This is a genomic window from Stenotrophomonas sp. 21LCFQ19 (assembly GCF_056861425.1).
In genome coordinates this window covers 163,140-262,127 of record NZ_JBSPUF010000005.1, presented here as the reverse complement: position 1 = coordinate 262,127, position 98,988 = coordinate 163,140, and the positions used below count along the sequence as shown (strand labels likewise).

Sequence of the window (98,988 nt, the reverse complement as noted above, 5' to 3'; positions counted from 1 at the left end):
CTCTTAAAACGCCCCAACCGGGGTTCATCGGGGGTTTTTGCCGGGCAAAACCCGACTCTGACCCCGGTTTCGCCTTACATGTCGTATTTGTTGAGCGTGTAGTTGGCGGCCTTGTACTGGCGCCAGCGTTCCCGCAGCGGCTCGCGTGCGGCCGGATCGGCCGGAACCACTTCCAGCACACGGTCGCAGGCACCCAGATAGGGCTCGTCGCGCAGGTTGATCACCAGCGGACGCTCTGGTGCTTCGGTACCCGGCGTGGCGATCAGTACGATGGCCTCTTCCTCGTCCACGTCCTCACCGATGATCTGGTGCGGGATGTAGGCGTCAGGGTCGAAAGACCACAGCAGCTCGTCCAGTTCCTCGGCCTGGGCCTGGTCGCGGGCCAGAACCAACGTGTACAGGCCGCCATCGTTGGCCTTGCGCGCGAGTTCGCACACCAGCTTCAGTGGCTCGGTGAGAAAGCGCGGCTTGGCAATCAGGTAGAAGTCGGCACGCATCAGGTCACGGGGAGTTTGGGGAAGGGGTTGGAAAACCGGGGTCAGAGTCGGGTTTTGCCGGGGTCAAAACCCGACTCTGACCCCGGTTTTCCAACCCCGGCTTTGTCCAGGACTTACTCAGGCAACGCGGTCCAGCAACCACTGGGTCAGCAGGCCGACCGGGCGGCCGGTGGCCATGCCGCGCTTGCCTTCATCGCTGGCTACGCCGGCGATATCCAGGTGCGCCCAGCGCTGGCCTTCGGTGAAGCGCGACAGGAAGCAGCCGGCGGTGATGGCACCAGCCCAGCGGCCGCCGATGTTGTAGACGTCGGCGAAGCTGGAATCCAGCATGCCCTGGTACTCGTCCCACAACGGCAGGCGCCAGGCGCGGTCGAACACGTTCTCGCCGGCGGCGGTCAGTTCGTTGGCCAGGTCGTCGTGCTTGCTCATCAGGCCGGCGGTCTGGTGGCCCAGGGCCACCATGCAAGCGCCGGTCAGCGTGGCAACGTCGATCAGCGCAGCCGGCTCGAAGCGCTGCGCATAGGTCAGCGCGTCGCACAGGATCAAACGGCCTTCGGCGTCGGTATTGCCCACTTCGATGGTCTTGCCCGACATCGAGGTGATCACGTCGGACGGACGGTAGGCGTTGCCGTCGATGGCGTTCTCCACTGCCGGGACGACCACCACCAGGTTCAACGGCAGCTTGGCCTTGACCGTGGCGACGAAGGTACCGATGACGTTGGCGCCACCGCACATGTCGTACTTCATTTCCTCGATGCCACCCTGGGTCTTCAGGTTGACGCCGCCGGTGTCGAAGGTGATGCCCTTGCCGACCAGCACGTAGGGCTTGGCGTCGCCGCCGTTGCTCCACTTCAGCACCACCAGCTTCGGGCGGTTGGCCGAGCCACGGGCGACGGCCAACAGCGAGCCCATGCCCAGCGCTTCCATCTGCGCCTCGTCCAGGATCTCGGCTTCGGCGCCGTCGTGCTCGGCGGCGAACTTGACCGAGGATTCAGCCAGATAGGCCGGGGTGCAGTAGTTCGGCGGCAGGTTGCCCAGCTCGCGGGCGTATTCCACGCCGGCGGCAATGGCCTGGCCCTGCAGCAGCGCGGTTTCGTCGCTGCTGGCGATGGCCAGCGACTCCAGGCCCGGGGCTTCCGGCTTCTTCTTGCCCAGGGTGGCGGTGTAGCGGTAGCTGGCGTGGTTGGCAGTGATCACCGCCTGACGGACGTTCCAGGCGGCATCGCGACCACCAACTTCCAGTTCGTTCAGGGTGAACAGCGCGCTGCGGGTATTGCCGCTCTTAAGGGCGCGGGCGGCGTCGCCGGCAGCCTTCAGGTACTGCACCACGCCGAACTTGGCCGGGTCGCCCAGGCCAACCACCAGTACGCGGGCGGCGCTGACGCCAGCCAGATCGTGCAGCAGGGTGGTGTTGCCGGTCTTGCCGCCAACATCGCCGCGCTCGACCAGGGCGGCCAGACGGCCGCCAGACGCTGCGTCCAGGGCCTGTGCGGCCGGGGTCAGCGACTTGTCAGAGAAGGCGCCAACAATGACGCAATCCACCTCGGCGGAGACCGGGGCGGCGTGGTTCAGGGTGAATTCCAGAGACATTGATCAGATTCCGTTGCCAAATCCGTACAATCGCAGGCTGTATACGCATGGCCATCGAGGCCGGGCGTTCTGCGGACTAAACCGAGAGTTTAAACCACCGACCCTATGGCGAAGCTTGACCGCTACCTTCTGAGTGACTTCCTCCAGAGTTTTCTGGCCACTTTGACCGTACTTCTGGTAGTCAGCATGGGCGGTGTGCTGGTCGATATCCTCGGCCGCATCGCCGATGGCCGCATCCCGGCCGGCCTGATGCTGTCCCAGCTGGGCCTGCAATTCATCGTCTACCTGCCCATCATCCTGCCCCTGGCGCTGATGCTGGGGCTGGCCCTGTCGATCGCGCGGCTGTACCGCGATTCAGAAATGGCGGTGTTGACCGGTGTTGGCGTCGGTCCCAAGCGCCTGCTCAAGCCGATCCTGCTGTTGACGGTGCCGGTGGTGGCGCTGGTTGCGGGCTGCTCGCTGTGGTTGGGCCCCTGGGCCGACCGCAACGCGGAGCGGATGCTGCAGGAAGCCAGTCGCAGCATGGTTGTGGCCGGGCTGGAGCCGGGCCAGTTCACCCCGTTGGCTGGTGGCGGCATTGTCTACCTGTCGTCTTTGACGGGCGACGGCACCAAGATGGGCAAGGTGTTCATGCAGCGTCAGAAGGAAGGGCGTATCGACGTGGTATCGGCAAACAGTGGCGCGATGTTCTTCGAAGGCGAACGCCAGCGCTACCTGCGGCTGGAGGACGGCTACCGGGTCGAAGGCCCGGAGAGCGGAACCCTGGACTACCGGCTGATGCGCTATGCGCGCAATGAAGTTGCCTTGCCGGACCGCGAGGAAGTGCGCGACCAGAATGACCCGGAAATGCTGACCACCGGCCAGTTGCTCGGCGATGACCGGGCGGAGGCCAAGGCCCAGTTGCACTGGCGCATCACCCCGCCGCTGCTGGCGCTGGCATTTGCCCTGCTGACCCTGCCGCTGGCGCGCAGCGCGCCGCGCCAGCAGCGTTATGGCCGCATCATGGTCGCGTTCCTCGCTTACACCGTGGGCGTGAGCCTGAGCATTCTTGGCCGCCAGTGGCTGGCCGCGGGCAAGCTGCCGGTCGATGCCGGCATGTGGTGGTTGACCCTGCCATTGCTGTTGCTGGCCCTGTGGCTGTACTTCCGTGATGGGCGCTTGAGTCGCCGCCGTGCGGGAGCAAAGGCATGAGGTTGCTGCCGCGGATTCATGACGTCTATGTAGGCCGTACCGTGCTGCTCACGGTGCTGGTGGTGTGGATGGTGCTGCTGGGCCTGGATGCGATCATGGCCTTGTCCGGCGAGGCCGGGAAGATCGGCCAGGGCCATTACAGCTTCGGCCATGCTCTGGCGTGGGTGGCATATACCCTGCCGCGTCGTGCCTACACACTGTTTCCGATGGCTGCGGTGATTGGTGCGCTGATGGGCCTGGGCCAGCTGGCGGCGACCTCCGAGTTGACCGCGCTGCGGGCGATTGGCCTGTCGCGGCGGCGGATTGCGGTATCGGTGGCGATTGCGCTGTCGCTGTTGACCGCGTTGATGGTGGTCAATGGCGAAACCCTGGCGCCCTGGGCACAGGGCCGCGCGGATGCCTTGAAGGCCAGCGCCCGTTTCAATACCGATATGGCCACGGCCCGCTATTCGGGCCTGTGGGCGCGTGAAGGCGATACATTCCTCAATGCGCTGACTGGCGAAGAGCAGCTCAGCGCCGACGGTCAGTCGACCTTGCTGCTGCATGACGTGCGCCTGTACCAGCTGGGCGAAGACGGGCGCCTGTTGAGCCTGACCTATGCCAAGACCGCACGTCACGACAGCCAGGGCTGGGTGTTGGAAAGCGTGCGTCGCGATACCTTTGGCGAACGCTCGGTCGCGCGCCAGGAGCTGCCCAGCGAAAAGTGGGCCTCGCAGTTGGATGCCTCTGCGCTGGCTTCCGGCCTGGCCAAGCCGCGCAACCTCGGTGTTGGCGAACTCAAGACCAGCATCGATTACCGCAAGCGCAATGGCCTGGATGCGCGTGAGTACGAAGACACCTACTGGGGCCGCTGGTTCTACCCCTTGAATGTGCTGGCACTGTGCTTGGCCGCGGTGCCGTTTGCGTTTGGTTCGCTGCGTAGCGGCGGCATGGGCAAGCGCCTGTTCCTGGGCATGCTGTTCGCGCTGGGTTTCCTGCTGTTGCAGATGTTCTTCGGGCGCATGGCCGGCGCGCTGAAGTTTGATTACCGCATCGCCTATGCCTTGCCGCCGTTGATGATGCTGGGCATCTCCGCCTGGCTGTCACGACGACGGGTTGGGTAGTGCGGGGTAGAGCCGAGCCATGCTCGGCTGAGGCTTTCCCGGTAACGCGTTTTGCCGAGCATGGCTCGGCACTACATCTCGGCAATGATGGTAAAGCCCCTGCCGAGCATGGCTCGGCACTACAATTTCGTCAGCCTTGTGCCGCTCAGGCGGTCGTGCAGGGTCAGGCGCTCGCGGTCGAACAGCGCCCAGATGAAGCCGAAACCAGCAAATAGCAGCGACAGCGTGGCAAGTGCGTAGCGCTTCCACAGCTGCACCCGGCTGGGGGCTTGCCCGTCAGCGGTCTGCAGGCGCAGCCGCCACGGGCGCATGCCCAGGGTCTGCCCGCCGCGCTTCCAGCTCTCGGTGGCATAGAGGCCTGCAACCAACCAGCAGCTCAGCCATAGCAGCCATTGCAATGCGCTGAAGGGATGGATGTTGTCGCGGCTGGCATGGCCAGCCAGGGTGTAGCCGACGGTGAACAAAGCCGACACCAGCATCCATAGCGCCAACACCGGCCACAGATCGTAGAACAGCGCGGCCAGGCGGCGCAGCAGCAATGCGGAAGGGCGGGGCGTTTCGGCAAGGGCGGGTGTGCTCATGGGCCGAGCATACGTTCTGTAATGGCATGCGTGCATGGGCAGCCGTTCGTGCTGGGCTTATCCTTATGCCGATGTCCGCGTCCATGACTCCTGCCGAACGCCGCCAACTGGTGCAGCAACTGCCGCCGTTGCGTGATGCCGATGACCGTTTGATCCAGCGCTTTCTGGATGCGATCTGGGCTGAAAATGGCTTGGCCCGTGCTTCGCTGGAGAGTTATCGACGCGATCTTGAAGGCTTGTCGCGCTGGCGCGATGGTGCCAACGACGGCCTGGCTGGGATTGATCGTGCGGGCCTGTTTGATTACCTGGCCTGGCGCACCCGCCACGGCTGGACCGCGCGCAGCAATGCGCGTCTGCTGTCGGTGCTGCGCGCCTTCTTCGCGCAGGCACTGAAGCGCGGGGAGCGCAGTGAAGACCCTGCGGCACTGCTGGAGTCGCCCAAGCTGCCACGCTCGCTGCCCAAGGCCTTGGCAGAAAGTCAGGTTGAGGCGCTGTTGGCAGCGCCAGATACGGAAAGCCCGGTCGGCCTGCGTGATCGCGCGATGCTGGAGCTGATGTACGCCGCTGGCCTGCGCGTCAGTGAGCTGGTCAACCTGCCGGCCAATGCGGTCAATCTGCGCCAGGGTGTGCTGCGGGTGACCGGCAAGGGCAGCAAGGAGCGGTTGGTGCCCTTGGGCGAGGAATCGCAGTACTGGCTGGAGCGCTATCTGGCCACGGCAAGGCCACAGCTCACGGGAGGCAAGCCGGTTGCGGCGACGTTGGCGGGGCAGGTGCCATTGTTTGTCGACATCGACCGTACCCCATTGAGCCGGCAGCAGTTCTGGGCCCTGGTGAAAGCCAGCGCGGCGGTGGCTGGTATTGATCCTGGAAAGATCAGCCCGCACGGCTTGCGTCACAGTTTTGCCACCCATCTGCTCAACCACGGCGCCGACCTGCGCGCGCTGCAGATGCTGCTTGGCCACAGCTCGCTGTCCACCACCCAGATCTACACCCTGGTTGCCCGTGAACACCTGCAGAAGCTGCATCGCAAGCACCACCCGCGGGGGTGAAGTTGTAGGGTTTGTTTGAAAGCGGACAGCGAAGAGCCAACCCCTCCCCAACCCTCCCCTACGCCTTCGACGCAAGGGAGGGGGCAGAGGCATGGCCCTGCGCTTTTGGCGCAAGGGAGGGGCAGAGGCTTACCCCTGCGTCAGGGGGCAAAGGCGTAGTGCCGAGCCATGCTCGGCAGGGGCTCTCCCAGCGAAGCCCGTAGGAGCGGCGTTAGCCGCGAAGCAGAGGGGGTGTCAGGTTGCGGTTGATGCCTGTGCTCAGGGATGGGGGGCTTCGCGGCTTACGCCGCTCCTACAAGCCGGGGCCGCTCCCACGCCGATTCGGGCGGTGTGCGAGAATCCGGCTGTTCTCTTTCGATGGGTCGTCATGTTCCGATTTGCCATTGCCGCGCTATTCGGCGCGCTCAGCCTTACTGCCTGCGCGCAACAGCCCGCAGCTCCCAAAGCCGCTGCCAGTGCCGCTGCCTCCCCGGCTGATGCCGCAGTCGAGAAGCAGGTACGCGACGCGCTCAAGCAGCTGGATCCGAACCTCAAGCCGGAATACATCGGCGCAGCACCGTTTGCGGGTTTCCGAGAGGTGCTGGTGTCCGGGCAGGTGCTGTACGTGACCGATGACGGCCGTTATCTGCTGCAGGGCACGCCCTACGACATCGAGAAGAAGGGCCAGGCTACCAGCCCCGGCCTGCTGGCTTACCGTCGCAACCTGCTGCAGACGCTGCCGCATGCGGATCGCATCGTGTTTGCACCGCCAAATGCCAAACACACCATCAGCGTGTTCACGGATATCGAGTGCGGCTACTGTCGCAAGCTGCACCAGGATATCGCCGAGCTGAACCGCAACGGCATCGCCGTCGAGTACCTCGCGTTCCCGCGCATGGGCCTGGCCAGCAAGGACGCAACCGACATGATCTCGGTCTGGTGTGCCAGCGACCGCAAGGCCGCGCTGACCGCTGCCAAGTCCGGCCAGCCGGTGCAGTCCAGGAACTGCACCAACCCGGTGGCCATGCAGTACAACCTCGGCCAGCAATTGGGGATCAACGGTACTCCGGCGATCTTCGCTGCCGATGGCACCCAGCTCGGTGGCTACCTGCCGCCGGCACAGCTGAAGGCCACGCTGGATCGCCTGGAAGGTGGCGGCAGCCGCTGATAGCCATGCGCGACAAGGCTTGAACAGACAACGCCCCTCCCGGTAACGCGAGGGGCGTTGTGTTTTTGGCAGTTGCTTACTTCAGGCCGTTGCTGACGCTGTTGACCAAGGTGCCTTGGGCATCGTCACCGCTGAACTCCCAGAAAAACGCGCCGCCCAAACCCTGGGCTTTGACGTAGGCCATCTTGCGGCCGAGCATTTCCGGCGTGTCGACGCTCCAGAAGGTGTTGCCGTCATACAGCCACGTCGCCTGCGCAATCGGGTCGGTATGCACCGGCCAACCGAGGTTCTTCAGCACCTTCCAGTCCTCGATGCCGGCCTCGAACCTGCCGCTTGCCGGCCGCCCGCTCTGGTACAGGCCGTTGTTGGTTCGAGCCACGCCCGTCCAGCCGCGGCCATAGAACCCGACGCCGAGATTCAGCTTGGCCGCCGGGACGCCGCGTTGCAGGTAGGCCTCGATGGCGTCGTTGCTGTTGTACAGGGCGGCGTCGCCGGTTGAAGGATCTGCCGGGGAGTGGAACAGGGCGGTGTGGTGATTGGTGGTGCCGGCCCAGGCGCCATGGAAGTCGTAGGTCATCACATTGATGAAATCCAGATGGCGGTGATAGGCGGCCGGGTCGGTGGGGCGGATATTGTCGATGCCTGCACCCACGGCCACGGTCAGCAGCAGGCCGGGGCGCACTGCATCCAGCTGGCGGCGGAATTCGGCCAGCAGGGCGGTGAAGTTGTCGCGGTCGGCGGGTGTGCCGCAGCCCAGGCCGCAGGCGGCCGGGTACTCCCAATCGATGTCGATGCCATCGAACACGCCTGCAGCTACCCCTTTGCCACCGGCATGGTCGGTGAACGGCAGATTGCCCTTGATGTAGGCGTCAATGCAGGAGGCGACAAAGGCCTGGCGGTTCTCCGGGCGTGCGGCACTGGAGAAACCACGTGACCAGGTCCAGCCGCCGAGCGAGATCAGCGTCTTGAGCTGTGGGTACTTGGCCTTGAGCTGCTTGAGCTGGTTCCAGTTGCCGCGCAGCGGCTGGTTCCATTGGTCGGCGACACCGCTGACGCTTTCGCTGGCGCCAAAGCTGCGGGTGTAATCGGCATAGGCGTCGCCGCCCGCGCCGCTGGCCGGATCGGCGGCCTGGGTGATGCCAACCTCGCAGCGGTTGTTGCGGACGTTGCCGAAGGCATAGTTGATATGGGTCAGGTGCGCCGCCGAACCGCTGCTGTCGATGTTCTTGACGCGGTAGTTGCGGCCGTAGATGCCCCATTGGGTGAAGTAGCCGATCACCCGCTTGCCGCCGGCGCCTGGAGTGCCGGGCCCGCCTGGTTTTCCTGGTTCGTTGCCGCCGCCGTCCTCGGCCAAGGTACTGGCGCTGACAATGGCGCTGAGCGCGGAGGCGTTGCCGGCCTTGTCGCGGGCACGCACGGCGTAGCGATAGGTGGTGGCCGGGGTCAGCGCGGTGTCGTCATGCTGGCTGCTGGCAGTCGAAGCGATCTGCGTGCCGTCCCGGTACAGGTCATAGGCGGCGATGCCGCTACCACCGGGGTTGTCGCTGGCAGCATTCCAGCGCAGGGCAATGCTGGTCGGGGTGCGTGCCTCTGGGCGGAGCCCGTGCGGGATCGAGGGTGCGGTGCTGTCCTTGTCCGGAGCGGTGACCGTCACGTTGACCGTGGCCGAGGTGGTACTGGCACCGCGGTCATCGGTGGCGATGGCGCTGAGCAGATGGTTGCCGGCTGCGGCGTTGTGCCATGCAAGGCGGTAGGGCGCGCTGCCGACGCTGCCCATGGATTGGCCGTTGCGGAAGAACTCGACCCTGCGGATGCTGCCGTCGCTGTCTGTCGCAACTGCGCTGAAGGTGATGCTGCTGCCGGCGTTGAAGGTGCTGCCTGCACTGGGTGCGGTCAGGCGGACCTGCGGCGGCTGGTTGGCTGCTGGTGCGCCGTCATCACAGCGGCCCAGATTGTCGTAGTAGCGGCGGCCTGCGGGATGGTCCGGTGGTGCGTTCCAGATGGTCTGGCGTGCCTGGTACAGCGTGCCGCCCTTCTGCAACTGGTCGCCGGGCTGGTAGATCGTGGTTCCCAGCCAGGGCTTCACCCCTGCACAGTTGGCGGCCTGGGCTGCCGGTACGACGCTGCCGGCCGCAAACACCAGGGCCAGGGCCGGGCCCAGCCGCGGCCTGCGGGCGAGCTGGCAGGTATATCGGGGCCGGAAAGGGCCTGTCGGATGGTCCGTCATGGTGGGTCTCCTTCTTTGGTGGGGCGGTGGTTGTGCGATGTTCCGGGGCACGCCTCCGGCGGGGCGGGCGCGGCTGCGCCCGGCCTTGGGACGAGGAAAATGCTTGCGGGGCCCGGATCTGGGCCGTTGCACCAGCACGCAGGTGCCGGTCGAATGAGGATAACGTTGTCAAAAAAGGCGGCACGGTTTGGCCTGCGCAGCGGACTGTCGGTGTGAACCGCGTCATCCCTGAGGACTTCCGGTAGTCGGGCGGCCGAGGCTTGGGGCGGCCGAGTCCGGTACAATCGCGGGCCGATTCCCACCATGGTCTCCCGGACATGATCGTCCTCGAGGGCGCAGCTGCCCTTTCGCCGTTCCGCCGCGAACGTCTTGAATCCCGCCTGCAGTCCATTGCCGCCGATCTGCGCATCACCGGTGCCTGGCACGTCTATTTCACCCAGGCTGCCGATGCCGGCGCGGTCGACCAGACCACGCTGGGCCGCATCCTGCAGGGTCAGCCACAGGCTGCAGAGCGCGCCGATGGCGCAATCTCGCGCTATGTGGTGCCGCGCCTGGGCACGCTGTCGCCGTGGTCGAGCAAGGCCACCGAGCTGGTACGCGGCGCCGGTCTACCAATCCAGCGCGTTGAACGCGGTACCCGCATCGACCTGAGCGGCTGGCCGTCCGATCCGGCGCAACAGGCCGCACTGGCCAAGCTGCTGCACGATCCGATGACCCAGTCGCTGCTGGAAGACATCGACCAGGCCCAGGCGCTGTTCGCCAACCTCGGCCGCGGCACTCTGGAGCGCATCGCCCTGGACGATCTGGAAGGCGCCAACAAGCGCCTCGGTCTGGCTCTGGCCGATGACGAGATCGATTACCTACGCCAGCGTTACAGCGAACTCGGCCGTGATCCGTCCGACGTCGAACTGATGATGTTCGCGCAGGCCAATTCCGAGCATTGCCGGCACAAGATCTTCAATGCCAGCTGGACCATCGATGGCAACGAGCAGGACCGCTCGCTGTTCAAGATGATCAAGAACACCCACCAGCAGACCCCGCAGCACACGCTCAGCGCGTACAGCGACAATGCTGCGGTGATCGAAGGCGAACCGGCTGCGCGCTATCGCCCGGACCCCGCCACCGGCAAGTACCGCAGCGAAGCGGTGGTGCCCAGCGCCTTCCAGATCAAGGTGGAAACGCATAATCACCCGACCGCGATCGCGCCGTTTCCGGGCGCCGCGACCGGTGCTGGTGGCGAAATCCGCGACGAAGGCGCCACCGGCCGCGGCGGCAAGCCCAAGGCCGGCCTGACCGGTTTCTCGGTCTCGCACCTGCGCATCCCGACCCTGCCGCAGCCGTGGGAAGCGCCGCGCGCGCTGAACCCGCGCATGGCTCCGGCCTTGGACATCATGCTCGACGGCCCGCTCGGCGGCGCTGCGTTCAACAACGAATTCGGCCGCCCGAACCTGCTCGGTTACTTCCGCAGCTTCGAGCTGCCGGAAGATGGCATTACCCGTGCCTACGACAAGCCGATCATGTTGGCCGGTGGTCTGGGCGCGATTGACCGCGTGCAGGTCGACAAGCTGCAGCTGCAGGCGGGCGACGCGGTGATCGTGCTCGGCGGCCCGGCCATGTTGATCGGCCTGGGCGGCGGTGCGGCCTCGTCGGTGGCTTCGGGCGAGAGCGCCGAAGACCTCGACTTCGCCAGCGTGCAGCGCGACAACCCGGAAATGGAGCGCCGCTGCCAGGAAGTGATCGACCGTTGCGTGGCCATGGGCACGAACAACCCGATCAAGTTCTTCCACGACGTCGGCGCCGGTGGCCTGTCCAACGCCATTCCCGAACTGCTGCACGACTCCAACGTCGGTGGCGTGATCGACCTGGGCAAGGTGCCCACCGACGATCCCTCGCTGTCGCCGCTGGAACTGTGGTGCAACGAGTCGCAGGAACGTTATGTACTCGGCGTGGCGCAGGAGCGCCTGGCCGAATTCGCCGCCATCTGCGCGCGCGAACGCTGCCCGTTCGCGGCCGTCGGCGTGGCAACTGCGGAGGAACACCTGGTCGTTGCCTACGGCGCGACCCCGGGCAACACCCCGGCCGACGCCCCGATCGACTTGCCGATGGACGTGCTGTTCGGCAAGGCACCGAAGATGCACCGTGACACCGTGCATCCGCCGGCGCCGCGCTGGCCGTCACTGAAGACCGCCGGCATCGACCTGCATGACGCCGGCCTGCGTGTGCTCGCACACCCGACCGTCGCCTCGAAGAGCTTCCTGGTCACCATCGGCGACCGCAGCGTCGGTGGCCTGACCGCGCGCGAGCAGATGATCGGCCCGTGGCAGCTGCCGATGGCCGATGTTGCAATCACCCTGGCTGGGTTTGACACCTACGCCGGCGAAGCGATGTCGCTGGGCGAGCGTACGCCGCTGGCACTGTTGAACGCCGCTGCATCGGCACGCATGGCGGTGGGTGAAGCCATCACCAACCTGTGCGCCGCACCGGTGACCGCGCTGGATACGGTCAAGCTGTCGGCCAACTGGATGGCCGCCTGCGGCCACAACGGTGAAGACGCGCTGCTGTACGACGCCGTCAAGGCCGTCGGCATGGAACTGTGCCCGCAGCTGGATATCAGCATCCCGGTGGGCAAGGACTCGCTGTCGATGCAGGCGCAGTGGCAGGCCGATGGCCAGGCCGAGAAGTCGGTGTCGCCGGTATCGCTGGTGATCACTGCGTTCGCCCCGGTCAGCGATGCCCGCCAGCAGCTCACCCCGCTGCTCGACCGCGAAACCGAAAGCGAGTTGTGGCTGATTGGCCTGGGCGCTGGCAAGCAGCGTCTGGGCGGTTCGATCCTGGCGCAGACCCAGGCCGATCACCGCGCGCTGCCGGCATTCGCCGGTGATGTGCCGGATCTGGACGACCCGCAGCGCCTGCGCGCGTTCTTTGAATTGATCCGTGATGCACGTGAGTCAGGCCTGTTGCTGGCCTACCACGACCGCAGCGACGGCGGCGCGTTCGCCGCACTGTGCGAAATGGCATTCGCCTCGCGCATGGGCCTGGACATCGTGCTCGATGCCTGGGGCGATGATCCGTTCCGCAGCCTGTTCAACGAAGAGCTGGGCGCCGTGGTGCAGATCGCCAAGGAAGACCGCGCCGCGTTCGCTGATCTGGTCGAGCGCCACGCACTGACCGAATGCGCACAGCGCATCGCCCGCCCGACCACCGCACCGGTGGTGCGCGTGCAGCTGGCCGGCGACAGCGTGGTGGAATGGCGCTGGGAAGAATTGTTCGATGCCTGGTGGTCGGTGACCCACGCCATGCAGAAACTGCGTGACAACCCGGATGCAGCCGATCAGGAGCGTGCGATTGCACGTAACTTCAACGCGCCGGGCCTGAAGCCGAAGCTGGCATTTGATCCGGCCGACGACGTCGCCGCACCGTTCATCGCCAGTGGCGCACGGCCGAAGGTGGCGATCCTGCGCGAGCAGGGCGTCAATGGTCAGATCGAAATGGCCAACATCTTCGAGCGCGTTGGTTTCGACGCCTACGATGTGCACATGAGCGACCTGATCGAAGGCCGCGTGCAGCTGGGCGACTTCCGTGGCATCGCTGCCTGCGGTGGTTTCAGCTACGGCGACGTGCTGGGTGCAGGCCGCGGCTGGGCAACCTCCATCCTCGAACGTCCGGCGCTGCGTGAGGCCTTTGCGGCCTTCTTCGCCCGCCCGGATACCTTCGCGCTGGGCGTGTGCAACGGATGCCAGATGATGAGCCAGCTCAAGGACATCATCCCCGGTGCCGAACACTGGCCGAAGTTCCTGCGCAATGCCGGCGAGCAGTTCGAGGCACGCACCGCGTTGTTGGAAGTCGTCGAGTCGCCGTCGATCCTGCTGCGCGGCATGGCCGGTTCGCGCCTGCCGGTTGCAGTCGCACATGGCGAAGGCCGTGCCGAGTTCGACAGCGCGGTGGACCAGGCGGCAGCCAGCATCGCGCTGCGCTACGTCGATGGCGATGGCCGTGTGGCCACCCAGTACCCGCTGAATCCGAACGGTTCGCCCGACGGCATCACCGGCCTGACCACCAGCGATGGCCGCGTCACCATCCTGATGCCGCACCCGGAACGCACCCCGCGCACGGTCAACCTGAGCTGGGCGCCGAGCAGCTGGGGCGAAGATTCGCCGTGGCTGCGGATGTTCCGCAACGCAAGAGTATGGTGCGGCTGAACAGGCGAAGCCGCCGAAAGTTCATTGCCGTACATTGAAGTTTGAAGAAGCCCGCAGGCCAACGCCTGCGGGCTTTTTTTCTGTACCTGGATACAGATCGCAGCCAGATGCATGCGCTGTTCCCTTATTGAATGGAACAGCATTGAACAGCATTGAAAAAATATATTTTCATTGGCGTTCTTATCGGCTTTTCCTGCTGTACCCATGTTTTTAAGGGTCAGAAGCAGATTTGACTCAGATGAAACCATCATCCAAAACTCCAGACACCTTGCAGATGACTGACGTTTTCGAACGGGGAAACAGTCGTCCGCGGCAGGTGTAAGCCTGCAGCGCCTGGCAGGACCTGGGAAGCGGGAATTCAACAGAGAAAAAGTAACTGAGCGCTTTGCGTGCAGCGGTATGGCAACGCCTGCGCGTAAACAAACACAATTTCGGGAGCGGTCTTCGATGAATCGGATTTATCGCAAGGTATGGAGCAAGGCGTTGGGCCAGGTCGTGGTGGCATCTGAGCTGGCCGCCTCGTCTGCTGGCGCGATGCGAGTGGACAGGCGCAAGGGCGGGGGACGTTCGTTGTGCGGGCTGGCTGCGGCGATCGGAGTGGGGCTGACGGTACTTGCGCTGCCAGCCGTGAACGCGCAGGCGCCGGACAACCCGGCTGTCTGTACGGCTTCGAGCACCACTGCGGATGTTTGCAGGGTCGTCGCGAGCAACGAGAACACGAGCGAAGCAGCAAGCAATGTGGCCGTCGCCAGATCGACCGCGATGGTCTTTGATGGCGAGTCTGCAGCTATCGGTGAGGAATCGCTGGATGCTGCGGCAGCGGACAGCGTCGTGGCTACGGTCAATTACTTCGTTGCAAATGGCATCGGTGACGGAAGCGATGATGCATTGGCCAGTGGCGACGGTGCTACCGCTGCTGGCATTGGCTCGCAGGCCATCGGAATCCACAGCACCGCGGTCGGTAGCAACAATGTTGCTGCAGGTGAGCAGGCAAGTGCTATCGGGTACCGAAATGCCGCCAACGGCAGCAACAGTTCTGCATTCGGAAACCTCAACCAGGTTGATGGCGAGAATGCCAGTGCGTTTGGGTTTTCCAACACCGTCGACGGAATCAACGCCATTGCTGTAGGCAGCAATAGCATTGCCTCGGGTGACAGCAGTCTGGCGATCGGGTACAAGGCTGTCGCGGCGGAATACGACACAGTGGCGGTAGGCGCAGAGGCTTCGGCAAGCAGCAATAGCGCAAGTGCGATCGGGTGGAGCTCTGAAGCAAGTGCTGACTATGCGACTGCCCTGGGTACCTTGGCAAAAGCGAAAGGCGAACAGTCACTCGCTGGCGGCGTGATGGCCGAGGCCAGCGGCACCTTGTCAACGGCAATTGGTGCATTCTCACTGGCGTCGGGTGCGCGCGCCCAGGCCTTTGGTTACCTGGCCAAAGCGACGGGAGACGGCAGCCTTGTGGTGGGGGATGGAGCGGAAGCTGAAGGTACCTCTGCGATAGCCATCGGTCAGACCGCGACAGCGACGGGTGTTGAGGCTGTTGCGGTGGGTGGATTGGCGGCGGGGCAGATCTATGCGCTTGCGGAGGGGGATGGAGCCGCCGCGTTCGGCAACGGTGCGTGGGCCACCGGGGACTACAGCACTGCGCTTGGGTTCAGCAGTTGGGCGGACGCAGCCGGAGGGGTTGCGATCGGCGACCATGCAGCCGCATTGGCAATCAACAGCGTGGCACTGGGAGCGAACTCGCTGGCCGATCGCGAGAACAGTGTCTCTGTTGGCGGAGTGGGTACCGAGCGACAGATCACCAATGTTGCCGCCGGCACCGAAGCCACCGATGCGGTGAACAAGGCGCAGTTGGAGGATGCATTGGCCGCTGCCGGCAGCGGGAAATACATCCAGGTCAATGGAAGCGATGAAAGCGACGCTGGCGCTTACGCTGAAGGTGATGCCGCGATTGCGGTGGGTGAGGCATCAAACGCTCTCGGGAAGGCTTCGCTTGCACTGGGTAATGGCGCGTTGGCGCTGGCCGATGGTGGCACGGCGGTAGGTGCGGATGCCATGGCTTCTGGTGTTGACAGCTTGGCGATGATGAAGGGATCGGCCTCCTCTGGACAAATGAGCATGGCGCTCGGTGTTGGTGCGGAGGCTAGTGGGCAAAGTTCTGTTGCACTGGGCAGAGATGCTGATACCTCAGCCATGAATGCGCTGTCATTGGGCTCGAATGCACAAACCAGCGGACAGGGCGGTGTCGCCATAGGTAATGCCGCCCGATCAGGAGGTGTTGGTGCCGTGGCCATTGGTGGTCAGCTTTTGCTCGAGGATATCCCCATCAGCACAATCGCCGGGGGTGCTTACTCCCTTGCATTGGGTGCCGGCGCGGAGTCCATCGGTGACATCTCCACGGCGATAGGTGTTCGAGCTCGGAGTATTGGCAGATACGGAATTGCGCTGGGTTACAGCTCGATGGCGGGTGAAAACAATGCAGTTGCCATTGGCGAAAATGCACAGGCGCAGGGGCATAGCAGCGTTGCACTTGGATCGCGGTCGGTGGCTGAGCGGGACTATTCCATATCCGTTGGAAGTGCCGGCGCAGAGCGCCAGATAGTCAATGTGGCTGCAGGTACATCAGCCACTGATGCGGTAAACAAGGAGCAACTGGATGCGGTGCAGCAGTCTTCAGCAAATGCGGCCAAGTACTTCAAGGCAATGGGCGATGCTGGTAGCGATGCCGGTGCATATGCGGAAGGTGACGGGTCGCTGGCCGCGGGTGAGGCCTCCAATGCCATAGGCAACGGCGCGATGGCCTTTGGGGCAAGGGCAAATGCGCTTTTTGATGGCACCTTGGCACTTGGCCAGGACGCGATTGCCTTGGCATTGGGCAGCGTTGCGCTGGGCCAAGGGGCAGTTGCTGATCGAGACAATACGGTGTCGATCGGCCGCGCGGGCGCAGAACGCCAGCTTATCAATGTTGCCGCGGGCTCCGAAGCCACCGATGCGGTGAACAAGGCGCAGTTGGATGCCGTGGTTGCAGCGGTGGACGCGGGAAGTGCGCAGCGCTATTTCGTAGCGAATGGCCTGGGTGACGGCAGTGATGACGCCCTCGCCACAGGCGCGGGGGCGATGGCTGCCGGCGTTGGTGCCAAGGCCAATGGCCTGGCCAGTACGGCGCTGGGTCGCCAGAGCGTTGCCGACGGCGACGATGGCGTTGCGCTGGGTAGCAACGCGGTTGTCTCTGGCAACGGCTCGGTAGCGCTGGGTGCGGGCTCCCGTGCAGTCGAGGACAACGTGGTCTCGGTCGGTGGTGGTGATGGCGTCAACGGGCCGGCGACGCGCCGCATCGTCAATGTCGGGGAAGGACGCCTGGATGCAGGCAGCACAGACGCGGTCAATGGAGCCCAACTGCATGCAACCAATCAGCGTGTCGAAGTCGTGGAGTCGCGTGTCGATGACATCGACGCACGTATGGAGGGTGTTGAAGGCTTTGCGGCCAATGCCGTCAGCTACGAGGACGACAATCATGCGGCGATTGCGCTGAAGGGCGAGGCAGGAACGACGATCGGCAACCTGGCAGCAGGAAGCATCACAGCCGGCAGCATGCAGGCGATCAACGGCGGGCAGTTCTACGAGTCGCTCGTCTCCATTGCCGGGATGCTGGGCGGTGGTGCTGCTCTGGGCTTGCAGGGCACTTTTGTCGTGCCGACGTACATCGTCCAGGGTACGGGTTTCAACAACGTCGGTGATGCGCTGCGGGCGCTGGATGAGCAGATCTCGGGGCTGTCGACGCGGTTGGATGAGGGCGGCACCGGAAGCGGCAAGGGCGTTGCCCTGGGGACCGATGCGATCGCTACCGAAGTGAGTGGGACTGGCATCGGCCATGGTGCAAATGCGAGCGGTCATGGCGACACCGCAGTTGGCAACAATGCTGCCGTTCTATCGGAAAATGGTACCGCCATCGGTGCAAATGCGTCGATCAGCGGCGCTGCGCAGAATGCGGTTGCCGTAGGTGAAGGAGCGAGGGTTGCAGCTGACAGTGGCACAGCGGTCGGGCAGGGGGCCAGTGTTACTGCAACCAACGGCACTGCGGTGGGCCAAGGTGCGAGCGCGAGTGCCAGTGATGCGGTGGCGCTGGGCCAGGGGTCGGTCGCAGATCGCGCAAGTACCGTATCGATGGGGCGAGCAGGTCATGAGCGCCAGGTAACGAATGTTGCCGAAGGCACTGCAGATACGGACGCGGTCAACAAGTCGCAGCTCGACAAAGGCATTGCATCGGCAAATGCATACACCGATCAAGCATTCGGCAGTCTGAACGACAGCTTCGACGCGTTGCGTGGAGGTGTGGAAAGGCGCCTGCGAAATGTTGATCGCCGCATCGATCGGCAGGGCGCAATGAGCGCTGCGATGTTGAACATGGCCACCAGCGCGGCTGGTGTGAAGAGTGACAACAAAGTGGGCGTGGGTGTTGGATTCCAAGGGGGCGAGTCCGCGCTGTCGGTTGGCTATCAGCGAGCGATCAGTGATCGCGCCACGGTGAGCATTGGTGGTGCATTCAGTAGCGATGACAGCTCGGTGGGCATAGGCGCGGGCTTCGGCTGGTAGTGGCGTTGGCTGTTGGATCTGTTGTCGTGCGGAGCTTTTAGCGCGGGCGAGTGTTGTCAGTGTGCTCGTCTTCTGCACGCAACATCGACGGAATTCCTAACTGCTGCATTCATCTTTTGAGAGATTCGATATGAGAGTTCAAGCTCCAGCAATTTCGCTTGTGGCGGTCTTCGCGCTGTCGGCCATGTACGCCACTCCAGGCTTGGCCATGCAGTCGGTGGCAGGACCAGTGCCGCAGAGTTCTGTTCCTGGTGCCAAATCGGTAATCACGCCGCGGTTGCTGATCAAGTACCGCCAGGGAAGCGCGGAGCTGCGCGACGCAGGCGTGGTGAACCGTAGCCTGGCAGCAGCGGCATCCCGGTCTGGCATCGATAAGGCTGTCGCTGCAAGTGGAGGTGCGCCTGGGCGCGCTGCCATTACTGCGACGCTGCTGCGGCGCTCAGCGCTGCCGCAATGGAGTGTGATCAAACCCTCCGCGCTGATGACTGCACAGCAGCTGGCAGCCTTCACCAAGGAGGTGAGGGCGAACCCGGCAGTGGAGGCCATGGAGGTGGAGCGGATCTTCACAGCCGATCGCGTGGCAGGCCTGGCCGCGGAGATGGTCCCGAATGATCCGCAGTACCTTCGATATCAATGGAATTTCAGTGATCCGAAAGTCGGCGTCCATGCGCCGCAGGCATGGGCCTACTCGCAAGGCGAAGGGGTGGTGGTGGCGGTGGTGGATAGCGGAATCGTCATCAATCATCCCGATCTCCAGGGCAATGTGCTGCCAGGCTACGACATGATCAGCAGTCGCTACGTGTCTCGCCGCGCCACCGATGAACGTGTGCCAGGAGGCTGGGACATGGGGGATCGGGAGGAGAAAGACTATTGCCTCGACGGCGTGAGCGAGGGCCGGGCGATCGTCAAGCCCAGCTCATGGCACGGCACGCATGTCGCCGGCACCATTGCCCAGGAAACCAACAATGGCCTAGGCGGCGCTGGCTTGGCCTACAAGGCAAAGGTACTGCCTGTTCGGGTTCTTGGATCCTGTGGTGGCAATACCATGGATATCTGGGAAGGCGTCTTGTGGGCAGTGGGCAAGGAAGTGCCTGGATTGCCAAGCAATCCCAATCCGGCGGACATCATCAACATGAGCCTTGGGGCGTCAGGAACCTGCGGAGGTTTCGTCCAGGAAGTGATTGATGTGGTCGCGGGCATGGGAGTCACCATCGTCGTATCGGCGGGCAATGACGACATCCCGGCGAACCAGCAAATGCCTGCATCCTGCAGCAACGTGATCACGGTTGCTGCCACCGACGAGTCTGGGGGCAAAGCGACCTACTCCAACCATGGCGCACGGGTCGATGTATCGGCACCCGGCGGCGGCGGCCGTCTCCAGCAACCGGCGGATGGTCGCCCGACCGGCATCTGGCAGATGGTCAATGGCGGATTGGGCGCGGTTGAACCTGGCAACTGGAAAATGATTGGCTACAACGGGACATCGATGGCAAGCCCGCATGTGGCCGCGGCCGCCGCGATGATCCAGAGTGCGGTCGAAGCGCCGTTGACCGTTGCGCAGATGCGAGAGCTTCTGCATCACACCGCGAGCCCGTTGTCGGTGCCGGTCGTGGGGGGCAGGTTGATGGGAGGTGGCATCGTCAACATATAGGCGGCGCTGATCAGGGCGATGAACCCCGCATGCCATCCAAACTGTGGATTGGTGGCCACTCCGCTGGCAAACAAGGTGGTGGCAGTCACGTCTGGCCGGGTAGGCGAGGAGCAACTGTATCGATTCGATGCAGAGGCTGGAAAGGTCATCACTTTCATGACGTATGGGGGAACAGGGAATGTCTCGCTGTATGCGAGCTTCAATCGGGAGCCAAAAGTCGACGCAGCGGATGCCCGCTCGATAGCACCTGGAAGTGTTGAGGCAGTGCGATTCGTTGCTCCAAAAGCGGGGGCCTACTTCATCAAATTGCACGGCGTCTCTGCATTTTCGGGGGTGAGTCTGGTTGCCCGCCAATAGCCAGGGTTGTCGCGTTCGCAGCGCGGCCTGTGTTGCCAGAAGCGATGGCCCGGGTTGCTCCGTTATTGGAAGCAGCCAGGAGAATCGATACGACAATCGTCGCTGGCGCTGCGGTATGGAGTTCCTTCCGGATACCTCAATCGAGATACTGACGTGAAAAAGAACAAACTTGTTTTAACGTCCATTGCTGGCGCAGTGCTGAGCACGATGTGTGCCTCTGCAGGCATGGCTGCTCCGCTGTTCAATGAGAAAGCGAAAGCAGGAACGGTAGCAGGGGCTGCATCAGGTACAGGTGCTGCGCGTTTCATCGTGAAGTACCGTGCTGGCGTGGCCGAGTTGAGCAACAGCGTGTTGGCGAACCAAGGTATCAGTCAGGCTGTATCGCGTGCTGGCCTGCATCGTGCAGTGCCTGCAACGTCGAGATCGGCAGCGCAGCCGGCGGTAACTGCCGTACTGTCGCGGCGAATGGCAATCCCTCGCTGGGGTGTCATCAAGGCCTCGCGTAACTTGAACGCCGAGCAGGCGGCGGCGTTCCTGCGTGAACTGAAGGCTAACCCGGCAGTTGAGCGCGCGGAGATGGACAGCTGGATGGTACCGATGGTGAGTGGTCGTGCTGCGGCGCTGGTTCCGAATGATCCCGACTACGCCAAATACCAATGGAATCTACTGAGCACGGGCAGTGGTGTGCATGCACCTGAGGCCTGGGCGAGGTCACAAGGCGAGGGTGTCGTTGTTGCCGTGATCGATACGGGTATTGCGCAGGGAAATCCCGATCTGCAGGCCAACGTGCTGCCCGGTTACGACATGATCAGCGACAGGTTGGTATCCCGGCGCGATAGCGACGGTCGTGCCGCTGGCGGGTGGGACCAGGGAGACTGGGTTGAGCAGGACTACTGTGTGCCTTTGGGTATGCGCCCGCATCCAGCCCAGGACAGTGGATGGCACGGTACGCACGTCGCCGGAACGATTGCGCAGCAGACCAACAACGGTCAAGGATTGGCAGGGCTTGCTTACAAAGCCAAGGTCGTACCTGTACGTGTGCTCGGCTCATGCGGGGGATTGGTCAGCGATATTGTGGATGGCATCGTATGGGCGGTTGGTGGCCAAGTGCCAGGGTTGCCGCTCAACGAAAATCCTGCGGAAGTCATCAACATGAGCCTTGGAAGTGCGGTGCCGGCTGCATGCCCTGCGTTCTATCAGGAAGCCGTCGATTATGCAGTCAGCAAGGGAGCGATAATTGTTGCAGCTGCCGGCAACGACAGCGCAGATGCCGACGCGTACACGATGGGCTCGTGCCAGAACGTGATACTCGTTGCGGCTACTCGGGACACGGGCGAGCCTGCCGGCTTCTCCAATCGGGGTTCACGCGTAACGTTGTCTGCACCTGGCGGCAATGATTACGGCAGGGGGAGCCAATCAACGAACAAGAATGGGTACATCTGGCAGATGATCAACGGCGGTAAAAGCCGTCCGGAGGGAAACAACTGGTTGGCCGAAGGTATTGCGGGCACGTCGATGGCTGCTCCACATGTCGCGGCGGCGGCTGCAATGGTGCAGAGCGTGGCAAGCAATCCGCTGACATTGGCCCAGATGAGCAATCTGCTCAAACGCACGGCGACGCCGATTACCTTCAGCGGCATAGGGAAGCCGGGTGACCCGGGCCCGCCAGGTGGTCCTGGTATTCCAGGTCCGCCCGGCACAGGCGGGGGCTCTGGTATGGGGGCAGGTATCCTCAACATCGACGCCGCGCTGGTGGAGTTGGCAAATCCGACATGCGACCTGGCACTGGCGAGCTGCGAAAAGCCCTGCAACCCGGATACAGATAAATGCGGTCCGGTCCTGCTACCGATTGCCCTGGTCAACAAGGTGGAGTTGCATGCGCAAAGCGGCCGAGATGTTGCGCAGGTGTTGTACAGCTTCGAGGCGCAGGCGGGCAAGGTGCTCAGTTTCATGACGTACGGTGGCTCGGGGGATCCCTCGATGTACGTTAGCTATGGCAAAGAGCCAACGATTGCGTCGGCTGATGCAAAATCTATCCGTAGTGGCAGCACTATTGAGACCGTGCGATTCACGGCGCCGAAGGCTGGCACGTACTACATCAAGTTGCTGGCCCCAGCGAACTTCTCCTTCAATGGCGTGACACTGGTCGCAAGGCAATGATCGGCATGGACCATTTGATCAGCACAAGCTGACTGTGAATCGGCAGCGGTGCGCGCAGATGTGGTTGCTGCACTGCGGTCATCATGGTCATTCAGCAGCACGGTGGTATCGCGGCCTTCGTTGATGCGCATGAAGCTCCCAGAAGCCCACAGGCCAAGGCCTGTGGGCTTTCTTGTTGTCCCCGGGGCAATTGCTGGGCTGCGATCCTGTCTCACCAGGCCTTCCTTTTAGCTGGCTGTTTCATAAGAAATTTTTCATAAATCTCATTTAATTGTGAGATGTGAGAATGCCGTCACGATCCGCCTCTGATTCGCCAGAAGTTTGACGAATGATGAATCGTCGATTAAGACTCCATCCATCCCGTAGTCGCCCGACAGGTATGGAACCAGGGGGGTAGACCACGACAGGCGTGAGCCTCACGTGCCCAGCAGCAGCGGGACCGGGACCACAACACCACAGGGGGATCGTTGGGCACGCCAGTCCAGCGATGGGGTTTTCTGCAAGCGAAAAAAACCGTCCACTTGAGGAGCAGCAGCGATGAACCGGATCTACCGCAAGGTATGGAACAAGGCATTGGGGCAGTTGGTGGTGGCGTCGGAGTTGGCATCGTCCAGCTCGGCCGGTGTGGTCATGGATGAGCGGCATAGCGCCGGGATACGCCTGCAAGCCTTGTCGGTTGCCGTTGCGTTGGGTCTGGGAGCGGGTGCCTGGGTAACAACAGCGCAGGCACAGTCGGTGGAAGTGGGCGGCAACGCGCAGTGCATGGTGCTTGGCAGTGCAACCCTGGTGGATTGCGCCATCGCCAGCAGCGCCGATGCCTCTGGTACGAATGCAGTCGCCATCGGCGCTGGAACGGTGGCCTCGGCCGCAGGCAGCGTGGCACTGGGTGCAGGCTCCGTTGCCGATCGCGCCAACACGGTATCGGTCGGTTCGGCCGGCAACGAACGACAGATCAGCAATGTCGCTGCCGGTACTGCCGGAACCGATGCGGTGAACCTCGATCAACTCAATGCGGCCGCAGACGGCGCACTGTTGGCGGGTCGCTATTTCAAGGCCAATGGCGCAGCTGATGGCAGCGATGATGCGGTGGCCAGCGGCGAAGGTGCGATGGCTGCGGGTGTCGGCTCGCTGGCAAGCGGTGTGGAAAGCACTGCGGTAGGCAGCTACAACGTGGCTGCAGGCGACTATTCCAGCGCGGTGGGTTATGTAAATACCGCCAACGGTGAGAACAGTTCGGCAGTAGGCAATTTCAATCAGGTTGATGGCGCCAACAGCAGCGCCTTCGGTGCCGGAAATCTTGTCGATGGTGACAATGCGATTGCCCTGGGCAGCAACAGCATCGCCAGTGGTGATGGCAGCGTGGTGATCGGCGATGGCGCCTATGCGGCTGCCGATGATTCCACTGCGGTCGGCTCCGGCAGTCTTGCCAGCGAGCTGGGCAGCACTGCCGTTGGCAGCGGCGCAGAAGCGACCGGTGCCTATGCAAGCGCGCAAGGCAGCCAGGCGCTTGCTTCCGGGCAGCAGGCAACGGCAAGTGGCTTCCGCGCCGATGCCAGCGGTCGCGGCACCACTGCAGTGGGCGCCTATAGCTCCGCCTCCGGCGACCTCGCATCGGCAGTGGGCTATGGCGCTGATGCCAGTGGCGACTACGGCGTTGCGATGGGCCTGGGTGCTTCTGCCTCGGCTACCAGCACCACGGCGGTGGGTGAATCGGCGATTGCGTCGGGTGAGGAATCGACTGCGGTGGGCGGCACCACCTTCGGTGGTTTCATCAGCACCGAAGCATCGGGCACCGGTGCGTCGGCGTTCGGCAATGGTGCGTGGGCGATCGGTGAGTACGCCACCGCGATTGGCTTCAACAGCTGGGCCGATGCCGACAACTCCACCGCGCTCGGCCAGAGCGCCACTGCGGCGGCAGCCAACAGCGTCGCCATCGGTGCAAATTCCTGGGCCGATCGCGAGAACAGCGTGTCGGTGGGTGATGTCGGCAGCGAACGCCAGATCACCAATGTTGCTGCTGGTACTGAAGACACCGATGCGGTGAATAAATCTCAGCTGGATGAGGTCGCAGCGGTCGCTGAAAACACCAGCAAATACTTCACCGCAACGGGCAGCATCGACAGTGATGCCGGTGCCTACGCAGAAGGTGATGCGGCGACGGCGGCCGGTGAAGCCAGCAACGCGATCGGCAATGGCGCCTCGGCCTATGGCAACGGCGCCAATGCCGTAGCCAACGGTGCGACCGCAGTCGGCATGAATGCCTTGGCCACAGGCCAGAACAGTGCCGCGTTTGGCCAGAACGCCGAGGCCACCGGTCCGGCGGCGGTCGCCGTAGGCGGCAATGCAGTGGATGCCGATGGCAATCCATTGATCACCTTTGGCGGACAGCCGGTAACGACGGGTGCGACCAGCGCCGGCCTTGGCGGCACCGCCCTTGGTGCCAGTGCCAGCGCGGAAGGCTTCGCTGCCACCGCTGCCGGTCTTGGTGCCTTCGCGCAGGGCGCGCAGTCCTCCGCATTCGGTGCGGTGGCCAATGCAACCGGTGACTACAGCACGTCGGTGGGTAGCCAAAGTGCGGCATCGGGAACCAGCAGCGTCGCGGTCGGTGGCCCGATCGACCTCATCCCGGGGCTGGGCTTCTTCGTTGATACCCAGGCCAGCGGTGAAGCTTCCACGGCGCTAGGTGCAGGCGCGATTGCTTCCGGTGATTACGCGCTGGCGTCAGGTGCATTGAGTGAAGCGGCAGGGGCTGAGAGCACCGCTGTCGGCTACTTCGCGTATGCGGCTGGCGACAACGCCAGTGCGCTGGGCGCGGAGAGCTGGGCCAGTGGCGTCAACAGCACGGCGGTTGGCTTCTACAGCACCAGCTTTGGCGCAGACAGCACCGCGCTGGGTGCGAATGCCACCGCCAACGCTGCCAACAGCGTTGCCCTGGGCGCGGACTCGTTGGCAGATCGTGCCAACAGTGTGTCGGTTGGAGCGGAGGGAGCCGAGCGCCAGATCACCAACGTCGCTGCAGGTACCGCAGGCACGGATGCGGTCAACCTCGATCAGCTCACTGCCGTCGCTGATGGCGCCGAACTGACCGCGCGTTACTTCAAGGCCAACGGCGCTGCCGATGGCAGTGACGATGCGATCGCCAGCGGCGATGGTGCAACCGCAGCCGGTGTCGGCTCTCTGGCAAGCGGTGCGCAGAGCACCGCGGTTGGCAGCTACAACATCGCAGCCGGTGACTATTCCAGCGCGGTCGGCTACGTGAACACTGCCAACGGCACGAACAGCTCGGCATTTGGCAATTTCAACCAGGTGGATGGCGAGAACAGCAGCGCATTCGGCACGGCCAACCTGGTCGATGGCGCCAATGCGATTGCCTTGGGCAGCAACAGCGTTGCCAGCGGTGACGGCAGCGTGGTGATCGGCGACGGCGCTCTGGCCGATGCCGACGATGCGCTTGCGATTGGCTCAGGAAGCGTTGCCAGTGGCGAAGGCGCAAGCGCGGTGGGCGCGGGTGCGGAGGCCTCGGGCGCATTCGCCACGGCGCAAGGTTCGCAGGCGCTCGCGTCCGGCCAGCAGGCGTTGGCCAGTGGCTTCCGCGCCGAGGCCAGTGGCCGCGGCACCACGGCGGTTGGCAGCTATGCCCTTGCCTCCGGTGACCTCGCCTCGGCTGTGGGTTACGGCGCGCAGGCCAGCGGCGACTACGGCGTTGCAATGGGTTTGGCCGCAGAAGCATCCGGCGCCAGCACCACCGCAGTGGGTGAATCGGCGATTGCCTCGGGTGAGGAGTCGACAGCCGTCGGCGGGACCACCTACGGCGGCTTGATCAGCACCGAGGCCTCGGGCACCGGCGCCGCGGCATTCGGCAATGGCGCCTGGGCCTTGGGTGAGTATGCGACGGCCATTGGCTTCAACAGCTGGGCCGATGCCGACAACTCCACAGCCCTGGGCCAGAGCGCGGTGGCAGAAGCAGTCAACAGCGTCGCCATCGGTGCCAATTCCTGGGCGGATCGCGAGAACAGCGTGTCGGTGGGTGATGTCGGCAGCGAGCGGCAGATCACCAATGTCGCCGCTGGCACTGAAGGTACCGATGCGGTCAACAAGAACCAGTTGGATGAAGTGGCCGCCGTGGCTGGCAATACAAGCAAGTACTTCACCGCCACCGGCAGCGACGATAGCGACGCCGGCGCCTATGCAGAAGGCGAAAACGCCACCGCAGCTGGTGAAGCCACCAACGCGATTGGCAATGGCGCATCGGCCTTCGGCAGCGGTGCTACTGCAGTGGCTGATGGTGCGACTGCGGTCGGCATGAACGCCCTGGCCAGCGGCCAGAACGCCGCGGCGTTCGGCCAGAACGCGCAGGCGATGGGACCGGGTGCGGTGGCGGTGGGCGGCAATGCGGTGGATGCCAATGGTGATCCGCTGATCAACGTCGGCGGTGCACCGGTGCAGACCGGTGCCACCAGTGCCGGTGTCGGCGGTACCGCGCTGGGTGCCAGTGCCAATGCGGAAGGTTTCGCGGCGACGGCAACGGGCGTTGGTGCTTATGCCCAGGGTGATCAGTCCACCGCCAGCGGTGCGGTGGCCAATGCACTTGGCAACTACAGCACCGCGACCGGCTCGCAGAGCTACGCCGAAGGCGTGGGCACGACGGCGGTTGGTTACAACGCAGCTGCCTATGAGGATGGCAACGTCGCTGTCGGCCGCAATGCGTCGGCGCTGGGCGAAGGTAGTCTGGCAATTGGTGATGGTGCCGAGACCGGCTTCGGCTTGTTCGGCATCGGCGCGACCAATGCAGTGGCCATCGGCAGTGGCAGCTGGGCCTTCGGCGATGATGCAACCGCTGTAGGTGCCAATGCCTGGGCCTTCGGCCAACAGAGCACTGCGCTCGGTACCGGTGCCGAGGCTGGCGCTACCAACTCTGTGGCCTTGGGTGCAGGCTCGATCGCCGGTCGTGACAACACGGTGTCGGTGGGCGATGTGGGTGCCGAACGGCAGATCACCAATGTCGCTGCAGGCACCGAAGGCACCGATGCGGTCAACGTTGATCAGCTCAATGCCGCAGCCGAAGGTGCACTGTTGGCCGGACGCTATTTCAAGGCCAATGGCGCTGCCGATGGCAGTGATGACGCGGTTGCCAGCGGTGACGGTGCAACCGCGGCTGGTGTTGGCTCGGAGGCCTCCGGTGCACAGAGCACGGCCGTTGGCAGCTACAACGTTGCTGCTGGTGATTACTCCAGTGCCGTCGGTTACGTGAACACCGCCAACGGCAGCAACAGTTCGGCGTTCGGCAATTTCAACCAGGTGGACGGCGCAAACAGCAGCGCATTCGGCTTCGCCAACCTGGTCGACGGCGACAACGCCATCGCACTGGGCAGCAACAGCGTGGCCAGTGGCGAAAGCGCCATCGTGATCGGCAACGGTGCCAGTGCCTTGGCCAGCGGCGCGGCCGCGATCGGCATGAATGCCGTGGCCAGTGGCCAGAACGCAGCGGCTTTCGGCCAGAACGCGCAGGCAACCGGCCCGGGCGCAGTCGCCGTCGGTGGCAATGCCGTGGATGAAAATGGCGATCCGCTGATCACCTCCAATGGCGAGCCGGTGCAGACCGGTGCAACCAGTGCCGGCGTCGGTGGGACCGCGCTCGGTGCCAGTTCAAATGCCGAAGGCTTCGCTGCCACTGCAACCGGTGTTGGCGCATGGGCGCAGGGTGATCAGTCCACTGCAAGTGGTGCGGTCGCCAATGCGGTTGGCGATTTCAGCACCGCCACCGGTTCGCAATCGTATGCGGAAGGTGCAGGCGCCACCGCAGTCGGCTACAACGCGGCTGCCTATGAGGATGGCAATGTTGCCGTCGGCCGCAATGCGTCGGCATTGGGTGAGGGCAGTCTGGCGATCGGTGATGGTGCCGAGACGGGTTTTGGATTGTTCGGCATCGGCGCGACCAATGCCGTTGCGATCGGCAGCGGTAGCTGGGCCTTCGGTGACGATGCAACCGCGGTTGGCGCCAATGCCTGGGCCTTCGGCCAGCAGAGCACGGCGATTGGTACCGGTGCCGAGGCGGGTGCCACCAACGCGGTGGCGCTGGGTGCAGGCTCGATTGCCGGTCGCGACAACACAGTGTCAGTCGGTGACGCGGGCGCCGAACGGCAGATCACCAACGTGGCCGCCGGTACCGAGGGCACCGATGCGGTCAACAAGGACCAGCTCGATGAAGTGGCCGCTGTAGCGGCGGAAGGGCAGACCACGGCCAAGTACTTCAAGGCCACCGGGAGTGCCGACAGTGATGCCGGTGCGTACGCCGAGGGTGACAACGCCACGGCTTCCGGCGAAGCGACCAATGCCATCGGCAATGGCGCATCGGCCTTCGGCAGCGGTGCCAATGCAGTGGCTGATGGTGCGACGGCGGTCGGCATGAACGCCCTGGCCAGCGGCCAGAACGCCGCAGCATTCGGCCAGAACGCGCAGGCGATGGGACCGGGTGCGGTGGCGGTGGGTGGCAATGCGGTCGATGCCAATGGTGATCCGCTGATCAACGTCGGCGGTGCGCCGGTGCAGACCGGTGCCACCAGTGCCGGTGTCGGCGGTACCGCGCTGGGCGCCAGTGCCAATGCGGAAGGTTTCGCGGCGACGGCAACGGGCGTTGGTGCTTATGCCCAGGGTGATCAGTCCACCGCCAGCGGTGCGGTGGCCAATGCACTTGGCAACTACAGTACCGCGACCGGCTCGCAGAGCTACGCCGAAGGCGTGGGCACGACGGCGGTTGGTTACAACGCAGCCGCCTATGAGGATGGCAACGTCGCTGTCGGCCGCAATGCGTCGGCGCTGGGCGAAGGCAGCCTGGCACTTGGTGATGGTGCCGAAACCGGCTTCGGCTTGTTCGGCATCGGCGCGACCAATGCAGTGGCCATCGGCAGTGGCAGCTGGGCGTTCGGCGATGATGCAACCGCTGTTGGTGCCAATGCCTGGGCCTTCGGTCAACAGAGCACTGCGCTCGGTACCGGTGCCGAGGCTGGCGCTACCAACTCGGTGGCCTTGGGTGCAGGCTCGATCGCCGGTCGTGACAACACGGTGTCGGTGGGCGATGTGGGTGCCGAACGGCAGATCACCAATGTCGCTGCCGGCACCGAGGCAACCGATGCGGTCAACAAGTCGCAGCTGGATGCGGTGGCCGGCGTCGCAGGGGAGACCAACAAGTACTTCCGGGCGAGCGGCGACGGTGTGGCGACTGCCAGTGGTACCAATGCGGTGGCTTCGGGCTCGGCGGCGCTTGCCAGCGCCGAGCGCAGCACGGCGCTGGGTGCTTCGAGTACTGCCAGTGCAAATGGAGCAACGGCGTTGGGTGCGGATGCCGCAGCGAAGGCCAGCAACAGCACGGCGCTGGGCCGGCAGACCTCGATAACTGCAGTCAACGGTGTCGCCATCGGTTACGGCGCGTTCGCCAGCAACGGCGTCAACAGTGTCGCAATCGGTGCGGGTGCTGGCGTCTCAGGCGCCAATTCGGTGGCCCTGGGCGCAGGTTCGCGTGCAGTTGAAGCCAACGTGGTTTCGGTAGGTGGCGGTAACGGCACCAATGGCCCAGTGACGCGTCGCATCGTCAATGTCGGTGCAGGGCGTATTGCCGAAGGCAGCACTGATGCGGTGACCGGTGGTCAGCTGCATGTCACCAACCAGCGGGTTGGTGCGGTGGAGACGCGCGTTACCGACATCGATGGTCGTATCGGCAGCATCGAGGGCGTGACCGCCAATGCGGTGACCTATGACGATGCCAGCCGCGACAAACTCACCCTGGCGGGCGTGCAGGGAACCACGCTGGACAACGTCGCTGCCGGCGCCATCGCCGCTGGCAGCATGCAGGCCATCAATGGCGGGCAGCTGTTCCAGTCACTGGGCAATATGGCCAGCTTCCTCGGTGGCGGTGCCGGCGTGGGCATGCAGGGCATGTTCGTCGCACCGACCTATGTCATCCAGGGGGCCAGTTACAACAACGTGGGTGCAGCGTTGTCGGCGCTCGATGGCCAGGTTACGGCCATCAACAACCGTATTGCCAGCAACGGGAATGGAAACGGGAACGGGAACGGGCATGGCAATGGCAACGGAAATGGCAACGGAAATGGCAACGGAAATGGCAACGGAAATGGCAACGGCAACGGCAACGGCCCGCGAGCAGAGACTGCTGCGTCGGCTGCGAGCACTGGCGTAGCGCTGGGCGAGCAAGCCAAGGCCAACAGCGTTGCGGGTAGCGCCATCGGCAACAACAGCTATGCACATGGCCCGAACGACACCGCGATTGGTAGCAATTCCCGCGTCAATGCCGACGGCAGCACCGCGGTGGGTGCCAATACCAGCATCGCAGCGGTGGCCACCAATGCGGTGGCGGTGGGCGAAAGTGCCACCGTCAGCGTTGCCTCGGGTACGGCGATTGGCCAAGGTTCCAGCGTCACTGCAACCGGTGCCGTTGCCTTGGGCCAAGGGTCGATTGCTGATCGTGCCAACACGGTGTCGGTCGGTAGCAGCGGCCATGAGCGGCAGGTCACCAACGTTGCCGCAGGCACGCAGGCGACCGATGCGGTCAACAAGGCGCAGCTGGATAGCGGCATCACCGCGGCCAATACCTATACCGACACCAAGTTCAGCAGCATGGCCGACAGCTTCGACATCTTCCGTGGCGATATCGACAAGCGCTTGCGCCACGTCTACCGTCGTCTGGATCGTCAAGGCGCGATGAGCGCGGCCATGTTGAACATGGCTACCAGTGCTGCGGGCGTGCGCACGCAGAACCGGGTCGGTGTCGGTGTCGGCTACCAGGGCGGCGAATCGGCACTGTCCGTGGGCTACCAGCGTGCCATCAGTGATCGCGCCACCGTCACCTTTGGTGGTGCCTTCACCAGTGACGACAGCTCGGTGGGTGTTGGTGCCGGCTTCGGCTGGTAAGCGGTTTGGTCTTGCCCCCGCCTGCTGCGGCGGGGGCTTCCAGGTTCATCGCCAGGAGCCGTGCTGCCCCCGCAGTGCGGCTGTTGCGGGCCAGGACGGCAAAGCGATGCAGCGTTGAGTTCCATCCCTGTTCTATCAAGACGAGAGATCCGACATGAAGAAGAAGACCCAGCTTGGTTTGGCGATTGCCGGTGCCGTACTGATGGCTTCGATCGGCGTGCCTGCCGCATCTGCTGCCGGAATTGGACCTGCGAAGACAATAGGCTTGAGTTCGTCCACGGTGGACAGCAGCGGTGGCTATCGGTTCGTGGTGAAGTACCGCGCCGGCAGCAGCGAATTGCGTGATGCAGCGACGCTCAACCGTGGCCTTGGCGCAGCGGCGTCGCGCGCCGGCCTGGATCGTGCCGTGGCCAAGACGTCTCGCGCAGCCGCCCAGCCTGCGGTCCAGGCCGCGCTGCTGCGGCGCATGGGCGCGCCGGGCTGGAGTGTGGTCAAGACCTCGCGTGCCCTCAATGCGCAGGAAGCGGCGAACTTCGTCCGTGAGCTCAAGGCAAATCCGGCCGTTGAACGCGCTGACATCGATCGCATGTACCAGCGCATGGTGGATGTCGCCCCGGCAATGGTTCCGACCGACCCCAACTATGCCCAGTACCAGTGGAACTTCTTCAACCCCAGCACCGGTGTGCGAGCACCGCAGGCCTGGGATCTGTCGCAGGGCGAGGGCGTGGTGGTGGCGGTGATCGATACCGGCATCACCCAGGGCAACCCGGACCTGCAGAACAATGTCATTCCCGGCTACGACATGATCAGTGACAAGCGCGTATCGCGCCGCGACAGTGACGGGCGTGTTGCCGGTGGTTGGGATATCGGTGACTGGGTGGAAGCCAACTACTGCACCGGCTGGGCAACCGGTGGCTCGCACGCGGCCGATGTCAGTTCCTGGCATGGCAGTCACGTCTCCGGCACCATCGCCCAGGAGACCAACAACGGCAGGGGCCTGGCCGGCCTGGCCTACAAAGCCAAGGTGATGCCGATACGCGTGCTGGGTTCCTGCGGCGGTTTCGGCAGTGATATCGCTGACGGTATTGTCTGGGCCGCAGGCGGCGAGGTGCCGGGGCTGCCGCTCAACACCAATCCCGCCGAAGTAATCAACATGAGCCTGGGCAGCGTATCGCCCGCGACCTGCCCGAGCGAGTACCAGGAAGCCATCGATCTGGCCAACAGCAAGGGCGCAATCGTGGTGGTCGCGGCAGGCAACGACAATGCCAACGCTGCCAGCTACACCATGTCCTCCTGCAACAACGTGATCAGTGTCGGTGCCACCGGCATCACTGGTGCGCGTGCCTACTACTCCAACTACGGTGCACGCGTGGATCTGTCGGCGCCGGGCGGTGGCGGTTCGGTCGACGGCAACCCGAACGGCTACATCTGGCAGGTGATGAACGGCGGCGAGAAGGGACCGGAGCCGAGCAACTGGATCCTCGGCGGCATGGGCGGTACCTCGATGGCATCGCCGCATGTGGCCGCTGCGGTGGCAATGGTGCAGAGCGTGGTCGACACGCCGCTGACCCTGAACCAGATGCGTGACCTGCTGAAGACGACCGCTACGCCGTTCCCGGTGGCGATCCCGGCCAGCACCCCGATCGGGGCCGGCATCCTCAACATCAACGCCGCACTGGTAAAGGCGACCACGCCGCCGTGTGATCCCAACGTGGAGCAATGTGGTCCGGACGCGACACCCTTGGTCAACAAGGTTGCCGTGACTGGCATTGCCGGCAGCAGCGGCAGTGAAACGGTCTACAGCTTCCAGGCCGAGGCCGGCAAGGTGCTGACCTTCATGACCTACGGTGGCAGCGGCGACGTATCGGTGTATGTCCGCTACGAGGCGGTGGCGAGCAGCAGCGAATTCGACGCCAAATCGACCCGCGGCGGTAACAGCGAAACGGTGCGCATCAACAAGCCGCAGGCTGGCACCTACTACGTCACCCTGGTTGGGGCGAGCTCGTATAGCGGTGTGAGTCTGGTTGCCCGTCAGTAATTCTGACTACTACACGACCTTGGAGCCCCGGCGTTGCCGGGGCTCTTTTTAACTGTAATGCCGGTTCATGTGCACGACCTTGGGGTGCGAACTGCTAAAGTTCGGCCAACTCAGGAGGATTGCGTGAACGCGGTAGCCCACGACGCCCAACTTGCGCCATCACCTGCCGACCGCATCGTCACCGAACTGCTGGCGCAGGGTCGGCTGAAGGACGCTGACCTGCAGCGCGCACGCCAGCTGCAGCGTGAATCCGGTGGCGACCTGCTGGTGTTGCTTGCACGGCTGGGGCTGGTGTCCGAGCGCGACCATGCTGAAGCCTGTGCCAAGGTACTGGAGCTGCGGCTGCTTGCCGCCCGCGACCTGCCCGAACAGCCGCCTGAGCTGGTGGAAGGCGTGGAGCCGGTGCCGCTGCGCTTCCTCAAGCAGTTCCTGGTGCTGCCGCTGGGTGAGCAACGAGGCCGCATCCTGTTGTGGATGGCTGATCCCCAGGATGGCTACGCGATCGATGCGATCCGCCTGGCTACCGGTTGCGAGGTTGCTCCGGTGGTTGGGGTGCGCAGCGAAGTGGATGAGCTGATCGAGCGCTGGTATGGGCAGGGCCGTACCGCGATGGGGACGATCCTGGAAACCACCGATGGTGAGCTCGCGCCGCTGGACGATATCGAGCACCTGCGCGACCTCGCCTCCGAGGCGCCGGTGATCCGCCTGGTCAACCTGCTGATCCAGCGTGCGGTGGAACTGCGCGCGTCGGACATCCACGTCGAGCCGTTCGAGAATCGGCTGAAGGTGCGTTACCGCGTCGATGGCGTGCTGGTCGATGGCGAAAGCCCGCCGGTCAACCTCACCGCGGCGGTGATCAGCCGCATCAAGATCATGGCCAAGCTCAATATCGCCGAGCGTCGCTTGCCGCAGGATGGTCGCATCATGTTGCGGGTACAGGGCAAGGAACTGGACCTGCGCGTGAGCACCATGCCTACCGCACACGGCGAGAGTGTGGTGATGCGCCTGCTCGACCGCGAGGCGGTGGTGTTTGATTTCCAGCGGCTGGGTTTCAGCGAGGATTTCCTGCCGCAGTTCCGCAAGGTGCTGGAGCAGCCACACGGCATCCTGCTGGTCACCGGCCCTACCGGCTCGGGCAAGACCACCACGCTGTACACCGCGCTCAACCAGCTCAACACCGACAAGGTCAAGATCATCACCGTCGAAGACCCGGTGGAATACCAGCTGGAGGGAATCAACCAGATCCAGGCCAAGCCGCAGATCGGGCTGGATTTCGCCAATGCCCTGCGCAGCATCGTGCGCCAGGACCCGGACATCATCATGATCGGCGAAATGCGCGATCTGGAAACCGCGCGCATCGCGATCCAGTCGGCGCTGACCGGCCACCTGGTGCTGTCCACCCTGCATACCAACAACGCCGCCGGTGGCATCACCCGCTTGCTGGACATGGGGGTGGAGGACTACCTGCTCACTTCCACCATCAACGGCATCCTCGCCCAACGTCTGGTACGCAGGTTGGAGCCGACCCACGCGCTGCGTTACCGCGCGTCGGAAGAAGAGATCGAGCGCTTCGGCCTGCGCCGCTTCCAGCCGCAGGGCGACATCCATCTCTACCGCGCGCAGCCATCGGCGCTGGCGCCGACTGGCTACCTGGGGCGCACCACCATCGTCGAGTTCCTGGTGATGGATGATGCGCTGCGCAATGCGGTGATGCGCAAGGCCGGCATGGGCGAGATCGAACAGATCGCACGCAAGGCAGGCATGCGCACCATGTACGAAGACGGCATCGGCAAGGCACTGCGTGGCGAAACCACGCTGGAGGAAGTGCTGCGGGTGACGGAGGACGCATGAGCCATCGCATTCATCCGGGGCGGCGCTGCTGATGCCGCGTTACCGTTACAAAGCGTTGGATACCCGTGGCGATCTGCTCGAAGGGCAGATGGATGCAGCCAGCGAAGGCGAGGTGATCGCACGCCTGCAGGAGCAGGGCCACCTGCCGGTGGAAGCCAAGCCGGCGACCGGCTCGGCGTTCGAAGGCGGCAGCTGGAGGCGCTGGCGGCACCGCCCGTTCGCCGGAGCCACCCTGGTCCAGTTCACCCAGCAGCTGGCGACGCTGTTGGGCGCCGGGCAGCCCTTGGACCGCGCCTTGTCGATCCTGACGGAAACACCCGAAGACCAGCGCTCGCAACGGGTGATCGCGGACATTCGCGACAGCGTACGCGGCGGTGCACCACTGTCGCAGGCGCTGGAGCGGCAGCATGGCCTGTTCTCGCGGCTGTACGTGAACATGGTGCGCGCCGGCGAGGCGGGCGGCAGCTTGCATGAAACCCTGCAGCGCCTGGCCGATTACCTGGAGCGCAGCCAGGAGTTGAAGGGCAGGGTGATCAACGCCCTGATCTACCCGGCGATCCTGCTGGTGGTGGTGGGTCTGGCGCTGCTGTTCCTGCTCGGCTACGTGGTGCCGCAGTTTTCGCTGATGTACCAAAGCCTCGATGTGACCTTGCCGTGGTTTACCCGCGCGGTGCTGGAGGTCGGTCTGCTGGTGCGCCAGGGCTGGTTCGTCTTCATCGTGGTGCCGGCGCTGCTGTTGCTGTGGGTGGAGCGCAAGCGGCGCGATCCGGTATTCCGTCTGGGCTTTGATACCTGGCTGTTGAAGCGGCCGATGATTGGTGGATTGGTTGCCAAGCTGGAGAGCGCACGGCTTGCGCGCACGCTTGGCACCTTGCTGCGCAATGGCGTGCCATTGCTTGCAGGGCTGGGTATTGCCCGCAACGTGCTCGGCAACCGTGCCTTGGTCGCTGATGTGAGCGAGGCCGCCGATGCAGTAAAGAACGGTGCCGGGCTGGCTTCGTCACTGGGGCGCAATGGCCGTTTTCCGCGCCTGGCCCTGCAGATGATCCAGGTTGGCGAGGAGTCCGGCACGCTGGAAAGCATGCTGCTCAAGACCGCCGATACCTTTGAGCAGGAAAGTGCCCGCGCCATCGACCGCATGCTGGCGGCGTTGGTGCCGGTAATCACCTTGTTGTTGGCGTCGGTGGTGGGCGTGGTCATCATCGCGGTGCTGGTACCGCTGTATGACCTCACCAATGCCATCGGTTGATCCCTGTTTTCGTAGAAGGATGAAGAAATGAGGCGAACCCTGAAACAACCCATGTCACGCGCACGCCAGGCCGGCATGAGCTTGTTGGAAATCATCATCGTCATCGTGCTGATTGGCGCGGTGCTGACCCTGGTCGGCAGCCGTGTGCTGGGCGGTGCGGACCGTGGCAAGGCCAACCTTGGCAAGACCCAGATCCAGACGCTGGCCAGCAAGGTGGAAAACTACAAGCTCGATACCGGCCGCTTGCCAACCAAACTGGAGGATCTGTCCACGCAGCCTGCAGGTGTGGCGGGTTGGCTGGGCCCGTATTCCAAACCGGCGGAGTTCAATGATCCGTGGGGCAATCCGGTGCAGTACCGGGTGCCGGGTGAAGGTCGTCCGTTCGATCTGATCAGCCTGGGCGCCGACGGCCAGCCCGGCGGCGAAAGCTACAACGCCGACATCCGCTACGAATAAGCCTTGATGGTCGTGACGCGCTTTCCACTACCGTTTGCTGCCGTGCGTGCCGTACCTGCACGGCGCGGTGCAATGCGCGGCATGTCGCTGCTGGAGATGGTGCTGGTGCTGGCACTGGTGGCTGCGTTGGCCTTGATGGCGGCAATGGCGATGAGTGGTGGCCTGGATGGCATGCGTCTGCGCTCGGCCGGCAAGGCCTTGGCAGCCGAACTGCGCTACACCCGGACCCGCGCCATCAGTACCGGTGTCGTCCAGCAATTGCAGATCAACCCGGGCAGCCGTAGCTGGCAGGGGACGGATGGTCATCATGGTGAATTGCCGCAGGCACTGACGGTCAGCTTCACTGGCGCAGGTCAATTGCAGACGCGCAGGGACGAAGGTGTCATACGTTTCTTTGAGGATGGCGCGTCCAGCGGCGGCCGTATCGAATTGCGTTCAGGCGACGCGGTATGGCGTATTGATGTGGCGTGGATCACCGGCGAGGTGAAGGCCGGGCCGTTGCGCGAGGGCGCCGGATGAGGCGCCAACGCGGTTATTCGTTGATTGAAGTGATCGTCGCCTTCGCCCTGTTGGCGTTGGCGATGAGCTTGCTGCTGGGCAGCCTGTCCGGCGCGGCGCGGCAGGTCAGCATGGCCGATGGTTATGGGCGCGCTGCCTTGCACGCGCAATCGTTGCTTGCGGTGGCCGGGGTTGAGGCGCCGTTGAGCGCTGGCCGCCAGCAGGGCGAATGGGAACAGGGCCGCTATCACTGGAGCCTGCAGGTTTCTCCCTACGTCGAGCCACGCCAGCAGCAGGCTCGGTTGTGGTTGTTGGAGCTGCAGGTGCGTTGGGGTGACAGCGCACAGGAGCAACTGCGTTGGCGCACCCTGCGCCTGCGCGGCAATCCGGCGCCGGAGGCGACGCCATGAAGCACCCGCTGCGCGCACGCGGCTTCACCTTGATCGAGGTGCTGTTGGCCACCGTGCTGCTGGCAGCCGGCATGGCACTGGCATTGGCCGCGGTGCGTTCAACCCTGGCCATCAGCAGTCGTGGCGAGGCGGTAGCCAGTGGCAATGAACGCATGCGTGCGGTCGAGGGATTCCTGCGCAGGCGCCTGGTCTCGGCGATGCCGCTGCCAATGCAGCGCGATGCGCTGAACGGCAGTGCCAAGGTGTTCACCGGTACGCCGCAGCAGCTGCGCTTTGTCGCCGATGTGCCAAATTATCTAGGACGCGGTGGGCCCTATCTGCACACGCTCGAGGTCAGCGGCAACGGTGACAAGCAGGAGCTGCGGATCGGTCTGACCCTGCTGCAGAACGGCGAGCTGCTGGAGGAAAACCCGCCGCGTGGCAGTGAGTTGCTGGCCGACGATCTGAAACAGGTGAAGCTGCGCTATCGCGGCATCGATTCGAATACCGGCGCGATGGGCCGTTGGCAGGACAGCTGGGACTCGCCTGGGCGCATGCCGGCGCTGGTCTCCATCGACATCACCCCGGCACGTGGTCCAGCGTGGCCGCCGCTGGTCGTCGCGTTGCCGCAGTACGGCGTTGCCGGGAGCTGGCGATGAGGGTGCGCGGGGCAGCCTTGGTGCTGGTGCTGTGGGTGGTGGCGCTGTTGACCACGGTCATAGCGGCATTTGCGCTGACGGCTCGGGTCGAGCACCTGCAGGGCCGGGTGACCGGGGACCTCGCCGGAGGCGAGCAGGTTGCCCATGCCGGCATCGATTACGCGCTGTCGCGGATGCGCGCCACGCCCACCCAGCCCAGCTGGCACGCCGACGGGCGCCCCTATCGCTGGCAGTTTGATGGCCATGTGGTGGAGTTGCGTGTCGTTGATGAAAGCGGCAAGGTCGATCTGAACAAGGCCGATCTGAACCTGCTGCAGGGCCTGCTCCGTGCGCTGGGGATGGCACCTGACAAGGCCACGCGCCTGGCCGGCGCCATTGTCGATTGGCGTGACGTCGATTCGCTGCTGCAGGCCTCCGGCGGCGCGGAAACCGCGGATTATCAGGCTGCTGGCCTGCCTTATGGTGCCAGGAATGCGCCGTTTGACAGTATCAGCGAGCTGCAGCGCGTGCTCGGCATGGAGCCCGCACTTTTTGCACAGCTGGCACCGTTGGTGACCGTGTACGGTAGTGACAGGCCCAGCGCACGTTTCGCAGCGGCACCGGTGCTGACCGCGATGGGCTTGGATGCGGCGTTGACCATCGCCCAGCGTGAGCGTGCAGACGGCGGTGCAGGGATGGGCGAAACTTCACCCATGGGAGGCGACAGCGGCACTTATAGTGTCGAAAGCAAGGTGCAGCTGGTGGCCGAGCGACAAGCGGTGACCCGCGCCGTGGTCCGTCTTAATCCCGGTGGTATGGCCGGTGCGCCGTATACGGTGCTGCAGTGGGAACAGGGAGCGATGTCTAGATGACGGGGTTGCGTGAACGACTGGGGCAGGCAAGCGCTCGCATCTTGCCCGGTGCCGGTGGCTTCTGGGCGTGGTGGACACGGGCATTGCTGTCGTGGCTGCCGGCACGTTGGCGGGCCTTGCTCGGCGTATCCGATGCGCGCTTGCTGCTGGAGCTGGTGGACGGACAGCTGACAGTATCGCTGTTGCAGAGCGGCCAGCGGCAGTTGCTGCAGGCGTTGCCCGCTGGCGCGTCACCTACTGCGGTGGAAGCAGCCTTGCCGCCACGGGTTGCGGGCCTGCCGCGCTTCGGGTTGTTGTCGGCCAGCGCGGCACTGCGCAAGCCGCTGCGCATGCCGGCCGCGGCCGAAGCGCGCCTGCGTGAAGTGCTGGGCTTCGAGATTGACCGGCAGACCCCCTTCAGTGCTGCACAGGTGTATTACGACGTGCGCCTGTTGCAGCGTCGCGATGACGGTCAATTGGACACCGAGCTGGTGGTCGCGCCGCGGCCACTGGTGGACGCGTTGCTGGGCCCGGGCGAGGCATGGCGGCAGCAACTGGATGGCGTGGATGCGGTCGATGCGCAAGGCGAGCCCTTGGGGGTGAACCTGCTGCCGCTGGCGCTTCGTCGGCAGCGCAACGATCCGATGCGTCGGCTCAACCGGCTGTTGCTGATCGCGGGTACGGTGATGGTGGTGCTTGCTGCGTGGCAGTTGCTGGACAACCGGCGCGCCGCCGCCACGCGGCTTGCGGTGCAGGTGGATGCTGCCGCAGTGCGCGCGCGCGCGGTGGCAGCGCAGCGGCAGCAGCTGCAGGATCTGGTGGATGGCCAGCAGTTCTTCACCGCGCAGCGCACCCAGCAGCCATCGGCCACCGCGATCATCAACGAGCTCAGCCAACGGCTGGGTGATGACACCTCGCTGGAGAAACTCTCGATCGAAGGCGGGCGCATGCAGCTGATCGGCATGAGCAGCAGTGCGTCATCGCTGGTCGCCAAGCTGGAAGGCTCCACGTTGTGGAAGACGCCGTCACTGACCGGTGTGTTGCAGGCCGGCCAAGGCACCGCGCGCGAACGTTTCACCTTGACCGCGGAACTGCGCGGCCCCAACCAGGAGGCTGCCGATGGCAACGCACCGCGCGCGCCGTGACCGCTGGTTGGCACTTGGCCTGCTGCTGGCCGTAATGGGCCTGATCTACCTGCTGCTGGTGCAGCCCTTGTGGGTCCGCCCGATGCTGGCGGTCGAAGCGGAGATCCATGATTTGCAGGAACGCCAGCAGCGCATCGGCATGCAGCTGCGGCAGGCCCCGCAGGTCGCGCAACGGCTGCAGCAGGCACAGCAGACACTGGTCGATCAACCAGGCTTCATGGCGGAAAGCTCAGCGGAGCTGGCGACCTCCAAACTGGTGCAACGGCTTGAGGAAGCGGCACGTCTGGCCAGCCCGGACCAGCGTAGCTGTGCAATCAGCGATCGCTCACCATTGCCAGCCGATAGCAGCGGTCGCTTCCCGCGGGTGGCAGTGCAGGCGCGGCTGCGGTGTGGCATGAGCGAATGGATGAACGTGTTGCAGACGCTGGAAACCGGCACGCCGCAGTTGCGCGTGGACCGGTTGGACATCCTGTCCGCAGGCATGGGCGAAGGTGGTGGCGGCCTGGATGTCAGTTTCGAGCTCAGCGGCTACCTGCGCCCGGGCGTGGTCACGCCAGCGACGGAGGTTGCCAATGGGCAATGACACAGTGGGTCTACGCACCTGGTTGCTGGCTGCATTTGCTGGTTGGGCGCTGCTGGTGTGGGCAGCCTGCCTGTTCGGCCTCGGTAGCAGGATCGGCAACAGCAACGCAGCGCTGGAAGTGCCGGCCTTGCCGGCGGTTCCGCAGGCGACGGAGCTGGTGGTTGCCGACAATGCCGAAGCCTTGAACCGGCCGCTGTTTGCCAGCGATCGGCGGCCGCATCCGTTCTTCATCGGTGAAGCCGGCGAGCCGACCGCCGCCAGTGTGCGTTTGACCGGTGTGTTGATGACGCCGGGCCTGGACATGGCCACCCTGACCACAGAGCAGGGCAAGTCGCTGCGTCTTCGCCTGGGCGGCGAGGTGCAGGACGGTTGGCAGCTGCTGTCGCTGCAGCCGCGCGGCGCAGTGGTCAGCGGGCCCGCGGGTACGCTGAATCTGGAGCTGCAGGTATTCAGTGGCGGGCCAACACCGCAGGCGGAAGGCGGCGTGGCGCCTGTGCCCGGCAGTACCCCGCCGGTTGCCCAACCCATTGTCGCGCCCGTAGCGCCGCCGTCAGCCGAAGCGATTACGCCGTCGGCGGACCAGATCAGGGCAATCCGCGAACGCATCCAGGCCCGCCGCAGGCAGGCACAACAGAATCAGAACGGCAGCCCTGGCAGCCAGAACCCGTAGAGTGAGCGCATGACTTCACGCATAGTTGCAGCCAGTTTGCTGATAGGTGCCTTGAGCGGCTGCGTCACCACGCCCGCGCCCGACATCCGCCGTAGTGCCGTGCCGGATGTACGCACGCCGGGCCCCGGCGAGGCGGCACATACCAATCCATTGAGTATCGAAGAAGCGCCCAAGCCCGATGACAACCAGGGCCGGGCGGTGATCCGGCGTGGCAATGGCACGGTGATCAACCGCGCGGCCGCCTCGGCACCGGCCCCCGCCTTGACCGCCGCTGGCAACGGCACGGCGGTGTTCAACTTCGAGGGCGAGTCGGTACAGGCGGTCACCAAGGCCATCCTCGGTGACATGCTTGGCCAGAACTACGTCATTGCCCCGACCGTGCAGGGCACGGTAACCCTGGCCACGCCCAAGCCGGTGTCGCCGGCACAGGCGCTGAACCTGCTGGAGATGGTGCTGGGCTGGAACAACGCCCGCCTGATCTACAGCGGTGGCCGCTACAACGTGGTGCCGGCCGACCAGTCGCTGGCGGGTACGGTCGCGCCGAGCACCGCACCGGCCTCGGCCGCGCGTGGCTATGAAGTTCGGGTGGTGCCGCTGCAGTACATCTCGGCCAGCGAGATGAAGAAGGTGCTGGAACCTTATGCGCGGCCCAACGCGATTGTCGGCGTCGACGGCTCCCGCAACGTGATCACCTTGGGCGGCACCCGCACCGAACTGGAAAACTATCTGCGCACGGTCGAGATCTTCGACGTCGATTGGCTGTCGGGCATGTCGGTGGGCGTGTTCCCGATCCAGTCCGGACGCGCCTCACAGGTGGCCAGTGACCTTGAGAAGGTGTTTGGCGAGGCCAGCAAGACACCCAGCGCCGGCATGTTCCGTTTCATGCCGCTGGACAACGCCAATGCGGTGCTGGTCATCACCCCGCAGGCGCGCTACCTGGACCAGATCCAGCAGTGGCTGGACCGCATCGACAGTGCCGGTGGCAGCGCCCGCCTGTTCTCCTATGAACTGAAATACATCAAGGCCAAGGATCTGGCGGACCGCTTGGCCGAAGTGTTTGGTGCTGGCAGTGGCTCGCGTGGGGGGCAGAGTGGTGCCGCTTCGCTGGCACCGGGCGCCAGTGCAGTCAGCCTGCAAGGCGGCACCGTCGATCCATCGGCCAGCGCCGACGACAACCTCGGTGACGGCGGCGGTTCGTTCGGCAAAAGCGATGGCGCAGGCGGTGCTAGCGGCAGCAGCGGCATGGGCGAGGGCATGGCCTTGCCGCAGCGCAGCTCGGGCAATGGCAGCGTGACCCTGGAAGTGGAAGGCGACCGCGTCGGTGTTTCCGCCGTCGAGGAAACCAATACCTTGTTGGTGCGCAGCACACCGCAAGCCTGGCGTTCGATCCGCGAAGTAGTGGAAAAGCTCGACGTGATGCCGATGCAGGTACATATCGAGGCGCAGGTGGCCGAGGTCGCCTTGAGCGGTGACCTGAGCTACGGCGTCAACTGGTACTTCGAGCAGGCGGTGAACACGCCGGTTGCCGACGGCGGCGCCGGCCTGCCGTCAGCCCTCGGGCGCGGTATCTGGGGTGATATCGCCGGCTCGTTGATTCCCGGTGATGGCAAGGGCGGCGGCGGGCTGAGCTGGACCTTCCTCGGCAAGAACGCCGCCGCGGTGATCACCGCGCTGGATCAGGTAACCGATGTACGCCTGTTGCAGACACCGTCGCTGTTCGTGCGCAACAACGCGGTGGCCACGTTGAACGTGGGCAGCAAGATCCCGGTGTATTCGGTGTCGGTGTCCGGCATCAGCGACAACCAGTACGCTCAGGTGCAGTACCTGGAAACCGGCACGATCCTCAAGGTGCGTCCGCGTGTCACCCGTGACGGCATGGTGTTCCTGGACATCGTGCAGGAAGTCAGCTCGCCTGAAGGTGAGCCTGATGACAACGGCAACGTACGCATCAACACCCGCCGCATGAAGACCGAAGCGGCGGTAAATGCTGGTGATACGGTGATGCTGGCCGGCCTGATCGAGGACAGCGCCACCAAGGGCTCATCCGGCTTGCCCGGTTTGAGTCGACTACCGGTGATCGGTGGCCTGTTCGGTCGCAAGACCCAAAGCAGCCGACGCAGCGAAGTGATCGTACTGCTGACCCCGACCATCGTTCGCAATCCGCAGGAAGCACGCAATCTCACCGACGAGTACGGCAGCAAGTTCCGCGCGCTGGATCCGATCAACGCACCCAAGGGGCGCTGAGCATGGCGCTGCCGGTCATCCTGCTGCCGGTGGGTGTGGACGACGCGGCGCTTGATGCCTGCTTGGCGGCATTGGAGAAGCACACACCGGCCGGAACGCCGGTGTGGTTGGCCGACGATGGCCAGAGCGGCCCGCGCGGGCAGGTGGTGATCGAGCACTGGCTTGCCAGCACCCGCCTGCAGGCCGAGTACACGCGCCGTCCACGTCCGATCGGCGAAGCCGCGCATCTGGACGAGATGCTGAAGGCCTGTGGCGACGCCGATGTCGCCGTGCTGGCGCCCGATGCCTTGCCGATGGCTGGTTGGCTGCAGCAGCTCAGCGACTGCCTGGCGCGTGACGCCTCCATTGCCACCGCCACGCCGTGGAGCAATGCCGGCGAAGCCGTATCGTGGCCACGTGCCGGCGAACTCAATCCGCTGCCTGCCGATCCGGCGCGGCTGCTGCAGGCATTGGCGGCAATGCCCTTGCTGCAGCCCGAGCTGCCCTCGGCAGTCACCCACGCGGTGCTGATCCGCGGTAGCGCGCGTCGCCGTGCTGGTGGACTGGATATCCACAGCTACGGCTCGTGGTACGCCGCGCTGGTGGACCTGAGCCTGCGCATGAGCGGGCTGGGTTGGCGCAACGTGCTGTGTGACAACGCCTTCGTTGGCCGCCACAGCGAAGGTCGGCCGGCCGAAGGCGACATGGAAGTGCTGGCCAATCGCTGGCCGGTGTGGACCGCGCGGCTGGCCGCATTCCTGATGAACGACCCGCTCCATGCCCACCGCCAGCAACTGCAGCAGTTGTGCGAGCAGGCGATAATGCCGCAAGCCCAGCCCGATCTGTTCGACGCCTGTGGTTCCCTTCCAGGCGCGGAGCCGGTGTGAGCGATTCGATTGCGGTGGTAGTGGTCAGTTACCAGAGTGCAAGCACCTTGGATGAGTGCCTGCAGCGTCTGCGCGCCGCCGCCGATGTTGCCGAGATACGGGTGGTCGACAACGAATCGTGTGATGGCTCGCTGGCGATCGCACAGCGCCATGCGCTGGCCGACAGCCGTGTGCGCTTCATCGCCAATCCTGACAATCCCGGCTTTGCCACCGCCTGCAACCAGGGCGCAAGCGAATGCCATTCGCCGTGGCTGGCCTTCGTCAATCCGGATCTGATGGTCGAGCCGCAGACCCTGGCGCGTTTGCGCGATCTTGGCCGGCCATTGGGCGATTGCCTGCTCGGCGTGGAGCAGGTGGACGAGGACGGCGCCGCTGATCCAGCGGTACGCCGCCGCGACCCGGACTTCGCCGCGATGCTGCGTAACCCCGGCGCGGGCTCGCGGCTGGCGGTGCAGGTGGACCATTCGGCAGCGTTGCAGCAGGTGCAGGCCTTGTCGGGTGCGCTGTTGCTGATGCCGCGTGGCTTGTTCGACCGCCTGCAGGGCTGGGACGCAGGCTACCGGCTGCATGCCGAAGACCTGGATCTATGCCGGCGCGCACGCCAGGCCGGCGCGGTGGTGGCCATCGCCAATGATCTGAAGGTGCTGCATGTGCGCGGCGTATCCAGCCGTTCGCGGCCGTTCTTCGTGGAGTGGCACAAGCATCGCGGCCTGTGGCGTTACTTCCGAAAATTCGAAGCCAGCCAGCGCAGCCTGCCGGTGAGGGCAGGGGTGTGGTGTGCGATCTGGGCGCATGCGGCGTTGCAGGTGCCGCGGTTGTTGTTGAGATAGGTTTGGATATTGGGGTGTTGGGGCATTCAAAGCACCCCTCCCCAGCCCTCCCCTTGGCTGCGCCAAAGGGAGGGAGCAATGCACGCTTCTGCCCCCTCCCTTGCGCACCGCGCAGGGGAGGGTTGGGGAGGGGTGCTCTTCGAGAAGACGCCATCAGCCCTAAGCCCCTTGCCCGCCACAGACCATGAACAAGCAGCCGTGCCAGCCTGAACCCGAGCCTCCAGCCAGCGCATAATGCCGGGCATGATCATCCAATCCCTGCTCGACACCGACCTCTACAAATTCACGATGATGCAGGCGGTACTGCACCAGTACCCGGGCGCCATCGTCCAGTACCGGTTCAAATGCCGTACGCCGGGGATTGACCTGGCCGCGTACATGGACGAGATCAGTACCGAGATCGATCATCTGTGCAGCCTGCGCTTCACCGCCGATGAGTTGGAATACATGCGTCGGCTGCGCTTCGTGAAGCCGGACTTCGCCGATTTCCTCGGCCTGTTCCACCTGGATCGCAAGTACATCAGCCTGCGTGCATCGGAAACCGTGCCGGGTGAGATCGAGCTGGATATCACCGGGCCGTGGTTGCACACCATCATGTTCGAAGTACCGTTGCTGGCGATCATCAACGAAGTCTGGTTCCGCAACACCACCACCGCTGATTTCGCCGAAGGCGAGCGCCGCCTGCAGGCCAAGACTGCGTTGCTGCGCGATACCGTCGGCTTCGAGAACTGCCGCATCGCCGATTACGGCAGCCGCCGTCGCTACTCGCGGCAATGGCATGGCACCATGCTGCCGATGCTGCGTGACGCGCTGGGCCCGCAGTTCGTCGGCACCAGCAACGTGTACTTCGCGCGCATGTACGGCATGACCCCACACGGCACCATGGCGCATGAGTACCTGCAGGCATTCCAGGCGCTGGGCCCGCGCCTGCGCGATTCGCAGGTGGCGGCGTTGGAGTCCTGGGCGCGCGAGTACCGCGGCGATCTGGGCATTGCCTTGTCCGATGTGGTCGGGCTGGACGCCTTCCTGCGCGACTTCGACATGTACTTCTGCAAGCTGTTTGATGGTGTGCGCCATGACTCCGGCGACCCGGTTGCGTGGGGTGACCGCATGCTGGCCCATTTCAAGGCCAATCGCGTTGACCCGACCAGCAAGGTACTGGTGTTCAGCGATGGCTTGAACATCGAGAAGGTGATGCAGCTGTACGACCACTTCCGTGGCCGCTGCCAGGTTGCCTTCGGTGTTGGTACGCACCTGACCAACGACCTGGGCCCGACGCCGCTGAACATCGTCATCAAGATGGTCCGCTGCAACGGTCAGCCGGTGGCCAAGCTCAGTGATTCGCCCGGCAAGAGCATGTGTGATGATCCGGGCTACCTGTCGTATCTGCGGCAGGTGTTTGAGCTGGAGCGATGATGTCCCCGATCGAGGACATCATCGTTGCTCGTTTTGATCTGGTTTGAGCCAGGGTCGAGCCGGCATCACGGGTAGTTGATGACAACCAGGTAGCTGCTTGCCGATGTTGGCTGCTGCAATGTATCCAGTCGATACTGTTGCGAGAACACCCGTGCGTCGGAATGCAGAGTCGACTTGCTCAGCGCACGCTTGGTCAGGACGCTGTTGCCAGGTGCTGAACTGTCCATTTCCATCGTGGATACACTTACCTCTGCACCCAAGGCTGCCAATGGACAGCCTTCCAGGCGCAGTTGTTGCTGGGCTACTGCAAGGCTGGTGTTGCAGCCGGGATCAACGATGCGACCACTGAAGCGGATGGAGCCGGAACTGGCATGTGCCAAGCTGGTGAGCGTAACCATTGCCACACCCAGTAGAAGATATCGGGTCATGGCGGTTCTCCGCGTTGAGGGACTTCAGTAGGCACCATTCGCGCGTCATCCATAAGTGGCAAATAGTTGTTCTGCCAGCCGCGATCACGCGCTGATCGTGATCAACATCAATCTTGATATTGCCTTTGCGTGTCGGCCTGCGAAGTCGCAGCGATGGCATCGCCGAGTAGTGCCGCTACTTCGCACTGTACCTCGCGTTGCGCAAAACATATGCGTGCTGAACATGCATTGTGTTCGCTTCGGTTGGATGCTTCAAATCACAAATTTCGTGAAGCAAGTCACGATCCGTGACGGTAACGTGCGGCCCTGGGTTGATGGATTGCCATTGGCCTTGACACGGATGCAACGCAAGGATGGGCTTGAGTCCGCAGCACACCTTGCTTTCTCCTCCGCCTCTTACTTTCCCAGGGTTGGATACAAGCAATGCGCGCTATCAATTTTTTTCCCGTTCTCCTGTTGGCCGCGGCACCGTTCGCCGCCAACGCCGTCGATGGCACCATCACCTTCAACGGTGAGGTAACCGACAAGACCTGTACCATCGTGACGCCGCAAGGCAAGGACTTCACCGTCACGTTGCCTACCGTTTCCAGCAGCACTTTGGCTGCCGCCGGACAGGTGGCAGGCCGCACGCCCTTCTCGATCAATCTCTCCGACTGCAATCCTGGCAACGTGGCTACGTACTTTGAGCCGGGTGCGACGATTGACCTTGGCACTGGTCGTTTGAACAACGTGGCAACGACCACCGGTGCAACACAGGTGCAGTTGCAGCTGCTGGGCAGCAACAATCAGTTCCTGCCGGTGGTGACTGCCGGTGCGGGCAGCACCCAGGCCAACTCGCAGTGGGTGACGGTGAATGCCGGCGGCTCTGCCGACCTGAACTATTTCGTCGAGTACTACGCGACCGGTGCATCCACACCCGGCGAAGTCACCAGCAGCGTGAAGTACACGATCATCTACAACTGATCCCTGGCTATTGCATCGCCGGCCGGATAGTCCGCCGGCGGTGTTTCATTCGGATGCACTTTCTGTGATGAAGTTTTTTTCCATATGGATGCTGCTGGGCGGACTTGGACTGTTGCTTCCATCACAGGTGCTGGCAGGCGTGGTTGTCAACGGTACGCGTGTGGTCTATCCCGCACAGGCACGCGAAGTGACGGTGCAGATAGACAACGTTGGTGACTCGCCATCATTGGTCCAGGCGTGGGTGGATGCTGGCGATCAGGCGCAGACCGCCGAGAACAGCGATGCCCCCTTCATGTTGACGCCACCAATCAGCAGGGTGGAGCCCGGGCGCAGCCAGGCATTGCGCCTGGTTTTTACCGGTGCTGACCTGCCTGCTGACCGCGAGTCGGTGTTCTGGCTCAACGTTCTGGATGTGCCGCCCTCACCGCAGGCAGATGGCGAGGAGCAGAACTATCTTCAGGTGGCATTCCGCTCACGGATAAAGTTGTTCTATCGGCCACAAGGCCTTTCCGGTAGCGCCAACCAAGCTCCTGCGGCATTGCATTGGCAGCGCGATGCTGGCGCTCTACGGGTCCGAAACACAACGCCGTATCACGTGACGTTGGCGGAGGTGTACGCCCGCGAAGGCGGAGTTGAACGCAGCCTGGAGCGCCAGGGGAAGATGGTTGGTCCTTTGCAGGATCTGCGGTTTGAAATCGTTGGAAACGTCGACCAGGTGCGCTTTGTCAGCATCAATGATTACGGCGGACGCATGGAGTACACGGTCAGCGTCGACGCAGGCGGTTGAGCCGGAGTGTGAAAGGCGAGGTGGCCTTGTGTCAGTTGTCGCGCAATCGTCCTGAAGGAATGTCAGTGTGAGTGATAACAGATTGGCAAACTCCATACGATGCGTGCTTGTTGGCAGCCCAGTGACCTGGCTTGTGCGCATATGCACGACCACAATCGTGGCGAGTCCGGCAGTGCTGTGGGCTGCTCCGGAAGCAACGGCAAACCTTGGCGAACCGGTATCGACTGCCGCTATGGCACCTGCGCCTGTGCAGGCGCAGTTCGACGCTGATTTCCTTTCCGGCACGGGCCAGAAGGTGGATCTTTCCGCCTTCATCAACGGCAATCCAATGGTCGCGGGAACCTATCGTGTGGATATCTATGTCAATGGCAGTTGGCAGGGACGTCGTGATCTGCAGTTCAAGGCCGATCGTGATGGTGCCGTGGGTGCCTGCCTCGGCCTGCCATTGCTTGAGGAGCTGGGTGTGGATACCTCGCAGTTGACGGAGCCGGCGCAGCCATCGGTTGATGTCGATGGTTGCGTGCAGATACAGCAGCGCATGGCCAACGCATTCGGCAGTTACGACAGTGCAGACCTCCGTTACGACGTGAGTATTCCGCAAGCCTTCCTGCGCCGCGAGGCCCGTGGCTACGTCAATCCGGCGCTGTGGGATCGTGGCATCAACGCTGCATTTGTGGGCTACAGCTTCAATGCAATGGACAGTGATATCCGGCTGGCAGGCGGGGATCGCAACCGCAATGCCTATCTTGGCTTGAACATGGGCGTGAACCTCGCTGGGTGGCAATTCCGCCAAGACGCCAACCTGACCTGGAATGAAGCTGATCGCGACGGCAGCCATTGGCAGCGCATTGCCACCTATGCGCAACGTGGGATTCCAAAGGTTCGCGGCATGCTGACCGTTGGTGAGTCCTTCAGCAACGGTGAGTTGTTCGATTCGGTGGGCTATCGCGGTATCAGCCTGGCCAGCGATGATCGCATGCTGCCTGACTCGCTGCGTGGCTATGCACCTGTCGTGCGTGGTATCGCCGAAACCAATGCGCGGGTGGAGATCCGCCAGAACCAGCAATTGATCTATTCGGCGACGGTGTCGCCGGGCGCCTTTGTGATCGAGGATCTCTACCCCACGGGGTATGGCGGTGACCTTGAGGTCACTGTTGTCGAGGCCGATGGGCGTCAAAGGGCGTTCAAGGTGCCATTCGGATCGGTGTCGCAGATGCTGCGCCCTGGTGTATCGCGATATGCGTTGACCGCAGGACAGGTCCGCGATGAGCGCTTGCTGGATGAGCCATGGCTGTTGCAGGGCACTTACCAGCGCGGCATCGGCAATCAGCTGACGCTTTACGCCGGTACTGCGCTGAGTGAGGGCTATAGCTCGCTCTTGTACGGAGCAGGTGTATCGACAACGATTGGTGCGTTTGCCGCTGATGTCACCCATGCTCGTACCGAGCTGGAACAGACAGGCAGGCGCCAAGGATCGAGCGTGCGTGTGAGCTACAGCACCTTGTTTGGCGACACCGGCACCAACCTTACACTTGCCGCCTATCGCTACTCCACACGCGGGTTCTACAGCCTGCAGGATGCGTTGTACGCGCGTGATGCGATCGACCGGGGCTTCAGTGCGCTGCCCGCCGGACGCCAACGCAGCCAATTCCAGTTGACCCTCAACCAGCCGCTTGGGCAACGCTGGGGCGCCCTGTACCTCACCGGCGCGGTACGTGATTTCTACGATCTTCCCGGCAGCAATACGCAGTATCAACTGGGTTACAACAACGCATGGCGTTCGCTCAATTTCGGACTCTCGGCGCTGCGCACCGAGGATGGTCAGTTCGGCAACAAGGATACGCAGTACCTGTTGAGCGTGAGCTTGCCACTTGGGCGAAAGGGGCGGCCGCTGTCGCTCAGTGCCGATCTTGGGCTGCGTGAGCACGGTGGCTATGACAACAGCCGCGTCGGCATCACCGGCAGCACCGGGCCGGAGAACAGCCTCAACTATGGCGTCGCCCTGTCCGATGGTCGTGTTGGAGGAACCACCGGAATTGCCAATGCCAACTATCAAGGCCGCCATGCGGCGCTCAATGCTTCGTACGGCTATTCCAAGGATTTCCGCCAGCTATCTGTGGGGGCTGCTGGTAGTTTCGTCGCGCACGCCGGTGGCGTGACGTTGAGCCCGCAGCGCGGTGAGACGATGGTCGTGGTCCAGGCCGAGGGGGCGCGTGATGCGCGCCTGACCAGTGCCGCAGGCTTGCGCATCGATGGCAGGGGATATGCGGTGGTTCCTTACGCCGCACCGTACCGGCTTACAACGATTACCTTGGATCCGCAGGACATGTCGCGCGAAGTCGAGTTGGACAGCAGCAGTCAATCGGTGGCGCCGTATGCCGGTGCGATCAGCTTCCTGCGTTTCGAGACGCGCAAAGGGCGGGCGTTGCTGATCCAGGTGCGTGGCGCGGATGGTCAGTTGCTGCCCTTTGGTGCGCAGGCCAAGGATGCGCAGGGGCAGCCGGTGGGCATGGTCGGTCAGGCCGGACGCCTGTACCTGCGCAGTGAGCAGGGCCGGGGACACCTGCAGCTTGCCTGGGGCGGGGCGGTCGATCAGCAATGCAGCTTTGACTATCAGTTGCCCGCGGCTGCTGAAGCGGAGACGCAGTCGGTGGGTTTCATCAAGTTGGAGGCAATATGTCGCTGACCAATGTGGCGTGGTGCAAGCCGTATCAGCTTGCCGGTGCACTTGTCGGCTTGCTGCTGGCGTCGGGCGCACAGGCCCGGTGTGCGCTCAATCCGGGGACGTTCGTGCCCCAGGATGTGCAGATGGACATGGGCCAGGTGGTGATTCTGCCAAGCGTGCCGGTGGGAGGACTGATCAAGGAGTTGGTGGTCGCGATCAACGAGCGTGCTGGTGTTGCGCAATGCAATGGCGGAGGCAGCGCGATTGGCATCTTCAACAACGCCGCGCAGGCCACACGGGTGCCGGGTCTCAGTGACGTATATGCCACCGACGTTGCAGGTGTCGGCATCCGTGTCTACCGTGACTCGGGAGCGGTCAAGGCCTTCTATCCGCATACCTTGTTGTTACCGAACTCCAGTAATGTGCGGCTTGCCGCTGGCACGTTTCGCGTGGAGTTGATCAAGACGGCGGCGGTTACCGGTTCAGGGCTGATTGCTCCACCTGGCAGGTTCACGACGTATTACTTTGATGGTGATGGAGCAGGCCGGCCGGTGCTTGTTTCCACCTTCCGCGGCAGCGGAACGACCGTGGTCAACGCTACCTGCTCCGTGCAGGCGGGCAGTCGCAACATTGTCGTGGATTTCGGATCGGTACCGGCCAGTGCCTTTACCGGCGTGGGTACGCGCGCGAATGATCGTGATTTCGATATCCGCCTGGATTGCCAAGGCAGCAATGTCGCCCAATTCCAGAGCCGGATCGGTATTCGACTGGACGCTGTCCAGGACAGCTCGAACCTGCCAGGTGTGCTGCCGTTGACTGCTGCCGCGGACGCGGCAGCCGGCATCGCAATTGAGATGGTACAGCGCACCGGCAGTAGTGAAAGGCAATTGCGGTTTGCCGAGAACATCGATCTCGGAACGAGCGTGTCGGGCCCCAGTACCTTGAGCTTGCCGCTACGCGCGCGCTACATCCAGACCCGTGCCGGTCGGGTGACGCCAGGCCGGGCCAATGGTGCGGCCACGTTCACCATTCAATACAACTAGCGGTTCTGGCCGGTTTCCGCAGTACCCCGCGGTCCGGGCGCTGGCAGGCCGGCAGGGCGTCTGCGGGTCCGCCGTGCCGGGCAGTGCCGGTCCTGAGTTGCGGTCGGCCTGGTTCCGAATGACCGTGGCGTAGCGTATTGGCATCGTTCTAGAATGCCAGCTTGTCATCAAAGGGGGCCATGCATGGGGATGCAGGTCGACACCAGCTGTATCAACTGTAATCACGCGGTAGCCGGGCGTGATCAAAAGTATTGCCCCAATTGCGGCCAGCCCACGCCGGCGCACCGCATCGATTGGCATTTCCTTGGCCATGAGCTGGAGCACAGCGTGCTGCACATGGACCGGGGCATCCTGTATTCGCTCAAGCAGCTGATGGGCCGGCCGGGTCCGCTGTTGCGTGATTACATCGAGGGAAGACGCGGCAACCAGGTCAAGCCACTGCTGCTGATCACGATGATGTCGGCGGCGGTGCTGCTGTTGAATCGCCTGCTCGTCGGCACCAGCATCGTCGACGGCGGTGCATCCGAAGCACTGCTTGCTGGCCAGACATTGCCGGCTGAGATGCAGCGCTTCATGGATGCCTCGCGCACTGTCGGTGCCTGGATCGAGTCCCATTTCGCGGCGTTCACGTTGATGTTGCTGCCGATCGAGGCCTTGGTGTTCCGGGTGGTCTTCAACCGCTACAGCAAGCTGAACTATCCGGAGTGGCTGGTGATCACCACGCTGCTGACCGTGCAGACCTTCGTCATCTGGACCGTACTGGTGCTGCTGCACCGCTGGGTGCCGCATACCCAGGCGCTGGCCGGCGCGTTGGGCATGATCTACATCGTGGTTTCGCTGGTGCAGTTCTTCAAGCAGCAGCCGATCTGGTCGACCGTGTGGCGCAGCGTGTTGGCGCTGGGGGTTTTCTCGGTGGCCAGCGGGGTGCTTGTGTTCGCAGGGACCGTTGCCGTGATGGGGCTTGGCTGACGTGCCAGTGCTGACACCGGGCCGGTGTCCTGCAGTCACTCCAGCGCGTAACGCAGCACGAACAGGCTCGCCACCAACCACACTGCCGGGTGCACTTCACGCCAGCGGCCGGTACCCGCCTTCAGCGCTGCATAGGCGATGAAGCCGAAGGCCAGGCCGTTGGCGATGGAGTAGGTGAACGGCATCGCCAGTGCACACAGCGCAGCGGGCACCGACTCGGTCAGGTCATCCCATTTCACTTCCACTAGTTCGCGCAGCATCAGCCCGGCGACGAACAGCAGTGCCGGCGCGGTGGCATAGGACGGCACCATCGCCGCCAGCGGCGAGAACAGCAGCGCCGCCAGGAACAGCGCGGCAACCACCAATGCGGTCAGGCCGGTGCGGCCGCCCACCTGCACACCGGAGGCGCTTTCGGCAAAGGCGGTGGTGGAGCTGGTGCCCAGCAGCGAGCCGGCGACAATCGCGCTGCTGTCGGCCAGCAGGGCACGGCTGAAGCGCTTCTTGCCATCTTCCAGTTTCAGCAGCCCGGCGCGGCCAAGTACGCCGTACAAGGTGCCGGTGGCATCGAATACTTCCACCAGCACGAACACCAGCACCACCTGCAGCAACACCGCCAGCGGCGCACCGCCGTCGTGATGCAGCAGGCCAGGCAGGTCCAGCTGCAGGAAGGTCGGGGCCAGGCTCGGCGGCAGCGAGACGATGCCCTGGTACTGCACCGAGCCGATCGCCCAGCCAATGCCGGTGACGGCGAGGATGCCGATCAGGATGGCGCCGCGCACCTTGCGCGCTTCGAGGATGGCGATCAGCAGGAAGCCGGCCAGGGCCAGCAGTGGAGGGGCGGTATTGAGCGGGCCGAGCGTGAGCATGGTGTCTTCATTGGCAACGATCACGTTCGATTTCTGCAACGCGATGATGGCCAGGAACAGGCCAATGCCGGCCACGATTGCCGAGCGCAGCGAGGCGGGAATACCGGCCACCAGCCAGGCGCGGATGCCGGTCAGCGACAGCACCCAGAACACGATGCCGGAAATGAAGACCGCTGCCAGCGCCTGCTGCCAGGGTAGCCCGGCAGCACCCACCACGGTGAAGGCGAAGAACGCATTCAAGCCCATGCCCGGTGCCATGCCGACCGGATAGTTGGCCGCCAGTGCCATCACCGCCGAGCCAATCGCGGCCGCCAGGCAGGTCGCCACGAACACCGCGCCCGGGTCCATGCCGGTGGTGCCGAGGATCTCTGGATTGACGAAGACGATGTAGGACATCGTCAGGAAGGTGGTGATACCGGCCAGTACCTCGGTACGGACGCTGGTGCCGTGCTGTTGCAGTTTGAAGATTCGGTCTAGCAGGGACATGGGGGAATTCCGTGGATTGCAGGCTGTGTCCTCTCGCTGGGTTGGAGAGGGGGCCGGAGGCGGGAGCGGGGCGTGCTGCCATCCGTCGCAGGAACCGAAAACGGAGTCCTGCCTTTTCTTCTCCCGCATGCGGGAGAAGGTGCCCCGAAGGGGCGGATGAGGGGGGGCTTCACCCGCTCTTCAGCTCTTTGCGCTTTTCTGACCAAAGCAAACGATGGCAGTTTCCTGCGCAGAGCTTGCCCTCACCCCAACCCCTCTCCCGTGAACGGGAGAGGGGCTTTGAAGCGAAGAGCGCGCTGTTCGGCGCCGTCGCCAAAAGCAGACGGCCGCACTGGGCGGCCGTCTGTCGGGTATTACTTCAGTGCCTTGAAACGCAGGCGCTTGGGACCGGCATCGTCGCCGAGGCGACGCTTCTTGTCCTCTTCGTACTCGCGGTAGTTGCCCTGGAAGAACTCGACGTGCGAGTCACCTTCGAAGGCAATAATGTGCGTGGCGATGCGATCCAGGAACCAGCGGTCATGCGAAATGACGAAGGTGTTGCCCGGGAACTCCAGCAACGCATCTTCCAGCGCACGCAGGGTTTCGATGTCCAGGTCGTTGGACGGTTCGTCGAGCAGCAGCACGTTGCCACCCTGCAGCAGGGTCTTGGCCATGTGCAGGCGGCCACGCTCACCACCGGACAGCGAGCCGACCAACTTCTGCTGGTCTTGCCCCTTGAAGTTGAAGCGGCCGATGTAGGCACGCGACTGGATCTCGACACCGTTGATGTTGAGGATGTCCAGGCCGCCAGCAATCTCCTGGAACACGTTGTGGTTGCCGGTCAGCGCGTCGCGGCTCTGGTCGACGTAGGACAGTTTGACGGTCGGGCCGACCACGATCTCGCCCGAATCCGGCTTTTCCAGGCCGGTGATCATCTTGAACAGGGTCGACTTACCGGCACCGTTCGGGCCGATGATGCCGACGATGGCACCCGGCGGGATGATCATCGACAGGTTGTCGAACAGCAGGCGCTCGCCGAACTTCTTGGAGACGTTCTTGAACTCCATCACCGAGTTGCCCAGGCGCTCGCCCGGCGGGATGAAGATTTCATTGGTCTCGTTGCGCTTCTGGTAGTCAACGCTCTGCAGCTCTTCCAGGCGGGCCAGACGGGCCTTGCCCTTGGTGCGGCCACCCTTGGCGTTCTGGCGCGACCACTCCAGTTCCTTCTGGATCGCCTTCTGGCGGGCCTTTTCCTGGTTGTCTTCCTGCTTCAGGCGCTCGTCCTTCTGCTCCAACCACTGGGTGTAGTTGCCCTTCCACGGAATGCCGCGACCGCGGTCCAATTCCAGGATCCACTCGGCGGCGTTGTCCAGGAAGTAGCGATCATGGGTGACGGCCACCACGGTGCCGGTGTAGCGCGCCAGGAACTGCTCCAGCCATTCCACCGACTCAGCGTCGAGGTGGTTGGTCGGTTCGTCGAGCAGCAGCATGTCCGGCTTCTGCAGCAGCAGGCGGCACAGGGCCACGCGGCGCTTTTCACCGCCGGACAGGTTGCCGATCACCGCGTCCCACGGCGGCAGGCGCAGCGCGTCGGCGGCCACGTCCAGCTGGTTCTCCAACGTGTGCGCATCGCCGGCGGCCAGGATGGCTTCCAGTCGTTCCTGTTCCTTGGCCAGCGCGTCGAAATCGGCGCCTTCCTCGGCATAGGCGTCGTAGATCTTGTCCAACGCGGCTTGGGCCTGCAGCACTTCGCCCACGCCTTCCTCGACCGCTTCACGCACGGTCTGGGCCGGATCCAGGCGCGGTTCCTGCTCCAGGTAGCCGACCTTGATGCCGGCCTGCGGGCGGGCCTCGCCCTCGAAATCGGTGTCCACGCCGGCCATGATCTTCAGCACGGTGGACTTGCCGGCGCCATTCAGGCCCAGCAGGCCGATCTTGGCACCGGGGAAGAACGACAGCGAGATGTCCTTGATGATCTGCCGCTTGGGCGGGACCACCTTGCTGACGCGGTTCATGGTGTAGATGTATTGCGAGGACATGACGTCTCCGTAGCGCACGCCTGCGCCCGGTCCAGTGAGGACAGAGCCAAAGGCAAAAGGGAATCCCCGATTATAACCGGAACCCCGGCATAGCCGCCGGAGGCGGGTGGGGCGCTTGCTGATTTATGAATGGGAAAGGCCGTAACCGTTTCCAGCCGGAAACCGTTCAGATCAAGTGAGCATCATGGAAACCGTCCACCAACCCAGTGAGGGCCACCCATGAAGATGAACCGCTTTGTTGTCGCTGCGATGACCACCGTATTGGCGTTAGGTGCCACCGCCCCGGCCTTTGCGGCGGGTGACCGTGATGACCACGACCGTGGCCGCCACGGCTGGGATGACCGCGGCAGGGGCCATGATCGCGGCCGCGGCCATGACCGCCACGAGCGTCGGGACGACCGTCGCCACTACGCCAATGGCTACCGTGAGGGTTACCGCGACGCCCGCTACAATGACCGCCGCTACTACGCACCGCCGCCGCGCGTGGTGTACCGCCCGTATGGTTTCGAGCGCGGTCACCGCTACAGCAACTACTACGGCGGCCCGGTCTATGTGGTCAACGACTACAACCGTTACCACGTGCGCCGCCCGCCCTACGGTCACCGCTGGATCCGCGACGACCGCGGCAACATGCTGATGGTGGCCATCGCCACCGGCATCATCGCCGACATCGTGTTCAATCATTGAGCCAGGCTGCGGTCGGCTCCCTGGAAGGCGCCCTGCGGGGCGCCTTCTTCGTTTTCGGGTCGTGATGCTGGTTGCAGATGGCACCGACCGCTGCCGGGCCGGGGGGCGAAGGAAGCGCTACAATCAACAGCTCCCTCGCCCCCGTACCAGGAGCTGTGATGTTCCCGCGTGAAGCCCGTATCGAGTCCTACGATCCCGAGTTGGCCAAGGCCATTGCCGATGAGTGCCAGCGTCAGGAAGACCATGTCGAGCTGATTGCCAGCGAGAACTACGCCAGCCCGATGGTGATGGAAGCGCAGGGCAGCCAGCTGACCAACAAGTACGCCGAGGGTTACCCGGGCAAGCGCTACTACGGTGGCTGCGAGTACGTGGACATCGCCGAGAAGCTGGCCATCGACCGCCTGAAGCAGCTGTTCGGCGCCGATTACGCCAATGTGCAGCCGCACAGCGGCTCGCAGGCCAACCAGGCTGTCTACTTCGCGCTGCTGCAGCCGGGCGACACCATCCTGGGCATGAGCCTGGCCCATGGCGGTCACCTGACCCACGGCGCCAAGGTCAATGCCTCGGGCAAGATCTTCAATGCGATCCAGTACGGCGTGAACGAAGCCGGCCTGATCGACTATGACGAAGTCGAACGCCTGGCGCTGGAGCACAAGCCGAAGATGGTGGTGGCCGGTTTCTCCGCCTATTCGCAGGTCATCGACTGGGCGCGCTTCCGCGCCATCGCCGACAAGGTCGGTGCCTACCTGTTCGTGGACATGGCGCACGTCGCCGGTCTGGTCGCTGCCGGCGTGTACCCGAACCCGATCGAACACGCGCACGTGGTCACCTCCACCACCCACAAGACCCTGCGTGGTCCGCGTGGCGGCATCATCATTGCCAAGGGCGCTGGCGAGGAAATCGAGAAGAAGCTGCAGTCGATCGTGTTCCCGGGCATCCAGGGCGGTCCGCTGATGCACGTCATCGCCGCCAAGGCGGTGGCCTTCAAGGAAGCGCTGGAGCCGGAATTCAAGGCCTACCAGCAGCAGGTGGTGAAGAACGCCCAGGCCATGGCCACCACGCTGATCGCGCGCGGCTACAAGATCGTCTCCGGCGGCACCCAGAACCACCTGATGCTGGTCGACATGATCGGCAAGGACGTGTCCGGCAAGGACGCGGAAGCCGCGCTGGGCAAGGCCCACATCACCGTCAACAAGAACTCGGTTCCGAATGACCCGCGTTCGCCGTTCGTGACCTCGGGCCTGCGCCTGGGCACCCCGGCCATCACCACCCGTGGTTACCAGGAAGCCGACTGCGTCGCGCTGGCCAACTGGATCGCCGACGTGCTGGACGCGCCGGCCGATGAAGCCGTCATCGCCCGCGTGCGTGATGCCGTCAGCGAGCAGTGCCGCAAGTACCCGGTTTATGGCTGATCGGCGTCGGGTGTCAGCGGTTGTTGACGCCCGTTCTGCCCTGAGCTGACCGCATCACCCCGGGTTGGGCGCTTGCCCCGGCCCGGGGTTTGTTGTATCTGCGTTACAGGTTCTCCACGTCGCATGCGCGGCGCCTGATGTCCAAGGCTTGAAACATGCATTGCCCGTTCTGCCAGCACACCGATACCCGCGTGATCGACTCGCGCGTCTCCGAAGATGGTGCCACCATCCGCCGCCGCCGTGGCTGCGAAGCCTGTGGCGAACGTTTCAGCACGCTGGAAACCATCGAGCTCAAGCTGCCGGTCATCGTCAAGAGTGACGGCGGCCGCGAAGCCTTCGATGCGCGCAAGCTGCGGGTGGGCTTTGACCGCGCGCTGCAGAAGCGGCCGGTATCGGAAGAACGCATCGAGGCGGCGGTACGCGCGGTGGTGCACCAGCTGCGCATGTGCGGCGAACGCGAAGTGCCGTCGATCAAGGTCGGCGGTTTCGTGATGGACGAACTGCGCAAGCTTGATCATGTGGGCTATGTGCGCTTCGCCTCGGTCTACCGCAGCTTCGAGGACGTGGCCGATTTCCGCGACGAGATCGAGAAGCTGGAGCGTGATCATTCCAGTGACGAGGATCAGTTGCCGTTGTTGGCGCATGCGCGGGCGGAAGCCGCGCGGGCAGGCAAGAACGGCAAGCGCTGATTGCTGCGTGTGCAGGGAAGGGAGGCCGGAGTGGCAATGCGATCAGCGGCACGGCGGTTTTCACGCAATGGACTGGTAATGCTCGCGTTGTCATTGGCATTGCCCACGCAGGCCCAGGAGCGATCCAGTCCCGTGGACGTGGCCGAGCGCGCTCGATTGGCTGCGCAGCAGGCCGTCGATGCTGCTGCCGGGCTGGATCAAGTGCAGGGCGGTCCATCTTCCTGCGTGGGGGAGGCCTGTACGCCCCGGGCGCTGGCAGGGCGTTATCGCATCGTTGAAGACGGATATGCAGACTCGGTCCTGGAGCTGGTTAGCGACGGGAACTACGCGTTGACGTTGGCGATGCATCCCATGCCCCGCAGCTCGAAAGGGCAATGGTCGCTCGCCGATGGCATGCTTCTGCTGCATCCGCGCGATGATCTCGCCGATACCGTGCAACTCGTTCCGCATGAAGCCAGGTCGGCCGAGCGCGCACAGCTGGCGCAGCTGCTTGCCGACCTGGAGCAGGCGCATCCGGATGCGGATCCGGCTGATCGCAAGGGCCAGGAGGAACGTGGGGAGCTGCAGGCGCAATTGGCGGACACGCACGTAGCTGGCAGGCCGCTGTATGTGAATCTGCTTGATCCAATGAGTGGTGTGGCCAGCGACGGCATACAGGTGGTGCTGGAGCTGGCCCAGGGCGAACTGGCCGCCGAGGGCAGGTTGCCGGAGGGGAACACCTATCGCTTTCCATCGCCGGCGCCGGGGCAGGTCGTGACAGGCCTGCGCCTGCACTTCCCGGGCATGGACCAATCGCTGCGATTGCCGCTGCAACCGCCGTTGCGGCCCGGTTACCAGGTGCTGTTCGATGGCTGCGCGATTGGCCTGTGCGAATCGGCAACGATGGGCCTGCTGTTGGAGCAGGGCGATGATGGCGCGCGTCTGCATGCCTTGGGCGTGGGCATGTTCCAGCGCGTGAACCACTAATGCATTGAATACGCGGCCCCTGTCGTGGCTTCCAGAGTCGAATCCGATGAAGTTCATCAATCTGCAGGACCGGCGTGAACTGCTGCCGGCAATCGCACAAGCCCATGTACAGGCTTTCGGCACGCTGCTTCCCGATTGGACCGTGGCCCAGGCCGAGGCGGAGCTGGCCATGCAGCAGCGCCACACCATCCCCTGCAGCTGGTTGGCGGAAGACGCCGACGGCTGGTTGGGCTCGGTGAGCCTGCTGGATGATGATCATGAGCAGATCCGCGGCTGGTCGCCATGGCTGGCCTCGTTGTACGTCAGTCCGGCTGCGCGTGGCAAAGGCGTGGGTGCGGCGCTGGTCGCGCATTGCGTCGCACAGGCCGCGGCGCTGGCCGTGCCGGTGCTGTACCTGTATTGCGAAGCGCCGCTGGTGGGCTGGTACCGGAGCCTGGGCTGGCATGTGCATGCCGAGCTGCAACTGGGGCCGCTGGCGATCACGGTGATGGCAGTGGATACGTGCCATGCCTGAAGTGTGCAGGAGCGGTGATGCTGGGCTTGCTACGCATACACTTGTCCGCGACCGTTGCCGCCATGAGCAGCGTGCCGCATTCGTAATGAGGTTTTGCCGATGAGTCAGTTCACCGCCACCGATCACCTGCTGATGGCCCGCGCGCTGCGTCTTGCCGAACGTGCCGCCTGGACCACGCGGCCCAACCCGATGGTGGGCTGCGTCATCGCGCACGGTGATGAGGTGGTGGGCGAGGGCTGGCATCAGCGTGCCGGCGGCCCGCATGCCGAGGTGTTCGCGCTGCGACACGCGGGTGAGCGTGCCCGTGGCGCGACCGCCTACGTCACCCTGGAGCCCTGCGCGCATTACGGGCGCACGCCGCCGTGTGCATTGGCCTTGATCGATGCTGGCGTTGGCCGGGTGGTCGCGGCGATGGCCGATCCCTTCCCGGATGTGGATGGTGGCGGCTTTGCCTTGCTGCGACAGGCCGGCATCACCGTTGACGTGGGTTTGATGGCGGCGCAGGCGCGTGAGCTCAATCGTGGCTTCCTGTCGCGCATCGAGCGTGGTCGCCCGTTCGTGCGGGTGAAGCTGGCCGGCAGCCTGGACGGGCGCACGGCAATGGCCAGCGGTGAATCAAAGTGGATCACCGGTGAAGCCGCGCGCGCCGATGTGCAGCACTGGCGCGCACGCGCTGGTGCGATCCTGACCGGCGCGGCCACCGTGTTGGCGGATGATCCGCTGTTGACCGCGCGACCGGACGCCGGTGAGTTCCTGCCGCCGCTGCGCGTGGTGCTGGATGCACGGCTGCGGACCCTGGCGTGTGAGCGTGTGCGCGAGGGTGATGCTGGCACCTTGTATCTGCACGACCCGGCGGTGCTTGCACCAGCAACGGATGGGGCCGAATTTGCGGGTGTTCCAGTACTGGATGATGGCCGGCTCGAGCTTACCGCGGTGATGGCACTGCTGGCCGCGCGTGGCATCAATGAAGTACATGTCGAAGCGGGACCAACCCTGTGCGGTGCCTTGCTCAGGGCCGGGCTGGTCGATGAGTTGCTGCTGTACATGGCGCCGCTGCTGATGGGCGAAGCTGCACGGCCATTGTTGGCGGGGCTGGGCATCGACTCCATGGCGCAGACGGTGGCACTAGAGGTGTGCGACGCGCGCATGATCGGGCAGGACCTGCGGCTGCTGCTGCGCCCCGCGTAAAGGCGTGGTGCCGAGCTGGCTCGACACCACGCTTGAGCCCCTCTCCCGCGTGCAGGAGAGGGAGTGGGGTGAGGGTGGCGCTTCGTAGGTAAAGCCACTGCCGAGCATGGCTCGGCACTACACAGGCATCCAGCCCGTTCCACGGATGGGAAGCACTTGTTCAGCTCTGCCAAGGCCTTCCCGGGGTGGCGCTGGTACAATCGTCGCGCCGGTTCGCCGGCACTCACAAACGTCTTCAGGGCGGGGTGCAACTCCCCACCGGCGGTAGGTGCAATGCCCCAAAAGGGTGCTGTGCGAGCCCGCGAGCGCTCCGGCAAGGCCCGTACAGCAGTGCGGTTGCCCGGTTGGAGGTCAGCAGATCCGGTCAGATGCCGGAGCCGACGGTCATAGTCCGGATGAAAGAAGACGGTGTTTCGGGCCCTTTGCGGGGTCCGTGCGCCTGTTTGCCTTGCGGCGTTTTTCGCTCATCTACTGCGGAGAACGTTAGTGTTCACTGGAATCATCGAAGGCGTCGGCCGTCTGGCCGCACGCGAACCCATCGGCGGCGATGTCCGCTTCACCTTCGCCGTCGGCAGCCTGCCGTTCGAGCAGGTGCAGATGGGCGAAAGCATCGCCGTCAACGGCGTCTGCCTGACCGTCATCGACTTCGACGACAGCAGCTTCAAGGCCGATGCCTCAACCGAAACCCTGGACCTGACCACGCTTGGTGGCCTGGCCGAAGGTGCCGTGATCAACCTTGAGCGCGCCATGCGCCCGACCGACCGCCTTGGTGGCCATCTGGTCAGTGGCCACGTCGATGGCCTCGGCAAGGTGCTGTCCATCCACGAGGATGCACGCGCGCTGCGCTGGCGCTTCGCCGCGCCCAAGGCGCTGCTCAAGTACATCGCCAAGAAGGGCTCGATCTGCGTGGATGGCGTCAGCCTGACCGTCAATGAAGCCGATGACGAGGGATTTGAAGTGGCACTGATCCCGCACACCGTCGCCAATACCGCGTTCTCCGCCACTGGCGTCGGTAGCGCGGTGAACCTGGAAATCGATCTGGTTGCCCGCTATGTCGAGCGCCTGCTGGGCCAAGGAGCCGCACAATGAATTTCGCCCCCGTTCCCGAACTGCTGGAAGAGATCCGCGCCGGTCGCATGGTGGTCATAGTCGATGACGAGGACCGCGAGAACGAAGGCGACCTGATCATGGCTGCCGAGCTGGTCAAACCGTCGGACATCAACTTCATGGTCACCCACGGCCGCGGCCTGGTCTGCCTGCCGCTGACCCGCACGCGCGCAGCCGACCTCGGCCTGGCGCCGATGGTGCAGGCCAATACCGCGCAGTTCCAGACCAATTTCACGGTCAGCATCGAAGCCGCCGAAGGCGTGACCACTGGCATCTCCGCGCATGACCGGGCCCACACCATCCGCACCGCGGTGAAGGCCAATGCCAAACCATCCGACCTGCACCAGCCAGGCCACATCTTCCCGCTGATCGCCCAGCCGGGCGGCGTGCTGACCCGTGCCGGCCACACCGAAGCCGGCGTCGACCTGGCCATGCTGGCCGGGCTGGAGCCGGCGGGTGTGCTGGTGGAGATCCTCAATCCCGACGGCAGCATGGCGCGCCGCCCGGAGCTGGAGGTGTTCGCCCGCGAGCATGGCCTGAAGATGGGCTCGATCGCCGACCTGATCGCCTACCGCCTGGCCACCGAGCACACCGTCGAGCGCGTGGACGAGCGCGATATCGATACCGAATTCGGCGCTTTCAAGCTGGTCACCTACCGTGACCGCATCGCCAATGACCTGCATTTCGCGCTGGTCCGCGGGACCCCGGACAAGGACACCCCGACGCTGGTCCGCGTGCAGGTGGAAAACCCACTGGCCGACCTGCTGCATTGGCGCCGGGATGACTTCGGCGTGGCCAATACCGATGCGCTGCGCGCCATCGACGCCGCCGGCAGCGGCGTGATGGTGGTGCTGTCGGCGCCGCGCGACACCAATTCACTGTTGGCGCGCCTGCGCCAGCAGCCGGTGCCGGTTACCCCGGGCAAGGACAAGGATGTGGGTCAGTGGCGCCGCAACGGTGCTGGCGCCCAGATCCTGTCGGACCTGGGGCTGGGCAAGCTGCGTGTGCTCGGCACCCCGCGCCGGCAGATCGGCCTGGCCGGTTACGGGCTGGAAATCGTCGAAACCGTGCAGCCCTGAGCCGCCGGCACCACCTGCGAGCCCGGCTGGACCGGGCTTGCAGCTGTTTTCTGCGTCGCGGGTTAAGCCCCCGCACGTTAGACTTACCCACCTTTTGGATCCCCATACCCCCATGAGCCACTACGAAGGCGACCTCCGCCCGGCCGGATCGGCCCGTTTTGCCATCATTGCCAGCCGCTGGAACGCCCGCATCACCGATGCATTGGTGACCGGCGCACGCCAGAGCCTGGCCGGCAACGGTATCGGCGAGGACGCAATCGACGTGGTGCGTGTACCCGGTGCCTGGGAAATCCCGCTGGTTGCAGCGCGCCTGGCTGCGGCCGGGCAGCACGCTGCAATCATCACCCTGGGCTGCGTGATCCGTGGCGATACCCGCCACTACGAGCACGTTGCCGACCGTTGTGCCGAAGGCCTGATGCGCGCCCAGCTGGATTTCGGCGTGCCGGTGCTCAATGGCGTGCTGGCGGTGGAGCGGGTGGAAGATGCCGAGGCCCGCGCAGGCGGCAGCCACGGCAACAAGGGTGAGGAAGCCGCCTTGGCGGCAATTGAAATGGTCAATCTTCTGGAACAGCTGCCATGAACAACAAGAACAACGGCAAGCCTGCCGGAAAGCCGGTCCGCCGCGACGGCATTGACCCGGTGCTGCGCTCGCGCGCGCGCCGCCGTGCCCTGCAGGCCATCTACGCGTGGCAGATCTCCGGTGGCAACGCCGAGTCGCTGCTGGCCCAGTTCGCCCATGAGCAGGCGCACGAAATCGCCGACCTGGCGTATTTCGAAAGCCTGCTGCGCGGTGTGCTCGACAACCGCCGTGACCTGGACGAGGCGCTGGCGCCGTTCGTCGACCGTGCGGTCGAGGAAGTGGACGCCATCGAACGTGCGGTGCTGCGCGTGGCCGCCTACGAGCTGCGTTACCGCCAGGACGTGCCGTACCGCGTGGTGATCAACGAAGCCATCGAAACCGCCAAGCGTTTTGGTTCCGAACACGGCCATACCTACGTCAACGGCGTGCTCGACCGCGCCGCCGTGGAGTGGCGCAAGACCGAGTCCAGCCAATAAGCGCTGGCGGCGTGATCGCCGCGCTTGGGGTTTGCCACAACGCCGGGCCGGCATCATCGGTGCCGGCGTTGTTGTTTTTGAGGGAGCGCAGTGATGAGCCTTGACGAGTTTGGCCTGATCGAACGCATCCGCCGCCGCACTGCTGCGCGCGCGGACATCGTGTTGGGGATAGGCGACGATGCCGCCCTGCTGCAGCCGCAAGCTGGCCAGCAACTGGTGGTGACCACCGATACGCTCAACGTGGGCGTGCACTTTCCGGCGGAAACGCCGCCGGCCGATATCGGTTGGAAGGCCTTGGCGGTGAACCTGTCCGATCTGGCCGCCATGGGCGCGCAACCGGCGTGGTGCAGTCTGTCGCTGTCACTGCCCGATGCCGACCCGGACTGGGTCGATCAGTTCGCTCAAGGCTTCTTCCAGCTGGCCGATCTGCATGGCATCGCCTTGATCGGTGGCGACACCACGCGTGGGCCGCTGTCGATCTCCATCACCGCGATGGGCCAGATAGCCGCGGGGCAGGCGCTGCGCCGCGATGCCGCCCAGCCCGGCGATGACATCTGGGTCAGTGGCGTGCCGGGTGAAGCCGGTTTGGCCCTGGCGCTGTGGCAGCAGCGCGCCCTGGATGTCAGCCGGAATGCTGGCGATGCAGCGTTGGAGCACTTGCGCCAGCGTCTGGCGCGGCCAACGCCGAGGGTTGAGCTGGGCCGCGCGTTGCGGGGTTTGGCGACGGCTGCGGTGGATGTGTCCGATGGTCTGCTCGCGGACCTGGGGCACATCTGCGCACGCAGCGGGGTTGCCGCTGATGTGCTCGAACATGCATTGCCGGCCTCGTCGGCGGCGGCGCAGGCGGGCCTGTCCGAGGCGTTCAACACCTTGCGTGGCAGTGCCGGTGACGACTATGAGTTGTGCTTCACCGCGCCACCGGGACAACGGCAGGCCCTGCACGAAACCATGGCATCCGTAGCAGTTCCGCTTACCCGTATTGGCTATATTCGAGCCGGGACAGGGGTACAGGTGATCAACCAGGAGGGTGTTGTGCAGGGGGCATCGAAGCAGGGCTACAACCACTTTTCAGGCGCAGGGGACTAGGGGAACCCCGTAATCAGTAAGGCTGATTTCTGTGTTCACGCGGCATCCACGTATTCATATTTAACATCTCGTTCGTGATGGAAGTCGCGGTTTGGTGCAATCGAGAGTCTGCATCCGGCGACAGCAGACAGGGGGAAGTAGTGGTGGAAACAGCAACGTTGGAAAAAGTGAGGGCGAAGATGAGTGATGTAGGTACGCCCTCGGTCACGGTGGACAGCCGTGCCTTGGAAACAGCACTCGATACCGTCATTGAACGCAACGTTGGCATTTCCATGCTGCTGGTCTCCACGGCCGATGGCCGTGCGATCGCTCACCGTTCGTTGAACAAGCTCGATCCACGGCGCTTGTCGGCGATGAGCAATTCCTTCTTGACGCTTGGGGAAACCTTGTCGCGCGAGCTCGGCCTGTCGGCGGCCGACTACGTGACCATGTCCACCTCACAGGGCAGCATGGTGCTGGTACGCGTTGCCGCGGACCGGCCCTATACGCTGGCCGCGCTCGGCCATGCCGATACCTCCCTTGCCATCCTGCTGTATGCCGCTCGCGATGCTGCGGCGCGGATCAAGGTGTTGCTGTAACTCTCTTGTTGTAAATCATCGGTGCTGCAGCTTGCCTGGCATGCCAGGGAGGCAGCGCGGGTGAACGGCTTCGAGTACGACAACCGATGCGATGCCGGTGCTGCACAGCGGCCCGGTCGCATTCAACACTTAGACAACAATCGATCAGGAACGGAGAAAAACATGGCTGGGAACGTCAAGCTGGACAAGTTGAATGAAATCGCTGGTTTCGTCGGTGCAGCGCTGGTCGACAGCGACAGCGGCATGGCCCTGGGCATGCTCGGCGGTGGCCCGATCAATCTGGAAGTTGCTGCTGCCGGCAACACCGAAGTGGTGCGCGCCAAGCGCCGCGTTGCTGCCTCGCTCGGCATCACCGATGCGATCGAAGACATCCTGATCACCCTGACCAGGCAGTACCACCTGATCCGTCCGCTGGAAAGCAATGCGGACCTGTTCCTGTACGTGGTGCTGGACCGTTCGCGCGCCAACCTGGCGCTGGCACGCCACGAGCTGAAGTCGTTCGAACAGACGCTCGATTTCAAGTGATGCAATGACGTGCTGTTGTTCCGTGACGGAGCAGCAGCACGCCGATAGAGCTTCGACTCACAGACTTGATCGACACCATGAGTGCACCCGCCCGCAAGATCTCTGCGGCCGTTATCGGCTGCCAGGGTTTGGATGTCCTGCACATGATGCGGCTGAAGGTTGCCAGTTCGTTGCTGATGGCCGAGTACATCCAGGCCGACGTGCAGGAGTGGAGCCACCAACAGGTGGACCTGCTGGTGGCCTGTATTGATGACAGCAATGGCCAGCATTTGCTGCGGGAGGCCAGCCAGCAGGGCTTGCCGGTGCTGGCGGTCACACGCAAGGTGTTGTCGGGCCTGAGCATTCCGGGCGTGGCCTACGGCGCCAGCGTCCGCGATATCTACCAGCAGCTGCGACAGCTGCTGGTGGCGTCTGACAACAGCGGCGAGCGTTACAAACCGCGCACGCTGTTCCGCAGTTTGAGTGGCAGCAAAGGCAAGCCCTGCCTGCTGCACATGGGCCTGGTCAAGCTGCTGATCGATGCCACGCATACGCGGGCTACCCTGCTGCGTGATCTGCCCTATGAGAACTTCCTGAAGGCCGCCGCCGAGCCGGGCTGGACCCTGTCGCAGCTCGGCAGCGTCGAGGCCGTGGATGAATGCATGGCCGATGCGGTCAGCACCCATGCCTTCGAGGATTTCTGTTGGCAGGCGGCGGCACGCTCGCCGGAGCCGCTGGTGCAACGGGAGACCGCAAACTCATGCCAGCTGCGCGGCTGGCCGGAGGTCGAGACCGGCAAGTTGCCGGTGCAGTGGCTGTTGCCGATGGCGGCGATGATGCGGCGGCCGTGGCAGCCGGGCGAACTGGCGCAGGCCACCGGCACGTCATTGGATGATATTGCCCGTATCATGGCCGCGGCGGCCTGTACCGGGCTGCTTGATGGCAGCGGCACCGGGGCTGCACCCGCGCAGGGTTCCGGCAACAAGGTGTCCGGTTTCTTCACACGTATCGCCAAGCGATTCGGGCTCAATTTTTCCAAGGGGCTTCAGGTCTGACGGCTATGGCAACCAAGTTGGTTTTTGTCGGTGAAATGGGTGCGGGTAAAACGACTGCGATCCGGTCGATCTCGGACATGGAACCGATCAGCACGGAAATGCCGATCAGCGACGAAGCAGCGCTGGAAGCATTCGAGGATAAATCGCATACGACGGTGGCGCTGGATTACAGCTCCATTGAACTGGGCGATGGTGAGTTGCTGCACGTCTATGGCGTGCCGGGCCAGGCCTACCTGGATTTCATGTGGCCGATCGTGGCGGAAGGCGCAATTGGCGTGATCGTACTTGTGAGCGCACTCAACCCGCGCGCGCTGCCAAGTACGTTGACACTGCTGGAGCGTTTCCGTGCGTTGGCACCGGATGCCTGCTTTGCCGTGGGTGTGACCTGCCAGGACCGCCAGCCTGATTTCAGCTTCGGCGATTTCCGCAATGCCCTTGCCGGCGAAGGCCATCGCTTGCCGGTAATGTGGGTGGACGCCCGCGAGACCAGCCAGGTCGATTTCCTGATCAAGGCCTTGCTGTCCTGCCGCTACGCCGAAGCGATTGCCTGAGCTGTCTGTTGCAGGAGCGGCGTCGGGTTGTAGGAGCGGCGTAAGCCGCGAAGCCGGTGAGCTGTCAGGCGTGGCGCTTGTAAAGCCCCTGCCGAGCATGGCTCGGCACTGCACGGGTGGGCTTCTTGTGGGGGGCGGGGCCGCACGCCCACACGCCCATGCAGCCCCAGATCGCAGTTTCGTCGTGCCCTGGGAAATCTTCAGCTTCGCGGCTTCCGCCGCTCCCACAAAAGCCAGGTAGTTACGCCCTACGCCTCCGGCAACACCTTGCCCGGATTGAGGATGCCGTCCGGGTCCAGCGCCTGCTTGATCGCGCGCATCGTCGCCAGGGTGCCTGCTGAAAATGCCTGCGCCATGAAATCGCGCTTGGCCAGGCCAATCCCGTGCTCACCCGACAAGGTGCCGCCCAGCTGCAGCGCCAATGCAAATACCTTGGGCAGGGCCGCATGCGCGCGCGCATTCTCGTCCGCATCATCCGGGTGATAGAGGATGTTGACGTGCAGGTTGCCGTTGCCGGCATGGCCGAAGGTCACGATCGGCAGCTGGGCCTGTTCGGAGAGTCGCTGCACGCCTTCCACCAGCGCCGGGATCTGCGACACCGGTACCACCACGTCTTCGTTGATCTTGCCCGGCGCGATGGTTTTCAGCGCCGGTGACAGGGCGCGGCGTGCTGCCCACAACTTGTCGCGCGCGCTGCCATCGGTGGCCACATCCAGCGCCAGCATTCCGTCGCCTTCAGCCGCCTCGGCCAAGGCATTCAACAGGTAGGGCAGGGTGTCTTCATCACCGTCTGCATCGATCAGCAACATCGCGCCGGCTTCGGGCACCTGCGCACCGTTGTGACGCAGCAGCTGCAGGCTGCGGGCGTCCATGAATTCCAGCGTGGTCGGCGTCACCGGTTGTGCCATCACCCGCGATACGGCAGCGGCAGCCGCTTCGGCATCGCGGTACAGCACGCGCAGGCCAGCCTGGCTGCGTGGGCGAGGGGTCAGCTTGAGTGTGGCTTCGACGATCAGCGCCAGCGTGCCTTCGCTGCCAACCAGCAGATGGGTGAGGTCGTAGCCGGTGGAATCCTTGGTGTAGGGGCCGCCGCACTGGATCAATTCACCTGTGCCGGTGACCGCGACGAGGCCAAGTACGTTGTCGCGGCTGGTGCCGTACTTCACCGCGCGTGGGCCGCCAGCATTGCAGGCCAGATTGCCGCCGATGCTGCAGATATCCGCACTGGAAGGATCCGGCGGCCAGAACAGGCCGTGCGGCATCAGTGCCTGTTGCAGATCGCCGTTGAGTACCCCGGGTTCGACCACCGCGCAGCGATCTCCGGGTTGTATCGCAACGATGCGGTTCATGCGCGCGAACGACAGCACGATGCCGCCAGCCGTGGGTACCGCAGCGCCGGTGGTGCCGGTGCCGGTGCCGCGACCGACCAGCGGCACGCCGTGTTCGCGGCAGGCGCGGACGATGGCTTGAACCTGTTCGCGTGTGCTTGGCAGGGCCACGCCTTGTGGCAAGGCATGGCGCCAGGAGTTGTCCTGCGCATGGGCTGCGAGCGAGGTGGCGTCGGTGCGCCAGCCGTCGCCCAGCAGCTGTGCCAGGGTGTGCTTGAATGCGTCGGAAAGGGCGGTGTTCACCCGCCCATTCTAGGCCGTGTCATCCGCTGCTGCCGGTCTTGGTGTTCTGCGCTGGCCGCGTGCGTACATGTTCGGGCAGCAGGGCCAGCACCTGCTCCAGGATCCCCGGCAACGACTGTTCCGAATAGCCGCGATGGACGGCGCTGATACGGCCATCCTGGTCCAGCACGAACATCAGGGGGATGGCCTTCACCCCATAGGCCTCGGCGGCCTTGCCCTTGCTGTCGAGTACGTATTCCAGGTCCAGCTTCCTGTTGCGGCGGGCAAAGTCCACCACCTGCGCGCGCGGTTCGTCCCAGTTCACTGCGATGACCTCCAGCGCGTCCTTGCCAACCACGCTCTGCAGGTGCGCCAGCACGGGTAGTTCGCGCATGCAGGGGCCACACCAGCTCGCCCAGAAGGTCATGATGACCACCTTGCCGCGACGTTGCTGCAGGTCGACCAGTTCGCCAGGCAGGTTCTTGCCGAGTGCGATCGAGGGTGGGAACTCGCCGGCGGCAGGAACTCCAGCGGCGGCGAATGATGGGATGGACAGCAGCAACAGGCAGCAGGACAACAGCAGTCTTGAAGACCGCAGCAGGCGGTAGCGCATGGTTTCCCCGGGTGGCTCAGTCGTCGGCGCGGCGGCGCCAACCCTGCGGCGATTGAACCATCTTCCAGCCGATCACCGCCACCAGCAACGGCAGCCATACCCAGCGCAGCTCCGACAGCACCGTCTGCAAGCCGCGCGCGCTGAAGAAGTTGTTGGCGAACGGGGATACGCGGATAGGCCGCCACGGGGCGAACAGGCGCTGGTCACTCCATGGCCACCACAGCGCGACACCGAGGCCGCCGGAGGTCAGTGCGTCCAACAATGGATGCGACAGCGCGCAGATGAAGACGAATGCAAACGCCTGCAGGCGGCTCGCACGCAGTGCCTTGGCAAAGGCAATGGCCAGGGCTGCCAACAGCGTGGCGAACAACAGCGAGTGGCTGGCACCGCGATGACCAAAGCTGTCGGCGTAGGGGATATGCAGGGCGAAGGCCAGTACATCGGCATCGGGCAGCATCGCCGCGGCAACGCCCGCGCCAAGCAGGCGCATGGAAACGCGTCCGCGCTCGCTGGCGCACCACAGTGCAAGCGGGATCGCGGCGTGGGTGAATATGCTTGGCATCAGCAGTCGTCGGCGCGGAAGGCGTCGCGTATCCAGTTCAGGCGCGGCGGCTCGCCACTGGCTTCGACCACATCGAAGCGGCAGGGGCTGTTGGCCAGCGCGGGGTGTTGGTTGAGGTAGAGCTGGGCAGCGCGGACCAGCTTGCGGCGCTTGTTGGCATCGATGGAGGCAGCGCCGCCACCAAACTGGGCGGAGCGGCGGTAACGCACTTCGACAAAGACCAGGCTGGCTGCTTCGCGGTCGTACATCACCAGATCCAGCTCACCACCGCGAAAGCGCACATTGCTGGCCCGCCACTGCAAGCCAGCGTTCTGCAGCAGTGCACGGGCAGCGGTTTCCACCGCTGCGCCGCGTTCGTTCTGCTCAGCGGCCATCACCGATGGCGACCGGGCGGCCCGTGCTGAAGGTCGACCAGGCCGGCGTGCGCAGCACGTTACCGAAACCGTCCAGGTGCAGGGTGCCGGTGGCACCGCTGAGGCCGCCGCTGGTGCTGTTGGCCAGCTTCTCCATGTAGGCGGTGATCTTCCATGCGTCGTAGCCGAAGGCGAACAGGCGGCTGGCACCACCGCGTGCGGTGGGTAACGTGGCGGCAACTGCCGCCGCCGCCGGCAGGCCGGCAACGCCGCGGCTGCTCCAGGCTTCGGTCGGGAAGGCGATGCCATCCAGGGCGACGTCGTCTTCGGCCTTGCCGGTGCCTGCGGTCAACTGCGAGGTGCCAACACGGCTGACGCCGCCCAATCCGGCCAAGGCCAGCTGCGGCGCCAGTACGCGTGCCTGGTTGCCCTTGACCGCGAGCAGGATCGCGTCGACGCCGGTTGCCTGGCGCAGCTGTGCTGTGATGTCTGCAGGCACGTCGCCGACAGTGATGGTCGCGGCGATCTTGCCGCCGCGCTCACTGAAACGTTCCTTGAAGGCACCGCTGGAACGACGCCCGGCGTCGTCACTGCTGGCGATCACCAGCACATTGCGGCGCTCGCGGCCGAGCAGGTACTCGGCCGCCATCAGGCCGTCGTCTTCCGGGGCCAGCGAAAACGCGGCGTTGCCCGGTGGCGGTGCGTCCTTGCCGCGATTCAGGGCCAGCAGCGGCACCGGCAGCTCGCTGCGGTGGAACAACGCGTCCACTTCGTCGCGGCCGAGCGGGCCGACAATGAAATCGACGCCGTTGCCGACCGCCTTGTCATAGGCCGCGCCGGCACCGCTGGCGGTGCCCTTGGTGTCGATGAAGTCGATCGACGGGCGGCGACGGCTCTCGCCGTAGTAAGCGGCCAGCAGCCCGTCACGGACCGATGCACCGGCGGCAGCGAGGTTGCCGCTGAGCGGCAACAGCACCGCCATCTTCACCGGCGGCCGGTAGCCGTCGGCATCGGCGGCCGGGCGCTTGCTGGTATCCAGTTGCGAGGCGGTATCGCGGTCGAACGGACGCGGCAGCGGCAGGCCGCGGCCGATCAGGGCGCGCCCTGCGTGGTTGTAAAGCGGATCACCGACCGGCAGCGCGGCGGCGCGGCTGCTCAGGGTGGCGTCGTTCAGGCCGGCCAACAGGCGGGTGATGGCACGCTGGTTGTCGTTGCGTGCCGTGCCGCTGAGCTGGGTGCCGGCGCGGGCGCGTTCGGCAGCTGCGGCGAAGGCGTCGCCGGTGGCTTCCAGCGCCTGCGCGCGGGCCAGGTACCAGCGTGCCTGCAGTGGCGCCGACAGTGCTGCCGGATTCTCGGTCAGTGCCTGCAGCACGGTGGCCGGCTGCTTGTCGCCCAACGCCAGCTCGGCCTGCAGCAGGTTGAAGCGCTGGCGGGTGGCACCGGACAGCTGGCGCGGCTGCACCTGTGCCATCAGCATGCGCGCACGCGCGCTGTCACCGGCCTCCTGCCAGGCAAAGGCGGCATCGGCCAGCAAGGGGCTCTTGGCGCCGCCACGTACCAGTGCGGCCTGGGCTTCCAGTTGCTGTGCGGCGTCGCGCGGTTTGCCTTGTTCAAGCAGGGCGATGGCGGCCTGCTGGGCGGGGGAGCTGGTCGGCGCTACGCTGGTGGTGGCGCAGCCGACGAACAGCAGCATCGACAGTGACAGGGCGGAAATCCGTGCGGCTGGCTTGTTCATTTGAGGTCCGTTCGACAGGGCGCGGCAGTGCCGGGCGGGGGAAACGGTACGATTCTACCCTTGGCCCACGGAAATACCGATGATGAGTACTGCTGCTGCCACCTTGTATGTCGTTGCCACGCCGATTGGCAACCTTGGCGATCTGAGCCCGCGTGCACAGGAGGTGCTGCGTTCGGTGGCCGCCATCTGCGCGGAAGACACCCGTCATACCGGTCAGCTGTTATCGCATTTCGGCATCAGCAAACCCTTGGTGGCGCTGCATGACCACAACGAAGAGGCGATGGCCGAACGCGTTGTGGCACGCCTGCTGGGCGGTGAGTCGTTGGCGGTGGTCAGCGATGCCGGCACGCCGCTGGTCAGCGACCCGGGCTTTCGTCTGGTGCGCGCGGCGCGTGTGGCGGGGGTCAAGGTCAGCCCAATCCCAGGCGCCTGCGCGGCAATTGCTGCCCTGAGCGTGGCCGGATTGCCCAGTGATCGATTTGTATTCGAAGGTTTCCTGCCGGCCAAGGGCGCGGCCCGACGCGAACGCCTGAACAAACTGGCGGCCGAGACCGGCACCCTTGTGTTCTACGAATCCTCGCACCGAATCGCCGAATCGCTGACTGACATGGCGGCGGCCTTTGGTGGTGAACGTCCGGCGGTGGTGGCGCGCGAATTGACCAAGCTGTTCGAAACCGTGCTTGATGGCAGCCTGGAGCAACTGCTGGCCAAGGTGCTGGCTGACGACAACCAGCGCAAGGGCGAGTTCGTGGTGATGGTGCAGGGCGCCGGCGACGATGAAGAAGCCAAGATCGCCGAAGGCCGCCGTCTATACGCCAAATTGAACGAGCACCTGCCACCTTCCACTGCCGCCAAGCTGGCGGCCGAACTGAGCGGCGCGCCGCGCAAGGCTTTGTATGGACAGGGCAGCAACGACTGAGGCGATGTGGGCGGCGGCCGATGCTGCCAGCCTGCGCCAGCAACTGGACCTGCGCGAGCACCCGCTGGCGGGCGGCACTGGCGGCGAGATCAAGACCCAGCGCGAGCGCTGGATGATGGTGCGCTGGTTGACCGCCTGGGCATCGGAGCTGGTCTATCCGCTGCGGGTGCGTAAACGCGAAAGCCCGGACTTCATGTTGGACACCGGTAATGACCGGGTCGGCGTGGAATGCATGGAAGTGGTGCCTGAGGCCTTCAAGCAGGTGCAGGCCAAGTTGAACGGCATCAATTCCGGCTGGGTGCGGCCGGTGCCGCAGCATCGCGCCGAAGAGGCACGTGCCGAATGGGATAGCCCGCTGCTGCGGCAGTTGTTGGCTGACACCTATGAAGGTAGTCCATGGGCGGGCGATGAGCCTGAGCGGCTGTGGGTGGAAGTGATGCGCTGGGCGGTGGAGAAGAAGCGCCAGGTCCTGCACAAACCGGGCTATGCGCGGCAATCGCGCAATGTGTTGTTGCTGTACGACAACTGGCCGTTGCCGGCGGTGGCTTTCGTCGAAGATGCCGATCCTGCAGTGCTGCGCAGCTGGGCTCTGGCGGCCCTGGATGAATTGTCGCGGCAGTTGCTGGGCAGCGGCGCGCATGCGGACTTCCAGCAGATCGACATCCTGCATGAAGGTTGGTTGCTGTCATTCACGCATGACGGCGTGCGACCGCTGCGTTACCGGATGCTTGCAGCTGAATGAAATGATCGGCCGGTGTGGTGCTGGACGTGCGACAATACGCGCGGCGGAGTCGGCCAGACAGTCGCGTCATTCCTTCGGGAGTGCCGAGGAAAGTCCGGGCTCCACAGGGCAAGGTGCCAGGTAACGCCTGGGCGGCGCAAGCCGACGGAAAGTGCAACAGAAAGATACCGCCTACGTCTCTTTCGAGAGGCCGGTAAGGGTGAAATGGTGCGGTAAGAGCGCACCGCGAGTCTGGTAACAGACCGGCACGGCAAACCCCACCTGGAGCAAGACCAAATAGGGACCTAATGGCGTGGCCCGCGTCGGGTCCGGGTAGGTTGCTTGAGCGTTACGGTGACGTAGCGCCTAGAGGAATGACTGTCCACGACAAAACCCGGCTTATCGGCCGGCTCCGCCGCTTTTTCTGCCCGCCGGGCAGAAAAAGCCCCAAAGTTTTGCGTGGCAAAACTTTGGGCCCCAGGCCTTTAGCCTTCCAATTCCCCGCGCCTGTCGGCGCGCCCCCTTTACTAAAGGGGGCTGTTGCTCTTCGGATTTTTTGCTTGGCTCGCTGTGCATCGTGGTGGGGAAAGTGCGGCTGTAGCTTTTGTGGCTGTGGCTTTTGCTCTGCTTTCGGCTCCAGTTCTAGCCCTGATTGTGATTGTGATTGTGGTTGTGGCTCTTGCTCTTGCCTCTGCCTCTGCCTCTGGCTTTTGCTGAGGCTTTGGCTTTGGCTTTGGCTGTTGCTGTTGCTGTTGCCGTGGCTTTGGCCTTGGCTGTTGTTCCTGCCTTGCTGTGTTCTTTCCCTTCTCCCGCTTGCGGGGGAAGGTGCCCGTAGGGCGGATGGGGGAGCTTTTGATCTTGCTTTCGCTGTGGGTCAAAGCCAAAGCCAAAGCACCCCTCCCTAACCCTCCCCTTCGCCTGCGGCGAAAGGGAGGGGATCAAGCTGCGGCGAAAGGGAGGGAACTAGGAGCCAAAATCTTCTTCTCCAATCTCCATGCGTGTCTCCCCCAGATACACGCCATCCGGGCCGAAACGGCGTTCGTGGATGAAACCGCCACCATCCTGGTCGATCGCCACGATGGTGCTGGCGCGGGTGCCGTAGTCGGTTCCGCGTATGAAGGCGCTCGATAGCAATCGCTCCAACTCCAAAGGAACGCCGGTAGATGGCAGCTGAGCGTCCTGCGCCTGCTGCTCATCGGCCAGCGCGGCCCAGAGCGGCTCCAGACCGTCACTACCGGTGGCCAACCAATCCTCAAGTACGCCCATCAAGCGCCGGGTCTTGGGCCAGGGGGCATCCAATGCGCCGTTCGACATGCCGTGCACGCCTGGCGCCAGATCCTGCCGGGCCTGCGGGTGGTTGCCGAGATAGCTGCAGCTTTCAGCGTCGGCGACCAATAGATTGAACGGTGCGAACTCCTGCGCCCGGCTGGCCAGGGTGTCGGCATAGTCCGTGGCCGGCTGTCCGCCAGCCAGGTAGCTGGCGATCAGCTCGCCACGCGAAGGTCCGCCGGTGGCTGCGCTCGGGTCACGCACATTGGTGACCACGGCGGCTTGCCCGTACACATTCACCCCCACCCAGCTGCCGCCGGAGCGCAGGTCGCGGCCGGCGATCACGTTGTCGGAGGGCGATGACCAGCGCTGCATGGGCGCAGTGGGGCGGGCGTGGAACTCGTCACGGTTGCCGGCCATGAGCAGGCGCCAATGCGGGTGGGTTTTCCAGGCGAGGGCGACAAGGCACATGCACGGAGTGTGCCGTTTTGCGCGGGTGTCAGCCACGTGCGGCTGAATGGCGGCTGGGCTGTGGCCCCGTTTTCACGCAGCCTCTACACCACTGAATTTCATACAAATCTCAAAATTTGAAGTAAACCAGTAACTTGTGGATAAACCTTGAACAACTCTCTAAAGATTGGTGCAAGCCATTGATGCGGCACGTGATTTTGTGTGGTGAAAGTTGTTGACAACCCTAGGCGCGCTGCTAAGGTGGGCATCAGAGGGGAAACCGGGTTTTTTGTGGTTTTTCGTGGTTCAATAACTTCCCAAGCAAAACGAACGAACGGGTGCCTCAGGCGTGTTTCAAGGTGAGACTGCCATCACGGTTGACGACAAGGGACGCATGGCGGTGCCAACCGCCTACCGCGACCTGGTTGCGCGCGCCAGTGGTAATCGCCTTGTGCTGACCTACAACCCGTTCGAAGCCGGTTGCCTGTGGTTGTACTCAGAGCAGGAGTGGGAGCGGGTGCGGGACGACGTAATGGCAAAGCCCAATACCCAGCGCGTAGTGCGCACCCTGCAGCAGAAGCTTGTCGGCTCGGCCGCCCATCTGGAACTGGATGGCAATGGCCGTATCAGCCTGCCGTCCAGTCACCGCAGCGCGGTGGGCATCGAGAAGAAAGCAGTGTTGATGGGCATGGGTGACAAGTTCGAATTGTGGAGCGAGCAAGCGCATCGCGCACTGATCCAGCAGACGTTGTCTGACGAGGATCTAGGCGATGGGCTTCTCGATCTCAAGTTGTGAGCCGGGGTGCCCGGGTGCGCGGTGAAGCGCAGGCCGGTCACCCAACGGTGTCGCAGCCGCCGGCAGCTCACCTGCCGGTGCTGTACACCCAGGTCCTTGACGGCCTGAGGGTGATCGAAAACGGTACTTATCTGGATGGCACGTTCGGGCGTGGCGGTCACGCTGGCGGCGTGCTGCGCCAGCTTGGCGCGGATGGGCGCCTGCTGGTCATGGACAAGGACCCCGAGGCCATTGCCGTGGCCGAGCGCGATTTCGCGCCGGACGGCCGTGTCTCGATCTATCGCGGCAGCTTTGCCGATCTGCTGGACTGGAGCGAAACCGCTGCCGGTCTGGACGGCGTTCTGTTCGACCTGGGCGTGTCCTCGCCGCAGCTCGACGTGGCCGAGCGTGGTTTCAGCTTCGGCAAGGACGGCCCGCTGGACATGCGTATGGACCCGGACTCGGGTGAAAGCGCTGCGCAGTGGTTGAACCGCGCCGAAGATCGCGAAATCGCCGACGTGCTGTTCACCTATGGCGATGAGCGCCAGAGCCGTCGCATCGCCCGCGCCATCGTTGCCCGTCGCGAGAAGCAGCCGTTCACGCGTACCGCTGAACTGGCCGAGCTGATCGCCTCGGTAATGCCGCGTGGCAAGGACAAGATCCATCCGGCCACGCGCAGCTTCCAGGCCATCCGCATCCACATCAACCGCGAACTGGCCGACCTTGAAGCCGGCCTGGACGCAGCGATGGCGCGGCTCAAGCCCGGTGGCCGCCTCGCGGTGATCAGCTTCCACTCGCTGGAAGACCGCATCGTCAAGCAGTTCATGAATCGCCATGCCAAGGCGCCGCCGACCAATCGCCGGCTGCCGGAACTGCAGGCCTTCGTGCCGACGCTGGAGCTGATCGGCGGTGCCATCAAGGCCAATGACGACGAGTTGGCGATGAACCCGCGCTCGCGCAGCGCGGTGCTGCGCGTGGCCCAGAAGTGTGAGGTGGCCGGATGAGCCGCCTGCTGTTGATCGTCCTGCTGGCGTGCACGATTGCCTCGGCAATCGGCGTGGTGTTCATGCGCCATCGCCACCGCCAGCTGTTCGTGGAGCTGTCCAAGCTGGAACACGCGCGCGACGAGATCAACATCGAGTTCGGCCGTCTGCAGCTGGAGCAGGCAACCCTGGCCCAGGCCACGCGCGTGGACCAGGAAGCCCGTGGCCGCCTCGGCATGAAGTTCCCCGAGGCCGCTGACATCGTGGTGATCCGGCCATGAACAAGCCCAGCCGCAACCGTACCCGCACGCAGTTCAACCTGCGTAACCGCATGCTGATGGTTGGCGTGGGGCTGGGTCTGTGTGCGGTGACGCTGGTCGGCCGTGCCGCGTATGTGCAGCTGATCAACAACGATTTCTACCAGCGCGAAGGCGAAGCACGCTTCCTGCGCGATGTGCCGATCCCGACCTCGCGCGGCATGATCACCGACCGCAATGGCGAGCCGGTGGCGGTGTCCACGCCGGTGGCATCGATCTGGGTCAATCCGCAGGAACTGCTGCGCACGCCTGAGCGTATTCCCGAGCTGGCGCGCGCGCTGTCGCTGCCGGTGGACGAGCTGACCACCAAGCTGACCCAGAAGGCGGACAAGGAATTCATGTACCTGCGCCGCCGGATCAATCCGGACGTTGCCGAGCAGGTGGTCGCGCTGAAGATTCCGGGCGTGTTCTCGCAGCGCGAGTTCCGTCGCTATTACCCGCAGGGTGAGGCGATGGCGCATGTGCTGGGCTTCACCAATATCGATGATCTTGGCCAGGAAGGGCTGGAGCTGGCCTTCGATGAATGGCTGCGCGGCAAGCCGGGCGCCAAGCGCGTCATCCGCGACCGCAAAGGCGCGATCGTCGAGAGCATCGACCTGGTGCGTCCTGCCGAACCCGGCAAGGACCTGACCCTGAGCATCGACCGCCGCATCCAGTTCCTGGCGATGCGCGAGCTGCGCAATGCGGTCACCACCAACAAGGCGGCTGGCGGTTCCATCGTGATCATGGACGTGGCCACCGGCGAAGTGATGGCCATGGCCAACCTGCCGACCTACAACCCGAATTCGATCAGTGGTGCGACCCCGGACACGCGCCGCAACCGCGCGGTCACCGATCTGGTCGAACCCGGTTCGACGATGAAGCCGCTGACCATTGCCACCGCGCTGCAGAACCACGTGGTGACGCCGGACACGATCATCGACACCAATCCGGGTTACATGTCGCTGGGCCGTTACACCATCCGCGACGTGCCGCGAAACAACGGTGTGCTGAATGTCACCGGCGTGATTACCCGCAGCTCGAACATCGGCGCGGCCAAGATCGTGGCGCGTATCCCGGACCAGACCTTCTACGACTCGGTGCGTGGCTTCGGCTACGGCGTTGCCCCGAACAGCGGCTTCCCCGGCGAATCTGCCGGCGTTGTCGCGCGCCCGGGCAGCCCGAGCTGGTATGGCACCACCAAGACCACCATGTCCTACGGCTACGGCCTGTCGGTGACGCCGCTGCAGATCGCGCAGGCGTACTCGGCGCTGGCCAATGGCGGGCAGGTGATCCAGCCGACCTTCATCAAGGGCCAACGCAACGAAGCACGCCAGGTCATCGACCCGGAAGTGGCGCGCGAAGTCGTGCGCATGATGGAAACCGTGGTCACCAATGGCGGCGCCAAGCAGGCGGCGATTCTTGGTTACCACGTGGCCGGCAAGACCGGCACCGCGCGCAAGAACGGCCCCAATGGCTACGAGCGTGGCCATTACAACCTGCTGTTCGCCGGTGTCGTGCCGGCAACCGCGCCGCGTTACGCCGCGGTGATCGTGGTCAACGACCCGCAAGGCTCGCTGCAGTACGGCGGTCTGGTCTCCGCGCCGGTGTTCCACCACGTGATGGAAGGCACGCTGCGCCTGATGGACGTGCCGCCGGACGACATCCAGTCGTGGCTGGCCGCGCAGGCCGCCGGCAAGGTAGGAGGCAAGCCAGGCAGCAGTGCTGCGCCGCTGCCGATTCCGCAGGACCCGGACGAGGCGCCGAACGCCACGGCCGAATTTGATGCCGCACTGCCGACGGCCGTCGCTCCGACGCCTGCCGCCACGGAGGTGCGCCAGTGAGCCACACAATGAAGTTGTCACAGTTGCTGCCCGATCTGGTCCTGCCGCAGGACCCGCAGATCGGCGGCCTGGTTCTGGATTCACGGCATGTGCGCGCCGGTGATGCGTTCGTCGCAATCGCCGGCTTTGGTGCGCATGGCCTGGGCTTTGTCGAACAGGCCAAGGCCGCCGGCGCGGCCGCAATCCTGTTTGATCCGCCGGCACCGGCCGAACTGCCGGCACCGGCCGATGCCATCGCCGTGCCCGGTTTGCGTACGCGCATGGGCGCGATGGCCGACCAGTTCCACGGCCAACCCTCGCGCGCGATGACCATGGTCGGCGTTACCGGCACCAACGGCAAAACCTCGACCGTGCAGCTGCTCGGCCAAGCCTGGCATCTGCTGGGCACGCCCAGCGGCTCGATCGGTACCTTGGGTGTTGGCCTGTACGGCGATGTAGTGCCGACCGGCTTCACCACGCCGCTGGTGCTGCAGATGCATGAAGTGCTGGCACAGCTGCGCGATGGCGGTGCCAAGGCAGTGGCGATGGAAGTCAGCTCGCATGCCTTGGACCAGGGCCGCGTCGATGCCGTGCACTACGACGTGGCGGTGTTCACCAACCTCACCCGCGACCATCTCGATTACCACGGCGACATGGAAGCGTACGGCGCGGCCAAGGCCAAGCTGTTCCATCGCCTGGGTTTGAAGGCAGCGGCGATCAATCTGGACGACGCCTTCGGTCGTGAACTGATCACCACGCTGGCAGCCGACGTGCAGGCGATCGGGTTGAGTTCGACCGGCCAGGCGGGCGCCACCATCCGCGCCGAGAAGCTGGTGCTGGACGGGCAGGGCCTGGGTTTCGACCTGGTCATCGGCGACGAGCGCCATGCGCTGCGCTCGCCGCTGCTGGGCCGCTTCAACGTCGATAACCTGCTGGCCGTGGCCGGTGCGCTGCATGGCCTGGGCGAAACCAGCGCAAGCATCGCCGAGGTGCTGGGCCAGCTGCAGCCGATCCGCGGCCGCATGAACCGCCTCGGCGGTCAGGGCGAGCCGACCGTGGTCATCGATTACGCCCACACTCCCGATGCGCTGGAACAGGCACTGCGCAGCCTGCACGGCCATCTGGATGGCCGCCTGCTGTGCGTGTTCGGTTGTGGTGGCGAGCGTGACACCGGCAAGCGTCCGCAGATGGCGGCGATTGCCGAGGAATTGGCCGACGTGGTGTTCGTCACTGACGACAATCCACGCGGCGAGAATGGTGACGTGATCGTCGCCGACATCATGGCCGGGTTTGTGACGCCTGCGCAGGTGAACGTGGTGCGCGATCGCGCCCGCGCCATCGACGCCGCGGTCGCACAGGCAGGGGCTGGCGACATCGTGTTGATCGCCGGCAAGGGCCATGAGCCCTACCAGGAGATTGCAGGTATCAAACATCCTTTCGATGACACCGACGTGGCATCGCGTGCGCTGCAGGCGCGCCGTTCCGCTGCTGCGGAGGTGCGTCCATGAAGCGCACGCCGCTGTCGCTGATTGCCCATTGGGCCGGTGGCGAAATCCATGGCGACGACGCCAGCATCGATGCGGTCAGCAACGACACGCGCACGCTGGCAGCGGGCAGCCTGTATGTCGCCCTGCGCGGTGAGCGCTTCGATGGCCACGACTTTGCAGCCAACGCGGTCGAGCAGGGCGCCAGCGCCTTGCTGGTGGATCGCTTGTTGCCGCTGGAAGTGCCGCAGGTCGTGGTCGCCAATACCGAACTGGCGCTGGCGAAGATTGCAGCAGCAATGCAGCAGCAGCGCGCTACCCGCGTGTTCGCCATCACCGGCAGCAACGGCAAGACCAGCGTGAAGAACCTGCTGTTGGCGGTGATGCAGCACGCTGCTGCAGTGCTTGGCCAGCATGTATATGCCACGCCGGGCAACCGCAACAATGAGATCGGCCTGCCGCTGGCAGTGATCGATGCGCCGGAAGATGCCGACTTCGCCATCTACGAGATGGGTACCGGCAAGCCGGGCGATATCGCTTACCTGACCGCTATCGCCGCACCGGACGTGTCCATCGTCAACAACGTCGCCCCGGCACACCTGGAGCGCATGGGCAGCCTGCTGGAGATCGCCAACACCAAGGGAGCCGTCTACGACGACCTGCGCGATGGCGGTGTTGCGGTGGTCAACGCCGACGATGCGTTCTCGCCGTACTTCGCCTCGCGCGCCGGCAGCCACCGGGTGATCCGCTTTGGTCTGGAGGTCAGTGCCGACGTCACCGCGACCGGCATCGTGCTGGACGAGGCTGGTTCCCGCTTCCAGCTGCGTACGCCGCAAGGCGATGCCGAGGTGGTGCTGCAGCTGCCCGGCCGGCACAACGTACTCAATGCATTGGCCGCCGCCTCGATGGCGTTGGCCGCTGGTATTGCGCTGCCGCTGGTGGTCGGTGGCTTGGCGCAGGCGCGCCCGGTGGCTGGTCGCCAGGTGGCGCACGTGTTGGACAACGGCGCAGTGCTGATCGATGACAGCTACAACGCCAACCCGGGTTCACTGGCAGCGGCGATCACCGCGCTGGCTGCGGGCAAGGGCGAAGGTTGGCTGGTGCTGGGCGATATGCGCGAGCTGGGCCCGGACGCACAGGCGCTGCATGCGCAGGCCGGCCAGCGCGCCCGCGAAGCCGGGCTGAAGCGTCTGTACTCGCTGGGTCCGCTGAGCGCAGCGGCATCGGCGGCCTTCGGCGAAGGCGGGCGTCACTTCGACTCCCACGCCGCGCTGGCTGCCGCACTGGAAACCGAACTTCATGCTGGTGTGCGTTGCCTGGTCAAGGGCTCGCGCGGCAGCGCCATGGACAAGATCGTGACTGCGCTGTTGAAGCGCGGCGAGGACACTACACATGTTGCTTGAATTGGCCCGTTGGCTACAGCAGTTGGACGGCCTGTTCCGGTTGTTCAACTACATCACCTTCCGCGGCATCCTCGCCGCCCTGACGGCATTGTCGCTGTCGTTGTGGTTGGGCCCGATGGCCATCCGCCGCCTGGCCCAGCTCAAGGGCGGCCAGCCGATCCGCAAGGACGGCCCGCAGTCGCACTTCTCCAAGGCCGGCACGCCGACCATGGGCGGCGGCTTGATCCTGACCACGGTGCTGGTCTCGGTGTTGCTGTGGGGTGACCTGCGCAACCGTTATGTGTGGCTGGTGCTGGTGGTGATGCTGTGCTTCGGTGCGATCGGCTGGTACGACGACTGGTTGAAGATCGCCAAGCGCGACCCGAATGGTTTGAAGTCGCGTTGGAAGTACGCGCTGCAGTCAATCTTCGGCCTGGCCGCCGGTCTGTTCCTGTACAAGACCGCGGTGGTGCCGGCTGAGCTCACCTTCTACATCCCGATGTTCAAGTCGATTGCGCTGCCGTTGGCAGGCATCAGCTTCGTCGCGATTGCCTATTTCTGGATTGTCGGCTTCTCCAACGCGGTCAACCTGACCGATGGCCTGGACGGTCTGGCGATCATGCCGACGGTGCTGGTGGCCTGTGCGCTGGGCGTGTTCGCCTATGCCTCGGGCAACGCGGTGTTCTCCAGCTACCTGCAGATCCCGCAGATTCCCGGTGCCGGTGAACTGGTCATCATCTGCGCGGCGATTGCCGGTGCGGGCCTGGGCTTCCTCTGGTTCAACACCTATCCAGCGATGGTGTTCATGGGCGACGTCGGCGCGCTGGCGCTGGGCGCGGTGCTCGGCACCATCGCGGTGATCGTGCGCCAGGAACTGGTGCTGGTGATCATGGGCGGCGTGTTCGTGATCGAAACCCTGTCGGTGATGATCCAGGTGGCGTCGTTCAAGCTCACCGGCAAGCGCGTGTTCCGCATGGCGCCGATCCATCACCACTTCGAGCTGAAGGGCTGGCCGGAGCCGCGCGTGATCGTGCGCTTCTGGATCATCTCGGTGGTGCTGGTGTTGATCGGCCTGGCAACGCTAAAGGTGCGCTGATGGACGATTACTCGCGTCAGGCAACCCGACTTGAAGCCATCGGTGGCAGCTACGACAAGTGGCTGCTCGGCGCCGCCGTGGCGCTGGCTTCGATCGGGGTCGTGATGGTGGCTTCCAGCTCCATCGCGCTGACGCAGAGTCCGTTCTATTACCTCACCCGCCACCTGATCTTCATCGCCATCGGCGTGGTCCTGGCTGGCGTGACGATGCGTGTGGAGCTGAAGGAAATCGAGAAGTACAACCAGCTGCTGTTGCTGGGCTGCTTCGCCCTGCTGATCGTGGTGTTCGTACCGGGCCTGGGCAGCAGCGTCAATGGCGCGCAGCGCTGGATCAACCTTGGTATCTCCAAGTTCCAGACCGTGGAAGCGGTCAAGGTGCTGTACATCGTCTGGTTGTCCAGCTACCTGGTGCGCTTCCGCGACGAGGTCAATGCCACCTGGCAGGCCATGCTCAAGCCGGTCGGCGTGGTTGGCGTGCTGGTCGTGCTGCTGCTGATGCAGCCCGACTTTGGTTCGTCGATGCTGTTGCTGGGCATCACCACCTGCATGCTGGTACTGGGCGGGGCGCAGATCAAGCGCATCATCCTGCCGGTGCTGCTGCTGCTGCCGGGCCTGATCGCACTGGTGATCTTCGAGCCTTACCGCATGCGCCGTGTCACCTCGTTCATGGACCCGTGGCAGGACCAGCTGGGTTCGGGTTACCAGTTGTCCAACGCGCTGATGGCGATCGGCCGTGGCGAATGGACGGGTGTGGGCCTGGGCGCATCGATCCAGAAGCTCAACTACCTGCCCGAATCGCATACCGACTTCATCTTCTCGGTGATCGCCGAGGAGCTGGGTTTCCTTGGCGTGTGCGGCATCATCAGCCTGTACGTGCTGCTGGTTGGCCGTGCGTTCTGGCTGGGCATGCGCTGCATTGAAATGCGTCGCCACTTTGCCGGTTACATCGCCTTCGGCATCGCCCTGTGGATCAGCCTGCAGACCTTCGTCTCGATCGGCGTGAACCTCGGCATGCTGCCGACCAAGGGCCTGACCCTGCCGCTGATTTCCTCTGGCGGCTCCAGCGTGATGATGACCTGCGTGGCGATGGGCCTGCTGCTGCGCGTGTCCTACGAGTACAACCGTGCGGTGCGCCGCCAGGAAGTCCGTGAGGACCTCGACGGCGTCGAAGTTGACGCTGCCGAAGTGCACGGCGCAGCACCGGTCGAGCCGCGCATGGATACCGCGACCTCGGTTGCCGCCGCAGCGCAGAGCAGCGCAGCACGTGGCACCAGCCGCATGCAGCAGCGTGTCGAGCCGACCTTCGGGAGGATTGCGTAATGGCCTCCTCGAACACCAACAAGGACCAGCGTCCGGTGATGATCATGGCCGGTGGTACCGGCGGCCATATCTTCCCGGGTCTGGCCGTGGCCAAGGTGCTGCGCGAGCGCGGCATCCCGGTCACCTGGCTGGGTGCAGACGGCGCGATGGAAACCAGCCTGGTGCCGCAGCACGACATCCACGTCGACACGCTGGCCATCTCCGGCCTGCGCGGCAAGGGCAAGCTGGCCTTGCTGGGTGCACCGATCCGGGTGATGCGCGCGATTCGCAGCGCAGGGTATGTGCTGCGTGATCGCAAGCCACGTGCGGTGGTGGCCTTTGGTGGTTTTGCCTCCGGTCCGGGTGGCATCGCCGCCCGCCTGCATGGCCTGCCGTTGCTGGTGCACGAACAGAACCGCGCGCCGGGCATGACCAACCGCATCCTGTCGCGTTTCGCGCGCCGCGTGCTGTCCGGCTTCCCGGGCAGCTTTGCCGGTGGCAAGGAAGAAGTGGTCGGCAATCCGGTGCGTGCCGAGATCGCTGCATTGCCGGCACCCGAGCAGCGCTTGGCCGGTCGCAGTGGGCCGATGCGGGTGCTGGTGCTGGGCGGTAGCCAGGGCGCTCGCGCTTTGAACAACGCCATGCCCAAGGCCCTGGCCGCGCTGGGTGACAGCGTCGCCATCGAGGTCTGGCACCAGTGCGGCGAGAAGCTGCACGAAGAAGCGCTGCAGGCGTATCGCGCTGCTGGTGTGGAAGGCCGCGTCGACATGTTCATCAAGGACATGGCGGCCGCCTACAGCTGGGCCGATCTGGTGGTGTGCCGTTCCGGCGCGTCGACCCTGGCCGAGTTGTGCGCCGTCGGTATCGGCAGCGTGCTGGTGCCATTCGCCGCCGCGGTCGACGACCACCAGACCCGCAATGCCGAATATCTGGTCGAACGCGGTGCCGCCGAACTGCTCAAGCAGGACGACGCATTGGCAACCAACCTGGAAGGCGTGCTGCGCACGCTGGCAAACACTCCCGGCCACCGCATGCAGATGGCACAGGCCGCGCGTGGGTTGGCCAAGGTCGATGCGGCCGAACGCATCGCTGACATCATTCTTGAGGAAGCAGCATGAACACGGCACCGCGCACCCGCGCCAGCCACACCGGAGGCCTGGCATGATCCGCCGCCTCAACGACACCACCGACCTGGTCCGTGCGTTCCCGCGCGTGCATTTCGTCGGCATCGGCGGCACCGGCATGAGCGGCATCGCCGAAGTGATGCTGACCCTGGGCTATGAAGTCTCCGGTTCCGACAATGCAGACAACGCCGCCACCCGCCGTCTGGCGCGGCTGGGCGCGCGCGTGATGCGCGGTCACTCCGCCGCCAACGTGCTGGGCACCGACTGCATCGTGGTCTCCAGCGCCATCCGCGACGACAATCCCGAGCTGATGGAAGCGCGCAGCCAGCGCATTCCGATCATGCCGCGTGCGGCAATGTTGGCCGAGCTGATGCGCTTCCGTCGCGGCATCGCCGTCGCCGGTACCCACGGCAAGACCACCACCACCTCGCTGACCGCCGCGATCCTGAGCGAGGGCAAGCTGGACCCGACCTTCGTGATCGGCGGCCAGCTGCTGGCGGCCGGTGCCAACGCCAAGCTCGGCGGCGGCCAGTGGCTGGTGGCCGAGGCCGATGAAAGTGATGGCAGCTTCCTGCGGTTGAACCCGCTGGTGGCGGTGATCACCAACATCGACGCCGACCATCTTGAGAATTACGGCAACGACTTCGCGCGTGTGCAGGCAGCATTCGCCGAGTTCCTGCAGCGCCTGCCGTTCTACGGTCTGGCGGTGCTGTGCATCGATGATCCGGAAGTGGCTGCGTTGGCTGCCAAGACCCCGCGTCACGTGATGAGCTATGGCCTGAGCAGCAATGCCGACGTGCGCGCCGAGGACGTGGTGCAGGATGGCCCGCGCATGCGCTTCACCCTGCGCCTGCCGGAAGGCACCAGCGTGCCGGTCACCCTGGCACTGCCGGGCAAGCACAACGTGCTCAATGCACTGGCCGCCGCCGCGGTGGCCTGGCAGTTGGGCGTGGCACCGGAAGATATCGCCTCGGCACTGGAGAAGTTCGAAGGCGTTGGCCGTCGCTTCAACGACCTGGGCGAAGTCACCACCCACAAGGGTGCCAAGGTGCGCGTGATCGACGACTACGGTCATCACCCGCGTGAGCTGGAAGCAGTGTTTGCCGCTGCCCGTGGCGGCTGGCCGGACAAGCGCCTGGTGGTGGCTTTCCAGCCGCACCGTTACAGCCGCACCCGCGATCAGTTCGATGCCTTTGCAGCGGTGCTGTCGGAAGTGGACGCGCTGGTGCTGAGCGAGGTCTATCCAGCCGGCGAAGCACCGATTCCCGGTGCCGATTCCAAGTCGTTGGCGCGTGCGATCCGTGCCCGCGGCCGCAGCGAGCCGGTGGTGGTCGGTCATGCCGCCGACCTGGGCTCGGTGCTGCCGGACGTACTGCAGGACGGTGACCTGCTGCTGATGATGGGGGCCGGCGACATCGGCGGCGTTGCCCAGCAGGTGATCACCGAAGGTTTCAAGGAGAACAAGGGCGAATGATGTCTGTCGCGCTGCCGCCGAGCCGTACCCACGCAACCGCACTGCGGGCTGCGACGGTGGCCTGCGGCCGCGCTGCAGGGGAGGGCGCACGATGAATGCCATCCTGCGCATGCTCGCCTGGTTGCTGGCCATCGCCCTGGTGGTGCTGCCGGTGGTCGCGGTGGTCAACGGTTGGGTCGGCGCCGAGCGCTGGCCGCTGGCCAAGCTGCGCGTGCACGGTGAGTTCAAGCGGGTGCCGGCGGAAGACCTGCAGAAAACCCTGCTTCCATATGCACGCTCGGGCTTCTTCGCGGTGAAGTTGCAGGACGCACAGGCGGCGGTTGAGAAGCTGCCTTGGGTGGAAAGCGCGCAGGTCCGCAAGCAGTGGCCGGATGTGCTGGAAGTGAGCATCGTCGAGCACCGTCCGTTTGCGCGCTGGGGCAAGGATCGCCTGCTGTCCGAACAGGGGCGTCTGTTCGCGGTGCCGCATGGCCTGGAGAACGCGCCGCTGCCCGAACTCGATGGCCCCGATGGCATGACCACCGAAGTGGTGGAGCTGTACAACGATTCGCGCGCACTGTTCGCACCGGCCGGTGTGGACGTACGCAAAGTCGCGATGGACGCGCGCGGCAGCTGGTCACTGGGGCTGGACAACGGCACCGAGGTGATCATCGGACGCAACGATGCGCGCTCGCGCCTGGGCCGTTTCGTGCGCGTGCTGCCGCAGTTGACCCGCACCCAGGTGCCGATCGTGCGCGCCGACCTTCGCTATACCAATGGATTCACGCTGAGCTGGGGAACCCCGCCGCCGGCAACAAAGCAGACGCAGGACAGGACATGAACCGCAAGGGTGACAAATCACTGATCGTTGGCTTGGATATCGGCACCTCCAAGGTGGTGGCGTTGGTCGGCGAGTACTCGCCGGGCAGCCCGATCGAGGTCATCGGCATCGGCTCGCACGAATCGCGCGGCCTCAAGCGCGGCGTGGTGGTGGATATTGAATCCACCGTGCAGTCGATCCAGCGCGCCATCGAGGAAGCCGAGCTGATGGCCGGCTGCGAGATCCGTTCGGTGTACGCCTCGATCTCCGGCAACCACGTGCAGTGCCGCAATTCGCAGGGCATCACCCCGATCCGCGAAGGCGAAGTGAGCTGGGGCGATCTGGATCGCGTGCTGGAAGCGGCCAAGGCCGTGGCCATCCCCGCCGACCAGAAGATCCTGCATGCGATCCCGCGCGAGTACGTGCTGGACGATTCGCAGGAAGGCATCCGCAATCCGGTCGGCATGACCGGCGTGCGCCTGGAAGTGCATGCCCACCTGGTGGTTTGTGCACAGTCTGCAGCCGCAAACGTCAGCAAGTGCGTGCAGCGCTGCGGTCTGCAGGTGGACGATCTGGTGCTGTCCTCGCTGGCCTCCAGCGTGGCGGTGCTGACCGCCGACGAACGCGAGCTGGGCGTGGTGATGGTCGACATCGGCGCCGGCACCACCGACATCGCGGTGTTCGTGCAGGGCGCGATCTGCCATACCGCATCGCTGCCGATTGCTGGTGACCACGTCACCAACGACATCGCCCACATGCTGCGCACGCCGACCCCGGAAGCGGAGCAGATCAAGGTGCGCTACGCCTGCGCGTTGGCGCAGATGGCAACCGCCGAGGAAAGCATCCAGGTGCCATCCGTCGGCGATCGCCCGCCGCGTCGCATGCCGCGTCATTCGCTGGCGCAGGCAGTGCAGGGCCGTTACGAGGAAATCTTCGAGATGGTGCAGGCCGAGCTCCGCCGTTCCGGCTTCGAGGAGATGGTGCGTGCGGGCCTGGTGCTCAGCGGCGGCGCCTCGAAGATGGAAGGCGTGGTCGAGCTGGCCGAGGAAATGCTGCAGATGCCGGTGCGTGTAGGCATTCCGCAGCACGTCACCGGCCTTGGCGAAGTAGTCGGCAACCCGGTGCATGCCACCGGCGTGGGCCTGCTGCTGATGGGCAGCCAGATCGAACATCCGCGTCGCCCGTCGCTGCCCACCGGGCGCGCCGGCAGCATGTTCAACAAATTGAAGAATTGGTTCCGCGGCGAGTTCTGAGCGCGGTACCGGTGGTAGGGCAGTGAGGCAGTCAGAAGGCAAGCAGTAAGGCAAGACGAAGTGCAGTAACGCAGTCATTGAAGCAAGCAACAACCACCGTGCAGGGGCGACCCGAAGCGGTACACCTAAAACAACTCGCCGGTGCGGGCGGGCGCAGAAGGAGAAGGATTCTTCCCGGATGCCCGAACCAATCACGGCAATAGAGAGGACATGGACATGGCGCATTTCGAACTGATTGAAAAGATGGCACCGAACGCGGTGATCAAGGTCGTTGGCGTGGGCGGCGGCGGCGGCAACGCCGTGGCGCACATGGTCAACAGCAGCGTGGATGGCGTGGAATTCATCACTGCCAACACCGACTCGCAGGCCATCAAGAATTGTGGTGCCAAGCTGCAGCTGCAGCTGGGCACCAACGTAACCAAGGGTCTGGGCGCAGGCGCAAACCCGGAAGTCGGCCGCCAGGCCGCACTGGAAGACCGTGAGCGCATCATGGACGCCCTGCAGGGTGCGGACATGGTGTTCATCACCGCCGGCATGGGCGGCGGCACCGGTACCGGTGCTGCACCGGTGGTGGCACAGCTGGCCAAGGAAATGGGCATCCTGACCGTGGCCGTGGTCACCAAGCCGTTCCCGTTCGAAGGCCGTCGCCGCATGCAGGTGGCGCTGAAGGGCATCGAGGAGCTGAGCCAGCACGTCGATTCGCTGATCACGATCCCGAATGAAAAGCTGATCACCGTGCTCGGCCGCAACGCCACCATGGTGCAGGCCTTCCGCGCTGCCAATGACGTGCTGCAGGGCGCCGTGCAGGGCATCGCCGATCTGATCGTGCGTCCGGGCCTGATCAACGTCGACTTCGCCGACGTGCGCACCGTGATGTCGGAAATGGGCCTGGCGATGATGGGCACCGGCACCGCACGTGGTGATGACCGCGCCCAGGCAGCTGCCGAAGCCGCGATCCAGAACCCGCTGCTGGACGACGTGAACCTGGCCGGCGCCAATGGCGTGCTGGTCAACATCAGCGCCGGCACCGACATCACCATGAGCGAGTTCGACGAAATCGGCCGCACCGTGCATGCCTTCGCTTCGGAAGACGCCACCGTGGTGATCGGCACCGTGATCGATCCGGATCTGGGTGACGAGATCAAGGTGACCGTGGTTGCCACCGGCCTGAACCGTGCCGTTGCCAAGAACGCTCAGCGTCCGGGCGAGCGCGGCCCGATCAAGCTGGTGCGCAACGCCACCACCGGCCAGGCCGAGTTCGACGAGTACGAAAGCCCGGCCGACGCCGTGGCCAAGGCCGTGGGTCACACCATGGGCATGGGCCTGCGTCGTCCGAGCTCGGACACCGTGTCTGCTTCCACCCCGTCGGCGTCGCCGGCTGCTGCAGAGCTGCCGAATGACTACCTGGACATCCCGGCGTTCCTGCGCCGCCAGGCTGACTGATGCGGTAGCGGGGGCCATCCAGGCCCGACCATCGCTTGCGCTGGCAACGGCGCGGCGGGTCGGACTGGCCGGCTCCTGGATGCAGAGCTGATACGTCGGGGCTGTCCACCCCGATGGAAAGACCATGTCCTTTATCGCCGGGCCAAGGCCGGCCCGGCGATATTTTCGGTACTGGACGGCAGCTGACGGCCGAATCTGACGCTGTAAAGGGCGCGTGTTAACGCGTGTTATTCTTGTTTGTCCCTTTGGCTGCGCCTGCGCGGCCCCTCCGGCCTTACATACACATGATCCAGCAACGCACTCTCAAGAACACGATCCGCGCCACCGGCGTCGGCCTGCACAGCGGTGACAAGGTCTACATGACCCTGCGCCCGGCACCGGTTGACCATGGCATCGTGTTCCGACGGGTGGACCTGGATCCGGTGGTGGAAGTCCCGGCGCGTGCCGATCTGGTCACCGAGGTCACCCTGTGCACCGGCCTGACCTGTGAAGGTGCCAAGATCCAGACCGTCGAACACCTGATGTCGGCCCTGGCCGGTCTCGGCGTGGACAACGTCATCGTCGAACTGTCCTCGGCCGAGTTGCCGATCATGGACGGTTCTTCCGGCCCATTCGTGTTCCTGCTGCAGTCGGCGGGTATCGTCGAGCAGGGCGCGGCCAAGCGCTTCCTGCGCATCCTCAAGACGGTGGAAGTGCGCGACGGCGACAAGATCGCCAGCTTTTCGCCGTATGAAGGCTACAAACTGGGTTTCACCATCCAGTTCGATCACCCGATGATCCCGGCCAAGCAGTCGCGGGTGGAGATCGAGTTCTCCACGGCCGGCTACATCAAGGAAATCTCGCGCGCCCGCACCTTCGGCTTCATGCGTGACCTGGAGTACATGCGTGAGCGCAACCTGGGCCTGGGCGGCTCGATGGACAATGCCATCGTGCTCGACGAGTTCCGCGTGCTGAATGACGACGGCCTGCGTTACACCGACGAATTCGTCCGCCACAAGATCCTGGACGCCATCGGCGACCTGTATCTGGCCGGCGGACAGGTATTGGGCGCCTACGAGGGCTTCAAGTCCGGGCATGCGCTCAACAACAAGCTGGTGCGTGCCCTTCTGGCCGACCAGAGCGCCTGGGAATGGGTCAGCTACGACTCGCCGGTGGCTCCCGAGCCGGTGCAGTACGGCATCCCGGCCTACGCCTGAGTTAAATAGCGGTGAGGCCGTAAGAGACGTGGCCTTCACAGAGCACGACTACTCCCATTTGTAGTCGTTGTGTGAACCCGATCAGGCTTTCAGCCTGAATTTAACTTTTAATTAACAAAAGACTAACTCCTTCGCTGCATTCCGCGGCTAGGATTCCTGCTGGCTCCAATCCGGTCCTTTGAACGGCTGGTTGGAGGCCGGGGCCGATCAGGCCCCCGGCGGCCCTTCAGGACTTTGTTGATTTGACATCCTGCAGGGCATCCAAGGCGTCACGCAGTCCTTTATGCGTGGCTTCGCTTACTGCTGTGCTGCGTTGATCGTTACGCACTGGGGAGTGCGCGGACGCGGTCGCAGTCTTGACGGTCACCCGGGTGGCCTTCAGCCCGATGGATCGGGCCGCGTCGAGCAGCTGGTCTTCGGCAAGCCTTACTTTGGCGTGCCACACCGGCGATTCGACGAGAAAAACGAGGTGTTCGCCGTCCACATTGGCCAACCGGCAACGGTTAACCAGCGCCGGCGGCAAATGGGGGCGCAATTGCCGGTCCATCGCATCGAGCCACAGGGCCCGGCGCAGCGGATTTCCTGCTTTGTCCGCCATCGCCGCTTCCAGCGCCTGTTTGGGCGCGGAACGGGAACGAACACTGGATTTCGGCTCTGACATAAGAATTTTTCAATGACATTTAAAAAGATCGTAATCAAAACGCGTGAACAAAAGGCCAAGACGCCGTTTTCACGTGTTCAGATGTTCTTTGAGGATCGTCCTCAAGCCCTGTTGGGTAGCGTACTTGGCCTTGGTTGCCTGATGGGCGTGGCCCTGAGCTTCGCCATCGGCATGGCCGGCGATGCGGCGCTGCAGTCCAAGGTTGACCATCAGCAGCAGGAGCTGGCCAAGGTTCGCGCCGATGCGCAGACCCAGGTCAACGCACTGGCCGCCCGCCTCGGCGAGCTGCAGGCGCAGGCCACCCGGCTCAACGCCCTGGGTGAGCGCCTGACCCAGATGGGCAAGCTGGAAGACGGCGAGTTCGACTTCCAGGAAACCCCGGGTATGGGTGAAGGCGAACCCGGCCCGACCCAGGACATCCCGGTCAGCGCGGTAAACACCGACTTACAGGTGCTGGAGCAGCGGTTCGCTGCTTCAGGCAAGCAGTTGTCGGTGATGGAATCGCTGCTGTTCGACCACCAGCTCGAACAGAACGCCGTGCCCTCGCGCATGCCGATCCGCAACACCTACGTCACCTCCAGCTTCGGTGGCCGTGCCGACCCGTTCGGCCGCGGTGTTGGCAACCACAAGGGCATGGACTTCCACGCCCGCGTTGGCGACCCGGTGCTGGCCGTGGCCGACGGTGTGGTCAGCTTCTCAGGCGTGAAGGGTGGGTACGGCAATGTGGTCGAGATCGACCACGGCAACGGCTACAAGACCCTGTATGCGCACAACTCGCGCCTGACCGTGCGCGAAGGCGGGCTGGTGCGGGCTGGTCAGGAAGTGGCCAAGGCCGGCTCCACCGGTCGCTCGACCGGCGCCCACGTGCATTTCGAGGTCTGGCAGAACGGCGTGGTGATGAATCCGCGCAAATTCCTCGGCGAGGGCGGCAATACGCCGGTCGGCCGGCTCAGCCGTGGCTGATGGGTGGCAAGTCAGCTTCGGCTGACTTGTTTTGGGGAGCTTGAATCCCAAGCGTTCGCCCCAAGCTACAATAGGCGTTGCCATCGACAGGGCGCATTGCGCCCTGTTTCGTTTGTGACCGGTGAACCCAGGGGGTGAGCCAGGTCGCACGGCATTTCATTCAAACCGGTTCCTTCAATGATCAACAGCCTGCTTACCCGCGTTTTTGGCAGCCGTAACGAGCGCCAGCTTCGCCAGCTCAACCGTATCGTCGCCAAGATCAATGCCTTGGAGCCGGAGATCCAGAAGCTCTCCGATGACCAGCTGAAGGCCAAGACCCCCGAGTTCCGTGAGCGCATCGCCGCTGGCGAAGCCCTGGACAAGGTGCTGCCGGAAGCGTTTGCGGTCTGCCGCGAAGCCTCCAAGCGTGTGCTGGGCATGCGCCACTACGACGTGCAGCTGATCGGCGGCATGGTCCTGCACCTGGGCAAGATCGCCGAAATGCGTACCGGTGAAGGCAAGACCCTGGTGGCAACGCTGCCGGTCTACCTCAACGCGCTGGAAGGCAAGGGCGTGCACGTGGTCACGGTCAATGACTACCTGGCCCGCCGCGACTCGGCGCAGATGGGCAAGCTGTACAACTGGCTGGGCATGAGCGTCGGAGTGGTCTACCCGGGCATGCCGCACAGCGACAAGCGCGAGGCCTACGGCAGCGACATCACCTACGGCACCAACAACGAATTCGGCTTCGACTACCTGCGTGACAACATGGCGCTGACCCGCGCCGACCGTTACCAGCGCGGCCTGCATTACGCCATTGTCGACGAAGTCGACTCCATCCTGATCGATGAGGCGCGTACCCCGCTGATCATCTCCGGTCCGGCCGACGATTCCCCCGAGCTGTACATCCGCGTCAACCGCGTGGTGCCGGGCCTGGTCAAGCAGGAAACCGAGGAAGGCGAGGGCGATTACTGGGTCGACGAGAAGGGCAAGCAGGTCTTCCTGTCCGAAGCCGGCATGGAACACGCCGAAGAGCTGCTGCGCGAAGCCGGCATCATCGGTGCGGACAACGACAACGGCCTGTACGCCGCGCAGAACCTGACCGTCGTCCACCACCTCAACGCCGCCCTGCGCGCGCACGCCATCTACCAGCGTGACGTGGACTACATCGTGCGTGATGGCGAAGTCGTCATCGTCGACGAATTCACCGGCCGTACCCTGGCCGGCCGTCGCTGGTCCGACGGCCTGCACCAGGCGGTGGAAGCGAAGGAAGGCGTGCCGGTACAGCGTGAGAACCAGACGCTGGCCAGCATCACCTTCCAGAACCTGTTCCGCATGTACAAGAAGCTGTCCGGCATGACCGGTACGGCCGATACCGAAGCGTTCGAGTTCCAGAGCATCTACGGCCTGGAAGTGCTGGTCATCCCGACCAACAAGCCGACCGTGCGCAAGGACTACCCGGACCAGGTGTTCCTCAATCGCAAGGGCAAGTTCAACGCGGTGCTGGCCGACATTGAAGAATGCGCCAAGCGCGGCCAGCCGGTGCTGGTGGGTACCACCTCGATCGAAACCTCGGAAATGCTGTCCGAGCACCTGCGCAAGGCTGGCGTGAAGCACGAAGTGCTCAACGCCAAGCAGCATGACCGCGAAGCGACCATCGTCGCCAACGCTGGTCGTCCGGGCTCGGTCACCATCGCCACCAACATGGCCGGCCGTGGTACCGACATCGTGCTCGGCGGCTCGCTGGAAACCGAACTGCACGAGCTGGGTGAAGACATCAGCGACGAGCAGAAGGCCGCACTGAAGGCGGCGTGGCAGGAACGCCACGAGGCAGTCAAGGCGGCTGGCGGCCTGCACATCGTCGGCACCGAACGTCACGAATCGCGCCGTATCGACAACCAGCTGCGCGGCCGTTCCGGTCGTCAGGGTGACCCGGGTTCGTCCCGTTTCTACCTGTCGCTGGAAGACAACCTGATGCGCATCTTCGCCTCTGACTGGGTGCAGAAGGCGATGCGCATGATGGGCATGAAGGAAGACGACGTCATCGAAGACCGCATGGTCAGCCGCCAGATCGAGAAGGCACAGCGCAAGGTTGAAGCGCACAACTTCGACATCCGCAAGAACCTGCTCGACTTCGACGACGTCAACAACGACCAGCGCAAGGTGATCTACGGCCAGCGCGATGAGCTGCTGGACGCCGAGTCGGTCAAGGAAAACATCGACGGCATCCGCGGCGACGTGATCTATGACCTGGTCTCCCGTTTCGTGCCGCCGAACTCGGTGGACGAGCAGTGGGATCTGCAGGGCCTGCAGGCCACGCTGGAAGGCGAGTTCGGCGTGGAGATGGACGTGGTTGGCCTGGTCAAGGCGCACGAAGAACTGGATGCCGAGGCGATCGTGCAGAAGGTCATCGACCGCGTGGACGAGCATTTCGCGCAGAAGGAAGCGGCGGTTGGCGCCGAGACCATGCGCGCACTGGAAAAGCACGTGATGCTGACCGTGCTCGACCAGAGCTGGAAGGAGCATCTGGCCCGCATGGATTACCTGCGCCAGGGCATCTACCTGCGTGGTTACGCGCAGAAGCAGCCCAAGCAGGAGTACAAGAAGGAGGCCTTCGAGCTGTTCTCGCAGATGCTGGAGGACGTCAAGCGCGAAGTAATCACCATGTTGTCGCGCGTGCGCGTGCGCAGCGAGGAAGAAGTAGCGGCAATGGAGCAGTTGGAGCGCCAGCAGGCCGAAGCACGCCTGCAGATGTCGCAGTTCCAGCACCAGGACAACGGCGGCTACAGCGCCGACGAGGAAGCAGCGGAGGTGATCGACGAGGCCAACGCGCCCAAGGTCGGCCGCAACGACCCGTGTCCGTGCGGAAGTGGCAAGAAGTACAAGCACTGCCACGGTCAACTGAACTGATGGAAAGCCCCGCCAAGTGCGGGGCTTTTTTTGGGCATCTGCCCCTGTAGTGGGGGGGGGGGGGGGGGGGGGGGGTGGGGGGGGGGGGGGGGCGGGGGCGGGGGGGGGGGGGGGGCGGGGGGG

Annotated in this window: 75 protein-coding genes, 1 other RNA gene, 4 pseudogenes and 1 riboswitch; of the genes and pseudogenes, 66 read left to right on the top strand and 14 right to left on the bottom strand. The window is 64.4% G+C overall.

The features are described from left to right. Positions 1-74 precede the first annotated feature (74 nt). Positions 75-500 (bottom strand): DNA polymerase III subunit chi, encoded by a 426-nt coding sequence (locus tag AC13FW_RS08160; RefSeq protein WP_482988775.1) that lies wholly within the window; start codon positions 498-500, stop codon positions 75-77. Positions 501-614: 114 nt separating this feature from the next. Continuing rightward, positions 615-2,087, bottom strand: coding sequence for a leucyl aminopeptidase (locus AC13FW_RS08155; protein ID WP_482988760.1), 1,473 nt, complete (start codon positions 2,085-2,087; stop codon positions 615-617). Positions 2,088-2,192: 105 nt separating this feature from the next. On the opposite strand from AC13FW_RS08155, the gene lptF reads away from it, so the two are divergent. Both lptF and lptG read left to right on the top strand, forming a co-directional pair. After that, complete coding sequence (gene lptF, locus AC13FW_RS08150; protein WP_296253162.1) at positions 2,193-3,278, top strand: LPS export ABC transporter permease LptF; 1,086 nt, start codon at positions 2,193-2,195, stop codon at positions 3,276-3,278. Continuing rightward, on the top strand, positions 3,275-4,381 hold the full coding sequence (lptG, locus tag AC13FW_RS08145; protein ID WP_296253161.1) for an LPS export ABC transporter permease LptG: 1,107 nt from the start codon (positions 3,275-3,277) through the stop codon (positions 4,379-4,381). Before lptF ends, lptG begins: the two co-directional genes overlap by 4 nt. Before the next feature lie 119 nt (positions 4,382-4,500). Here the strand turns inward: lptG and AC13FW_RS08140 are convergent, their stop codons facing one another. After that, the gene (locus tag AC13FW_RS08140) at positions 4,501-4,962 is read right to left on the bottom strand and encodes an RDD family protein (RefSeq protein WP_296253159.1); all 462 of its coding nucleotides are present in this window, start codon (positions 4,960-4,962) and stop codon (positions 4,501-4,503) included. 71 nt (positions 4,963-5,033) lie between these two features. Between AC13FW_RS08140 and xerD the strand changes: the two genes are divergently transcribed. Together xerD and AC13FW_RS08130 are read left to right on the top strand one after the other, a co-directional pair. Then, a complete protein-coding gene (xerD, locus tag AC13FW_RS08135) occupies positions 5,034-6,011 on the top strand; it encodes a site-specific tyrosine recombinase XerD (protein ID WP_296253157.1) in 978 nt (325 codons plus the stop codon). Positions 6,012-6,378: 367 nt separating this feature from the next. Next, on the top strand, positions 6,379-7,158 hold the full coding sequence (locus AC13FW_RS08130) for a DsbC family protein (protein ID WP_482988759.1): 780 nt from the start codon (positions 6,379-6,381) through the stop codon (positions 7,156-7,158). A 76-nt stretch (positions 7,159-7,234) separates the two neighbouring features. On the opposite strand, the gene AC13FW_RS08125 is transcribed toward AC13FW_RS08130, so the two are convergent. After that, positions 7,235-9,385: a glycosyl hydrolase family 18 protein gene (locus AC13FW_RS08125; RefSeq protein WP_482988758.1), complete on the bottom strand. Its 2,151-nt coding sequence runs from the start codon at positions 9,383-9,385 to the stop codon at positions 7,235-7,237. A gap of 317 nt (positions 9,386-9,702) precedes the next feature. Here AC13FW_RS08125 and purL point away from each other — a divergent pair, with 317 nt between their 5' ends. The 23 genes and pseudogenes from purL (at position 9,703) to pncB (ending at position 46,997) form a co-directional block, all read left to right on the top strand. Continuing rightward, positions 9,703-13,584, top strand: a complete 3,882-nt coding sequence (purL, locus tag AC13FW_RS08120) for a phosphoribosylformylglycinamidine synthase (protein WP_482988757.1) — start codon at positions 9,703-9,705, stop codon at positions 13,582-13,584. A gap of 399 nt (positions 13,585-13,983) precedes the next feature. Continuing rightward, positions 13,984-16,233, top strand: a pseudogene (locus AC13FW_RS08115) (ESPR domain-containing protein); the annotation flags it as partial. 132 nt (positions 16,234-16,365) lie between these two features. Beyond that, positions 16,366-18,180, top strand: a pseudogene (locus AC13FW_RS08110) (YadA family autotransporter adhesin); the annotation flags it as partial. A gap of 184 nt (positions 18,181-18,364) precedes the next feature. Then, entirely contained in the window at positions 18,365-19,831 is a 1,467-nt protein-coding gene (locus AC13FW_RS08105; protein ID WP_482988756.1) for a S8 family serine peptidase, read from the top strand. Between the two features lie 18 nt (positions 19,832-19,849). Beyond that, positions 19,850-20,188 (top strand): PPC domain-containing protein, encoded by a 339-nt coding sequence (locus AC13FW_RS08100; protein WP_482988755.1) that lies wholly within the window; start codon positions 19,850-19,852, stop codon positions 20,186-20,188. A gap of 153 nt (positions 20,189-20,341) precedes the next feature. Then, on the top strand, positions 20,342-22,348 hold the full coding sequence (locus AC13FW_RS08095; protein ID WP_482988754.1) for a S8 family serine peptidase: 2,007 nt from the start codon (positions 20,342-20,344) through the stop codon (positions 22,346-22,348). A 537-nt stretch (positions 22,349-22,885) separates the two neighbouring features. Continuing rightward, positions 22,886-23,758, top strand: a pseudogene (locus AC13FW_RS08090) (ESPR-type extended signal peptide-containing protein); the annotation flags it as partial. A gap of 24 nt (positions 23,759-23,782) precedes the next feature. Continuing rightward, positions 23,783-31,273 (top strand): ESPR-type extended signal peptide-containing protein, encoded by a 7,491-nt coding sequence (locus AC13FW_RS08085; protein WP_482988774.1) that lies wholly within the window; start codon positions 23,783-23,785, stop codon positions 31,271-31,273. 154 nt (positions 31,274-31,427) lie between these two features. Next, complete coding sequence (locus AC13FW_RS08080) at positions 31,428-33,311, top strand: S8 family serine peptidase (protein WP_282268246.1); 1,884 nt, start codon at positions 31,428-31,430, stop codon at positions 33,309-33,311. A gap of 123 nt (positions 33,312-33,434) precedes the next feature. Beyond that, positions 33,435-35,162, top strand: a complete 1,728-nt coding sequence (gene gspE, locus AC13FW_RS08075; RefSeq protein WP_296249330.1) for a type II secretion system ATPase GspE — start codon at positions 33,435-33,437, stop codon at positions 35,160-35,162. 31 nt (positions 35,163-35,193) lie between these two features. Continuing rightward, complete coding sequence (gene xpsF / locus AC13FW_RS08070) at positions 35,194-36,411, top strand: type II secretion system protein XpsF (protein ID WP_482988753.1); 1,218 nt, start codon at positions 35,194-35,196, stop codon at positions 36,409-36,411. A 27-nt stretch (positions 36,412-36,438) separates the two neighbouring features. Next, positions 36,439-36,867, top strand: a complete 429-nt coding sequence (gene gspG / locus AC13FW_RS08065) for a type II secretion system major pseudopilin GspG (RefSeq protein ID WP_482988752.1) — start codon at positions 36,439-36,441, stop codon at positions 36,865-36,867. A gap of 6 nt (positions 36,868-36,873) precedes the next feature. Then, positions 36,874-37,386: a type II secretion system protein XpsH gene (xpsH, locus tag AC13FW_RS08060; RefSeq protein ID WP_482988751.1), complete on the top strand. Its 513-nt coding sequence runs from the start codon at positions 36,874-36,876 to the stop codon at positions 37,384-37,386. After that, a complete protein-coding gene (gene xpsI / locus AC13FW_RS08055; RefSeq protein ID WP_296249323.1) occupies positions 37,383-37,775 on the top strand; it encodes a type II secretion system protein XpsI in 393 nt (130 codons plus the stop codon). Before xpsH ends, xpsI begins: the two co-directional genes overlap by 4 nt. Next, positions 37,772-38,413 (top strand): prepilin-type N-terminal cleavage/methylation domain-containing protein, encoded by a 642-nt coding sequence (locus AC13FW_RS08050; protein ID WP_482988750.1) that lies wholly within the window; start codon positions 37,772-37,774, stop codon positions 38,411-38,413. The genes xpsI and AC13FW_RS08050 overlap by 4 nt, the downstream gene beginning before the upstream one ends. Beyond that, positions 38,410-39,264, top strand: a complete 855-nt coding sequence (locus tag AC13FW_RS08045) for a type II secretion system minor pseudopilin (protein WP_482988749.1) — start codon at positions 38,410-38,412, stop codon at positions 39,262-39,264. The genes AC13FW_RS08050 and AC13FW_RS08045 overlap by 4 nt, the downstream gene beginning before the upstream one ends. After that, entirely contained in the window at positions 39,261-40,388 is a 1,128-nt protein-coding gene (locus AC13FW_RS08040) for a PilN domain-containing protein (RefSeq protein ID WP_482988748.1), read from the top strand. Before AC13FW_RS08045 ends, AC13FW_RS08040 begins: the two co-directional genes overlap by 4 nt. Continuing rightward, positions 40,363-40,971: a type II secretion system protein GspM gene (gene gspM / locus AC13FW_RS08035; protein ID WP_482988747.1), complete on the top strand. Its 609-nt coding sequence runs from the start codon at positions 40,363-40,365 to the stop codon at positions 40,969-40,971. Before AC13FW_RS08040 ends, gspM begins: the two co-directional genes overlap by 26 nt. Then, positions 40,961-41,641, top strand: coding sequence for a hypothetical protein (locus tag AC13FW_RS08030; RefSeq protein ID WP_482988746.1), 681 nt, complete (start codon positions 40,961-40,963; stop codon positions 41,639-41,641). The genes gspM and AC13FW_RS08030 overlap by 11 nt, the downstream gene beginning before the upstream one ends. 9 nt (positions 41,642-41,650) lie before the next feature. Further along, the gene (gene gspD, locus AC13FW_RS08025) at positions 41,651-43,885 is read left to right on the top strand and encodes a type II secretion system secretin GspD (protein ID WP_482988745.1); all 2,235 of its coding nucleotides are present in this window, start codon (positions 41,651-41,653) and stop codon (positions 43,883-43,885) included. Between the two features lie 2 nt (positions 43,886-43,887). After that, positions 43,888-44,751, top strand: coding sequence for a glycosyltransferase family 2 protein (locus AC13FW_RS08020; protein WP_481533338.1), 864 nt, complete (start codon positions 43,888-43,890; stop codon positions 44,749-44,751). Then, positions 44,748-45,581, top strand: coding sequence for a glycosyltransferase family 2 protein (locus AC13FW_RS08015; RefSeq protein WP_296249306.1), 834 nt, complete (start codon positions 44,748-44,750; stop codon positions 45,579-45,581). The genes AC13FW_RS08020 and AC13FW_RS08015 overlap by 4 nt, the downstream gene beginning before the upstream one ends. 243 nt (positions 45,582-45,824) lie before the next feature. Then, positions 45,825-46,997 carry a nicotinate phosphoribosyltransferase gene (gene pncB, locus AC13FW_RS08010; protein WP_482988744.1) on the top strand — a complete coding sequence of 391 codons (1,173 nt, stop codon included), beginning with the start codon at positions 45,825-45,827 and terminating at the stop codon, positions 46,995-46,997. A 65-nt stretch (positions 46,998-47,062) separates the two neighbouring features. Here the strand turns inward: pncB and AC13FW_RS08005 are convergent, their stop codons facing one another. Continuing rightward, positions 47,063-47,425 (bottom strand): hypothetical protein, encoded by a 363-nt coding sequence (locus tag AC13FW_RS08005; RefSeq protein ID WP_482988743.1) that lies wholly within the window; start codon positions 47,423-47,425, stop codon positions 47,063-47,065. 423 nt (positions 47,426-47,848) lie between these two features. Between AC13FW_RS08005 and AC13FW_RS08000 the strand changes: the two genes are divergently transcribed. The 5 genes from AC13FW_RS08000 (at position 47,849) to AC13FW_RS07980 (ending at position 53,852) form a co-directional block, all read left to right on the top strand. Next, a complete protein-coding gene (locus AC13FW_RS08000; RefSeq protein WP_296249300.1) occupies positions 47,849-48,388 on the top strand; it encodes a fimbrial protein in 540 nt (179 codons plus the stop codon). A 67-nt stretch (positions 48,389-48,455) separates the two neighbouring features. After that, positions 48,456-49,175: a fimbrial biogenesis chaperone gene (locus tag AC13FW_RS07995; RefSeq protein ID WP_282266297.1), complete on the top strand. Its 720-nt coding sequence runs from the start codon at positions 48,456-48,458 to the stop codon at positions 49,173-49,175. Between the two features lie 232 nt (positions 49,176-49,407). Beyond that, positions 49,408-51,861, top strand: coding sequence for a fimbria/pilus outer membrane usher protein (locus tag AC13FW_RS07990; protein WP_482988742.1), 2,454 nt, complete (start codon positions 49,408-49,410; stop codon positions 51,859-51,861). After that, positions 51,852-52,883: a fimbrial protein gene (locus AC13FW_RS07985; RefSeq protein ID WP_296249294.1), complete on the top strand. Its 1,032-nt coding sequence runs from the start codon at positions 51,852-51,854 to the stop codon at positions 52,881-52,883. Before AC13FW_RS07990 ends, AC13FW_RS07985 begins: the two co-directional genes overlap by 10 nt. A gap of 336 nt (positions 52,884-53,219) precedes the next feature. Further along, positions 53,220-53,852 (top strand): DUF3667 domain-containing protein, encoded by a 633-nt coding sequence (locus AC13FW_RS07980; protein ID WP_482988773.1) that lies wholly within the window; start codon positions 53,220-53,222, stop codon positions 53,850-53,852. A gap of 35 nt (positions 53,853-53,887) precedes the next feature. On the opposite strand, the gene AC13FW_RS07975 is transcribed toward AC13FW_RS07980, so the two are convergent. Then, on the bottom strand, positions 53,888-55,204 hold the full coding sequence (locus AC13FW_RS07975) for an NCS2 family permease (RefSeq protein ID WP_296249290.1): 1,317 nt from the start codon (positions 55,202-55,204) through the stop codon (positions 53,888-53,890). Between the two features lie 353 nt (positions 55,205-55,557). Continuing rightward, entirely contained in the window at positions 55,558-57,222 is a 1,665-nt protein-coding gene (gene ettA / locus AC13FW_RS07970; RefSeq protein ID WP_482988741.1) for an energy-dependent translational throttle protein EttA, read from the bottom strand. Positions 57,223-57,441: 219 nt separating this feature from the next. Here ettA and AC13FW_RS07965 point away from each other — a divergent pair, with 219 nt between their 5' ends. The 15 genes from AC13FW_RS07965 (at position 57,442) to AC13FW_RS07895 (ending at position 69,694) form a co-directional block, all read left to right on the top strand. Next, entirely contained in the window at positions 57,442-57,909 is a 468-nt protein-coding gene (locus AC13FW_RS07965; protein WP_481533359.1) for an RcnB family protein, read from the top strand. A 158-nt stretch (positions 57,910-58,067) separates the two neighbouring features. Continuing rightward, positions 58,068-59,321: a serine hydroxymethyltransferase gene (gene glyA, locus AC13FW_RS07960; RefSeq protein ID WP_282266309.1), complete on the top strand. Its 1,254-nt coding sequence runs from the start codon at positions 58,068-58,070 to the stop codon at positions 59,319-59,321. A 155-nt stretch (positions 59,322-59,476) separates the two neighbouring features. After that, a complete protein-coding gene (gene nrdR, locus AC13FW_RS07955; protein ID WP_282266315.1) occupies positions 59,477-60,010 on the top strand; it encodes a transcriptional regulator NrdR in 534 nt (177 codons plus the stop codon). A 78-nt stretch (positions 60,011-60,088) separates the two neighbouring features. Further along, the gene (locus AC13FW_RS07950; protein WP_482988740.1) at positions 60,089-60,976 is read left to right on the top strand and encodes a hypothetical protein; all 888 of its coding nucleotides are present in this window, start codon (positions 60,089-60,091) and stop codon (positions 60,974-60,976) included. A gap of 46 nt (positions 60,977-61,022) precedes the next feature. After that, the gene (locus AC13FW_RS07945; protein ID WP_482988739.1) at positions 61,023-61,490 is read left to right on the top strand and encodes a GNAT family N-acetyltransferase; all 468 of its coding nucleotides are present in this window, start codon (positions 61,023-61,025) and stop codon (positions 61,488-61,490) included. A 99-nt stretch (positions 61,491-61,589) separates the two neighbouring features. Beyond that, entirely contained in the window at positions 61,590-62,678 is a 1,089-nt protein-coding gene (gene ribD / locus AC13FW_RS07940) for a bifunctional diaminohydroxyphosphoribosylaminopyrimidine deaminase/5-amino-6-(5-phosphoribosylamino)uracil reductase RibD (protein ID WP_482988738.1), read from the top strand. A 227-nt stretch (positions 62,679-62,905) separates the two neighbouring features. Further along, positions 62,906-63,089: riboswitch (FMN riboswitch) on the top strand. Between the two features lie 75 nt (positions 63,090-63,164). Then, positions 63,165-63,767: a riboflavin synthase gene (locus AC13FW_RS07935; protein ID WP_296249993.1), complete on the top strand. Its 603-nt coding sequence runs from the start codon at positions 63,165-63,167 to the stop codon at positions 63,765-63,767. Beyond that, a complete protein-coding gene (ribB, locus tag AC13FW_RS07930) occupies positions 63,764-64,864 on the top strand; it encodes a 3,4-dihydroxy-2-butanone-4-phosphate synthase (RefSeq protein WP_481507933.1) in 1,101 nt (366 codons plus the stop codon). Before AC13FW_RS07935 ends, ribB begins: the two co-directional genes overlap by 4 nt. A 112-nt stretch (positions 64,865-64,976) precedes the next feature. Then, entirely contained in the window at positions 64,977-65,444 is a 468-nt protein-coding gene (gene ribH / locus AC13FW_RS07925; RefSeq protein WP_282266327.1) for a 6,7-dimethyl-8-ribityllumazine synthase, read from the top strand. Then, positions 65,441-65,920, top strand: a complete 480-nt coding sequence (gene nusB, locus AC13FW_RS07920; protein WP_282266329.1) for a transcription antitermination factor NusB — start codon at positions 65,441-65,443, stop codon at positions 65,918-65,920. Before ribH ends, nusB begins: the two co-directional genes overlap by 4 nt. Before the next feature lie 93 nt (positions 65,921-66,013). Then, positions 66,014-67,006: a thiamine-phosphate kinase gene (thiL, locus tag AC13FW_RS07915; protein ID WP_482988737.1), complete on the top strand. Its 993-nt coding sequence runs from the start codon at positions 66,014-66,016 to the stop codon at positions 67,004-67,006. Between the two features lie 179 nt (positions 67,007-67,185). Further along, positions 67,186-67,584 carry a roadblock/LC7 domain-containing protein gene (locus AC13FW_RS07910; RefSeq protein ID WP_296250001.1) on the top strand — a complete coding sequence of 133 codons (399 nt, stop codon included), beginning with the start codon at positions 67,186-67,188 and terminating at the stop codon, positions 67,582-67,584. Positions 67,585-67,746: 162 nt separating this feature from the next. Then, positions 67,747-68,109 (top strand): roadblock/LC7 domain-containing protein, encoded by a 363-nt coding sequence (locus AC13FW_RS07905; RefSeq protein ID WP_062169316.1) that lies wholly within the window; start codon positions 67,747-67,749, stop codon positions 68,107-68,109. Between the two features lie 77 nt (positions 68,110-68,186). Further along, complete coding sequence (locus tag AC13FW_RS07900) at positions 68,187-69,143, top strand: hypothetical protein (RefSeq protein WP_482988736.1); 957 nt, start codon at positions 68,187-68,189, stop codon at positions 69,141-69,143. After that, the gene (locus AC13FW_RS07895; protein ID WP_343229773.1) at positions 69,140-69,694 is read left to right on the top strand and encodes a GTP-binding protein; all 555 of its coding nucleotides are present in this window, start codon (positions 69,140-69,142) and stop codon (positions 69,692-69,694) included. The genes AC13FW_RS07900 and AC13FW_RS07895 overlap by 4 nt, the downstream gene beginning before the upstream one ends. A 248-nt stretch (positions 69,695-69,942) precedes the next feature. Here AC13FW_RS07895 and AC13FW_RS07890 read toward each other — a convergent pair whose 3' ends face one another. The 5 genes from AC13FW_RS07890 to AC13FW_RS07870 are packed head-to-tail and all read right to left on the bottom strand — an operon-like array spanning position 69,943 to position 74,567. Beyond that, entirely contained in the window at positions 69,943-71,325 is a 1,383-nt protein-coding gene (locus AC13FW_RS07890; RefSeq protein WP_482988735.1) for an FAD-binding oxidoreductase, read from the bottom strand. A gap of 19 nt (positions 71,326-71,344) precedes the next feature. Further along, positions 71,345-71,917 carry a TlpA disulfide reductase family protein gene (locus AC13FW_RS07885; RefSeq protein ID WP_296250013.1) on the bottom strand — a complete coding sequence of 191 codons (573 nt, stop codon included), beginning with the start codon at positions 71,915-71,917 and terminating at the stop codon, positions 71,345-71,347. A gap of 16 nt (positions 71,918-71,933) precedes the next feature. Further along, positions 71,934-72,479 carry a metal-dependent hydrolase gene (locus AC13FW_RS07880; RefSeq protein WP_482988734.1) on the bottom strand — a complete coding sequence of 182 codons (546 nt, stop codon included), beginning with the start codon at positions 72,477-72,479 and terminating at the stop codon, positions 71,934-71,936. Next, positions 72,479-72,853 (bottom strand): YraN family protein, encoded by a 375-nt coding sequence (locus AC13FW_RS07875; RefSeq protein ID WP_482988733.1) that lies wholly within the window; start codon positions 72,851-72,853, stop codon positions 72,479-72,481. The genes AC13FW_RS07880 and AC13FW_RS07875 overlap by 1 nt, the downstream gene beginning before the upstream one ends. Then, positions 72,843-74,567, bottom strand: coding sequence for a penicillin-binding protein activator (locus AC13FW_RS07870; protein WP_482988732.1), 1,725 nt, complete (start codon positions 74,565-74,567; stop codon positions 72,843-72,845). The genes AC13FW_RS07875 and AC13FW_RS07870 overlap by 11 nt, the downstream gene beginning before the upstream one ends. 82 nt (positions 74,568-74,649) lie before the next feature. On the opposite strand from AC13FW_RS07870, the gene rsmI reads away from it, so the two are divergent. From rsmI to rnpB, 3 genes are all read left to right on the top strand, one after another. Then, positions 74,650-75,486 carry a 16S rRNA (cytidine(1402)-2'-O)-methyltransferase gene (gene rsmI, locus AC13FW_RS07865; protein ID WP_482988731.1) on the top strand — a complete coding sequence of 279 codons (837 nt, stop codon included), beginning with the start codon at positions 74,650-74,652 and terminating at the stop codon, positions 75,484-75,486. Beyond that, entirely contained in the window at positions 75,464-76,228 is a 765-nt protein-coding gene (locus AC13FW_RS07860) for a hypothetical protein (protein ID WP_482988730.1), read from the top strand. Before rsmI ends, AC13FW_RS07860 begins: the two co-directional genes overlap by 23 nt. A gap of 45 nt (positions 76,229-76,273) precedes the next feature. Continuing rightward, positions 76,274-76,625: RNase P RNA component class A (rnpB, locus tag AC13FW_RS07855), an RNA gene on the top strand. Between the two features lie 545 nt (positions 76,626-77,170). On the opposite strand, the gene AC13FW_RS07850 is transcribed toward rnpB, so the two are convergent. Then, the gene (locus AC13FW_RS07850; protein ID WP_296250025.1) at positions 77,171-77,947 is read right to left on the bottom strand and encodes an NRDE family protein; all 777 of its coding nucleotides are present in this window, start codon (positions 77,945-77,947) and stop codon (positions 77,171-77,173) included. A gap of 328 nt (positions 77,948-78,275) precedes the next feature. On the opposite strand from AC13FW_RS07850, the gene mraZ reads away from it, so the two are divergent. The 14 genes and pseudogenes from mraZ (at position 78,276) to lpxC (ending at position 94,352) form a co-directional block, all read left to right on the top strand. Then, positions 78,276-78,722 carry a division/cell wall cluster transcriptional repressor MraZ gene (mraZ, locus tag AC13FW_RS07845; protein ID WP_282266355.1) on the top strand — a complete coding sequence of 149 codons (447 nt, stop codon included), beginning with the start codon at positions 78,276-78,278 and terminating at the stop codon, positions 78,720-78,722. A 14-nt stretch (positions 78,723-78,736) separates the two neighbouring features. Further along, positions 78,737-79,705 (top strand): 16S rRNA (cytosine(1402)-N(4))-methyltransferase RsmH, encoded by a 969-nt coding sequence (gene rsmH / locus AC13FW_RS07840; RefSeq protein ID WP_482988772.1) that lies wholly within the window; start codon positions 78,737-78,739, stop codon positions 79,703-79,705. Then, positions 79,702-79,965 (top strand): cell division protein FtsL, encoded by a 264-nt coding sequence (ftsL, locus tag AC13FW_RS07835; RefSeq protein ID WP_282266357.1) that lies wholly within the window; start codon positions 79,702-79,704, stop codon positions 79,963-79,965. Before rsmH ends, ftsL begins: the two co-directional genes overlap by 4 nt. Further along, positions 79,962-81,824, top strand: coding sequence for a peptidoglycan D,D-transpeptidase FtsI family protein (locus AC13FW_RS07830; RefSeq protein ID WP_296250027.1), 1,863 nt, complete (start codon positions 79,962-79,964; stop codon positions 81,822-81,824). Before ftsL ends, AC13FW_RS07830 begins: the two co-directional genes overlap by 4 nt. 8 nt (positions 81,825-81,832) lie before the next feature. Then, positions 81,833-83,311 carry a UDP-N-acetylmuramoyl-L-alanyl-D-glutamate--2,6-diaminopimelate ligase gene (locus AC13FW_RS07825; protein ID WP_482988729.1) on the top strand — a complete coding sequence of 493 codons (1,479 nt, stop codon included), beginning with the start codon at positions 81,833-81,835 and terminating at the stop codon, positions 83,309-83,311. After that, entirely contained in the window at positions 83,308-84,690 is a 1,383-nt protein-coding gene (locus tag AC13FW_RS07820) for a UDP-N-acetylmuramoyl-tripeptide--D-alanyl-D-alanine ligase (protein WP_482988728.1), read from the top strand. The genes AC13FW_RS07825 and AC13FW_RS07820 overlap by 4 nt, the downstream gene beginning before the upstream one ends. Continuing rightward, a complete protein-coding gene (mraY, locus tag AC13FW_RS07815; RefSeq protein ID WP_303748895.1) occupies positions 84,680-85,765 on the top strand; it encodes a phospho-N-acetylmuramoyl-pentapeptide-transferase in 1,086 nt (361 codons plus the stop codon). Before AC13FW_RS07820 ends, mraY begins: the two co-directional genes overlap by 11 nt. Then, a pseudogene (ftsW, locus tag AC13FW_RS07810) lies at positions 85,765-86,899 on the top strand (putative lipid II flippase FtsW); the annotation flags it as partial. The gene mraY and the pseudogene ftsW, both read left to right, overlap by 1 nt. A 184-nt stretch (positions 86,900-87,083) precedes the next feature. Then, complete coding sequence (gene murG, locus AC13FW_RS07805; RefSeq protein ID WP_482988727.1) at positions 87,084-88,181, top strand: undecaprenyldiphospho-muramoylpentapeptide beta-N-acetylglucosaminyltransferase; 1,098 nt, start codon at positions 87,084-87,086, stop codon at positions 88,179-88,181. Positions 88,182-88,224: 43 nt separating this feature from the next. Beyond that, entirely contained in the window at positions 88,225-89,661 is a 1,437-nt protein-coding gene (gene murC, locus AC13FW_RS07800) for a UDP-N-acetylmuramate--L-alanine ligase (protein WP_482988726.1), read from the top strand. 91 nt (positions 89,662-89,752) lie between these two features. Continuing rightward, positions 89,753-90,481, top strand: a complete 729-nt coding sequence (locus AC13FW_RS07795; RefSeq protein WP_481614707.1) for a cell division protein FtsQ/DivIB — start codon at positions 89,753-89,755, stop codon at positions 90,479-90,481. Then, a complete protein-coding gene (gene ftsA, locus AC13FW_RS07790) occupies positions 90,478-91,713 on the top strand; it encodes a cell division protein FtsA (RefSeq protein ID WP_282266374.1) in 1,236 nt (411 codons plus the stop codon). Before AC13FW_RS07795 ends, ftsA begins: the two co-directional genes overlap by 4 nt. Before the next feature lie 216 nt (positions 91,714-91,929). Beyond that, the gene (gene ftsZ / locus AC13FW_RS07785; RefSeq protein WP_296247249.1) at positions 91,930-93,156 is read left to right on the top strand and encodes a cell division protein FtsZ; all 1,227 of its coding nucleotides are present in this window, start codon (positions 91,930-91,932) and stop codon (positions 93,154-93,156) included. A gap of 284 nt (positions 93,157-93,440) precedes the next feature. Continuing rightward, positions 93,441-94,352: a UDP-3-O-acyl-N-acetylglucosamine deacetylase gene (gene lpxC, locus AC13FW_RS07780; protein ID WP_296247247.1), complete on the top strand. Its 912-nt coding sequence runs from the start codon at positions 93,441-93,443 to the stop codon at positions 94,350-94,352. Positions 94,353-94,578: 226 nt separating this feature from the next. Here the strand turns inward: lpxC and AC13FW_RS07775 are convergent, their stop codons facing one another. Further along, positions 94,579-95,013 (bottom strand): DciA family protein, encoded by a 435-nt coding sequence (locus tag AC13FW_RS07775; RefSeq protein ID WP_482988725.1) that lies wholly within the window; start codon positions 95,011-95,013, stop codon positions 94,579-94,581. Positions 95,014-95,025: 12 nt separating this feature from the next. Between AC13FW_RS07775 and AC13FW_RS07770 the strand changes: the two genes are divergently transcribed. Then, entirely contained in the window at positions 95,026-95,976 is a 951-nt protein-coding gene (locus AC13FW_RS07770) for a M23 family metallopeptidase (protein WP_282266381.1), read from the top strand. A 177-nt stretch (positions 95,977-96,153) separates the two neighbouring features. Next, positions 96,154-98,865 carry a preprotein translocase subunit SecA gene (gene secA, locus AC13FW_RS07765; RefSeq protein ID WP_296247242.1) on the top strand — a complete coding sequence of 904 codons (2,712 nt, stop codon included), beginning with the start codon at positions 96,154-96,156 and terminating at the stop codon, positions 98,863-98,865. Positions 98,866-98,988: the final 123 nt, after the last annotated feature.

Bases quoted from the DNA above. Each gene is read 5' to 3' on its own strand.
- AC13FW_RS08155 (WP_482988760.1), bottom strand. From the start codon at position 2,087: ATGTCTCTGGAATTCACCCTGAACCACGCCGCCCCGGTCTCCGCCGAG.
- lptF (WP_296253162.1), top strand. From the start codon at position 2,193: ATGGCGAAGCTTGACCGCTACCTTCTGAGTGACTTCCTCCAGAGTTTT.
- lptG (WP_296253161.1), top strand. From the start codon at position 3,275: ATGAGGTTGCTGCCGCGGATTCATGACGTCTATGTAGGCCGTACCGTG.
- AC13FW_RS08140 (WP_296253159.1), bottom strand. From the start codon at position 4,962: ATGAGCACACCCGCCCTTGCCGAAACGCCCCGCCCTTCCGCATTGCTG.
- xerD (WP_296253157.1), top strand. From the start codon at position 5,034: ATGTCCGCGTCCATGACTCCTGCCGAACGCCGCCAACTGGTGCAGCAA.
- AC13FW_RS08130 (WP_482988759.1), top strand. From the start codon at position 6,379: ATGTTCCGATTTGCCATTGCCGCGCTATTCGGCGCGCTCAGCCTTACT.
- AC13FW_RS08125 (WP_482988758.1), bottom strand. From the start codon at position 9,385: ATGACGGACCATCCGACAGGCCCTTTCCGGCCCCGATATACCTGCCAG.
- purL (WP_482988757.1), top strand. From the start codon at position 9,703: ATGATCGTCCTCGAGGGCGCAGCTGCCCTTTCGCCGTTCCGCCGCGAA.
- AC13FW_RS08105 (WP_482988756.1), top strand. From the start codon at position 18,365: ATGTACGCCACTCCAGGCTTGGCCATGCAGTCGGTGGCAGGACCAGTG.
- AC13FW_RS08100 (WP_482988755.1), top strand. From the start codon at position 19,850: ATGAACCCCGCATGCCATCCAAACTGTGGATTGGTGGCCACTCCGCTG.
- AC13FW_RS08080 (WP_282268246.1), top strand. From the start codon at position 31,428: ATGAAGAAGAAGACCCAGCTTGGTTTGGCGATTGCCGGTGCCGTACTG.
- xpsF (WP_482988753.1), top strand. From the start codon at position 35,194: ATGCCGCGTTACCGTTACAAAGCGTTGGATACCCGTGGCGATCTGCTC.
- gspG (WP_482988752.1), top strand. From the start codon at position 36,439: ATGAGGCGAACCCTGAAACAACCCATGTCACGCGCACGCCAGGCCGGC.
- xpsH (WP_482988751.1), top strand. From the start codon at position 36,874: ATGGTCGTGACGCGCTTTCCACTACCGTTTGCTGCCGTGCGTGCCGTA.
- xpsI (WP_296249323.1), top strand. From the start codon at position 37,383: ATGAGGCGCCAACGCGGTTATTCGTTGATTGAAGTGATCGTCGCCTTC.
- AC13FW_RS08050 (WP_482988750.1), top strand. From the start codon at position 37,772: ATGAAGCACCCGCTGCGCGCACGCGGCTTCACCTTGATCGAGGTGCTG.
- AC13FW_RS08045 (WP_482988749.1), top strand. From the start codon at position 38,410: ATGAGGGTGCGCGGGGCAGCCTTGGTGCTGGTGCTGTGGGTGGTGGCG.
- AC13FW_RS08040 (WP_482988748.1), top strand. From the start codon at position 39,261: ATGACGGGGTTGCGTGAACGACTGGGGCAGGCAAGCGCTCGCATCTTG.
- gspM (WP_482988747.1), top strand. From the start codon at position 40,363: ATGGCAACGCACCGCGCGCGCCGTGACCGCTGGTTGGCACTTGGCCTG.
- AC13FW_RS08030 (WP_482988746.1), top strand. From the start codon at position 40,961: ATGGGCAATGACACAGTGGGTCTACGCACCTGGTTGCTGGCTGCATTT.
- gspD (WP_482988745.1), top strand. From the start codon at position 41,651: ATGACTTCACGCATAGTTGCAGCCAGTTTGCTGATAGGTGCCTTGAGC.
- AC13FW_RS08020 (WP_481533338.1), top strand. From the start codon at position 43,888: ATGGCGCTGCCGGTCATCCTGCTGCCGGTGGGTGTGGACGACGCGGCG.
- pncB (WP_482988744.1), top strand. From the start codon at position 45,825: ATGATCATCCAATCCCTGCTCGACACCGACCTCTACAAATTCACGATG.
- AC13FW_RS08005 (WP_482988743.1), bottom strand. From the start codon at position 47,425: ATGACCCGATATCTTCTACTGGGTGTGGCAATGGTTACGCTCACCAGC.
- AC13FW_RS08000 (WP_296249300.1), top strand. From the start codon at position 47,849: ATGCGCGCTATCAATTTTTTTCCCGTTCTCCTGTTGGCCGCGGCACCG.
- AC13FW_RS07995 (WP_282266297.1), top strand. From the start codon at position 48,456: ATGAAGTTTTTTTCCATATGGATGCTGCTGGGCGGACTTGGACTGTTG.
- AC13FW_RS07990 (WP_482988742.1), top strand. From the start codon at position 49,408: ATGGCACCTGCGCCTGTGCAGGCGCAGTTCGACGCTGATTTCCTTTCC.
- AC13FW_RS07985 (WP_296249294.1), top strand. From the start codon at position 51,852: ATGTCGCTGACCAATGTGGCGTGGTGCAAGCCGTATCAGCTTGCCGGT.
- AC13FW_RS07980 (WP_482988773.1), top strand. From the start codon at position 53,220: ATGGACCGGGGCATCCTGTATTCGCTCAAGCAGCTGATGGGCCGGCCG.
- AC13FW_RS07975 (WP_296249290.1), bottom strand. From the start codon at position 55,204: ATGTCCCTGCTAGACCGAATCTTCAAACTGCAACAGCACGGCACCAGC.
- ettA (WP_482988741.1), bottom strand. From the start codon at position 57,222: ATGTCCTCGCAATACATCTACACCATGAACCGCGTCAGCAAGGTGGTC.
- AC13FW_RS07965 (WP_481533359.1), top strand. From the start codon at position 57,442: ATGAAGATGAACCGCTTTGTTGTCGCTGCGATGACCACCGTATTGGCG.
- glyA (WP_282266309.1), top strand. From the start codon at position 58,068: ATGTTCCCGCGTGAAGCCCGTATCGAGTCCTACGATCCCGAGTTGGCC.
- nrdR (WP_282266315.1), top strand. From the start codon at position 59,477: ATGCATTGCCCGTTCTGCCAGCACACCGATACCCGCGTGATCGACTCG.
- AC13FW_RS07950 (WP_482988740.1), top strand. From the start codon at position 60,089: ATGCTCGCGTTGTCATTGGCATTGCCCACGCAGGCCCAGGAGCGATCC.
- AC13FW_RS07945 (WP_482988739.1), top strand. From the start codon at position 61,023: ATGAAGTTCATCAATCTGCAGGACCGGCGTGAACTGCTGCCGGCAATC.
- ribD (WP_482988738.1), top strand. From the start codon at position 61,590: ATGAGTCAGTTCACCGCCACCGATCACCTGCTGATGGCCCGCGCGCTG.
- ribB (WP_481507933.1), top strand. From the start codon at position 63,764: ATGAATTTCGCCCCCGTTCCCGAACTGCTGGAAGAGATCCGCGCCGGT.
- ribH (WP_282266327.1), top strand. From the start codon at position 64,977: ATGAGCCACTACGAAGGCGACCTCCGCCCGGCCGGATCGGCCCGTTTT.
- nusB (WP_282266329.1), top strand. From the start codon at position 65,441: ATGAACAACAAGAACAACGGCAAGCCTGCCGGAAAGCCGGTCCGCCGC.
- thiL (WP_482988737.1), top strand. From the start codon at position 66,014: ATGAGCCTTGACGAGTTTGGCCTGATCGAACGCATCCGCCGCCGCACT.
- AC13FW_RS07910 (WP_296250001.1), top strand. From the start codon at position 67,186: ATGAGTGATGTAGGTACGCCCTCGGTCACGGTGGACAGCCGTGCCTTG.
- AC13FW_RS07905 (WP_062169316.1), top strand. From the start codon at position 67,747: ATGGCTGGGAACGTCAAGCTGGACAAGTTGAATGAAATCGCTGGTTTC.
- AC13FW_RS07900 (WP_482988736.1), top strand. From the start codon at position 68,187: ATGAGTGCACCCGCCCGCAAGATCTCTGCGGCCGTTATCGGCTGCCAG.
- AC13FW_RS07885 (WP_296250013.1), bottom strand. From the start codon at position 71,917: ATGCGCTACCGCCTGCTGCGGTCTTCAAGACTGCTGTTGTCCTGCTGC.
- AC13FW_RS07880 (WP_482988734.1), bottom strand. From the start codon at position 72,479: ATGCCAAGCATATTCACCCACGCCGCGATCCCGCTTGCACTGTGGTGC.
- AC13FW_RS07875 (WP_482988733.1), bottom strand. From the start codon at position 72,853: ATGGCCGCTGAGCAGAACGAACGCGGCGCAGCGGTGGAAACCGCTGCC.
- AC13FW_RS07870 (WP_482988732.1), bottom strand. From the start codon at position 74,567: ATGAACAAGCCAGCCGCACGGATTTCCGCCCTGTCACTGTCGATGCTG.
- rsmI (WP_482988731.1), top strand. From the start codon at position 74,650: ATGAGTACTGCTGCTGCCACCTTGTATGTCGTTGCCACGCCGATTGGC.
- AC13FW_RS07860 (WP_482988730.1), top strand. From the start codon at position 75,464: ATGGACAGGGCAGCAACGACTGAGGCGATGTGGGCGGCGGCCGATGCT.
- AC13FW_RS07850 (WP_296250025.1), bottom strand. From the start codon at position 77,947: ATGTGCCTTGTCGCCCTCGCCTGGAAAACCCACCCGCATTGGCGCCTG.
- ftsL (WP_282266357.1), top strand. From the start codon at position 79,702: ATGAGCCGCCTGCTGTTGATCGTCCTGCTGGCGTGCACGATTGCCTCG.
- AC13FW_RS07830 (WP_296250027.1), top strand. From the start codon at position 79,962: ATGAACAAGCCCAGCCGCAACCGTACCCGCACGCAGTTCAACCTGCGT.
- AC13FW_RS07825 (WP_482988729.1), top strand. From the start codon at position 81,833: ATGAAGTTGTCACAGTTGCTGCCCGATCTGGTCCTGCCGCAGGACCCG.
- AC13FW_RS07820 (WP_482988728.1), top strand. From the start codon at position 83,308: ATGAAGCGCACGCCGCTGTCGCTGATTGCCCATTGGGCCGGTGGCGAA.
- mraY (WP_303748895.1), top strand. From the start codon at position 84,680: ATGTTGCTTGAATTGGCCCGTTGGCTACAGCAGTTGGACGGCCTGTTC.
- murG (WP_482988727.1), top strand. From the start codon at position 87,084: ATGGCCTCCTCGAACACCAACAAGGACCAGCGTCCGGTGATGATCATG.
- murC (WP_482988726.1), top strand. From the start codon at position 88,225: ATGATCCGCCGCCTCAACGACACCACCGACCTGGTCCGTGCGTTCCCG.
- AC13FW_RS07795 (WP_481614707.1), top strand. From the start codon at position 89,753: ATGAATGCCATCCTGCGCATGCTCGCCTGGTTGCTGGCCATCGCCCTG.
- ftsA (WP_282266374.1), top strand. From the start codon at position 90,478: ATGAACCGCAAGGGTGACAAATCACTGATCGTTGGCTTGGATATCGGC.
- ftsZ (WP_296247249.1), top strand. From the start codon at position 91,930: ATGGCGCATTTCGAACTGATTGAAAAGATGGCACCGAACGCGGTGATC.
- lpxC (WP_296247247.1), top strand. From the start codon at position 93,441: ATGATCCAGCAACGCACTCTCAAGAACACGATCCGCGCCACCGGCGTC.
- AC13FW_RS07775 (WP_482988725.1), bottom strand. From the start codon at position 95,013: ATGTCAGAGCCGAAATCCAGTGTTCGTTCCCGTTCCGCGCCCAAACAG.
- AC13FW_RS07770 (WP_282266381.1), top strand. From the start codon at position 95,026: ATGACATTTAAAAAGATCGTAATCAAAACGCGTGAACAAAAGGCCAAG.
- secA (WP_296247242.1), top strand. From the start codon at position 96,154: ATGATCAACAGCCTGCTTACCCGCGTTTTTGGCAGCCGTAACGAGCGC.